At 42.2% G+C, this 115,343-nt stretch carries 109 protein-coding genes and 3 tRNA genes (2 of these 112 only partly in view); 69 read left to right on the top strand and 43 right to left on the bottom strand.

Going from position 1 to position 115,343, the window contains the following annotated elements; genetic code table 11:
- The 8 genes from ppk1 to AC1RM2_RS29610 form a co-directional block, all read left to right on the top strand.
- On the top strand, positions 1-292 hold the final stretch of the coding sequence (gene ppk1 / locus AC1RM2_RS29645) for a polyphosphate kinase 1 (RefSeq protein ID WP_492988760.1). Its footprint begins 1,754 nt before the window's first position; the window shows 292 of its 2,046 coding nt (coding positions 1,755-2,046); its start codon lies beyond the left edge, outside the window; its stop codon occupies positions 290-292.
- A gap of 2 nt (positions 293-294) precedes the next feature.
- On the top strand, positions 295-1,173 hold the full coding sequence (locus AC1RM2_RS29640; RefSeq protein WP_492988759.1) for a Ppx/GppA phosphatase family protein: 879 nt from the start codon (positions 295-297) through the stop codon (positions 1,171-1,173).
- Between the two features lie 169 nt (positions 1,174-1,342).
- Positions 1,343-1,906 carry a UbiX family flavin prenyltransferase gene (locus tag AC1RM2_RS29635; RefSeq protein WP_492988758.1) on the top strand — a complete coding sequence of 188 codons (564 nt, stop codon included), beginning with the start codon at positions 1,343-1,345 and terminating at the stop codon, positions 1,904-1,906.
- A 176-nt stretch (positions 1,907-2,082) separates the two neighbouring features.
- A complete protein-coding gene (locus AC1RM2_RS29630) occupies positions 2,083-2,433 on the top strand; it encodes an NINE protein (RefSeq protein WP_492988757.1) in 351 nt (116 codons plus the stop codon).
- A gap of 129 nt (positions 2,434-2,562) precedes the next feature.
- The gene (gene mtaB, locus AC1RM2_RS29625) at positions 2,563-3,882 is read left to right on the top strand and encodes a tRNA (N(6)-L-threonylcarbamoyladenosine(37)-C(2))-methylthiotransferase MtaB (protein ID WP_492988756.1); all 1,320 of its coding nucleotides are present in this window, start codon (positions 2,563-2,565) and stop codon (positions 3,880-3,882) included.
- Between the two features lie 29 nt (positions 3,883-3,911).
- Positions 3,912-5,078, top strand: coding sequence for a prolipoprotein diacylglyceryl transferase (locus tag AC1RM2_RS29620; protein WP_492988755.1), 1,167 nt, complete (start codon positions 3,912-3,914; stop codon positions 5,076-5,078).
- Entirely contained in the window at positions 5,071-5,556 is a 486-nt protein-coding gene (locus tag AC1RM2_RS29615; protein ID WP_492988754.1) for a GtrA family protein, read from the top strand. Before AC1RM2_RS29620 ends, AC1RM2_RS29615 begins: the two co-directional genes overlap by 8 nt.
- The gene (locus AC1RM2_RS29610; protein WP_492988752.1) at positions 5,522-6,310 is read left to right on the top strand and encodes an inositol monophosphatase family protein; all 789 of its coding nucleotides are present in this window, start codon (positions 5,522-5,524) and stop codon (positions 6,308-6,310) included. The genes AC1RM2_RS29615 and AC1RM2_RS29610 overlap by 35 nt, the downstream gene beginning before the upstream one ends.
- Positions 6,311-6,496: 186 nt before the next feature.
- On the opposite strand, the gene AC1RM2_RS29605 is transcribed toward AC1RM2_RS29610, so the two are convergent.
- Together AC1RM2_RS29605 and purB are read right to left on the bottom strand one after the other, a co-directional pair.
- On the bottom strand, positions 6,497-7,048 hold the full coding sequence (locus AC1RM2_RS29605) for a NifU family protein (RefSeq protein WP_147051710.1): 552 nt from the start codon (positions 7,046-7,048) through the stop codon (positions 6,497-6,499).
- Between the two features lie 176 nt (positions 7,049-7,224).
- The gene (gene purB / locus AC1RM2_RS29600; protein ID WP_492988751.1) at positions 7,225-8,571 is read right to left on the bottom strand and encodes an adenylosuccinate lyase; all 1,347 of its coding nucleotides are present in this window, start codon (positions 8,569-8,571) and stop codon (positions 7,225-7,227) included.
- A 277-nt stretch (positions 8,572-8,848) separates the two neighbouring features.
- On the opposite strand from purB, the gene AC1RM2_RS29595 reads away from it, so the two are divergent.
- From AC1RM2_RS29595 to AC1RM2_RS29580, 4 genes are all read left to right on the top strand, one after another.
- Positions 8,849-9,460: a TetR/AcrR family transcriptional regulator gene (locus AC1RM2_RS29595; RefSeq protein ID WP_492988750.1), complete on the top strand. Its 612-nt coding sequence runs from the start codon at positions 8,849-8,851 to the stop codon at positions 9,458-9,460.
- Positions 9,461-9,547: 87 nt separating this feature from the next.
- Positions 9,548-10,897: a TolC family protein gene (locus AC1RM2_RS29590; RefSeq protein WP_492988749.1), complete on the top strand. Its 1,350-nt coding sequence runs from the start codon at positions 9,548-9,550 to the stop codon at positions 10,895-10,897.
- Between the two features lie 32 nt (positions 10,898-10,929).
- Positions 10,930-12,042 (top strand): efflux RND transporter periplasmic adaptor subunit, encoded by a 1,113-nt coding sequence (locus AC1RM2_RS29585; protein WP_492988748.1) that lies wholly within the window; start codon positions 10,930-10,932, stop codon positions 12,040-12,042.
- Between the two features lie 26 nt (positions 12,043-12,068).
- The gene (locus AC1RM2_RS29580) at positions 12,069-15,485 is read left to right on the top strand and encodes an efflux RND transporter permease subunit (RefSeq protein ID WP_492988747.1); all 3,417 of its coding nucleotides are present in this window, start codon (positions 12,069-12,071) and stop codon (positions 15,483-15,485) included.
- 126 nt (positions 15,486-15,611) lie between these two features.
- Here AC1RM2_RS29580 and AC1RM2_RS29575 read toward each other — a convergent pair whose 3' ends face one another.
- A complete protein-coding gene (locus AC1RM2_RS29575) occupies positions 15,612-15,983 on the bottom strand; it encodes a hypothetical protein (protein WP_492988746.1) in 372 nt (123 codons plus the stop codon).
- 197 nt (positions 15,984-16,180) lie between these two features.
- Between AC1RM2_RS29575 and AC1RM2_RS29570 the strand changes: the two genes are divergently transcribed.
- The 5 genes from AC1RM2_RS29570 to AC1RM2_RS29550 all read left to right on the top strand — a co-directional run bounded on the left by AC1RM2_RS29570 (position 16,181) and on the right by AC1RM2_RS29550 (position 19,706).
- Complete coding sequence (locus AC1RM2_RS29570) at positions 16,181-17,173, top strand: SPFH domain-containing protein (RefSeq protein ID WP_492988745.1); 993 nt, start codon at positions 16,181-16,183, stop codon at positions 17,171-17,173.
- A gap of 12 nt (positions 17,174-17,185) precedes the next feature.
- Positions 17,186-17,641 carry a tetratricopeptide repeat protein gene (locus AC1RM2_RS29565; protein ID WP_477384426.1) on the top strand — a complete coding sequence of 152 codons (456 nt, stop codon included), beginning with the start codon at positions 17,186-17,188 and terminating at the stop codon, positions 17,639-17,641.
- Positions 17,642-17,678: 37 nt separating this feature from the next.
- Complete coding sequence (locus tag AC1RM2_RS29560) at positions 17,679-17,861, top strand: hypothetical protein (protein WP_492988744.1); 183 nt, start codon at positions 17,679-17,681, stop codon at positions 17,859-17,861.
- 226 nt (positions 17,862-18,087) lie between these two features.
- Positions 18,088-18,765 (top strand): hypothetical protein, encoded by a 678-nt coding sequence (locus tag AC1RM2_RS29555; RefSeq protein ID WP_492988743.1) that lies wholly within the window; start codon positions 18,088-18,090, stop codon positions 18,763-18,765.
- A 5-nt stretch (positions 18,766-18,770) separates the two neighbouring features.
- On the top strand, positions 18,771-19,706 hold the full coding sequence (locus tag AC1RM2_RS29550; RefSeq protein WP_492988742.1) for a TFIIB-type zinc ribbon-containing protein: 936 nt from the start codon (positions 18,771-18,773) through the stop codon (positions 19,704-19,706).
- On the opposite strand, the gene AC1RM2_RS29545 is transcribed toward AC1RM2_RS29550, so the two are convergent.
- A complete protein-coding gene (locus AC1RM2_RS29545; RefSeq protein WP_492988741.1) occupies positions 19,671-20,069 on the bottom strand; it encodes a VOC family protein in 399 nt (132 codons plus the stop codon). The two genes, AC1RM2_RS29550 and AC1RM2_RS29545, sit on opposite strands and share 36 nt — an antisense overlap.
- 157 nt (positions 20,070-20,226) lie before the next feature.
- Positions 20,227-20,817 (bottom strand): DUF4202 domain-containing protein, encoded by a 591-nt coding sequence (locus tag AC1RM2_RS29540; RefSeq protein WP_492988740.1) that lies wholly within the window; start codon positions 20,815-20,817, stop codon positions 20,227-20,229.
- 164 nt (positions 20,818-20,981) lie between these two features.
- Here AC1RM2_RS29540 and AC1RM2_RS29535 point away from each other — a divergent pair, with 164 nt between their 5' ends.
- On the top strand, positions 20,982-21,830 hold the full coding sequence (locus tag AC1RM2_RS29535; RefSeq protein ID WP_492988739.1) for an isocitrate lyase/PEP mutase family protein: 849 nt from the start codon (positions 20,982-20,984) through the stop codon (positions 21,828-21,830).
- A 208-nt stretch (positions 21,831-22,038) separates the two neighbouring features.
- Here AC1RM2_RS29535 and AC1RM2_RS29530 read toward each other — a convergent pair whose 3' ends face one another.
- Positions 22,039-23,265 (bottom strand): pyridoxal phosphate-dependent aminotransferase, encoded by a 1,227-nt coding sequence (locus AC1RM2_RS29530; RefSeq protein ID WP_492988738.1) that lies wholly within the window; start codon positions 23,263-23,265, stop codon positions 22,039-22,041.
- Positions 23,266-23,426: 161 nt separating this feature from the next.
- Positions 23,427-23,825, bottom strand: a complete 399-nt coding sequence (locus AC1RM2_RS29525) for a DUF1573 domain-containing protein (RefSeq protein WP_090650036.1) — start codon at positions 23,823-23,825, stop codon at positions 23,427-23,429.
- Positions 23,826-23,961: 136 nt separating this feature from the next.
- On the opposite strand from AC1RM2_RS29525, the gene AC1RM2_RS29520 reads away from it, so the two are divergent.
- The 3 genes from AC1RM2_RS29520 (at position 23,962) to AC1RM2_RS29510 (ending at position 28,140) form a co-directional block, all read left to right on the top strand.
- Positions 23,962-26,394: an alpha-ketoacid dehydrogenase subunit alpha/beta gene (locus AC1RM2_RS29520; protein WP_492988737.1), complete on the top strand. Its 2,433-nt coding sequence runs from the start codon at positions 23,962-23,964 to the stop codon at positions 26,392-26,394.
- A 158-nt stretch (positions 26,395-26,552) separates the two neighbouring features.
- Positions 26,553-27,134 (top strand): nitroreductase family protein, encoded by a 582-nt coding sequence (locus AC1RM2_RS29515; RefSeq protein WP_492988736.1) that lies wholly within the window; start codon positions 26,553-26,555, stop codon positions 27,132-27,134.
- Positions 27,135-27,354: 220 nt separating this feature from the next.
- A complete protein-coding gene (locus tag AC1RM2_RS29510; RefSeq protein WP_492988735.1) occupies positions 27,355-28,140 on the top strand; it encodes a murein L,D-transpeptidase catalytic domain family protein in 786 nt (261 codons plus the stop codon).
- A 56-nt stretch (positions 28,141-28,196) separates the two neighbouring features.
- Here AC1RM2_RS29510 and AC1RM2_RS29505 read toward each other — a convergent pair whose 3' ends face one another.
- Positions 28,197-29,738 carry a L,D-transpeptidase scaffold domain-containing protein gene (locus AC1RM2_RS29505; protein WP_492988734.1) on the bottom strand — a complete coding sequence of 514 codons (1,542 nt, stop codon included), beginning with the start codon at positions 29,736-29,738 and terminating at the stop codon, positions 28,197-28,199.
- Positions 29,739-29,913: 175 nt separating this feature from the next.
- Here AC1RM2_RS29505 and AC1RM2_RS29500 point away from each other — a divergent pair, with 175 nt between their 5' ends.
- Both AC1RM2_RS29500 and AC1RM2_RS29495 read left to right on the top strand, forming a co-directional pair.
- The gene (locus AC1RM2_RS29500) at positions 29,914-30,876 is read left to right on the top strand and encodes a glycosyl hydrolase (protein WP_492988733.1); all 963 of its coding nucleotides are present in this window, start codon (positions 29,914-29,916) and stop codon (positions 30,874-30,876) included.
- A gap of 2 nt (positions 30,877-30,878) precedes the next feature.
- A complete protein-coding gene (locus tag AC1RM2_RS29495; protein ID WP_492988732.1) occupies positions 30,879-31,394 on the top strand; it encodes a DinB family protein in 516 nt (171 codons plus the stop codon).
- Positions 31,395-31,411: 17 nt separating this feature from the next.
- On the opposite strand, the gene AC1RM2_RS29490 is transcribed toward AC1RM2_RS29495, so the two are convergent.
- From AC1RM2_RS29490 to AC1RM2_RS29460, 7 genes are all read right to left on the bottom strand, one after another.
- Positions 31,412-32,038 (bottom strand): HAD family hydrolase, encoded by a 627-nt coding sequence (locus tag AC1RM2_RS29490; protein WP_492988731.1) that lies wholly within the window; start codon positions 32,036-32,038, stop codon positions 31,412-31,414.
- Positions 32,035-33,273, bottom strand: coding sequence for an MFS transporter (locus tag AC1RM2_RS29485; protein WP_492988730.1), 1,239 nt, complete (start codon positions 33,271-33,273; stop codon positions 32,035-32,037). Before AC1RM2_RS29485 ends, AC1RM2_RS29490 begins: the two co-directional genes overlap by 4 nt.
- Positions 33,274-33,373: 100 nt before the next feature.
- The gene (gene aroC / locus AC1RM2_RS29480) at positions 33,374-34,468 is read right to left on the bottom strand and encodes a chorismate synthase (RefSeq protein ID WP_492988729.1); all 1,095 of its coding nucleotides are present in this window, start codon (positions 34,466-34,468) and stop codon (positions 33,374-33,376) included.
- Between the two features lie 315 nt (positions 34,469-34,783).
- On the bottom strand, positions 34,784-36,100 hold the full coding sequence (gene aroA, locus AC1RM2_RS29475; protein ID WP_492988728.1) for a 3-phosphoshikimate 1-carboxyvinyltransferase: 1,317 nt from the start codon (positions 36,098-36,100) through the stop codon (positions 34,784-34,786).
- A gap of 97 nt (positions 36,101-36,197) precedes the next feature.
- The gene (locus AC1RM2_RS29470) at positions 36,198-37,325 is read right to left on the bottom strand and encodes a chorismate mutase (protein WP_492988727.1); all 1,128 of its coding nucleotides are present in this window, start codon (positions 37,323-37,325) and stop codon (positions 36,198-36,200) included.
- 111 nt (positions 37,326-37,436) lie between these two features.
- Complete coding sequence (locus AC1RM2_RS29465) at positions 37,437-38,342, bottom strand: prephenate dehydratase (RefSeq protein WP_492988726.1); 906 nt, start codon at positions 38,340-38,342, stop codon at positions 37,437-37,439.
- A gap of 272 nt (positions 38,343-38,614) precedes the next feature.
- On the bottom strand, positions 38,615-39,463 hold the full coding sequence (locus AC1RM2_RS29460; protein WP_492988725.1) for a PH domain-containing protein: 849 nt from the start codon (positions 39,461-39,463) through the stop codon (positions 38,615-38,617).
- 130 nt (positions 39,464-39,593) lie between these two features.
- On the opposite strand from AC1RM2_RS29460, the gene AC1RM2_RS29455 reads away from it, so the two are divergent.
- Positions 39,594-39,839 carry a hypothetical protein gene (locus AC1RM2_RS29455; protein ID WP_492988724.1) on the top strand — a complete coding sequence of 82 codons (246 nt, stop codon included), beginning with the start codon at positions 39,594-39,596 and terminating at the stop codon, positions 39,837-39,839.
- Positions 39,836-40,240: a type II toxin-antitoxin system VapC family toxin gene (locus AC1RM2_RS29450; RefSeq protein WP_492988723.1), complete on the top strand. Its 405-nt coding sequence runs from the start codon at positions 39,836-39,838 to the stop codon at positions 40,238-40,240. Before AC1RM2_RS29455 ends, AC1RM2_RS29450 begins: the two co-directional genes overlap by 4 nt.
- Before the next feature lie 7 nt (positions 40,241-40,247).
- Here AC1RM2_RS29450 and AC1RM2_RS29445 read toward each other — a convergent pair whose 3' ends face one another.
- Genes AC1RM2_RS29445 through AC1RM2_RS29435 form a run of 3 tightly spaced genes read right to left on the bottom strand, consistent with a single transcriptional unit; the run spans position 40,248 to position 42,410 of the window.
- Positions 40,248-41,141: a sterol desaturase family protein gene (locus AC1RM2_RS29445; RefSeq protein ID WP_492988722.1), complete on the bottom strand. Its 894-nt coding sequence runs from the start codon at positions 41,139-41,141 to the stop codon at positions 40,248-40,250.
- On the bottom strand, positions 41,142-42,200 hold the full coding sequence (gene aroB / locus AC1RM2_RS29440; protein WP_492988721.1) for a 3-dehydroquinate synthase: 1,059 nt from the start codon (positions 42,198-42,200) through the stop codon (positions 41,142-41,144).
- A 3-nt stretch (positions 42,201-42,203) separates the two neighbouring features.
- Positions 42,204-42,410: an RNA-binding S4 domain-containing protein gene (locus AC1RM2_RS29435; protein ID WP_090650080.1), complete on the bottom strand. Its 207-nt coding sequence runs from the start codon at positions 42,408-42,410 to the stop codon at positions 42,204-42,206.
- 58 nt (positions 42,411-42,468) lie between these two features.
- On the opposite strand from AC1RM2_RS29435, the gene AC1RM2_RS29430 reads away from it, so the two are divergent.
- The 3 genes from AC1RM2_RS29430 (at position 42,469) to AC1RM2_RS29420 (ending at position 44,575) form a co-directional block, all read left to right on the top strand.
- Positions 42,469-43,674: a proline dehydrogenase family protein gene (locus tag AC1RM2_RS29430; protein WP_492988720.1), complete on the top strand. Its 1,206-nt coding sequence runs from the start codon at positions 42,469-42,471 to the stop codon at positions 43,672-43,674.
- A gap of 229 nt (positions 43,675-43,903) precedes the next feature.
- Positions 43,904-44,311: a DUF4199 domain-containing protein gene (locus AC1RM2_RS29425; RefSeq protein ID WP_090650085.1), complete on the top strand. Its 408-nt coding sequence runs from the start codon at positions 43,904-43,906 to the stop codon at positions 44,309-44,311.
- 190 nt (positions 44,312-44,501) lie between these two features.
- Positions 44,502-44,575, top strand: a tRNA-Pro gene (locus AC1RM2_RS29420).
- A 202-nt stretch (positions 44,576-44,777) separates the two neighbouring features.
- On the opposite strand, the gene AC1RM2_RS29415 is transcribed toward AC1RM2_RS29420, so the two are convergent.
- Positions 44,778-45,323, bottom strand: a complete 546-nt coding sequence (locus tag AC1RM2_RS29415; RefSeq protein WP_492988719.1) for a hypothetical protein — start codon at positions 45,321-45,323, stop codon at positions 44,778-44,780.
- A 303-nt stretch (positions 45,324-45,626) separates the two neighbouring features.
- Here AC1RM2_RS29415 and AC1RM2_RS29410 point away from each other — a divergent pair.
- A tRNA-Pro gene (locus AC1RM2_RS29410) sits at positions 45,627-45,700 on the top strand.
- Positions 45,701-46,170: 470 nt separating this feature from the next.
- Here the strand turns inward: AC1RM2_RS29410 and AC1RM2_RS29405 are convergent.
- The 11 genes from AC1RM2_RS29405 to hscB form a co-directional block, all read right to left on the bottom strand.
- A complete protein-coding gene (locus AC1RM2_RS29405) occupies positions 46,171-46,665 on the bottom strand; it encodes a quercetin 2,3-dioxygenase (protein ID WP_492988718.1) in 495 nt (164 codons plus the stop codon).
- Positions 46,666-46,712: 47 nt separating this feature from the next.
- Positions 46,713-47,585, bottom strand: a complete 873-nt coding sequence (locus tag AC1RM2_RS29400) for a pirin family protein (protein WP_492988717.1) — start codon at positions 47,583-47,585, stop codon at positions 46,713-46,715.
- 142 nt (positions 47,586-47,727) lie between these two features.
- On the bottom strand, positions 47,728-48,606 hold the full coding sequence (locus tag AC1RM2_RS29395) for an NmrA/HSCARG family protein (RefSeq protein WP_492988716.1): 879 nt from the start codon (positions 48,604-48,606) through the stop codon (positions 47,728-47,730).
- Between the two features lie 118 nt (positions 48,607-48,724).
- Complete coding sequence (locus AC1RM2_RS29390) at positions 48,725-49,306, bottom strand: Crp/Fnr family transcriptional regulator (protein WP_492988715.1); 582 nt, start codon at positions 49,304-49,306, stop codon at positions 48,725-48,727.
- 177 nt (positions 49,307-49,483) lie between these two features.
- Positions 49,484-49,969 (bottom strand): adenylate/guanylate cyclase domain-containing protein, encoded by a 486-nt coding sequence (locus tag AC1RM2_RS29385; RefSeq protein WP_492988714.1) that lies wholly within the window; start codon positions 49,967-49,969, stop codon positions 49,484-49,486.
- Complete coding sequence (locus AC1RM2_RS29380; RefSeq protein WP_492988713.1) at positions 49,935-50,150, bottom strand: adenylate/guanylate cyclase domain-containing protein; 216 nt, start codon at positions 50,148-50,150, stop codon at positions 49,935-49,937. Before AC1RM2_RS29380 ends, AC1RM2_RS29385 begins: the two co-directional genes overlap by 35 nt.
- 286 nt (positions 50,151-50,436) lie before the next feature.
- On the bottom strand, positions 50,437-50,901 hold the full coding sequence (locus AC1RM2_RS29375; RefSeq protein WP_492988712.1) for a hypothetical protein: 465 nt from the start codon (positions 50,899-50,901) through the stop codon (positions 50,437-50,439).
- Between the two features lie 368 nt (positions 50,902-51,269).
- Positions 51,270-51,722: an SRPBCC family protein gene (locus AC1RM2_RS29370; RefSeq protein WP_492988711.1), complete on the bottom strand. Its 453-nt coding sequence runs from the start codon at positions 51,720-51,722 to the stop codon at positions 51,270-51,272.
- Positions 51,723-52,232 carry a hypothetical protein gene (locus AC1RM2_RS29365; RefSeq protein ID WP_492988710.1) on the bottom strand — a complete coding sequence of 170 codons (510 nt, stop codon included), beginning with the start codon at positions 52,230-52,232 and terminating at the stop codon, positions 51,723-51,725. It lies immediately after the preceding gene.
- 169 nt (positions 52,233-52,401) lie between these two features.
- Positions 52,402-52,481, bottom strand: a tRNA-Leu gene (locus tag AC1RM2_RS29360).
- A gap of 28 nt (positions 52,482-52,509) precedes the next feature.
- Positions 52,510-53,034 carry a Fe-S protein assembly co-chaperone HscB gene (gene hscB, locus AC1RM2_RS29355; RefSeq protein ID WP_492988709.1) on the bottom strand — a complete coding sequence of 175 codons (525 nt, stop codon included), beginning with the start codon at positions 53,032-53,034 and terminating at the stop codon, positions 52,510-52,512.
- 166 nt (positions 53,035-53,200) lie between these two features.
- On the opposite strand from hscB, the gene kdsA reads away from it, so the two are divergent.
- The 5 genes from kdsA to AC1RM2_RS29330 all read left to right on the top strand — a co-directional run bounded on the left by kdsA (position 53,201) and on the right by AC1RM2_RS29330 (position 58,764).
- Positions 53,201-53,974, top strand: a complete 774-nt coding sequence (gene kdsA, locus AC1RM2_RS29350; protein WP_492988708.1) for a 3-deoxy-8-phosphooctulonate synthase — start codon at positions 53,201-53,203, stop codon at positions 53,972-53,974.
- 78 nt (positions 53,975-54,052) lie between these two features.
- The gene (locus tag AC1RM2_RS29345; protein WP_492988707.1) at positions 54,053-54,988 is read left to right on the top strand and encodes a KpsF/GutQ family sugar-phosphate isomerase; all 936 of its coding nucleotides are present in this window, start codon (positions 54,053-54,055) and stop codon (positions 54,986-54,988) included.
- A 58-nt stretch (positions 54,989-55,046) separates the two neighbouring features.
- On the top strand, positions 55,047-56,372 hold the full coding sequence (locus tag AC1RM2_RS29340) for a nucleotide sugar dehydrogenase (protein ID WP_492988706.1): 1,326 nt from the start codon (positions 55,047-55,049) through the stop codon (positions 56,370-56,372).
- Between the two features lie 201 nt (positions 56,373-56,573).
- Positions 56,574-57,977 (top strand): undecaprenyl-phosphate glucose phosphotransferase, encoded by a 1,404-nt coding sequence (locus AC1RM2_RS29335; RefSeq protein WP_492988705.1) that lies wholly within the window; start codon positions 56,574-56,576, stop codon positions 57,975-57,977.
- 1 nt (position 57,978) lies between these two features.
- Complete coding sequence (locus AC1RM2_RS29330) at positions 57,979-58,764, top strand: ABC transporter substrate-binding protein (RefSeq protein ID WP_492988704.1); 786 nt, start codon at positions 57,979-57,981, stop codon at positions 58,762-58,764.
- A 3-nt stretch (positions 58,765-58,767) separates the two neighbouring features.
- Here AC1RM2_RS29330 and AC1RM2_RS29325 read toward each other — a convergent pair whose 3' ends face one another.
- Together AC1RM2_RS29325 and AC1RM2_RS29320 are read right to left on the bottom strand one after the other, a co-directional pair.
- Entirely contained in the window at positions 58,768-59,211 is a 444-nt protein-coding gene (locus AC1RM2_RS29325) for a DUF4304 domain-containing protein (RefSeq protein WP_492988703.1), read from the bottom strand.
- Positions 59,208-61,061: a CocE/NonD family hydrolase gene (locus AC1RM2_RS29320; RefSeq protein WP_492988702.1), complete on the bottom strand. Its 1,854-nt coding sequence runs from the start codon at positions 61,059-61,061 to the stop codon at positions 59,208-59,210. The genes AC1RM2_RS29325 and AC1RM2_RS29320 overlap by 4 nt, the downstream gene beginning before the upstream one ends.
- A gap of 131 nt (positions 61,062-61,192) precedes the next feature.
- On the opposite strand from AC1RM2_RS29320, the gene AC1RM2_RS29315 reads away from it, so the two are divergent.
- The 28 genes from AC1RM2_RS29315 to AC1RM2_RS29180 all read left to right on the top strand — a co-directional run bounded on the left by AC1RM2_RS29315 (position 61,193) and on the right by AC1RM2_RS29180 (position 101,921).
- A complete protein-coding gene (locus AC1RM2_RS29315; RefSeq protein WP_492988701.1) occupies positions 61,193-61,789 on the top strand; it encodes a short chain dehydrogenase in 597 nt (198 codons plus the stop codon).
- 58 nt (positions 61,790-61,847) lie between these two features.
- A complete protein-coding gene (locus tag AC1RM2_RS29310; protein ID WP_492988700.1) occupies positions 61,848-62,441 on the top strand; it encodes a hypothetical protein in 594 nt (197 codons plus the stop codon).
- A gap of 167 nt (positions 62,442-62,608) precedes the next feature.
- Positions 62,609-63,964 carry a Gfo/Idh/MocA family protein gene (locus AC1RM2_RS29305; RefSeq protein ID WP_492988699.1) on the top strand — a complete coding sequence of 452 codons (1,356 nt, stop codon included), beginning with the start codon at positions 62,609-62,611 and terminating at the stop codon, positions 63,962-63,964.
- Positions 63,965-63,975: 11 nt separating this feature from the next.
- Positions 63,976-65,016 (top strand): DUF6807 domain-containing protein, encoded by a 1,041-nt coding sequence (locus AC1RM2_RS29300; protein WP_492988698.1) that lies wholly within the window; start codon positions 63,976-63,978, stop codon positions 65,014-65,016.
- Between the two features lie 123 nt (positions 65,017-65,139).
- The gene (locus tag AC1RM2_RS29295) at positions 65,140-66,156 is read left to right on the top strand and encodes an FAD:protein FMN transferase (protein WP_492988697.1); all 1,017 of its coding nucleotides are present in this window, start codon (positions 65,140-65,142) and stop codon (positions 66,154-66,156) included.
- Complete coding sequence (locus AC1RM2_RS29290) at positions 66,157-67,356, top strand: Gfo/Idh/MocA family protein (protein ID WP_492988696.1); 1,200 nt, start codon at positions 66,157-66,159, stop codon at positions 67,354-67,356.
- Between the two features lie 2 nt (positions 67,357-67,358).
- Entirely contained in the window at positions 67,359-68,297 is a 939-nt protein-coding gene (locus AC1RM2_RS29285) for a glycoside hydrolase family 43 protein (RefSeq protein WP_492988695.1), read from the top strand.
- Positions 68,298-68,705: 408 nt separating this feature from the next.
- Positions 68,706-70,028 carry a glycerate kinase type-2 family protein gene (locus tag AC1RM2_RS29280; protein ID WP_492988694.1) on the top strand — a complete coding sequence of 441 codons (1,323 nt, stop codon included), beginning with the start codon at positions 68,706-68,708 and terminating at the stop codon, positions 70,026-70,028.
- Positions 70,029-70,031: 3 nt separating this feature from the next.
- Positions 70,032-71,375, top strand: coding sequence for a GntP family permease (locus AC1RM2_RS29275; RefSeq protein WP_492988693.1), 1,344 nt, complete (start codon positions 70,032-70,034; stop codon positions 71,373-71,375).
- Between the two features lie 348 nt (positions 71,376-71,723).
- A complete protein-coding gene (locus AC1RM2_RS29270; protein WP_492988692.1) occupies positions 71,724-73,139 on the top strand; it encodes a chondroitinase-B domain-containing protein in 1,416 nt (471 codons plus the stop codon).
- Positions 73,140-73,158: 19 nt separating this feature from the next.
- Positions 73,159-75,198: a discoidin domain-containing protein gene (locus AC1RM2_RS29265; protein WP_492988691.1), complete on the top strand. Its 2,040-nt coding sequence runs from the start codon at positions 73,159-73,161 to the stop codon at positions 75,196-75,198.
- Between the two features lie 186 nt (positions 75,199-75,384).
- Entirely contained in the window at positions 75,385-76,806 is a 1,422-nt protein-coding gene (locus AC1RM2_RS29260; protein WP_492988690.1) for an alpha-L-fucosidase, read from the top strand.
- 35 nt (positions 76,807-76,841) lie between these two features.
- Complete coding sequence (locus AC1RM2_RS29255; protein WP_492988689.1) at positions 76,842-77,732, top strand: AraC family transcriptional regulator; 891 nt, start codon at positions 76,842-76,844, stop codon at positions 77,730-77,732.
- On the top strand, positions 77,725-79,893 hold the full coding sequence (locus AC1RM2_RS29250) for an alpha-galactosidase (RefSeq protein ID WP_492988688.1): 2,169 nt from the start codon (positions 77,725-77,727) through the stop codon (positions 79,891-79,893). Before AC1RM2_RS29255 ends, AC1RM2_RS29250 begins: the two co-directional genes overlap by 8 nt.
- Positions 79,894-79,914: 21 nt before the next feature.
- Positions 79,915-80,715: a DUF4350 domain-containing protein gene (locus AC1RM2_RS29245; RefSeq protein ID WP_492988687.1), complete on the top strand. Its 801-nt coding sequence runs from the start codon at positions 79,915-79,917 to the stop codon at positions 80,713-80,715.
- 381 nt (positions 80,716-81,096) lie between these two features.
- Positions 81,097-81,660: an RNA polymerase sigma factor gene (locus AC1RM2_RS29240; RefSeq protein ID WP_492988686.1), complete on the top strand. Its 564-nt coding sequence runs from the start codon at positions 81,097-81,099 to the stop codon at positions 81,658-81,660.
- Between the two features lie 96 nt (positions 81,661-81,756).
- Positions 81,757-82,644 (top strand): FecR family protein, encoded by an 888-nt coding sequence (locus AC1RM2_RS29235; protein ID WP_492988685.1) that lies wholly within the window; start codon positions 81,757-81,759, stop codon positions 82,642-82,644.
- Positions 82,645-82,810: 166 nt separating this feature from the next.
- Positions 82,811-86,176, top strand: coding sequence for a SusC/RagA family TonB-linked outer membrane protein (locus AC1RM2_RS29230; protein ID WP_492988684.1), 3,366 nt, complete (start codon positions 82,811-82,813; stop codon positions 86,174-86,176).
- 11 nt (positions 86,177-86,187) lie between these two features.
- On the top strand, positions 86,188-87,897 hold the full coding sequence (locus AC1RM2_RS29225; protein WP_492988683.1) for a RagB/SusD family nutrient uptake outer membrane protein: 1,710 nt from the start codon (positions 86,188-86,190) through the stop codon (positions 87,895-87,897).
- A gap of 172 nt (positions 87,898-88,069) precedes the next feature.
- Positions 88,070-89,626: a rhamnogalacturonidase gene (locus AC1RM2_RS29220; RefSeq protein WP_492988682.1), complete on the top strand. Its 1,557-nt coding sequence runs from the start codon at positions 88,070-88,072 to the stop codon at positions 89,624-89,626.
- A 16-nt stretch (positions 89,627-89,642) separates the two neighbouring features.
- The gene (locus AC1RM2_RS29215) at positions 89,643-90,926 is read left to right on the top strand and encodes a PQQ-dependent sugar dehydrogenase (protein ID WP_492988681.1); all 1,284 of its coding nucleotides are present in this window, start codon (positions 89,643-89,645) and stop codon (positions 90,924-90,926) included.
- An 8-nt stretch (positions 90,927-90,934) separates the two neighbouring features.
- Positions 90,935-91,378 carry a c-type cytochrome gene (locus AC1RM2_RS29210; protein WP_492988680.1) on the top strand — a complete coding sequence of 148 codons (444 nt, stop codon included), beginning with the start codon at positions 90,935-90,937 and terminating at the stop codon, positions 91,376-91,378.
- Positions 91,379-91,408: 30 nt separating this feature from the next.
- A complete protein-coding gene (locus tag AC1RM2_RS29205; protein WP_492988678.1) occupies positions 91,409-92,626 on the top strand; it encodes a glycoside hydrolase family 88/105 protein in 1,218 nt (405 codons plus the stop codon).
- Between the two features lie 2 nt (positions 92,627-92,628).
- On the top strand, positions 92,629-94,230 hold the full coding sequence (locus tag AC1RM2_RS29200; protein ID WP_492988677.1) for a glycoside hydrolase family 28 protein: 1,602 nt from the start codon (positions 92,629-92,631) through the stop codon (positions 94,228-94,230).
- A 26-nt stretch (positions 94,231-94,256) separates the two neighbouring features.
- Positions 94,257-96,311: a glucosidase family protein gene (locus AC1RM2_RS29195; RefSeq protein WP_492988676.1), complete on the top strand. Its 2,055-nt coding sequence runs from the start codon at positions 94,257-94,259 to the stop codon at positions 96,309-96,311.
- 28 nt (positions 96,312-96,339) lie between these two features.
- Entirely contained in the window at positions 96,340-97,185 is an 846-nt protein-coding gene (locus tag AC1RM2_RS29190; RefSeq protein ID WP_492988675.1) for an SMP-30/gluconolactonase/LRE family protein, read from the top strand.
- Position 97,186: 1 nt separating this feature from the next.
- A complete protein-coding gene (locus AC1RM2_RS29185; protein WP_492988674.1) occupies positions 97,187-99,766 on the top strand; it encodes a glycoside hydrolase family 95 protein in 2,580 nt (859 codons plus the stop codon).
- Position 99,767: 1 nt separating this feature from the next.
- On the top strand, positions 99,768-101,921 hold the full coding sequence (locus tag AC1RM2_RS29180; RefSeq protein ID WP_492988673.1) for a glycoside hydrolase family 31 protein: 2,154 nt from the start codon (positions 99,768-99,770) through the stop codon (positions 101,919-101,921).
- Positions 101,922-102,030: 109 nt separating this feature from the next.
- Here the strand turns inward: AC1RM2_RS29180 and AC1RM2_RS29175 are convergent, their stop codons facing one another.
- A complete protein-coding gene (locus tag AC1RM2_RS29175) occupies positions 102,031-102,414 on the bottom strand; it encodes an SRPBCC domain-containing protein (protein ID WP_492988672.1) in 384 nt (127 codons plus the stop codon).
- 23 nt (positions 102,415-102,437) lie between these two features.
- Positions 102,438-103,028, bottom strand: coding sequence for an acetate uptake transporter (locus tag AC1RM2_RS29170; protein WP_492988671.1), 591 nt, complete (start codon positions 103,026-103,028; stop codon positions 102,438-102,440).
- A gap of 104 nt (positions 103,029-103,132) precedes the next feature.
- On the opposite strand from AC1RM2_RS29170, the gene gpmA reads away from it, so the two are divergent.
- Positions 103,133-103,822 carry a 2,3-diphosphoglycerate-dependent phosphoglycerate mutase gene (gene gpmA, locus AC1RM2_RS29165; RefSeq protein WP_492988670.1) on the top strand — a complete coding sequence of 230 codons (690 nt, stop codon included), beginning with the start codon at positions 103,133-103,135 and terminating at the stop codon, positions 103,820-103,822.
- Positions 103,823-103,903: 81 nt separating this feature from the next.
- Positions 103,904-104,389, top strand: coding sequence for a hypothetical protein (locus tag AC1RM2_RS29160; protein WP_492988669.1), 486 nt, complete (start codon positions 103,904-103,906; stop codon positions 104,387-104,389).
- 80 nt (positions 104,390-104,469) lie between these two features.
- Here AC1RM2_RS29160 and accD read toward each other — a convergent pair whose 3' ends face one another.
- The gene (gene accD / locus AC1RM2_RS29155) at positions 104,470-105,315 is read right to left on the bottom strand and encodes an acetyl-CoA carboxylase, carboxyltransferase subunit beta (protein ID WP_492988668.1); all 846 of its coding nucleotides are present in this window, start codon (positions 105,313-105,315) and stop codon (positions 104,470-104,472) included.
- A 311-nt stretch (positions 105,316-105,626) separates the two neighbouring features.
- Between accD and fbaA the strand changes: the two genes are divergently transcribed.
- The 4 genes from fbaA to AC1RM2_RS29135 all read left to right on the top strand — a co-directional run bounded on the left by fbaA (position 105,627) and on the right by AC1RM2_RS29135 (position 108,470).
- Positions 105,627-106,706 carry a class II fructose-bisphosphate aldolase gene (gene fbaA, locus AC1RM2_RS29150; protein WP_477387418.1) on the top strand — a complete coding sequence of 360 codons (1,080 nt, stop codon included), beginning with the start codon at positions 105,627-105,629 and terminating at the stop codon, positions 106,704-106,706.
- 95 nt (positions 106,707-106,801) lie between these two features.
- Positions 106,802-107,311 carry a low affinity iron permease family protein gene (locus AC1RM2_RS29145; protein ID WP_492988667.1) on the top strand — a complete coding sequence of 170 codons (510 nt, stop codon included), beginning with the start codon at positions 106,802-106,804 and terminating at the stop codon, positions 107,309-107,311.
- Complete coding sequence (locus tag AC1RM2_RS29140; RefSeq protein WP_492988666.1) at positions 107,277-107,702, top strand: GNAT family N-acetyltransferase; 426 nt, start codon at positions 107,277-107,279, stop codon at positions 107,700-107,702. The genes AC1RM2_RS29145 and AC1RM2_RS29140 overlap by 35 nt, the downstream gene beginning before the upstream one ends.
- A gap of 180 nt (positions 107,703-107,882) precedes the next feature.
- Positions 107,883-108,470 (top strand): hypothetical protein, encoded by a 588-nt coding sequence (locus AC1RM2_RS29135; RefSeq protein ID WP_492988665.1) that lies wholly within the window; start codon positions 107,883-107,885, stop codon positions 108,468-108,470.
- Between the two features lie 562 nt (positions 108,471-109,032).
- On the opposite strand, the gene AC1RM2_RS29130 is transcribed toward AC1RM2_RS29135, so the two are convergent.
- The 6 genes from AC1RM2_RS29130 to AC1RM2_RS29105 all read right to left on the bottom strand — a co-directional run bounded on the left by AC1RM2_RS29130 (position 109,033) and on the right by AC1RM2_RS29105 (position 113,689).
- Positions 109,033-109,803, bottom strand: coding sequence for a DNA-formamidopyrimidine glycosylase family protein (locus tag AC1RM2_RS29130; RefSeq protein ID WP_492988664.1), 771 nt, complete (start codon positions 109,801-109,803; stop codon positions 109,033-109,035).
- 47 nt (positions 109,804-109,850) lie between these two features.
- Positions 109,851-110,750 carry a helix-turn-helix domain-containing protein gene (locus tag AC1RM2_RS29125; RefSeq protein WP_492988663.1) on the bottom strand — a complete coding sequence of 300 codons (900 nt, stop codon included), beginning with the start codon at positions 110,748-110,750 and terminating at the stop codon, positions 109,851-109,853.
- Positions 110,751-111,365 carry a pyridoxamine 5'-phosphate oxidase family protein gene (locus AC1RM2_RS29120; protein WP_492988662.1) on the bottom strand — a complete coding sequence of 205 codons (615 nt, stop codon included), beginning with the start codon at positions 111,363-111,365 and terminating at the stop codon, positions 110,751-110,753.
- Between the two features lie 10 nt (positions 111,366-111,375).
- On the bottom strand, positions 111,376-111,792 hold the full coding sequence (locus AC1RM2_RS29115; protein WP_492988661.1) for a nuclear transport factor 2 family protein: 417 nt from the start codon (positions 111,790-111,792) through the stop codon (positions 111,376-111,378).
- Between the two features lie 129 nt (positions 111,793-111,921).
- Complete coding sequence (locus AC1RM2_RS29110; RefSeq protein ID WP_492988660.1) at positions 111,922-112,476, bottom strand: carboxymuconolactone decarboxylase family protein; 555 nt, start codon at positions 112,474-112,476, stop codon at positions 111,922-111,924.
- 169 nt (positions 112,477-112,645) lie between these two features.
- Entirely contained in the window at positions 112,646-113,689 is a 1,044-nt protein-coding gene (locus tag AC1RM2_RS29105) for a winged helix DNA-binding domain-containing protein (RefSeq protein ID WP_492988659.1), read from the bottom strand.
- Positions 113,690-113,770: 81 nt separating this feature from the next.
- On the opposite strand from AC1RM2_RS29105, the gene AC1RM2_RS29100 reads away from it, so the two are divergent.
- Complete coding sequence (locus AC1RM2_RS29100) at positions 113,771-113,899, top strand: glycine zipper domain-containing protein (protein ID WP_492988658.1); 129 nt, start codon at positions 113,771-113,773, stop codon at positions 113,897-113,899.
- A gap of 107 nt (positions 113,900-114,006) precedes the next feature.
- On the opposite strand, the gene AC1RM2_RS29095 is transcribed toward AC1RM2_RS29100, so the two are convergent.
- Together AC1RM2_RS29095 and AC1RM2_RS29090 are read right to left on the bottom strand one after the other, a co-directional pair.
- Positions 114,007-114,228 carry a PspC domain-containing protein gene (locus AC1RM2_RS29095; protein ID WP_492988657.1) on the bottom strand — a complete coding sequence of 74 codons (222 nt, stop codon included), beginning with the start codon at positions 114,226-114,228 and terminating at the stop codon, positions 114,007-114,009.
- A 1-nt stretch (position 114,229) separates the two neighbouring features.
- A protein-coding gene (locus AC1RM2_RS29090; protein ID WP_492988656.1) for a DUF2851 family protein crosses the window boundary here: on the bottom strand, positions 114,230-115,343 show its 3' portion. The gene runs 173 nt beyond the window's last position; 1,114 of the gene's 1,287 nt are visible here — the last part of the coding sequence; its start codon lies off the right edge, out of view; it ends in the stop codon at positions 114,230-114,232.

Below are 115,343 nucleotides of genomic sequence, written 5' to 3'. Positions count from 1 at the left end.
GGAGCATGCCCGCGTGCACATTTATTGTAATGGAGGGGATGAGCTGATTTACCTTACTTCGGCCGATTTTATGAGCCGCAATATTGATACCAGGGTTGAAGTTGGTTTCCCGATTTTAGACGAGCGCTTAAAAAAGGAAGTTAAAGACATTATTAATATTCAATTGCAGGATAATACCAAGGCGCGCGAAATAAATAGTGCCAACAGCAATAAATACCACAAAACCAACGCGGCCGAATCGCACCGGGCGCAAATTGAGATATACAATTACCTGAAAACTAAAAACAAATAAAGTTGAGATACGCAGCTATAGATATTGGTTCAAATGCAGTAAGACTGCTTATTGCCGATATTATTGAAAATCACGGTTCCTATTCGTTCAAAAAAAATACGTTGATCCGGGTACCTTTACGCCTGGGCGATGATGCGTTTATCCAACACAGCATCTCAGATAAAAAGGCAGCCGACCTGGTAAAATCAATGAGCGCTTTCCGCAATTTGATGGATGTTTATAAGGTAACCCATTACCTGGCCTATGCCACATCGGCCATGCGCGAGGCTACAAATGGCGAAGATGTGGTTAAATTGATTAAAGACCAGGCTAATATCGACCTCGAGATCATCCACGGTTCCAAAGAAGCCAAGGTTATTTACGCCAGCCATGCCGAGCAAACCATTGATAAAAGTAAAAGTTACTTATATATTGATGTTGGTGGTGGCAGTACTGAGCTTTCCTTGTTTTCGGCCGGAGAGTTAATGGCCTCCAAATCGTTCAATATAGGTACTATCCGTATTCTGGACAACCAGGACACAGAAGAAACATGGGATGAAATGAAGGAGTTCATCCGCGAACATACGCGGGGTTATAAACAGTTACTGGGTATAGGCACAGGTGGCAATATTAATAAACTGCACCGCTTAGCCGAAGAGGGAGACGAGACCCCGATGGCTTTTGTCAAGCTAAAATCGTTGTATACTTACCTTAATTCTTTTTCGCTTAAAGATCGCATTAACGTGCTCGGCTTAAACCAGGACAGGGCGGATGTTATTATTCCGGCTTGCGAAATTTATTTGACGGTTATGAAAAACGCGGGCATAAAACAAATATATGTGCCCCGGGTAGGTATGGTTGACGGTATCATTCAAACTTTGATAGATACTAACTTGCCTTAACAAAAAAATAATGTAAAAATATTTTTACAAATTTGCTTTATAATATAAAAACTGTTAGTACATTTGTAGTGCCCTCTCAAGGGCATGTTTTTCATAGGTAGATGTAGGGTCGGGTACTTGTATTCGACCCTTTTTTGTGCCCGTATTTTTGGATTGTTGGAGAGAAGTAATGAAGAAGAAGATTGTAGTTGCCATCACCGGCGCCAGCGGGGCTATTTATGCCCACCTGTTGTTGAAAAAATTAAACCAGCTAAAAGATCAAATTGCCGAAGTTGCCGTTGTGATGTCGGATAATGCGAAAGATGTTTGGCGCTTTGAGTTGGGGAACGACGATTACAGCAAGCAAAACTATAAGTTTTATGCAAAAAACGATTTTATGGCGCCCTTTGCCTCCGGGTCGGCAAAGTTTGATACCATGGTAATTGTGCCCTGCTCGATGGGTACTCTGGGCCGGATAGCAGGAGGAATATCTGACGATTTGATAAGCCGTGCTGCTGATGTAATATTGAAGGAACGCCGCAAACTTATCCTTGTTGCCCGCGATACGCCTTTAAATCTTATCCACATCCGCAATATGGCCACCGTTACTGAGGCGGGAGGCATTATTTGCCCCGCCATACCATCTTACTATAGCAAGCCTCAAACCATCGAAGAACTGGCTATGACAGTAGTGAACCGGGTTATCGATCTGATGGGATTGCAGAACGAAAGCTACCAGTGGACGGGGATATAATTATTGTTTTATAGTTTATTGGCTGTTATTTAATAGATTCATTATTAGTAACTTACTATTGAAATTAATACTAATGCCCGGAGCCCACACATCCTAAATTATATTGGATGTTTTGTACAGCTTAAGAAATTGTTTACCTTAGTTAACCCCAAATTAAACGCCAGGTTACCCGAACAATGAAATCTAAGTCAACAGCATATATTTTGTGGTTTTTTTTAGGTGTATTTGGTGCACACAAGTTTTATCTCAATAAAGCAGGCATTGGTATACTTTATTTTTTCACACTTGGCCTGGCCGGTATCGGGTGGATTATCGACCTTTTTACCCTGGGCAGCCAGGTTGATGCCTGTAACGCATTGGTAAAACGGAAGCTGGGTGCAAAGAATGTAGTAAATCCCCCCGACTATCATAGTGCTGCAACGCAACGGAGTCTGTCCGAACAATTACACGAACTTCATATGCTAAAAGAAAAAGGTATACTAAGCGAAGAAGAATACGCCCGGCTAAAGAGCAAAGTATTGGCATAAGCTGCTTTTAATCGCATTTTTATTAGTGCATGCTATCGGAAGGATTAGATATAAATAATTAACCCCAAAGTAAAATCACTAATTCAGTAACTCAGTAATTCACTAATTGCTTATCTTTGCGACCTTGCAATGAATAAGAAAGTCGCTTTTTATACACTTGGCTGTAAGCTTAATTACTCGGAAACCTCGTCAATAGGCCGGATGTTTACCCAAGCCGGTTACGATACGGTTGAGTTTTCAAACACGCCCGACGTTTTTGTGATCAATACCTGCTCGGTAACCGAAAACGCCGATAAGAAGTGTAAAAAGATAGTCAAGGAAGCGCTCAAAATCTCCCCGAATGCTTACGTAACCATTGTAGGCTGTTATGCCCAGTTAAAGCCACAGGAAATTGCCGAAATTCCCGGCGTTGACATGGTACTTGGCGCTGCCGAAAAATTCCAGATCATTGAGCATATTACCGACCTTACCAAAAAGCCCAAAGCAGTTGTATACAACCAACCTGTGAGCGAGGCCAACCAGTTTGTACCGGCATATTCATTCGGCGACCGTACCCGAACGTTCCTGAAAGTTCAGGATGGCTGCGATTATTCCTGTACCTTTTGCACCATCCCCCTGGCCCGCGGTGCCAGCAGGAGCGACACCATTGCCAACGCAATTGAACAGGCTAAACAGATAAGTGCTTCGGGCGTAAAGGAAATAGTACTTACAGGTGTTAACCTGGGCGATTTCGGGATCCGCAACGGGCAACGGGAGGATAAGTTTTTTGACCTGGTTAAAGCCCTCGACGAGGTGGAGGGAATAGACCGAATCCGCATTTCCTCTATCGAACCAAACCTGCTTACCGACGAGATAATTGCTTTTGTAGCTACTTCAAAACGATTCGTTCCCCATTTTCACATCCCGCTGCAATCTGGTTCCGACAAGATACTCGGCCTGATGCGCCGTCGCTATAAACGCGATCTGTACGTAAACCGTGTGGCCAAAATAAAAGAACTGATGCCCGGTTGCTGCATCGGGGTTGATGTTATTGTAGGTTTCCCCGGCGAAACACGCGAAGATTTTATTGATACCTATAATTTTTTAAACGATCTGAACGTTTCATACCTGCACGTATTTACTTACTCCGAAAGGGAAAATACCCTGGCCGCCGAAATGAAAGGCGTAGTACCTGGTTCAACCCGGGCGGATAGAAGTAAAATGCTGCACATATTGTCCGACAAAAAACGCCGGGCTTTTTACGAAACCCAGTTAGGTAAAACCGATGAGGTGTTATTTGAAGGTGATATTAAAGACGGCTTTATGCATGGCTTTACCCGCAACTATGTAAAGGTAAAAGCCAAATACGATCCTATATTGGTAAACGAATTGAAAAAGGTTTGCTTAACAAATATTTCACCGGATGGTGATGTCGAAATAACAGAAGGCGAAGAAATATTAGTTCATTAAAACGCTATCTTCGCTTCAAAATACAACCTATGTTTCCAACCATAACATCGCTTCTGCAATATCTTTTCGGTTTTAACTTTCCATTGCCTATACAAACATTTGGTTTTTTTGTGGCTATAGCTTTTATGGCGGCATACTGGGCCTTTGTTCAGGAATTTAAACGTAAAGAGAAACTGGGGATACTTCATTCATCAAAAAGAATGGTACTGGTTGGGCAACCTGCTTCGGCAGCCGAATTGGCCGGTAATGCTGTATTTGGTTTTATTTTGGGTTATAAATTAATCGATTCGGCATTAAATTATCATGCACTTTTAGATGATACACAGGGTTTCCTGCTGTCATTAAGAGGTAATTGGATAGGTGGCATTATAGGCGCTGCAGCTTTTGCTTACTGGGCTTATTACGAAAGCGAAAAGCAAAAATTAGCCAAGCCCGAAAACAGGGAAGTAACCGTGCACCCGTACGAAATGATGGGCAGCATTTTGTTGTGGGCCGCTATATTTGGCTTTGCAGGTGCCAAGTTATTTAATGCCCTTGAAAACTGGGGCGATTTTATGAAAGACCCGGTTGGCATGCTAATAGGTTTTAGCGGCCTTACTTTTTATGGTGGTCTTATTTGCGGTGGCGCGGCCGTGTTATATATAGCCAATAAAAATGGCGTTAAGCCTTTAGATATGCTGGATATTGGCGGGCCGGGCATGATGCTGGCTTATGCGTTAGGGCGTGTTGGCTGCCAGATGTCGGGCGATGGTGATTGGGGAGTGGTAAACCTTGCGCCGAAACCTGGATGGTTGAGCTGGGCGCCTGATTGGGTGTGGTCTTTTAAATTCCCGCACAATGTTAATGACGAGGGCGTTCCCCTTGCAAATTGCATAGGTAAATTTTGTCATGAACTGCAATACCCTGTATACCCAACATCGTTATATGAATGTATCATCTGCCTGTTACTATTTGCATTCCTGTGGAGTATCCGCAAGCAGATAAAAAATTCAGGTGTCCTGTTTGGTATTTATATGATATTAGCCGGTGTTGAACGGTTTTTTATCGAACTGATCCGTGTAAATACAAAATATCAGGTGGCTGGTATTCGCTTTACCCAAGCCGAAATGATCTCGTTGATTATGGTTATTGGTGGTGCTGTGTTAATTGTAAATGGTTTAAAAAATAAAAAAACAGCTACGTTGCAGCATGGCTAATAAAAAACAGGCTCATAAGCTGTTAAATAACCAGGTATTCAGGTTTGTGCTTTCGGCTGGTGCCGGTTTTGTTGTCGATATTTCTGCTTTTTATCTTTTTTATCATAACCTGTTAGCCAGGCATACTTATCTTATCGGTTCATACACTTTCCGTAATTCCACTTTATCGTTAGCCATCTCGTTTTTGCTTGGGGTAATTGTCAATTTTGCCATTACCCGTGCGCTTGTTTTTACCGAGTCAAAATCATCTGCTTATAAACAGTTTTTTCGTTTTATAGCTGTTGCCTGTGTTGGTTTTTTCGCCAATCTTGGGCTAATAAAAATATTGATTCAGTTTTTCGGTATTTACCCTCCCGTAGCCCGTATCGGCGCGGCTTTAAGTTTGTTTTTTGCAAGCTTTTTTATTCACAAGGTATTTTCATTCAGCTTATCATTACGTAAACATGCAACTGCAAAACATAGCGCAACAAGTAATTGAAATTGCCAAACAGGCAGGCGAATTTATCAGGCAGGAACGCAAAGCGTTCGACCCTGATAAAATTGAATACAAAGGTCTTAATGATATGGTGTCATACGTTGACCAAACAGCTGAACGGATCATTGTTGAAGGTTTAAAAAAAGTACTGCCCGAATCTGGTTTCATCACCGAAGAAAAAACTACTACCATAGTGGGTGACCGATATAACTGGATCATCGACCCGCTGGATGGCACCACCAATTTTATTCATGGCGTGCCTGCTTATTCGGTAAGTATAGCACTAAAAGAATATGATGAACTGGTGGCCGGAGTTGTGTACGAGATAAACCAGGATGAATGTTTTTACGCATGGAAAGATGCTCCGGCTTATCTGAATGGCAATGAAATCCATGTAAGCAAAAATACCGCGGTAAGTACAAGTCTTATTGCTACAGGTTTCCCTTATTATGATTTTACCAAGCAGGCCCAATACATCGAACTATTTACCGAATTGATGAAAAGCAGCCACGGCCTGCGCCGCATAGGCTCGGCAGCTGTCGACCTGGTTTACACCGCCTGCGGCAGGTTTGATGCCTTTTACGAGTATAATCTTAATGCCTGGGATGTAGCCGCCGGAATAGTAATTGTTAAACAAGCCGGTGGCGATATCGTGAACTTTAAAGGTGGCAGCGAAGTACTGGAAACAAGGGAGTTACTTGCTACAAACAGTAAAATAACAGGGGAGATGCTGACTGCGATACAAAAATATTTTTAATTTGGATTTCACCGATTATTAAGTGATTTCACCGATTATTTTAGGTGATCGTGCTGATTTGATTTTTTGGATTTGACCGACTGCTTTAAACAAAGAACTCCACTGATTTTAATTGAGAATCAACTTAATCAGTGAAGCTTTGTTATATCGGTGAAATCACCTTGAAAATCGGTAAAATCCAAAAAATTATAGTGCTTCAGATACCACTTCAGTAACTTCGGGAACCATACGTTTAAGCAGGTTTTCGATGCCGGCTTTAAGCGTTATAGTTGACGATGGGCAACCGCTGCATGAACCGCGAAGCTCGACAGTTACCACACCTTCATTAAATGAACGGTAGGAAATAGCGCCGCCATCCTGCTCAACAGCCGGGCGAACATAGTCATGCAATATCTGCTGAATTTTAACCTCTGTTTCAGATCCTTCAAAGTTTGTTTCTTCGGATTGCTCTTCTAATTGGATCTTCAGTTCCGATTCAACCGCGCCCTTTACAAACTCTTTCATAATAGGTTCAACGTCGGCCCAGTCGCTTTCATCGGTTTTGGTGATGGTAACGAAGTTGCTGGCGAAAAAAACACCATTTACAAACGAAAATTTATATAATTCCTTAGCGAAAGGTGATTTATCGGCGCTTTCTTTAGTAGCAAAATCGGCACTGCCATTAATCAGCAACTTGTTCACAATGAACTTCATTGTTGCCGGGTTTGGCGTTGATTCGGTATATACGTTGATATTCATCGAAAATTCTATTTAGATTAATTAAACAAATTTAATCACCTTTTTGATTTAAATACAATACTAAAATTGTTATGACTTCTATATGATTGAATAGTTATTTGAGAATTTGAAGATTTGAGGATTTGAAAATTAGTTTCTCCCTCGTCCCTTCATTTTCAAATCTTCAAATTCTCAAATTAAATCCCAGTATAATTCAAAGGTGTTATCTTTTTCAATTCCTCTTTCACATTATTTGTTACATCCAACCTGTCAACAAACTCTGCAATTGTTTGCGCGTTTATTTGCTGGTTGGTACGGGTAAGGTCTTTCAATGCCTCATATGGGTTGGGGTAGCTCTCGCGCCTTAATATGGTTTGGATCGCCTCGGCAACTACAGGCCAGTTGGCTTCCAGGTCGGCGGTAATAGCATCCTGGTTAAGTAATAGTTTGTTTAAGCCTTTGATGGTAGATTTTATGGCGATTAAAGTATGCGCTACAGGCACACCTATGTTACGTAACACTGTTGAGTCTGTTAAATCGCGCTGTAATCTCGAAATAGGTAGTTTGGCGGCCAGGTGCTCAAACAAAGCATTGGCGATGCCTAAGTTACCTTCCGAGTTCTCAAAATCAATAGGATTAACTTTATGTGGCATGGCCGATGAGCCAACTTCTCCCGCTTTTATTTTCTGCTTAAAGTAGTTCATGGATATGTAAGTCCACATATCGCGATCAAGATCAATCAGGATATTGTTAATGCGTTTTAAAGCATCGCATTGAGCGGCAAAGTTATCGTAATGCTCAATCTGAGTAGTAAACTGCGAGCGGCTCAGTCCTAATATATCATTCACAAAATGATTTCCGAAAGCTTTCCAATCCTTAGTAGGGTAAGCAATATGGTGCGCGTTGAAATTGCCGGTAGCGCCCCCAAATTTGGCCGAGTATTTTACTGATTTCAAAATCTCCAGCTGGCCTTCAAGCCGCTCTACAAAAACCTCAACCTCTTTGCCAAGCCTTGTTGGCGAGGCCGGTTGCCCATGGGTATGCGCCAACAATGGGATATCTTTCCAATCGGCTGCATATCCTTTTAATGTATCAATTAGCTGGCTGATAGCAGGGTAGTAGGTGTTGTTTATCGCAAGCTTAAACGTGTAAGGGATAGCTGTATTGTTGATATCCTGAGATGTTAAACCAAAGTGAATAAACTCCTTAAACGCATCTAAACCACCTAATTTATCAAACTCATTTTTGATAAAATACTCCACGGCTTTTACATCGTGATTGGTTGTTTTCTCAATCTCCTTGATGCTTTGGGCATCCGCCTCGGTAAAGTTTTTATAAATATCGCGTAACTTTTCTACCAGATTGACATCAAAACCCTGTAACTGAGGCAATGGATATTTAACCAATGCGATAAAATATTCAATCTCGACAAATACACGGTATTTGATCAGGGCGTATTCAGAAAAGTAATCGGCAAGTTCGGCGGTGGTATTCCGGTAGCGGCCATCAATTGGCGAAATTGCAGAAAGCGGAGAAAAGTTCATTGAAATATAATTTTTTGCAAAGATAAGCATTTAGATGTGCAGATTTCAGATGTGCAGATGTGCAGATTTCAGATGTGCAGATATGCAGATTTTAGATGTGCAGATTTTTGAAACGGTGTCCTATTTTAAAATTCCCGATAGTCATATTAGATATAGCAATCATCTGTACATATGGAATTTGAAATTTGCACATCTGCAATGTTTGTCTTAAAAAAGTCATTTCGTATGGAAACTTTGAAATCAAAAAATGTTTCCTTAGTTTTGACTCAGAAAGTCAATGAGTCAAATAGAAAGAATAATTGAAGGTGGCGAAGAGCTGTTTTTAAAGGCAGGCATCAAGAGCGTAACCATGGACGATATAGCCAGGCACCTGGGGATGTCGAAAAAAACCATATACCAGTTTTTTAAGGACAAAAACGAATTGGTAACAGCAATGGTTAAAAAAAAGCTGAAAGAGGATGAGGAGCAAATGATTGAGTTCATCAGTAAATCGTCCAATGTGATCGAGGAAATGATCAATATGACCAAATGCTCTGAGGATATGTTTTCACGCATCAACCCGATAGTAATTCATGATATGCAAAAGTATCATCCTGATGCATGGAAGGTTTTTCAGCAGTTTAAAAATGAGGTTTTGATTAGTACACTGGAAGAATTATTGACAAAAGGTATTAAGCAGGGTTACATAAGGCCCGAAATTGACGTAAAGATAGTTGCGCGCATGAGGGTAAACACCGTGGAACTTGGATTTAACACTACCATATTCCCGATAGCGGAGTTTAATACCTGGAAGGTGCAGGTGCAGTTTTTAGACCATTTTAACTATGGCATTTGTACCCTTAAGGGTTACAAACTTTTAAACCAGTACAGGAATATAAAAGAAGATTAATTTAATACTGCTGACATAAGGCTGTCAAAGTCGGCCTGGATATTTGAGGCATAATAGATGAAAAATCACCAAACAACTATATATACAATGAAATATTTACTTTTTACGGCCACATTTTTGGGAGCCATAGCCTTTAAAAGCTACGCCCAGGAAACGCCACCTAATAACCAGACTTTTAACTTCAGCGTGCAGGAGTGTATAAACTACGCTTACGAGCACCAGAATACGGTAGTTAATGCGGGTCTTGATGTTAAAAGCGCCGAGTATAAAATTAAGGAAACAACAGGCACCGGCTTGCCGCAACTGAGTGGTAGCGCATCATTTACTGATTACCTTAAGGTTCCAACAAGTTTATTACCCGGTGAGTTTTTTGGAGCTCCGGGCACCTTTATCCCGGTTAAGTTTGGTGTGAAGTACAATTCAAACTTAGGCTTAAGTTTAACACAAAAAATATTCGACGGTAGCTATTTTGTTGGCTTAAAGGCTTCAAAAACCTACAAAGAGTTATCTGAGCGTAGTTATACACGTACAAAAATTGCTGCCAACATTGCTGTAACAAAAGCCTATTACCAGGTTTTGGTGAGCGATGAGCAAATAAAATTATACGATGCTAATATTGCCCAGTTAAAGCAACAGGTTGATCAAACTGTGGCCCAAAACAAACAAGGGGTGGTTGAACTCATCGATGTTGACCGTATAACCGTTCAGTATAATAACCTGGTAACAAACCGGGAAAATGTGGTACGCTCTCTTGCGCTCAATTATCAGATGCTGAAATTTCAGATGGGTATGCCAATTGAGTTTAGCTTAACACTTAAAGATAAATTAGTTGATATTAAGTTAGATAATAACGTGGCAGAATTGGGCACCGATACCGCCTTTTATCATAAGCGCATTGAATATGCCTTACAGGAAACCGATAAAAAGGTGAATGAACTGCTGCTCCAAAATAAAAAGGCAGCATATTTACCTACGTTGAATTTCAACGGCAATTATGCTGCATCATACCAGGACAATAGCTTTGGAAATTTATATAAAAATTCTTTCCCATCCAGTTATATAGGCCTTTCATTAAACGTACCTATTTTCAGCAGCGGCCAACGCAGTAACCAGGTAAAAGAAGCCAAAATTACGTTGATGCAATCGCAAAACAACCTTGTGGATTTAAAAAATTCACTGAACCTGAATGCCAGGGTGGCCTCGGTTAATTATATTAATGGATTACAATCATTAAACAATCAAAAAGCCAATCAGACACTGGCACAGGAAGTTTTAAGGGTATCGAAAATAAAATATCAGCAAGGGGTAGGCTCAAGTATTGAGGTTACACAAGCACAAACCGCGCTTGAAGATGCCGACAATAAATACATTCAGGGGTTATATGATGCATTGGTTAGCAAAGTTGACCTTGACCAGGCTTACGGACGAATTCAATAAAACACAAACTAAACTCACTATATAAAAACGACATGAAAAAAATATTATACATACCGGCAGCCTTGGTTCTTTTGGTAGCTGCCTGCACAAGCAAACCAAAAGATAAAAAAGCGGAACTTGCCGACCTTAAAAAGCAGCAAGCCGACTTAAACACAAAGATTACTAAGCTGCAAGCCGAGGTTGGCTCAACAGATTCGGCTAAAACTACCGATGTAAGCACTGTAGTTTTAAAATCGGGTACATTTACCAATTATGTACAGCTTCAAGGTAAAATTGATGCACAAGATAACGTAATAGTTTATCCGCAGGCAGCAGCCATTGTTACATCTTTAAATGTAAAACCCGGAGATCATGTAAGCAAAGGGCAGATACTTGCACAATTGGATAATAGCGTATTGCAACAAAATATAGCCCAAAGCGAAGCACAGGTAACCTTAAACCAAACGCTGTATGACCGTCAAAAAAACCTTTGGGATCAAAAAATAGGTACAGAAGTACAGTATTTAACAGCACAAACTACCCTACAAGGCAGCAAAAAGGCATTGGCAGCGCTCAAACAGCAATCGAGCCAGTATCGTATTGTTTCCCCTATTAATGGTACCGTTGACCAGATGGATCTTAAACTGGGGCAATCAGCTACACCCGGCCAAACCTTAGGTATCCGCATTGTTAATGCTGACATGTTAAAAGTTAAAGCGGATGTGCCCGAATCATATTCAGGCAGCGTAAATACAGGAAATGAGGTGAAGATTTTAGTGCCGGATGCAAAAGATTCATTAATTACCAAGGTAACCTTTGCTGCCAAGGTGATCGATCCGACATCCCGTAGTTTTGGTGTGGAAATTAAGCTACCAGTGCGTAAAACTCTACGCCCCAACATGACTGCCATTATACAAATTGCCAATTATACTAATTTAAATACTATAGCGGTACCGGTAAAAGCAATTCAAAAATCAGAATCGGGCGATTATGTTTTTCTTAATAAAAATGGCATTGCTAAAAAAGTAAATGTTAAATCAGGGGCAACTTATGGCGGTCAAACAGAAATATTATCAGGATTAAATTCCGGTGATATATTAGTTACAGAAGGCGCTACCGAAATAGAGGATGGTGATAAAATTAAGGTTTTAGAGTCAGCTAAATAATTTATTAAACACTTGATCTATCAATTATGAAAGATTCAACTAAAGAATTTGGGCCCTCAAGCTGGGCCATCGATAATAAAACAGCCATATATGTACTCATATTTTTGGTTACCGTGTTAGGTTTGGTTAGTTATAACAATCTGCCAAAGGAGAATTTCCCGGATATAGCACAGTCGAAAGTGTTTGTTTCGACAGCGTTTATAGGTCAATCCCCTCAAAATGTGGAAAATCTGGTAACTCGCCAGATTGAAAAAAAATTAAAGTCGTTAAAAGGGCTTAAAAAGGTAACATCCAACTCGGCTCAAAACATTTCTATAATAACCGCCGAGTTTAATGCCAATATCGACATCCGCGATGCCAAAATTGACGTTAAAGAGGCTGTTGATAAAGCAAAACCGGATTTGCCGCAAAATGATAACAATCTAAAGGAATCAACCATAAGTGACATCAATGTTGCCGACCTTCCGATCCTTTATATCAACATATCAGGTAATTACGACCTGAAAAAATTAAAAGAATATGCCGATAACTTAAAAGACGATATTGAAAGTTATAAGGAAATTTCGAAAGTTGATGAGGTAGGTGCGTTAACGCCAGAGATTCAGGTTAATGTGGATATGAATAAGATGACGGCAGCACAAATCGGTTTCAAGGACATTACTGATGCTATCGGCAACGAGAATATCCTGGCTTCGGTAGGTAATGTTACCACTGATGGCGTGCGCCGCAGTATCGATATTAAACAAGACTTTAAAAATGCCGATCAGGTAGCAGCTATGGCTATCCGTAACCCCAAAGGGCAGGCAGTTTATTTGCGTGATATTGCCGAAATCAAGGATTCGTTTTTAGAGCAGGAGAGTTTTGCCCGCTTAAAAACCAATGATAACGCCAACTTTAAAAATGTAATTACATTAAACGTAAGTAAAAGAGCGGGCGAGAACCTGATCCAGGCATCAGATAAGATAAACGAGCTTATCAAACAAAAACAGAAAACAGTTTTCCCTAAGGGATTAAATATCACGGTAACCGGCGATCAGTCTGATAAGACCCGTACAACACTTAACGACCTGATAAATACCATAGTAATTGGTTTTATACTGGTAACAGTTATCCTCATGTTTTTCATGGGCACTACCAATGCCATATTTGTGGCGCTATCTGTCCCACTATCGTGCTTTATAGCTTTCCTGATAATGCCCTGGATAGGTTTTACCCTGAATATGATTGTGCTGTTCTCGTTCCTGTTGGCCTTGGGTATTGTGGTAGATGATGCTATTGTGGTTATTGAAAATACGCACCGCATATTTGCCAATGGAAAAGTACCTATTAAGCAGGCTGCTAAAATAGCTGCCGGCGAGGTGTTTTTGCCAGTATTCTCGGGTACCATGACCACGCTTGCACCGTTTGTGCCATTGGCATTCTGGAACAGTTTGATTGGGCATTTCATGTTCTTTTTACCTATTACGTTAATTATAACCTTGTTAGCATCGTTGGTTGTGGCTTATATAATTAATCCGGTTTTCGCGGTTGATTTTATGAAACCTCATTTTGACGGAGAACACGACCATCCCAAATTTGATCGTAAGGTAAAGCGGGCAATGATATACCTGCTTATTGCTACAGTTGTTGGTTACCTTATAAACTTTGGAATAGGCAACTTTATGGTGCTGATAATAGCGCTGTATCTTTTAAACCACTTTGTGCTGTTAAAGGTTATTGACAGGTTCCAGAAAAATGCCTGGCCTCGTTTTCAGCAATGGTATGCCAAATGGCTCGAAAAAGCTGTGCACTTTCCCAAAACTATGTTATTTGGTACTATGGGCCTGTTTGTGTTTGCCATAGTTTTAATGAACTTAATTGGTAAAACACCCGAGTTCTTCCCATCTGGCGATCCCAATTTTGCTTACGTGTACATTACCATGCCGATAGGTACCGACCAGACTTATACAAACGAAGTGACCAAAAAACTGGAGAAACGTGTTGCTGAGGTAGTTGAACCAGATAAGGATATCGTATCATCGGTTATTTCGAACGTTACCAAAGGGGTTGCCGATCCTTCAGATGAGGACCAGGGTGATTATGAAAACAAAGGTAAAGTAACCGTTGCATTTGTTGAATTTGGCAAGCGTAATGGCAAAGATACCAAAGCAATTTTGAAAAGGATTCGCCAGGCGGTTCAAGGTGTGCCCGGGGCTAAAATATCAGTAACACAAGAAAATAGCGGTCCGCCGGTACAAAAGGATATCAGTATCGAAATAATTGGCGATAACCTTGATTCGTTAGTTAAAACAGGAGATCGTTTAAAAAACTATTTAGTTAAACAAAATATTGCCGGTATCGAGAATTTAACTGCCGACGTTCAAAGTGACAAACCTACCATCGTTTTTGATGTTGACCGCGAGCGTGCCAACCGGGAAGGGATATCTTCTGGTCTCATCACCCAAAATTTGGCTACCGCAATATTAGGTTCCAAAGCCGCTGATTTCAGGAATACCAAGGAAGATGATTACCAGATAAAAGTACGCGCATTGCAAAGCCAGCGCGGCGATATCGACGCCCTTAAAAACCTTAAGGTTACCTATCGTGACATGGCAACAGGCGGCGCTATTCGCCAGGTGCCTATTTCTGCATTTACTGATGTGCGTTATACTACTACCTATAGCAACATAAAACGTAAGCAGCAAAGGCGGGTGCTTACATTAGGATCAAACGTTATAAAGCCATTTAATGCCAATGATGTTAACGCAAACATTAAATTGGCCATCAACAACTTTAAAGCACCTGATAATGTTTCTATAAGAATGGGTGGTGGTCAGGAAGATCAGATGGAAGCAATGACATTTCTGTTATCTGCACTTGGCGTATCATTTGGTTTAATATTGGTTATTTTGATGATCCAATTTAACTCTATTGGTAAAACATTCATAATCATCAGCGAGATTTTTTTTAGTATTATTGGAGTATTACTTGGAGTAACTATATTCCACATGACCATGTCTATTGTAATGACTGGTATTGGTATCATAGCACTTGCTGGTGTGGTAGTTCGAAATGGTATCCTGCTTGTAGAATTTACGGATATGTTGATTGAACAGGGCGCAAGTGTTCACGATGCCGTAGTTGAGGCTGGCCATACCCGTATGACGCCGGTATTGTTAACTGCAACTGCCGCCATATTAGGTTTAATACCATTGGCAGTAGGTTTCAATATCGACTTTGTAGGCCTGTTCACCCATTTTAAACCACACATTCACTTTGGTGGCGATAACGTAGCCTTTTGGGGGCCGTTAGCCTGGACAATGATCTTCGGTTTAGGTTTTGCCACAATCATCACCCTGATCCTGGTGCCATGTATGTACCTTATCCGGTACAACCTTAAAGCAAGGCTTTTTGGTAAAAAAGAAGAAAAACATGTGCCGGTTTTAGAAGTAGAGGAAGTTTAACTTTTTAAACTACAAACAAGAATGGCCGCCCTGGAATTTAACAGGGCGGCTTTTTTATGCTTAATATACGGGCAAGCAAGCCACCAGCAGGCAACTGACAAGCTTATAAACTTATTCACATTCCGTTTACATCCATTCTGCCGCGAAGCGGTTGAATTCATTCCTAAGTTCTATAAACATCTGGTCTTCTGTAAAATAATCTTCCGCAAGCTGGTTGTATGCCATAACGGTTACTTCATCAACATATGTTGTGGTTGCCTTTAACTCATGTTGCAGTAAGGTCATATTGGCGTGGATACGATGCTTTAAATTGTCCAGGTAATCGCGATGGATGATTAGTTGGTTTTGAAAATATTCTACTTTTTCTGAAACCTCTTTCCCTGTGTTATCACCGGCAATTTCTTCTAATCGTTCCTGCAGAAAGCCAAGTTCAAGTTCATAAAAGCCAAGTCCTCTTAACCAGGCATTGTGTGCGAAATTCAAATGTTTGATACTCATATTTTTCATGCATCAAGGTTAGGTATCATTGGCCACATAAAAAATGACCTATGGCACATCATTGTATGAGATTGAACAGTAATTAGTTCCAGCCTTTACAAACTATCTGGTCTTGGATGTATGTGTATTAATTATGTTTATTTTTTAAATAAATAATTTATATTAGCCTTGAACATTAATCATTTTCACAATTATTTATGCCTGAATTAGTTGAAGTTCTTGAGTTTTTAGATAACTCGGGAAGTGTAATGGTAAAGCGGGTTCCGGATAACGGACCGACAGAAATTAAATGGGGCGCGCAACTAACTGTACGCGAGACACAGGAAGCAATATTTTTTAGGGATGGTCAGGTAGTAGACGTTTTTGCGGCGGGACGTTATATGCTGGAAACGCGTAATTTTCCGGTGATCACAAAATGGGTTACGAGTTTTGCTTATGGCCCTAATTCACCGTTCCGCGCCGAGGTTTATTTCACCAATAAAAAACTATTTACCAATCTGAAGTGGGGTACGCAAGAGCCAATTTTGTTTGCTGACCGCGACCTGAAAATGGTACGCTTACGTGCTTTTGGTAATTACACCGTCCAGATATCAGATTCCCGCGTGTTTGTAAATCAAATAGTAGGTACAATGGGCATGTACCAGGATGCCGATATTGCCGATTACTTAAAAAATATTATTGTATCTAAACTAACCGGGATACTTGGAAAACAAGCACAATCGGTGATGGATCTGCCTTCAGCTTATGATTCCATTAACGAAAATGTAAAAACAGCGCTACAGCCCGATTTTCAGGATTTGGGTTTATCATTGCACAATTTTTACGTAGGTTCAATTTCTGTGCCTGAAGAAGTTCAGGAGATGATAGATCAACGATCGGGTATGTCGGCCCTGGGTAATATGGATGAGTTTATGAAATACAAAATGGCCATGTCAATCCAGGATGCGGCAAATAATGTCAACGGCATTGCAGGACAAACCGTAGGAGGTGGGGTAGGGTTGGGCATGGGTTTTATGATGCCGCAGATGGTTCAGCAGGCTATGGCGCCTGCTATACAGCCAAATACTTCGATGCCTGAACAGAAATCCCCTATCGAAAAACTCAAGGATCTTAAAAGTCTTTTGGATTTGGGGATTATCACCCAAGCTGAGTTTGATCAAAAGAAAGCACAATTGTTAAGTCTTATATAACCTTATCCACCTATGACGAATAGTCATCCCTATGAACTTTTCGCTGCAGCAAGCCAACTGGTTCAGCAGCAATTACTATTTGACGCCATGCGGCAGTTCATGGACATTACCCGGCTTTATCCAGACCATGAACTGGCGGATGATGCCTTGTATAATGCCGGGCTTTGTCATTTTCACATGAATTCCTTTAAGTCCGCCATCCTTATCTTTCGCGAGCTCATTCAGAACTATCCGGATGCCACAATTTATCCGGATGATAATACCAGGGAATTCGGCCGTACGGCCGCTAAAGCTCATTATTCTATCATCAACTGTTATCTGGGATTAAACGAGGTTGAAGAAGCAAAAAAGGAACTGGCCATACTCAGTGATTTTGATGATGCATATGTCTTCTCTGCAATGAACGAAACTATCAGCTACAAAAACCTGGGACTGATTGCTATACAAACATTTGAACAGCTTAAATAAATGGAACCGGCTACTATACAACCCCTAAGCGGCAGCAATGCTTGCAGCAATTGCGGAGCAAACCTCGAATACGATTTTACAACAAATACCAATAAATGCCCCTATTGCGGAAGCGCTTTTAAGACGAGCAAATCAACTGAGCATTCAACAACCGGGCCGGCACCTGATGCAGGCTGCATTCGTTTCAGGAATGACCTTTCAAAATTTAGGGATGCGGTAATTACATTTCTCAGCACCGGTGATAAAACACCCGTCAACCTGTTATTCGAAGCGGAGTTCCTGCCGTCGAGCAGATATATGTTCCGTTTTATCAGTTTAGTGGTACCTATACTGGTTATTATAACACGATTGATAATAACGGAAAAGTACTTAGTCAGAACACTCCGCTTAGTGGCAATTTTTCAGTTTCGGTTTACGGCGGTGAAAGTAAGGCGGAGGGAGAAAACATGGCGGTCTTTGGCAATCGTGTCGACAAAAAGCTAATAATTCCAGTTAATGCTATCCAAACAGACGGTATTAAATTAACTGATAGCCAACCGGAACAAAAAGCCTGGGATAATTTGGGCCAGTTACAAGCGGCTAACCAGGTTTATAGCGAACTTACTCATGCTGATCCGGCGCATAAACATCAACACTATTTAAAATATGACACTAAATCGGCCAGTAAATTTTATTACCCCGGCTGGCGGGCAGTATATTATTACCATGGGAATGACTACGCCATTTACATGGACGATGTGACCGGAGAACTAAACGGCAGAAGACCGGCTGATGCCAGTTTCGAACCTCCTCAACAGTCGACGGTTTATAAAAAATATCTGTTAATCGGCTTAGGGCTTTGGTTTGGTGTCCTGGTTTTACGCGCTGCACTGACAGCATTTGCCGGAGATTATTTTGACTTTAAGAATCACTCTTTAAATAACATCATTTTTAGTGAGCCCGCGGGGTTTTATTGGTTGTTACGCGGCGCGTTTTTTCTGGGCTTGCTCCCGCTATTGATGGTAAAGGTACTGTATAAAAAGACTGTTGCAAACTATTACGCCGCGCTAGCCCGGGTACGGAGCGGTAACCTCGACCTTTTAGCATCAGGGAGGAAATCCATCAAATTTCGCCAAATACGTTAAAGTTCATGGATCCCCGGAAATTAAGTAAATGTAGTAATTGCGGTGCCGAACTGGAACCTGCGACTACTACAACTATAAAATGTGCTTACTGCGGCAGCGTATTTGAAACCGCGATAAGTGAGGTATCGCCTCCCGATCCGCCATTAAGCGAGGATGAAGAAGGTTTTCAGTCCGTTGAAACTTCACGGACGAGTCCTCAAGTTAGTCAAGAAAGAAATAGCAGTTCTGGAGCAATCATCATTACCATCTGCGTATTGGTGTTAATAGGGCTGATAGCCACAATCCATAATTACGCTATTGAAAATACCACTAATAATACAGTCGACTCAGCAGCCATTGACAGTGCAGCTTTGCTCAATACGGCTAAAAGAGACAGCGCCGGTGCAATTAGTAATGAGGTGAAACAAGGTGCTTCGTCGAAATTTGCACTTAAAGAATTGTCTCCAATTGTAGTGAATGCCGCGATGTTCAAAAAACTTTATCGCAATGCGCGCAAAAAGCATGATCAGTTTTCGGGTAATACATTCATCTATGATCAAAACTCCCCACGTTATGTGAATATCAACGGCATATTCGCCTATATTAGTAAGGAGGATAGTAGTTACACACTCCGGTTTACCACTCAATACACCTCAAAGGATTGGTTATTCATAAAAAATATGACCTTCAATGCCGGTGGCGAAAATTTTAATTACGAACCTGATTTTAAAAGAGATAACGGCGACGGGGCAACATGGGAATGGAGCGACGAAGAAGTCCCGGAAGGAAACCTTTCCATGCTGGTCAGGATAGCTCTTTCCAAAAAAGCAAAAGTTAGATATGATGGCGATAAATACTACGATGTGGTAACGGTAACCCACATGCAACAGGCGGCGTTAAAAAGGCAGCTTCAAATTTACAAAGGATTACTTTTGGGCTACGATAGGTCGCCCAAAAAATAAAACATAGCCATCGGCATCTGTTACTTCAAAACCACGCAACCCGTCGCTGTTGTTGTGGATGGGTTTCCGGAAGCTTATCCCGGCCCGACTAAATTCTTCAAATAAAACATCAGGGTCTTCGGTAGAGACATATGCATCCCAGGCAGCCCATTCGTGCCGGGTAGGGTTGGGCATGGGGTGTATGTCGGCTGTAATGGCCTTTAGCATAAGGGAAACGGGGCCACGGCCCACCATAGCAAAAAACGGATCGCCCTCGGGGCCCATGTACCGAACTTCAAACCCAAGTTTAGTTACATAGAAAGCAACCGAATCGGTTACATTGGAAACAATAAAAAAAGGCGAAATGAAGTTAAACTTTGACATCGTTTTAAGTTGTTATGATGGGGAAAAAGCAGCCTTGTTTTTGTTTCCAATATCGATAATTCAAAAAACAGGTACAATACACAACTAAAAAAAGGGCACTCGTATTTATAAAGCCTCATTGGGAGCGTTCATAAACCTGCCCGCTCCATAAAATTGATTACAACCTACTTAAGGCCTCATTGATCAACTCTAACCCATTTTCTGAATAAGGTAATTTTAATGCGAACTGATGCCCGTGCCCGTCCATTTTCAATAATGATTTCCGAAGAATATTAATTATTTTCTCCGGTTCCTGCTCGTATTTTTTCCTGAATTCTTCATATTGTAATTGCAGGAATACCAGGCAAAGCGCATTCTCCATGGTCTGCACATCAGCATCAACCTTAATTCGTTTCTTCAGGATGATTTGTTTAACGCGATCTGATGTTTCGTCGTCATAACCAGCATCTTTCATTAAACGGCCTGCAATGGCAGCATGATGCAAGGCCAGGTCTTTACGCCATTTCAGGTATGGCTCACGTCCTTCCGGGTAATCTTCACGCGGAATTTCCCACCTGCCAATGTGCTGACTCCTGGATGCCAATAATAATTCTTCGGTAGCCTCGGGATCTAATTTTAAAACCCACTCATATAATTTAACAGCAAAAAAGTATTCCTGCGGCTCAGTTACACCTTCCCATGTAAAACTGCGGGGATCTTGCTTATTATAAGCATCAAAAAGCTCGAAGGCCTTGTTTAGTTTACTCATAGGTTGAAAATAAGTTAAATATTTATAATGCCATCATAGTTTTTTTAATTGGCACAAATTCCGGCAGCTTACTAATCCAAATTTAACTACTGAACCTAAATAGTCTTGCTTGAAATCACAAATATCCAATAGATTTGTTTGTTATCCATCTAACCAATAATCTTATGAGTACATCTACAGCAAATTTATTTGAAGCCAGGGCCAATGAGTTTAAAATGCTGCATCAAAGAGCGGGTATTTTTGTAGTTCCTAATCCCTGGGATGCAGGATCGGCGATGATTTTGGAAACGTTGGGGTTTAAGGCGCTTGCCACAACAAGCGCCGGGCTTGCCTTTTCATTGGGTAAGCCTGATGGACATGCGTCAATCACGCGGGAGGAGACCCTGCAGAATGCGAAAAATATTATTGCAGCAACCAGTTTACCCGTATCTGCCGACCTGGAGAATGGCTATGGCAACGACCCTATGGCTTGTGCCGAAACGATTACGCTCGCGGCAAATATCGGTTTAGCAGGTGGTTCTATTGAAGATGCCACCGGAAACCCGGTCGATCCCATTTACCCATTTGAATTGGCGGTAGAACGGGTAAAGGCCGCTGTAAAAGCTGCCCGTGATCAACCTTACCCGTTCACATTAACTGCACGAGCCGAAAATTTAATATACGGCAGGCCCGATTTAAAAGATACCATTGCCCGTCTTGTTGCTTTTGCCGATGCCGGGGCCGACGTATTATTTGCGCCCGGCCTTAAAACTTGCCAGGAAATTGAGGCCGTGGTTAAGGCGGTAGCGCCGCGCCCTGTTAATGTAGTTATGGGCCTTTCGGGTAGCAATTTTTCGTTAAATATGCTCGAAGATATTGGCGTGAAGCGGGTAAGCATCGGGTCATCACTTATTCGGGCCGCTTACGGGGCGGTTTTCAGGGCGGCAGAAGAGATACTTCATAACGGCACTTTTAGCTATGCGGACGATGCAACACCGTATGGCAATTTGAATAAGTTGTTTGGAAAATATTGAAATCATGCAGTGTTTCGTCTTTAAACAACAAAACCCGGCTTTGTCGTCCGGGTTTTGTTGTTTAAAGTGTTGCGTTGCGCAACAGGTGAAACAGAGAAAAATGTCAATTATCTAATAGTCAATAAATTAAGAATTGTCATATTTTAAAAATCGCAACGAAACCGCAACAGCAGGCCGAAAAGTGTTATAAAATACGGCCTTGTAACCGCTAATTTTTAGCAACAAGCTGCTCTGGCACTACTACCTTTCCGGGATACACTTTCAAAGCCTCCTCCAAACAAATCATAGCACTTTTTAAGTCGGTATTATTAAGTACATAAGCCATGCGTACTTCATTTGTGCCGGCGCCCGGTGTGCTGTAAAAGCCCGTTGCAGGTGCCATCATTACGGTTTGGTTGTTGTAACTGAAGGTTTCCAGCATCCATTGGCAAAACCTATCAGCATTGTCAATAGGCAGCTGTGCCACCACATAAAATGCCCCCCCGGGATTAGGGCAGTAAACGCCATCTATATTATTTAAAGCAGTTACCAGGGTATTTCGTCTGCTGGTATACTCTTTATTTACGGCTTCAAAATATTCATCGGGCGTATCAACGGCGGCCTCACCGGCAATTTGTTCAACCATGCCTGCACTCAACCGGGCCTGGGCAAATTTTAATGCTGCTGTGCGTAATTCTGCATTTTTAGTAATCAGGCAGCCTAAACGGGCGCCGCATGCGCTGTAACGCTTGCTTACGGTATCCATAACCACCACGTTATCATCCAACCCGTCTAAATGCATTGGCGAAATAAATTTACGGCCATCGTAGCAAAATTCCCGGTAAGCCTCGTCCGAAAACAGGTAAAGGTCATATTTCAAACACAATTCCTTTAAAGCCTCCAGTTCTTCCTGCGAATACAGGTACCCCGTTGGATTGTTAGGATTGCAAATGATAATAGCTTTGGTTTTATCAGTAATCAGCTTTTCAAATTCGCTGATAGGGGGCAGGGCAAATCCGTTCTCGATGTAAGATAAAATAGGTTTTACCACAATATCGCTCTGGCTGGCAAAACCATTGTAATTGGCATAAAAAGGTTCAGGGATTATTACTTCATCACCTGAATCTAAACAGGCCATCATGGCTATGGTAATGGCTTCAGAACCGCCGGTGGTTACAATGATATTATCCGGAGTAATGTTGTAACCTAATTTATTATAGTATTCTGTTAGTTTTTTACGATAACTCAAAGTACCCTCGGATGGGGTATAGGCCCAAACCTTAAAATCAATATTTTTAATGGCATTTAACATGCCTTCGGGAGTTTCAATATCCGGCTGGCCAATATTTAAATGGTACACTTTTTTGCCGTCCAGCTTAGCCTGATCAGCATAAGGCGTTAATTTACGGATTGGGGATGCGGGCATTCGCAGCCCTTTCTGAGATATTTTTGGCATGTGCAAAATTACAAAAAAATTATCCGGCTCTGAAACCAGTTACCTTGGTTAAACCCCGGATTCATTATAATGATTGTCAAATGAATTTCAAAAAAAAACACCGCGTCGCGGTGTTCAATATTTTATTTAAGCCTCCCTTCCGGGGAGGGTTTGGCTGGAGCTTATTTACTTGAGGCCGGTTTGGCAATAACTTCACCTATAATATTTAAATATTTTTCGGGTGTAACCGCGTTTGATTTAACCACGATCGTTTTGTTAAAAGGGGCAGCTACTGCAGCGTTATAAGTGATTTTAATTAAACCTTTATCACCGCTTTTTACAGGGGTTTTGGTATAATCGGCAATAGTGCAACCGCAGGTTGGCCTTACCTCGGTAAGTATAAGTGGCTCTTTACCAATGTTTGTAAATTCAAAAACAGTAGTAACAGGTGTACCCTGAGGAACTTTCCCAAAGTCGTGCTTCTCTTCGTTGAATTTAAACTCGGCTTTTTGGTTATCTTGTGCCGATGCAGTGAAGGCAAAACCTAAAACAACTGCGCAGATCATTAATATCTTTTTCATATGCTATATTTGATTAATACAAATATAAAAGGTTTAACGTAATAACAAAACTATTAGCAATACTTCATGTTTTAAGTGTTACTATGCCAAATACAGAATAGAATTTCATAATTTTACCGTCTAAACGAAATTTTATATGCCTGGAACTGCAATTCGTGCCACCAGTAAATTTGATACCGCAGAGCTTAGTTTTGATGATTTTAAAAAGATCGTTATTGAAGATTATCGTATTGGTTATGAGAGCAGACAAGCCAGTATTATAGGCCGTAAAGAGGTATTAACGGGCAAGGCCAAGTTTGGTATTTTTGGCGATGGCAAAGAAGTTGCACAGCTGGCCATGGCCAAAGCATTCCGCGCCGGCGATTGGCGTGCAGGCTATTACCGCGACCAAACTTTCATGTTTGCCACTGGTATGAGCAACCTCAGGGAGTTTTTTGCCCAGCTTTATGCCCACCCTGATGTAGAAAAAGATCCGGCCTCGGCTGGCCGTCAAATGAACTGCCACTATGCCACCCGTTTTATTAATGCCGATGGCAGTTGGATAAACCAGGCCGAAACGATGAATTGCTCATCGGATATATCAACCACAGGCGGCCATATGCCGCGATTGCTGGGCCTGGCTTATGCTTCAAAACTATATCGCCAAAACCAGGAACTGGAATATCTTAAACAGTTTTCTGTTAATGGTAACGAGGTTGCCTTTGGAACTATAGGCAATGGCGCTACATCCGAAGGCGTTTTTTTTGAATGCTTTAACGCGGCTGGCGTGTTGCAGGTGCCTATGGCAATTTCTATCTGGGACGATGCCTATGCAATCTCGGTACCGGCTAAGCTGCAAACCACTAAAGAAGATATTTCCGAAATATTAAAAGGTTTTCAGCGCGAAAATGGTTCAAACGGCTTCGAGATTTTTAAGGTAAAAGGATGGGACTATATAGCACTTTGCGAAACCTATGCCCGTGCCATTGCTTTATGCCGTGAAGAACATGTTCCGGTACTTATCCACGTTACCGAGATGACCCAGCCGCAAGGCCACTCAACGTCGGGTTCACACGAACGATATAAATCAAAAGATCGCCTGGCCTGGGAAGATGAGCACGATTGCTTGCTAAAAATGCGCCAATGGATGATTGCTTCCGCCATTTCAACCGAACAAGAGCTGGATGAGTTGGAAGCAGAGGCCAAAAAATATGTACGCGACTGCCAACGTGAAGCAGCAGGGGAATTAGTAACCTTGATTAATGCCGAATTGGAAGAAGCGGCCAAAATGATTGAGCAATACGCCGAAGGTGTTTCTGTTAAGGAGCACCTGACAGAGATAGTAGCCGAATTGCGCAAAAGCTATGATGCCGGCCGTAAAGAAATTGTTTCGGCGGTAAGGAAAACACTAAGGGCTACGGCTAAAGAAGACTCGGCGGAAAGGCAGTTACTGGTAAATTGGTTAAATGCCGAGAAAGTTAAAGCCAATGGGCGGTATAACACAAAGTTATTTTCTGATACACCACAATCGCCTCTTTATGTGCCTGTTGTGCCTGCCATCTACAGTGATAACGCGCGTTCTATAGATGGCCGCGAAGTTTTGAACGCTTGTTTCGATGCTAATTTTGCCAGGGATAAAACCATCGTGGCATTTGGTGAAGATGTGGGCGCCATAGGAGATGTAAACCAGGGATTTGCAGGCCTGCAAAGCAAGTACGGCGATTTGCGGATTACCGATACAGGCATCCGTGAAACTTCCATCATTGGCCAGGGTATGGGGTTGGCTATGCGCGGATTAAAACCAATTGCCGAGATTCAATATCTTGATTACCTGATATACGCAATTACCGTTATCTGCGATGATATCGGCAGCCTTAGTTATCGTACTTTTGGCGGACAAAAAGCGCCGCTGATTATACGCACCCGCGGACACCGCCTTGAAGGCATCTGGCACTCAGGCTCGCCCCTGGGGATGATATTGGGCTCGATGCGCGGTTTTCATATCTGCGTACCCCGAAATATGACGCAGGCTGCAGGCATGTACAATACGCTGCTGCGCGGCGATGAACCGGCATTGGTTATCGAAAGTCTCAATGGCTATCGCCTGAAAGAAAGGCTTCCTGAAAATGTGGGCGAGTTTACTGTGCCACTTGGTAAAGCCGAAATTATGAAGGAAGGTACCGATGTTACCGTTGTATCATATGGTTCAACCTTGCGTATTGTTTTAGAAGCCGCCCAGGAGCTGGAAAAAATGGGCATCGATATTGAAGTTATCGATCCGCAAACATTATATCCGTTTGATAAAGATAACCTATGCGGACTTTCATTAAAGAAAACAAATAAGCTATTGGTTGTTGATGAGGATGTACCCGGCGCTGCGTCAGCTTATATTGTTCAGCAAATAATTGAAGCGCAGAAAGGCTATTATTCGTTGGATAGCCAGCCACGTACATTGACCGCGAAAGAGCACCGCCCGCCATATGGATCAGACGGCGATTACTTTAGCAAACCATCCCTTGATGATATAATTGAAGCCGTTTACGCCATTGTAAGCGAAGCAAACCCGGCTAAGTTTCCGCCGATATATTAGGCATAATCAAGAATTAAGAGTCAAGAATCAAGAGACGCGCAAAGGTGATTTATCTGTTTTTGACTCTTCTTCATATCCAGTTGCTTAAATAGTTTTAATTTTTGTCCTGTTTCTTGACTCTTAATTCTTGACTCTTAATTCTTGATTCTTCCCCCATCATGGATTCTAATTCTTTCGCAACTATTGCCAGTATTATAAAAACACGTCGTTCGGTTAAACCCGGTGTGATGAACGGGCACAAGGCTCCAAATGGTCATGTTGCCGCCCTGCTTGAACTTGCTGATTGGGCGCCAACGCACGGCTTTACCGAACCGTGGCGCTTTATTGTATATGAAGATCCCACTAAGTTTTGCCAGATACATGCCGATGTTTACAAGCAAGGGGTAAACGCCGAAGAATTTAATGAAACTGTTTACAGCAACCTTCAACACCAGGGTGATAAAGCTTCCCATGTTATTATCGCCATTATGGAAAGAGGTAATCTGGCAAAAATTCCTGCGTTTGAAGAGGTGGCGGCTGTTTCCAGTGCTATTCAAAACATCCTGCTCGGCGCTACAGCTTTAAGTATGGCTTCATTCTGGAGTACGGGTGGGGCCATATTAAAACCAGGTTTTAAAGATTTTTTGCAGTTGCGGGAAGAAGATCAGGTAATGGGCGTATTGTACCTGGGTTATGCCGATCAAAACCCCGAAGGAAAAAGAACCGTTCCTCTTGAAAATAAAGTTAAATGGGTTAAATAAATAATCCAAACCTTTCCATTATTTACATCGTATAACCCTGTATTGTAATTTCCTTTATTGAAATAAAATTTCATTATAACTAAAAAAATGTTAAAAATGATTTTTTAATTAGATTGGAATTTATATATTTGTAATTGTCCGGTTCCTAATGCCGGTCAATTATCAATTCTAAGCCTTCACTAATTTAACTTATTGATTAAAAATTAAACTCAACACAAGTATGAGGAAATGTTTTTGGGGCTTAATGTTGGCGATTCTTTTATTTTCTGCAACAGTTATAAGTTGGAGATCGCCGGGTGCTAACAAATCAAATGGAGGGGTAAATTCAAGTCTTGCTGCCAAGGAATTATTTAACCAGTACGTAAATAGCCTGTATATGGCTGCAGGGTTGCAAGGATCGGGGTTAGCTTTTGATGTATTTGAAAAAGCCTTTACCGGTTATACCAACCTAAAATTATCACATAAAATACCAGAAAACAGCGCGGTGCTAACTATAGTCGATTTTAGCAAATCGAGTCGCGAAAAACGCATGTGGATTGTCAATTTATTTAGTAAACAACTGTTGTTAAATACCTGGGTGGCCCATGGATCAGGAAGCGGCATGGAAATGGCCGAGCATTTTTCTGATCGTAACGATTCGCACCAAAGCAGTTTAGGTTTTTACCTTACCGATAATGTTTATATAGGCAAACACGGCCGGTCGTTACATTTGGATGGATTAGATTCTGGTTTTAATGCCAGTGCCCGTTTTCGCGATATTGTAGTTCACGCAGCAAAGTACGTTGGGCAAGGTGCTATTGACCAACAGGGGCGTTTGGGACGCAGTTTTGGCTGCCCGGCAGTAGCGCCCAATGTTGTTGATTTTGTGATCAATACTATTCAGGGTAAATCAGTGATTTTTATCAACGGTAATGACGACACTTACACATCAAAATACCTGGATGAAACAGCGCCCTTAAACCAGGTAGCTGCCGATTCTACATCTTTTGATATCGCAAAGCTATAGAATATAGCCTATCCAATTATAAATCTGATTGCCCGGCCTAACCAGCCGGGCATTTTTTATTTGGTAAGAAATTTTTTAAGGTGATCATATAACACAATATCCAGCCCGTACACATCTTTCCTATATTGTAATGCACCAGTCTCATCAGCCCAACAGGTAACGTAAGTAATATAGATTGGTGTTTTTTTAGGCAGTGCTATGCTGGTGGGGTCAGGATTGTCAGTCGCCATGTCTTTCACAATGGTATCAAAATCTTCGCCTTCGCCAAAAAGGTTTTTGGCAAGGGCCTGTGGGTCTCCAAGGCGCACACAACCATGGCTCACTGCACGCATTGCTTTTCCGAAGGCCAATTTTGCGGGAGTATCGTGCAGGTAAACGCTGCTTTTGTTTTTAAACAGGAATTTGATTTTACCTAAGGAGTTATCCTCGCCGGGCCGTTGTTTAAAATCATAATCCAGGTTATCTTTAGTAACTGTTGTCCAGTCAATTTCTTCCGGATTGTCAATTAGGTTTCCGTCTTTGTAAACATCAATGTTTTTGTTGGATAGGTAATACCTGTCTTTGGCAGCCTCTATAATAATTTCTTTGGTGGCAATGCTTCGCGGAATATTCCATACCGGGTTTACATCCACACTGTGAATTACGCTGTTCAACTGGGGAGTTTCGCGCGGGAAAGGTTTATCAATAGCGCAGGTATCATCGTATTTACCAAGGCTGTTTTGCCCATCCATGTTTCGGCCCTGCCCAACACAAACCTTCATGTTTAGTATGGATTTTCCATTTTCAAAAACATCAAGCCTGTAATCAGGGATGTTTACATATACATATTTGGGCTCATAGGGTTTATTTCGCCAGCGCAAACGTTCCATATTAACCAACAGATAGCGTTGGGTTTCTTCCTTTGATAGCCCATCAAACGTATCACCGTGCAGATATGCCTTTTGCAGCGCAATATATTGCGGGTCTTTAGGTTGTATGCTATCAAGGTATGCTTTAGTATCGACGGCCATTAGTGCGGCTTTCATTGACGCGCTGTCGGGGTGTTTGGTAGCAGTAAAATACCTTGAATAGATTTTTTTGGGATTAACTACGCCAAACTGTATGGCATTGGCATATTTTGTAAGTGTGCTGGTTGCCTGCAATTCCAGTTTAGCCAGGTCATGATAAGCTTCGTCTGTATTACTGATACTGGTTTTGTCATGAAATTTGGCAATCATAGCCTTTAATTCTCCGGGGTGGAATAGTTCAGGATCAATGCCGTGCTCATCAGCTTTATTGCAAAAATCCGGTATAGCATCCAGGTCGCCATTGGCCAGGTGGTTCATTACAAATACAGGCATGTAATTATTGGCCTTGTAATAAGCCTCTATAGCCGGCTCGTTGGATAGCTTTAATTTTTCATCTTCCAACTCTTTTTTAAACACAGCGGTATATGCATCGTCATCAAGATCTTTAAAAACCTTGTTTTGAGTTGTTTTAAAAAGATTAGTGGCTATTTTGTTATGCTTTTCTTTACAGCTTTGAATGATTAACAAAAAAGCAAATAATGAAATCAGTATAAAGGAAAGTGATTGTTTGTTTGTCGTGACGGGAGGCATAAGTATAAATTACTGTTAAATATAGCTCATTAATAGCAATTGCCATACCACAACCGCTGCAAGTTTTTAATTAAATTTGAAATCAGACAATTTATCAGCAATATTTGACTAATCGCTCCATGAGTCGCTAATGAAAAGACAATTATTAATTATAGCAACATGTTTTCTGCCATTTATGGCAACTGCCCAGGATTTTAAACCGGTAAATAAAAATACTTCAGCCGAAGCAGCAAAGTTACTATCCTTTTTATATCAAATAAGGGGAAAGCATATCCTGTCTGGCCAGCAAAATTATAATAGCGATTTGAATACGTTTTCGGATAGTGCTTACGCCATTACCGGAAAATATCCCGCTTTGTGGGGTTCTGATTTTATGCTGTGGGGCGATAAAGACCTTGGGCAAAAGCTTGTTTACGAGGCTCAAAAAAAATGGCACGATGGTTACCTGGTTACCATTATGTGGCACCAGGGCAGGCCAACTGACGATGCGCCGTATGACTGGAAAACAAGTATACAGGGTAAGCTTACCGATGCCGAGTGGACAGAATTGACTACACCAAATACGCCTTTAAATAAAAGATGGCTGGCAGATATAGATAAAAAGGCGGTTTACTTAAAACAGTTGCGAGACTCACATGTACCCGTTTTGTGGCGACCATACCACGAAATGAACGGGGTGTGGTTTTGGTGGGGCGACAAAAAAGGCAAAAATGGTATCCAAAAGCTTTGGAAAATGATGTACGATAGGTACACCAATTATCATAAACTAAATAACCTGATATGGGTATGGGGGGCAAACGGTTTACGCGATATCCCCAAAGATGAAGCATACGATTATAAACTATATTATCCCGGTGCCGATTATGTTGATATCCTGGGATCGGACGTTTATCACTTTGATTACGAACAAAGAGATTACAATGAGTTGCTAAGCCTGGCCAACGGCAAAATTATAGTGCTTGGCGAAACCGGCGAGCTGCCCAAACCTGAAGTATTGGCAGCCCAGCCCCAATGGGCCTGGTTTATGGTATGGACAAGCTGGCTATGGACGGATAATACCCACGATAGGGTAAAGGAAATTTACAACCTGCCACAAACCCTTAACCATGATGAAGTAAAAGCCATGCTGCAAAAATAATAATGGACAAAGTTAAACTACCCGAAGTTTGGTTACGCGGCCCTTTAAGTGATATCCCCGCGTTGCTGCAGCCAGTGGCACATGCTTTATTGCAGGCCAGGGAAGAATTGAATGAACTGATGGCCGGTTTCCCAGACCTATTGTTGTGGAATAAAGTTGCGGGCATGGCATCACCAGGTTTTCATTTACAGCATTTGACCGGTGTGCTCGACAGGCTTTTTACCTATGCAAAAGGAGATATTCTCTCCCAAGAGCAATTAATCTATTTAGCCGCGGAAGGTAAGCCCGATGAAACCATCAGTGCAGCGGCATTAGTTGAGCAATTTAACATGCAGGTTGATAGCGCTGTGAAACAATTGGCCAATACCGATGAATCTACTTTAGCTGATATAAGAGGAGTGGGGCGCGCCCAAGTGCCATCAACTGTAATTGGCTTGTGTGTACATGCTGCAGAGCATACTATGCGCCATTTGGGGCAATTACTGGTTACAGTTAAGGTTTTGAAACAGGGTTTGTAGAATCTGTAGCTTCCTATTTACATAAACATAGCTACTGCATCCTTAAGGCTTTTTGATGAGTGAGTTACTACCGCACCAGCGTGCCTGTCTTCGGGGTCAAATAAAAACGTATCGATACCTAATGAACTTGCCGCCTTTATTTCAGATTCGGGATCATCTCCAATAATCAACAACTCTTCGGGCCGATGATCATTGTCGCTCATAATCATAGCAAAAATGTCTTTTTTTGTTTTTGAGGATACTTGCGGGTCAACAATATAAATCGCTTTGAAATCGGCCTCTATGCCCAATAGCCGTATTTTGCTCCATTGCAGCTTGGTAAAGCCGGTGGTCACCAGGTATTTATCTATTGGAGTCTCCTTAATGCATTTGTACTCCTCATAAGGTTGCATAGGAAGGGCATACTCCAGGTCTTTAAGCAAGTCGAGGCCTTTATTTTTAGCAGCTTCGCTAAAGTTGAATTTTTCGGCCACCTGTTGGTAGGGGCGGCGCTGCATTTCTGCCTTCACCTTCTCTATTTCTTCTGTACCAATTTCTTCGGCCAGGCTGTCTACAAATTCAAACACCACGCCAAAAAGATTTTCAGAAATTGAGCTAACCGGGTATATGGTGTTATCCAGGTCTAAAATAATGGCCTTTTTCATAATATGTTTTCAACAGGGTTCAAGGTGATCGGTTTGCTTGTTGTGCGTTTTCTCATGATGTAATATCCTACCGATACAAACAGGCAGATGCCGGCAAACACCCACCATAAGCTATCAAAACCACCATAGGTAATAATTCGTGCGCCAACGGCGGGAGCAATAATTTGTGCTGCCGACCACGACATGCCATAAATAGCAGCATAAGAGCCCCGGTTACTATTATTGGTTCGGCTTACCCAAAACGAATTCATAAATGGCATGGCGATGATTTCGCCAAAAGTTATCATTACTACTATCAAAACAGCAATCCCGGCATTGTGGGGCAGTATGTTCAATAAAACAAACGTAATGCCGGATAATAGCACACCTATGCTGATGTAAGTTAAGGGATGCTTTTTGCCATCAAGTTTGTGTACAAGTACCATTTCGATAAATACGATCAAAATTCCGTTGAGCGCCATTAAAAAGCCAATAAAACTGGAGTTGAGATGCCACTGTATAACGTAAAATACGGGTTGGGTTATAAAAAACTCGTAGAAGCAGCAGGAAAACAGGGTGTTTAAAATAATAAATATTAAAAATATCCCATCTGTATGGGCTGCCGCCGATTTTACGGCTTTTGCCACACTTTTTACCGATTTCCTGATTTGCGAGCGTGGCATAAGGCTAAGCAAAAGTACCGCGGCCGAGATATTGGTACAGCCATCTACCCAAAAAAGTAAATGATAATTAATTGATGCTAAAACACCGCCCAGGCCGCCACCAACCGCCCAGCCCAGGTTAACTGCCAGCCGGTTTAACGAATAGGAACGTGTTCGGTTAGCCTCATCAGCGTAGTGTGCAATGGCTGCTGAGTTGGCCGGCCTGAACGATTCATTACAAACACTGAGCACAAACGTAAGGATGCAGATGCTAATGAAGGTATGCTGGTATCCTAAAATAATAAACTGGATGCCGCCTAAAAGCAAGGCTCCAACCTGCACATCATAAAAACCTATTTTATCGGTTAGCTTGCCACCTAAAAATGCGCCTCCAAATGCACCAATGCCAAAAAACGCCATTACCCAACCCGACTGTATTACCGTAAAATGCAGTTGCCTGATCATATAAACACTCATAAACGGAACTACCATAGTGCCGCTCCGGTTAATGAGCATTACCAGGCTCAGGTACCAGCTGTTTTTAGATAGTCCGTAGTAGGCGTTTTTGTATGATTGGATAAGAGGACTTAGCATGGTTACGCAAAGATAGTTTTTAAGGCAGAAAGCTTAAGGCCGAATGCTAAAAGCTCAAAGCAACCTTCAATAAATGCTTTCTGCCTTAGGCTTTATGCTTTTAGCTCAGTTTTGAATTACGGTTACGCAACCAATGGTCGGCCAAAACCAGTGCGGCCATAGCCTCAACAATAGGTACCGCGCGTGGCACCACGCAAGGGTCATGGCGGCCTTTGCCCGATATTTGGGCGGCGTTACCTTCGCTATCAATAGTGGCCTGGTTTTTCATGATGGTGGCAACCGGTTTAAAGGCTACTTTAAACTCGATAGGCATGCCATTGCTGATACCGCCCTGGATACCCCCCGAGTAATTGGTAATGGTTGTTATATCGCCTAAATGCGACTTTACAAAAATATCGTTATGCTCAGATCCCCGCATTTCGCTGCCGGCAAAGCCCGATCCAAATTCAAAACCGTGTACGGCGTTGATGCTTAGCATGGCTTTACCTAAATCGGCATGTAATTTGTCAAATACCGGGTCGCCTAAGCCAACGGGACAGTTTTTTATGTAGCAGCTTACCTTACCGCCAACGGTATCACCGTCTTTGCGTACGCTGTCAATAAACTCAATCATTTCTTCGGCTGTTGCTGGGTCGGCACACCTTACAATGTTTTTCTCGCGTTCGTCAATAAATTCCTGAACGTTTTTAATCTCCACATTAGGCGCGTAGATTTTGCCAACGCTGCTTACATGAGCCGCAATCTCGATGCCCTGTGTTTTGAGCAATAGCTTGGCCAATGCGCCTGCTGCAACACGTGCCGCCGTTTCGCGGGCTGATGAACGGCCACCGCCACGGTGGTCGCGAATGCCATATTTGGTTTGGTAAGTATAATCGGCATGGGAGGGGCGGAACACATCCACATTGTGGGTATAATCCTTTGATCGCTGATCTTCATTCGGGATCAGCATAGCGATGGGTGTGCCCGTGGTTTTTCCTTCAAATACGCCGGATAGAATCCGTACCGTATCTGCCTCTTTACGCTGTGTGGTAATCTTCGACTGGCCAGGCTTACGCTTATCCAGCTCGCCTTGTATATAATCGATATCAACTACCAATTGTGCAGGGCAGCCATCTATAATTACCCCAATGGCCTCGCCATGCGATTCGCCAAAAGTGGTTATCCTGAATACTTGCCCGAATGAATTGCCTGCCATTTTTTTAGATGTGAGATGTTAGATATGAGATTTGAGATAGCTCAATCCCGGGAATTTAATTCTAATTAAACCGTCATTGCGAGGTACGAAGCAATCCCCGACATGCTACGTCCCACATAGTTCGGGATTGCTTCGTACCTCGCAATGACGGGTGTGTTGTTTTTTTTCAGGGTTGCAAATTTCACTACGTCATTGCGAGCGTAGCGCGGCAATCTCGTCGGTTGCATGGTTGTCTTGCAAAGTTCGCGATTGCTTCGTGCCTCGCAATGACATATTTAGTGAATGACCTAACCTTTTCCCTTTCACCTTTTCCCTTTAACCTTCTACCGCTTCCACTGCAAACCCTTGCTTCGCCAAATCATTCCAAAATGCTGGGTATGATTTGTCGACTACCGGGCCGTTTTCAAATTCCAGTTGTGGAACAACCAGCGCCAGTGGTGCAAAAGCCATGGCCATACGGTGATCATGGTAGGTGTTGATGAACATACGCTCCGGGATGAATTTTTCGCTGCAATCCAGTTTATAAACCTGGCCTTTTTCAATGAGTTTAACACCCATTTTGGCAAGCTCGGTTTGTAAAGCTAAAACCCTGTCGGTTTCTTTGATCTTCAAAGTTTCTAAACCGGTAAATGTTGCTTCGTGACCTAATGCCGCGCACACTACAATTACGGTTTGTGCCAAATCCGGGCATTCCTTCATGTCGAAGATCTTACGGCTTAGTGGTTTGGCCTCTTTTAGTAAATGTACACCGCCATCTTTAAATTGCGATGTGATACCAAAGTTGGCCATTATCTCGGTTATCACGCTGTCGCCCTGCAGGCTGTATGCAGTTAAACCGGTCAGGAATATTTCTGCTTCATCGGCCAGGGCCGCAATGGCATACCAATATGATGCGGCGCTCCAGTCCGGTTCAATATATAATGATGTTGTTGCAAATTCCTGGTTGGCTATGGCAATCACATTGCCGGTCCAGGTGTGCTGGATGCCGGCTGTTTGTAACATAGCCAGGGTCATTTCTACATATGGGCGCGACGTTAGTTCGCCTTCAATATGTAATTCCAAACCAAGCGGTAACCGGGCTGCAATTAGCAAAAGTGCGGTAATGTACTGACTGCTGATGTTACCTTTGATACTGATTTGACGGCTTAGCTGCTCAAAACCACCTTTTAATTTAATAGGAGGGTAGCCCTCTTGTTCTTCAAAACCTATATGGGCACCAAGCACCGTCAACGCATCCACTAATACACCTATCGGCCTTTCCTTCATGCGCTGGCTGCCGGTTAAAATTACCTCGTCATCCTGTATGGCATAATAAGCCGTTAAAAAACGCATCGCCGTACCGGCCGGGCCGATGTCGACAGTGGTGAGTGGTGAGTGGTGAGTAGTGAGTGGTGAATCGTGAGTGGTGAGTGCTTCCCCGCTGCTAACTGCCAACTGACTACTGCCAACTGACGACCTCAAAATGCCTGCTAACAACACAGAATCGGCCGAATCGGATACATTATCTACCTTAACCTTACCGTTGCTCAGCGCTTCGATAATGAGGGCACGGTTACATTCACTTTTTGAACCGGTGAGGTTAACCGTGCCTTTTATATACTTATTACTTTTACTCAGGATGATGTTTTGCATCGTTTGGATAGTCTTAAGTCCTAAGTCGATAGTCTGAAGTCAAAAGCCAATAGATTAAACCACTTTTGACTTTTGACTTTTAACTTTTGACTTAAAATTACGCGTGTGTTAGTTTTTCTGCTGCCTGGCCTGCTTCGCTGGCGTTCATGATGGCTGTTTGCCTGCTGATAGATTCGGCGTGTAAAAGCTCCAGTAATTTTTCGGTAAACTCGCTGCCTAATTTTAATGCTTTAGCGTAGTTAGTACGTTTTTGCAGAATTTCGTCCCAACGGCCAACCTGTAAAATGGTGATGCCATTATCTTTTTTATGCTGACCAATTTTATCTGCAATAAGCATGCGTTCGGCAATTTTCTGGATAACTAAATCGTCAATTTTATCAATCTGGTTGCGTAGCTCGGCCAGTTTATCGTTAACCTCGGCGTTGCGTACCTCTGGTTTACGTAAAGCCAAATGACTGATGATATCAGCAAGTGCAGCAGGGGTAACCTGTTGTTTAGCATCTGTCCAGGCTACGCTTGGATCGATGTGCGATTCGATCATTAAACCTTGCATATCCAAATCCAAAGCTTTTTGTGAAATGTAACCAATAAGGTCGCGGTTACCCGATATGTGGCTTGGATCATTAATGATAGGCAACTCAGGCGCTAAAGTTTTTAAGGCGATAGCGATATCCCACATTGGCTCGTTACGGAAAGCAGATTTTTCGTAAGATGAAAAACCACGGTGAATAGCAGCAAGTTTAGTAATACCGGCGTTGTTGATACGCTCTAAAGCGCCAATCCATAAAGAAAGATCGGGGTTTACCGGGTTTTTAACCATTACCGGTACATCAACACCACGTAAAGCATCAGCAATTTCCTGTACGGTAAAAGGGTTTACTGTTGAACGGGCGCCAACCCAAAGGATATCAACACCTGCCTTTAAAGCTTCTTCAACATGTTTACCGGTAGCTACTTCAATAGCGGTTGGCAAGCCTGTTTCGGCTTTAGCGCGTTTTAACCACTCCAAACCAATTGAGCCAATACCTTCAAACTCTCCCGGGCGGGTACGTGGTTTCCAGATACCTGCGCGTAAGGCAGAAATTTTACCGGTTTGGGCTAATAAGTGAGCGGTTGCAACCAGCTGATCTTCAGTTTCGGCGCTGCAGGGGCCTGCAATTACCAATGGTTCTTTACCGGTTTTAATCCAGGTATGAAGCGGCTGTATGTTTAAATTTAGTTTCATTGTGTTTGTTATTTGTTCCGGCTACTTGTTTTTTTAACCGGGGTTGTTTTATGTTTTAATTTTTTGATTTCCTGTTTGGTTCGGTGACCTTGCGGGATCGCCTTTATTTGTTTAAACGTTGCGGCGAATGTTGATATATCGCCTGCCGCGGTCAATTCGTTGGGGTTTGGGTGCTACTGATGGTTCGTCATCGTGTCTTTCATATTCGCCAAGTATGTTAAAGTTTTGTGTGTATTTCAGTATCTGCCGTATAGCGCTATCGTAGTGTTTCTGCTCGTCCCACTCCACATCTACATAAAAATTGTATTCGTTACGCTTACCAAGAATAGGCATGGATTGTATTTTGCTCATGTTTAAACCTTCTTCGGCAAAAATGTTAAGCACTTTGGCCAAAGCCCCAACCTTATTACTTACCTGGAAACAAAGCGACGCTTTATTGGCCGGTTTTTTATCCATGTTGTCATGGTGGGTTAGGATCAAAAAGCGGGTAAAGTTCCGTTTGTTTGATTCGATGCGGCGCTCCAAAACATCAAGGCCATAAAGTGTTGCCGCCAATGAATTGGCGATAGCTACCGTATCCGTTAATTGTTCATCGCGGATGCGCTTGGCGCAGGCGGCGGTATCGCTGCTCTCCACAATTTTAAGGTGCGGGTACTCGTCAAAAAAATCAACACACTGGCGCAGGGCAATAGGGTGCGAGGTTACGTATTTTACATCCTCAAACTTTACACCAGGCAAAGCCATCAGGTGCAGTTGAATGGGCAGGTAAATTTCGCCTACAACAGGGAAACCATAATCTAACAGTAAAGTATAGTTAGGTAATATGCTGCCGGCAATGCTGTTTTCAATAGCCATTACCACATAATCGGCCTCGCGGTTTTTTAAACTTTCAAAAGTTTGTTTAAAAGAGTTGCACTCAATCATCTGGGCGTTTTCGCCAAAATAACGCAGGCCGGCTTCTTCGTGGAAGGAGGCGCGGATTCCCTGTATGGCAACTCTTGGTTTTTCTATTTTCATAACCCCTGTTAATGCAAAAAGTCCCGGCATTTTGTGCCGGGACTTTTTAAATTTTTTATGTGTGTTTAGTACATATTAGTCCCGGCTCTTACTGGTAAAGTAAAAGTAGTAACCATAAAAATATGCACTGTTAAATTTCATTTGTTTTTTATTACGTTGTAAATGTACGGTAAAAAATGATTCTGTCAATAGAAAATTTTATTTTTTGATGAAAAAAGTGGGTGAACCAAATTTTATATTGTAAAAATGCGTTTTGACTTCTTTTGTGGTGCCTAATCGTGGTCATAAACAACTGGAATATTCAATTTTTCAGGGAATTTGCTCAAAAGATCATATCTCGATATCAGCAGGTTTGAAAGTTTAAGGCATTGATTATCGTTAAACACAATCCCGGTATCTTCAAATAAACTCGATCGCCGCGAACTTCGGTCACGATAAATAGCTATCTTTTTAATGTCCTTTTTATAGTATACGACAATGCTATTTTTATCTTTTCCGAAAGAAAACCTATCATTACCGCGCGAAATTTGAAGGTATTGCTGCCGCTTTTCAAAAACCTTATAAAATATCAATAAAATAATTGCCCCAATTGCCAGCATAGGCAGAGCAAGACCCACGATATCTTTATTGCTTTGACTGGCATCCAGCATAACTCCGGCAAACAATAACAAATAAATAACCGGAATGCTCATAACCAAGGCAATCCGCAGGGGTTTCATCCTGTACTCAAAGTTATTGGTAATAAAATGTGGCTTGTTCCCGATATTAAAAAAATGCTTCTCGAAAACGCTTGGATCCAATGTTTTATTGAAAAAATCGGCAACAAGTTTTTCTGCGGCCTCAATATCGGCAGCGTGGTATTCGTATAAATGATTATCCCTGTCAAGATAGTAAACACAAAATTTGCCGCCGAAATAAAGCCCCAGTTTTAGATAATTAATATCATCGTCCTGAATAGTTACCGATGGGCCGGTTAGTTGAATATCGGTTAAGGGGCGCTCTAAATCCCAGGGAAAGTCTTTTATCAGTTGAATTGTTTCATCCAAATTTCTTGGCTGCTCGTCAGAGAATTCACCTTTTTCGTAAGTGTTATGTTGTAGTTTGGATATAAGTTGTGGCATAAAGCTGGAATCGGTTAGTCCAAATATAGTATGCAAATTGATTTGGTACCCTTATAAGGACAAATTATTATGCCTAAAAAAATGACGATTGATTTGTATATTTGTTTAAATAGAATGTAAAAACATACATATGCAAACAGCTGGTATAAATAAAAAATTGGTGGATGGTTATCTTGAGCTTTTTAAAAACTTAAGCCCCGATAATAAGCTTGACCTTATTTCTGGCTTGTCCGACTCTTTAAAATCTGACAAGAAACAAGGGTCAGCTACATTAAAATCTATTACGGGCGATTTTATACCAGAAAAATCAGCTGAGATAATAATTGAGGATTTAAAAAAGGCAAGGAAGTTTACGAGAGATACCGAAGCATTTTGAAACAATACCTTCTTGATACCAATATTTGCATCTACCTTTTAAAAGGACTTTATAATCTCGATGAAAAAATTGAGGCAATTGGATTCGACAGATTCTTTCTTTCTGAAATAACAATTGCAGAGCTAAAATTTGGAGCCGAGAATAGTGATTTTCCGGATAAGAATGCTCGAAAGATAGTGCAACTTCAAGAATGGTTTACCACAATACCCATCTTCAATTCATTAGATATTTACGCTAAAGAGAAGGCCAGATTAAAGAAAGCGGGTAAGATATTAGATGATTTTGATTTACTGATTGGCGCAACTGCTATCTACAACAATTTAACTTTGGTTACAAGAAACGTATCTGATTTTGAAAGACTTAATGATATTGAGATAGAAAATTGGGCAATTGCCGAGTAAATACACACTACGCCGCCTTCTCCTCATATTCCCGCTGCATTACCCTTGCAGTTTGCGTACTGCCGTCATGGCTCCAGCCCGGCGGGTTAAATAAATAACCAAGCTTGTTTTTAACGCCTGGCGCATGTTTAACATCGTGTATCAACGCCTTCCACTCGTGGAATATAACGTTTACCGGACCCCTGTCATCGGGTTGTTTTGTAATGCCGTATTTAACAGGTTCGGGCAAATCCTCGTCTCTGAAGGTGCCAAATATCCTGTCCCATAAAATTAATACCATGCCCATGTTTTTATCAAGATAGGGGATGTTTGATGCATGGTGTACGCGGTGATGTGCTGGTGTTACAAAAATCCACCCATACCATTTTGGCAACGGGATTTTATATTGGGTATGTACCAGGTTACCATAAAACTGGGTAACCAGGTAGGCATACAAAATATCTAAAGCGGTAAAGCCAAACAGCGCGAGCGGTAAGTAAAAAAACACCCTGTACAACGGCTCAAACACGGTTGACCTGAAACCGGTAGTGAAGTTGAAGTGTTCTGACGAGTGGTGAGTTACGTGTATAGCCCAAAAAATGCGGCAATAATGGCCAATATAATGCAGCAGCCAATACAAAAAATCCTGCGCAACAATCAGTACAAACCAATATAGCCAAACGTTATGGATTTGAAACAACCTGTACCTGTAAGTGAAACTCAGGATGATAAATGTACTGCCTTTTACTATCAGGTTGGTTACAACGGCAAGCGAGGTGAGATAAATGTTGGTAAAAGTATCGCGTGTTTCGTAGTAATGCCTGTCTTCCCAATAACTTAAACCCATTTCTACAAGGGTTAAAATAACTAAAAGGCAAAGTATTACAATGGCGCTTATTTCCGTTTTATCTAAGTGCTGCATTTACAAGTTAATATAATACAATAAACTATCGCAAAGTTCGGCTTCTGTGCAGATATTATCAATATTACATTGACCAATGTTGGTCAGCAGGGTGCAATTTATATTTCCGCTTTGGTTCTTCTTGTCCTTCTTCATGAACTCGAACAACGTTTCGAAGCTTGATTGTTTGATGGTATAACGCGGATACAGGTTATTCAGTGTATCTGTTATCTGTTTTAACTCTTCGGCCGGCAGACCTGTTTTTTTATAGGCCAGGTACGATTCGCAGATCATGCCTATTGCAATGGCCTCGCCATGTGATAAATGATCTTTATCGTTGATCAATGAATAGGTTTCAACGGCATGGCCAACGGTGTGACCAAAGTTTAAAGCCTTGCGGATCCCTTTTTCATGCGGATCCTCCACGGTAATTTTATTTTTTATGGCGACAGACCGGTGCACCAGCTCGGCAGATGGTTTGCTCAGGTCGCTGGTTTTTAACTGGTTCCAATAAGCGGCGTCCTGGATAAGCCCATGTTTTAACATTTCGGCCAGGCCGGATAGGATTTGTTTTGGGGGCAGGGTATCTAAAAAGCCCAATTCAATAAATACAGCTTTGGGTTGTGTAAAGGTACCTATGATGTTTTTAATGCTATCGATATCGATGCCGGTTTTACCGCCTACTGATGCATCTACCTGCGATAATAGGGTAGTAGGTACGTGTACAAAATCAATCCCGCGTTTAAATGTCGATGCGGCAAAGCCGCCCAGGTCGCTGATAACGCCGCCGCCAAGGTTAATAAGCAGGCTTTTACGGTCGGCCCCAAAATCAATCAGCATTTTCCAGATGCCGATGCAAAAGTCAATGTCCTTGCTTTCTTCGCCGGCGTTTATTTCAATGATGTCAAAATTGTCCTGGTCTTCTATCTTGCTTTTTACAAGGGGCAGGCAATGTTGGGCGGTATTTTCATCAGTTAAAATAAAAAAACGAGAGTAGTTGCCTTGTTTTACAAAATTGGCAAGTTCATCAATACTATTTTCAAAAAAAATGGGGTAATTATCGCTCTGAATGGTGTCCATAATTTAAATAACCATGATTTTATTTCCTCTGAATTCAACCAGGTCGCCTCGTTTTACTTTAAGGCGTTTGCGGTAATCAACCTGTCCGTTATAGCTTACTTCGCCCTCACTTACAACTATTTGCGCCTCGCCTCCGGTGGGTACCAGGCCGGCTGCTTTTAGTAGTTGTATCATCGGGATAAAGTCGCCGTTTAACTTAAATTCAATCATGGTGGGCAAAAATAAACTATTCATGGAATAATGAGTTATCATTTTTATAATTTTGCGCATGCTTTCTAACGAAACTAATAATACTTCCAAACACGGTAAGCCCTCTTTTGAAAATACAGAAATAGCTTTTCGTCATTCATCTAATGCAGATCTTAGCCGTGCTTATTGGTTATTCAGGATCATCAATGTTAACTTTTTGGTAAAGATAGGTCCCCCGGTAACCAACTTTGCCATTAAAATAGGCCTGCCGATTAAGGGTATCATCAAGGCTACCATATTTAAACACTTTTGCGGCGGCGAAACCATTGCCGAATGTGATAATACCATTAAAAACCTGTACAGCGGCGGGGTAGGTACTATTTTAGATTACTCGATAGAAGGAGAGGACGATGAAGCCGTTTTTGATAACACCCGGGACGAGATCATCCGAACGATAGTACGGGCCTCAAAAGATAAAGCAATACCGTTAACCGTATTTAAAATAACCGGAGTTGGTCGTTTTGCTTTGTTAGAGAAGCTTGACGCCCGCCTGCCACTTACGCCCGATGAGGAAAGTGAATGGCAAAGGGTGCAAAGCCGGGTATTAGCCATTTGCGATAAAGCCCATAAAAGCAACGTGCCGGTGATGATTGATGCCGAAGAAAGCTGGATACAGGAAACGATTGACCTGCTGGCTTTAACCATGATGACGCAATTTAACACCAAGCAGCCCATTGTTTATAACACCTACCAAATGTACCGCCACGATAAGCTGGCATCGATATTAAACGACCACGAGATTGCAAAAGGCGAGGGCTTTATATTAGGGGCCAAAATTGTGCGCGGCGCTTACATGGAAAAAGAGCGTAAGCGTGCCCTGGAAATGGGTTACAATTCGCCAATTCAGCCTGATAAAAAATCAACAGACCTGGATTATGACTCGGCATTGGATTATTGTACCAGCCATATTAACGAAATTGCCTTTATTGCCGGCACCCACAACGAGGAAAGCTGCCGCCTGCTGGCCGAGCTTTTGGATACCAAGGGTATCGATCATAAGCACCCGCACGTATATTTTTCGCAGTTACTGGGCATGAGCGACAACCTGAGCTTTAACCTGGCCGATGCGCAGTACAATGTGGCCAAATATGTGCCCTACGGGCCAATAAAAGCCGTGCTGCCATACTTGTTCCGCCGTGCACAGGAAAATACCGCCATTGCGGGCCAAATGAGCCGTGAACTGAGTTTGATAGTGAAAGAACGGAGAAGAAGAGGCAAGAATTAAGAGTCAAGAATCAAGACAGAAAAAATATGGGCCGTTAAATTTTAGCGGCTTTTTTATTGCAGTATTTTGGGCGGGCGCTGTTCGGTACTGTTTTAATTAGGGGGGAGGACTGATCAGTTGCTCACAAATTTGAAGTTGAATTAACGCTAATAAAAAGACATTATTTCCTGATAAACAGCTAAAAATTTTGCATTTTTATATCAGGCATTATCATGTGCCACCCTAAATTATGAAAAATGCATTTGTAACAGGTTTAATCCTGGGTATCCTTAGTGGTACCTGGTTGTTCATCATGCGGTCGTTTGGGTATAACAGCACCGGGAACCATGTAAGTCCGGTTGAATATTTGTCGTTGCTGATACCTTTTTGCGGTGTTTATTTTGGGGTGAAACGCTACCGTGAGGATGATAAGCAGGGCGAGATCGGTTTTTTTGATGCCTTATTTCAAAGCTTTAGGATTTTGCTTATCGGTGGCCTGTTTGCCTGTTTGGCAGGCATCGTTTACATTAACTATTTTGATATGGCGAGCAACCTGTTCGCTTTTTCGGGCAGGCTGTTCGGCGGGTTGGTTATTGGTATATTAATTTGCTTAGGAGTGTCTGCCGCATTAATGAATAAATCGAGCAAGCTGAATTAATAGGAGCGTGACTATAGCCAATGATTTGTAGGACATAAACTATCATCTATAGCTTCGAATAGTATAACGCAAAAGAATATTTAAGGTCAAATGTGCGCTAATGAAGAGGTTATAATTTAACTTGAAATTTAATTAAAAAAAAATTTTGCAACTTGATTAAAAATCCTACTTTTGCCAACCCAATCGGGAACGGGATGTAGCGTAGCCCGGTATCGCGCCACATTTGGGATGTGGAGGCCGCAGGTTCGAATCCTGCCATCCCGACTAAAAGCGATGCCAGATCAAATCAAAACCCTCTGAATTAAAATTTCGGAGGGTTTTTTGTTTGAAAAAACGTCGCAAGGCAAAAAAAATATCTTTTAACCATGTTGGCTGCTGCTTTTGCTGTTAATAGGATGTTAAAAATGAAAAGCGGGATTGTTGTAATCAACAGTCCCGCTTTTGTTATTCGCAAGTGGTGGTACTTTTACTCGGTTTTTTTCACCGTTGTGGTGGTAGTAGTCGTTTTTGTTGCCACCGGTGTTTTTTTATAAACACGACGATATACATGTACAGGCTTTTTTGAAGCAGTTGTTTTATGCGCAACAACATGAGTACTTGAACTGGTTGTAACAATCGGCGTTATTTCCGTTGTAGTTTTAGTAACTTCTGTTGTTTTTGGTGTTGGAGGCGGCGCTGGCGCCGGTGTTGGTTCCGGAGCAACTACAGGTACCGGTACCTGCGATTTTACGGTATCATGCACTACAACTACGGTTGGTGGTGGCGGTGCCGGCGCTAGTTTTGGCGGTTCAGGTAAATGGCCTGTTACAGCGCCATCGGCTGCTCCGCTTATTGCGCTGGCCGTGCCGCTGCCCTCCACTTTGATTTTTGTTATTGTACGGCCGTGGGCGCTTTTTTTTACTTTCTTTTTTATCTCCACTTTGTTATTTGTGGTGTCCTGGACCTGGGCTCCGGTAGTTTGAATGCACCATATAATGCTGGCTGCAAACAATATTAAACATATCTTTTTCATAGAAAAAAGTTTTAGTTAGATGATATTATTGTAACATGTTGATTACAATTTTGTTTTCAATTTTAAAATTGTTTATAAGGACATTCAATTGACGGCTTTAAAAATAGCTTCTCAGATATATGATTTTTTGATGCGATACAAATGCTAATAAGTTTGTTTTGCCGTTATAAACTACTACCATGCCAGGTTTGATGCCGGTCATCTGTAGACCGGGAGACTGACAGCAGTTATTTCTTACCGATGATTTTTTAAGAAGTTTTGATTAATTGAATTATAATATTACCTTTGCAACCCCAACGGGAACGGGATGTAGCGTAGCCCGGTATCGCGCCACATTTGGGATGTGGAGGCCGCAGGTTCGAATCCTGCCATCCCGACAAAAAGCGATACCAACCAGTATCAAAAAGCCTTTAAATCTATGATTTAAGGGCTTTTTGTTTTATTGAACTTTGGTGACCCTTAAACGGGAATACCTTTAACAATTATTCTGCTTGACCCTTTTTTTTAAATTAATAGTGAGTTATAAAATAAAAAAGTCCGTGGTAAAACGAAAATTCGTTCTGTTCACGGACTTGTACCCATCAGCAGGAATACTTTCAATATTTAGAAAGCTTTTTAAGGCTTATAGAACCCATAATCCAGGATTTGAAAGTTAAAGGAATCATAAAATAGTTGTTTTCTCAGGATACTTTATGACGTAAACGGTGAATGATTTTATAGTTACCGCGCTTGAATAGAACCCGGAATTTGCAATTGTCAAAAAGAGCTATTTGGCTGCGTGACTGTACCCCGAACTATTTGCTTGAGGACTTGAGGAAAATAATATTTTGAGTCTTGCAGCCCATACTTAGTCTTCGATAGCCGCTCGCTCGATGCCGTACTTCGGTGCCGCCGCTTTCATGCGGGCGATTTCGGCCTCGTCGACCGGGGGCGCGGGGCCGTCATTGATTGCCGGCTGACCAGATTCGCGGAAGAAATCCTCGATCCCGCCGGGCGTGAAAGTCAGGAGGATCCGGCTTGGGGTAGCCGCGGTGTTGCGGAAGTAGTGCGGCGTACCGCGTGGCCCAAAGGCGAACCCGCCGGGCCCGATGGCATGCACCTCATCGCCGATATGGATTTCGAAGGTTCCATCGAGCACATACCAAAACTCGTCCTCGCTGGTGTGGATGTGCGGCGGAGGCCCGCCGCCAGGGGTAGTCAGGCATTCAACTACTGTATAGCTTTTACCGGTGGTCGCAGCGGTCGCCTTGAGCGTCAACGTATCGGCTACAAACCAGATGCGCTCTCCTTCGCCTGCGGCCATGGCAAAGCCCTTAACGATGTTGGTGTTGTTGTTATTCATAACAGGATTCATTTAATACTTTATGATGATATTCATCCCGGGCTAATTTATTTTTGTGCTGTTAGTTTTATCTTCCCATATTTTCCGTCATGAAAATCCCGGTAAGCAGTTGTTATTTCTGATTGCGAATTCATTACAAACGGACCTTCTGCTACTACAGGTTCTGTATATTCTTCACCGCCAAATAACAGGACATCGATGGTTGTTAAAGAATTGTTTTTTATTTCAATTTCTCCGGCCATTTTGTCAAACTCAATAAATTCACCTGCCTGAAACTCAGTGTCGTTTAGCATCACATTTTGTATGGGTAAAAAGGCCGCAACTTCTGTTTCACTTTCTATTGCTACTGAAAATTGTGCCCCTGCTTTTAATTGAATATGATACAAAAACTGCTTAGAATAATTCGGGATTTTCGAACTCAATTCTTCATAGTTCCCAACAATAACCTTTAACCAACCACCTTCATTCGGCAATTCTTTTTTGGGGACTTCGTTGGCTTGTATAGCGATATGAGCAGGCTTTTCGGCTTTATTTTTTGCAGGTAAATTTATCCAAAACTGAAAACCCTGGATAAATTTGCTCTCTGTTTGGGAATCATAATTTAGATTTTCATCGTGAATTATTCCATTACCGGCTTTCATCCACTGGGCGCCTCCTGAACGAATTATCGCCTCATTTCCCGCACTGTCAAAATGCTCTACTTCGCCCTGAAGAATGTAAGTTAATGTTGCAATGCCCCGGTGCGGATGGGCTCCCATACCATTTTGTGTTATGGTTTCTTTAACAACCGGGCGAACATAATCGAGAAATACAAAGGGACCCACTTTGTTGGCGTACCGATTAGGCAACATTCGTTGGATTGATAGCTGGCCTACTGCGGCACTATTGCCTGTTGTTGAGAAACTCGTTTTCTTTTTCATCAGAATATGATTTGTTTTTTCGTTTTATAATTCGTTTTTTATTGGCACTCAAGAAGGCTTCGCCGTTTTAAATGGAGATGAAGCTATCATGAGCTATACTCATTTTGTTTTTTGAGTGGTAGCTCATGATGGTTTCATTTTCTTAATTGTTTTTACTCAACCATTCCTGCAGGCCAACAAATTCGCCGGTGGCAATTTCTTTTGCCAATTCAATCCGTGATTCCGAACCTGGGCCCATGTACGTGTGTTTTTCAAAATACCCGAACATATCTGCTAACTCCTTTGCTCCTTCAAAAAAAGTTGAAAACACTTCAGCCGGCACTTGCGAAAAGCTATGGTCTTTGCCATTGGTTTTATAGGCTTCTATGATATCATTAAAACTGTACAACCCGGTTGCCAGGGCAAGGTAATTACCGTTTCCAACTTTTTCGGGCTGCAAAAATGCACCGGCGACAACTTTTCCCAGGTCATTAATATCCGACATGTGAATCGCTTTTTTTGTTGGGTCAATCGGTAGTGTCCAGCCGGTTGTGCCATCTTGTTTTGGTTGTGGTCCCAGCATTCCAACAAGGTTTTGAAAATAAAACGGCGGCTGAACAAATGTTATATATTTGAACCCTGCACTTTTTACCAGCTCATCTACCTTGGCTTTGCCACTAAAATGAGGTACTTCAAATCCTGCTTCACTAATAAGCTCAACATCCGGGAGTGTTGACCAAATAAAATGTTGTACACCTGTTGCTTTTGCTGCTTCAATGGCATTTTTACCCTGAGTAATTTCGTCGGCACCTTCCCAAAAGTTGGTTACCACAAATACACCATAAGCATTTGTAAAAGCATCTTTTAAGGATTGCAAATCTTTTAGATCTGCGTAAACTGCTTCATTTGCCTTGCCTGTATATTCTTCCGGATTACGGGTTATTGCTTTCACATTAAAAGAGCCTTCGTTTACAAGGGCATTTACAATACCCTTGCCTTGTGCGCCTGTTGCTCCAATTACTACTATTGTTTGCTTTTTCATCTGTTTTGTTTTATGATGTAAAATTGCAGCAACAGCACGCCCCGAAACGATGAGAAATGATAAAAAAAAGCGTTGATATTTATCAACGCTTTTGTAAAATCAAAAACCAAAATAGAAGTTATTTACTTGCTTGTTTTCTAATTCTGCTTAAAGTTTCTTTGGTTATACCCAAAAAAGAAGCAATGAGATGCTGGGGAAATCGTTGAATAAATTGAGGATGGTTTTCAGCAAATTCTTCATAACGTTTTTCTGCTGTATTACTAATGGCAGAACTCAATCTTCGCTGAGAAACAATGAAACTTCTTTGGTCCATTAATCTTGTCATTTGTCCAAATGAAGGTACTTTTTCTATCAGATCCAGCATATCTGCTACCATGGCAACGAGTAGTTCGGTATCTTCCCAGGCATCAATATAATACTTCGATGGTGTAAGCATGACAGCACTTTCACGGTCGCTTGCCCAATAATTTTCAATGTATAACTGTACAATGTGCTCCACCCCTTTGTCATCTACGCTATATTGCCGCATAGCGCCTTTTACAATAAAACCAACGTATTTACACACATTGCCTTCTTCTAAAAAGTATTGCTTTTTTCTGAGCTTTTTGGGTTGGAAAGCAGCTACAATTAACGCTTCTTCATCACTTGTAAGTGGCAACGTAGCATATCGCCTGATGTAGTCTAAAAGCTTGCTGTGCATTGATTTTGATGATAAATTAAACCGATGCAAAGATATAAAGAATGCTACGTAATGTAGTTCATTGCACAGTGCCCGAAAGTGAATCTCATTACGGAGAATCATCCGCTTGATTTGTACGTGGGGCAATTCTGGAAAAATCAGTAAAAATGTTCCGTACTGATCAGCCGTACTTATGGGTTAACCGGAAATGGCTAATAAATAGTCCAGGTTTGGTTGATGGCGGTTACTATATGGTTTTCCTGCCAGGCGAACCTGCTGACCTCCACGGATTCCCTGCAACTGCACGGTTTGATAATGGGCGATAGCTCCGTCGCTTGCTAATAACTGGTATGCATGCTCTGAAATGATCATATCATTATTCAGCTCTTTAGTTTTTGCCTGTAGCCTGGATGCAAAGTTGACGGGAAGGCCCATTACAGATAATTGTGGAGCGTTATCCAGCCCAAACTCGCCAACAAAAACTTTACCGGCATGCAGACCGACACCAATCTCAAGCGGGCCTCCATAATAAGGTTCGTCATAAGCTTCGTTGTACAGGCTAACTGTTTGGAACATCACTTTGGCGGCCAGGTAAGCATTGTTTACAGATTCTTTCAACCCGGTTTGCAAACCAAATACGGCGTATAAACTATCGCCCGCTATTTCTACCACCTTTACCTTCAAATTTCTTGATGATTTGATTGAATGCGGTGAACAAACGGCGCACAATTTGAATAACGGTTTTACCAGACTGTGCTTCCATTAAGCCGGTGAAATTCCGGAGATCGAGAAACAGGATGGCAAGTTCCTGCTCTTTGTCTGGGGGAGCAGGGGCCGGGTTCATCATGAAATAATTATTTTCCATAGTAGTATAGACGATTGACACTTTAAATCATTTTAAACAAAAGTATATGGATGACTAACCGGAGCCAAAGCAAAAAAGGTAAACCGGGGGAGCTTACCGGTAAAGAAGGGGATATTAGCGGTAAACCGTTTTTTTTTGTGTATAAGCGCCAAAAAAGCTACCCATTTAAATCAGTAATAAAGATATGAATAGTGAAAAGCAGCCCGCTGAAATCTTTTATTTGCAATGCCAAATGGTATTTTATATACTTTGTAAGCGTCATTGGGCAATGGCATTGACTGTTTTCTTAGAATGGCCGGAAATTTGGCCGGCTGATGAGCGGCGAAAACGACCAGGGTATCGAACTTAGTATCACCACCAGGGCTACGGTGAACCAAATTGCCATTGTTTTAAATTTGTGAAGGTCATTAACTTGTCGTTTGCTTCTGGCCGAGCCAATGGTAATGAGTGTTATCCCGATCAACATCATGGTGATGTGTTCCATGCCAAAAAAACGGATGGCGCGTTCATGTACTGCAGTGCCAAAATGGTGTAAAAAGTAAGCAACAATCGGGCTAATGAAGTATAGCCAGATGCCCAATATTAACTGAATATGTGCCGCAGTTGCTGTGGTATGCCTTACAACATTGTCGAATTTTAAATAAGGCTTTTGTGACAACCAGCCACGATAAGCACGAAAAATAGCGAACAGGAGGGTACTAAATACCAACCAGCGGGTGAGTGAGTGTAATGCCAATAAGGTTCCGTACATGTTTATGCAGACGATTAACTGGCAATAATATTTTAAAGTTTTTATTTTTTTATCCTGCGGTTTTTAATTTGATGATAACAGGCATAGAAACAACAAAGCCCTCCTGATTTCTCAGGAAGGCTTTGTATCGATCAACAGGAATACTTTCAATATTTAGAAAGCTTTTTACGGCTTATAGAGCCAATAATCCAAGATTTGAAAGTTAAAAGTTTTATAAAGTAGTATCCATTATGGAAGATGTACAGCTAATATAATAGACGTTTTAAATATTGGGGTTGAACGGATTAGGATTGAATAGAAAACTTGTAAAGGTCAAAATCGTTACTGTACACAAAAGATCGCCCCGCTTTCACATTTATCGTAAACCATTAATAATTCGTATTTTCAATATTAGTTTTAAGGTCAATTAAGCGTTGTTGTACATTTTTTTGTAAATTATTTTTTATTAATTTAGTTATCAAGTTAAATGGGAATCTGAGAGAAAAAGAATATATAAAACTAACCTCGGTTCTATTTTCCTTGAGTTTTTTGAATCCCCATGATCCCAAAAATGATTTAAATAAATAGGGCCCCTTGGTCATTCTGATTGCAGTTACTTTAGGTCGATTGAATGTTATATATTCTGTTGTCATTCCTAATCCATTTTTAGCGACGCAATATGTTTTAACTCCTTTGGCAGCGTTTTCCGCACCTTCAGTTAGATAAGCTTTTTTTAAAAAAGTATCCCAAATTAGCCGTTTATTATAATCTTGCGTATAGTCAAATACCCTTTCAGAAATTTCCTCAATTACTATTGTTTCTGTAAATTTTGTCGTTTCCATTTACCCGGTATTCTTTTTAATTGAAGTTAACAAATACCTCTGAAAAACTTTTAGGATCATTTTCACCGGAAATTTGAATAAATAATAAAACCGGCTGTCGATACTATACGTAGAGTTTAATTTTAAACTGGTTACTTGGTCTTTTTGGGTTAATAAATAAGATCCCGATAAAATTCTAAATACACCAGTAGAAATTTCAAACCAATAAAACACTTTGAAGCCCTTTTCAGGGTTGAAAGAAAAAGAATATTTGAAAAATGGATCCCATTCTAAAATTTCTTGTATAAACCTTTTTCCATTTTTAAAATATGCAATTCGTTTACCGTATTTGCCTTCGGATATTATCTCCGCTCTCAACGGTTTAGGAATATCGAGTATTTTAAAAAGTATTGGATCAGAAAACTGCTCGATTTTTACGTTTGTAATATTTTCCCAAATGACTTCTGGTTGTGCTGTGATGTCAACTGATGTGCTTATTGCCCTAATGATATGGTTGTTGGTATTTGTCAATTTACTTATATCGAATGTTAACATCGTTCCATAACGACCTTATCAAAGTTAAGTTTTATAGTACAATTAGTGGGAATTATTTTTTGTTAAACAAAAACCCCCCTCTACGCAATTGTAAAGAGGGGGTTTGAATTTTAAAGTAAAGTTGTGTAGTACCTAACTTTTCCAGTACCCAGCGCCGGAGTCGAACCGGCACGGTTTCCCACAGGTGTTTGAGACCAGCGCGTCTACCAATTCCGCCAGCTGGGCATACTCTGTAAATCTGATCAGCGATCTTTTACAGGCGGGCTGCAAATGTATCTAAACTCTCTTTAATTCGCAACAGATATTTTTGTTTGTAGTAAATATTTGCAATTTTTATACGCCGTTCTTCCTGTGCAGTATGGTCAAGTTGCGTATAATCAGCTGTTAGTTCGTGCAGGTTTTCGTTAATATCAGCCTCAAAGGCAAGTACTTCCGCCGTTATTGATGCCAGTTCTGTGCTGTTGTCAACCTCCATCAATCTTTCATTAATATCCATCATTTCCATCAAAAAATCGGCCGGTAATTGTGGTTTTGCGCCTTCAGAAACCAGGTCATGGAGCTTTAAAACGTATTCCATTCTGCGTGCCGGGTCATTTAATGTCTGGTAGGCTTTGTTATTCAGGGTAGATAATTCCAGTATTTCCTGTTGTTTTGCTTCATCCTCGCCTGCATAAAAATCGGGATGATATAGTTTACTTAGTTCGTAAAATTTCTTTTTGAGCTTGGCCGGTTCAATATTAAATGATTCGGGTATGCCATAAAATTCAAAATAATTCATAAACACGAATTTCACCAATTATGTCGAATTACACGAATTTTAATTTGTTGCCGTTTTTATATTAGATCTATTAGCAGCGATATCTACTTGCCGGCGTTTTTGTGCCAATCAGTTTCATTCGTGAAATTCGTGCTTATCACTATCTTTGCCGCATAACCTACATAATATGTTATTTGAGCAGATGCGGCAGAAGCCGTTTTTTATATTGGGTCCGTGTGCAATGGAAAACCAGGAGTTGTTATACACAGTTGCCGAAAAGGTTGCCGAAGTTGGCCAAAAATATAACGTGCCCGTGATTTTCAAATCTTCTTTTGATAAAGCCAACCGTACCTCCATCCACTCTTACCGTGGCCCGGGCATAGGGAAAGGGATGGAAATGCTTCAAAATGTCAAAGAGAAATTTGGCTTGCCTGTTATAACCGATATTCACGAACCTTTCCAGGCGGCTATTGCCGCAGAGGTGGTTGATGTACTGCAAATTCCGGCGTTCTTATGTCGCCAAACCGACCTTTTGGTTGCCGCTGCCGAAACAGGTAAAATAGTCAATGTCAAAAAAGCACAATTCCTTTCGGGCGCAGATATGTTTTATCCAGCCCAAAAAGTGCTGGAGGCCGGTAACACCAAAGTGGTACTTACCGAGCGTGGCAATATGTATGGTTACAATAACCTTGCCGTTGATTTCAGGAATATTTACGATATGAAGGCTTTTGGCCATCCCGTTTGTATGGATTGTACCCATTCGGTACAACGGCCGGGCGGAGCAGGTGGTAAAACGGGCGGCGATCGCACTTTTGTGCCCATGATGGCGCTTGCTGCAAAAGCATTTGGGGCCGATGGCTATTTTATTGAAACACACCCCGATCCGGATAATGCCCTGAGCGATGGCCCCAATATGCTGAAGCTTCATGATTTGGATGCCTTGATAAGTTCGCTTGTATAGCGTTGGGTTTTACGTATTACGTTGTAAGTAGTACGTGAATTATCATTAAAAACGTAAAACTTAATACGTATAACATTAATGAAGGATATTGCCAAAAGAGTTTTTGCTATCGAAATAGAGTCGCTGCAACATGTAGCGAAATTAATTGACGATGAATTTACTAAAACCGTCGAGGCTGTATTGAATTGTACGGGTAAGGTAGTAGTTATTGGCATAGGTAAATCCGGATTGATAGGAAAAAAAATTGCAGCCACACTTGCCAGTACCGGTACACCAAGCTTTTTCCTGCATCCCGGCGAGGCATTTCATGGCGATCTTGGGATGGTTGGTACTAATGATGCTGTTATGCTGATCTCGTATTCGGGCGAAACTGATGAAGTACTACGTATAATCCCTTTTTTAAAATGGAACGATAATCTTGTTATAGGCGTTACCGGCAATTCAAACTCTACTGTTGCTAAAAATAGTCATCATCACTTAAATATAAAAATCTCCCGCGAGGCTTGTCCGTTGGAATTGGCGCCAACATCGTCAACTACAGCTGCGCTTGTTATGGGAGATGCGCTTGCAATTGCATTGATGGAGTCGCGTGGATTTAAGCAGCACGATTTTGCCCGTTTTCACCCCGGCGGCAGCCTTGGCCGTAAATTATTGGTTAGGGTAAAAGATGTAATGCGTACAGATAAGTTGCCTTTTATAGATGAAGGTGCGTCGTTTACAGAGTTGTTGCTCAGTATGTCGGCCGGGCGACTGGGAATGGTTATTGTTGGGCAGGCCGATAATATTAAAGGAATTATTACCGACGGCGATTTGCGACGCGCTTTATTAAAGCACCCGGATCCGTCGGCATTAAGTCTTTTGGAAATAATGACAATTAACCCCATTATTATTGATGGTGAGGAATTTGCAGGTTATGCCGAGCAATTGATGATCGACAGGAAAATTACTACTTTACTTGTAGGGTCTGCGGCTCACAGGTCTGTTAATGGCGTATACCAAATCTACAGTCAATAATGTAGTTTATCAACACAAAAAATAACATATATTTGCAAATATCTACCCTTGTTTAAACATGTTTGATCATCCGTCAAATCAAATCCAGCAACAATTTAATGCTCCGGAAACTGCCCGTATTGCAATAATAGGGTTGGGCTACGTTGGATTGCCGTTGGCCGTTGAGTTTGCAAAAAAAATAAAGGTAAAAGGATTTGATATAAAAAAAAGCCGGGTTGATGAGTTAAATAATGCTTTCGATCGTACGTTGGAAACTGATACTGAAGTATTAGAATCGGTTTTATCAGGCAGTGGCAAACTTGTATTTACATCAGATATTAAGGATATAGCAGATTGTAATGTATATATAGTTTCGGTACCAACACCTACCGATCTGTATAACCGTCCCGATCTTGACCTGATAAAAAAAGCAAGTGAATCAGTGGCTTCTGTGCTTAAGTTGGGTGATGTAGTGATTTATGAATCAACAGTTTATCCCGGCGTTACCGAGGACATATGTGTGCCCATACTTGAACAGGTGTCTAAGCTTAAGTTTAACACCGATTTTTTTGCAGGGTATTCGCCCGAGCGGATTAACCCCGGGGATAAAGTGCATACCCTTACCAATATTTTAAAAGTCACCTCTGGCTCAACGCCCGAAGCTGCAGATTTTATTGATAAACTTTATCAAATGATTGTGACTGCGGGGACACACAAAGCCCCAAGTATAAAAGTTGCTGAAGCCTGTAAAGTAATTGAAAACTCTCAGCGCGACATCAATATCGCGTTTGTAAATGAACTGGCCAAAATTTTTCAGATCATGGGTATTGATACGCATGCTGTTTTGGAAGCGGCCGGTACCAAGTGGAATTTCCTGAATTTTAAACCAGGACTTGTTGGTGGCCATTGCACCGGGGTTGATCCGTACTACCTTGCCCAAAAGGCTCAGGAGGTAGGTTACCATCCCGAGATTATATTGGCTGGCCGCAGGCTAAATGATGGCATGGGCACATATGTAGCTCTTGAGGTAATTAAGCTAATGGTTAAAAAAGATATTCCGGTAAAAAACTCAAATGTACTGGTACTTGGTTTTACTTTTAAAGAAAACTGCCCTGATGTACGCAATACCCGGGTAATTGATATTATAAAAGTTTTAAGCGAGTTTGAGGCTTGCTATGAAATTTACGACCCATGGGCAGACCCATTTGAGGTTGAATCAGAGTATAAGGTGAAAACCCTTAAAGCATTTGATGAGTTGAAAGGCGGGTACGATGCTATCATAGTTGCAGTATCGCACAGGGAATTTCTTAACCTTAACTATGATAGATTAAAAAAAGGCCCTTCATCGGTAATTTTTGATATCAAAGGAGTATTGGATAAAAGCATTATTGATGGCAGGTTATAATTAACCCGCATTTGAAATAAGATTGTTGTTAAAGCCAATGGTAGTTTTATATTTGATTTGATATGAATTTCTTAATTTTTAATTTTGTTACCTATGCTATAACACATTTGTAACCAATTGTACTTTCAATTATCACATTGTTATTTATAAATAAATATGCTAATTTTAGCGGGTGTTATATACTTCAACAAGCTCTAATACATGATTCACAGATACGCTACTTTTATTAAAGCAGTGAACCTTACCATTGATTATATTATACTTAATATGAGCATGGTAATTTCTTACTTTATCGAAGATAGGTCATACATTTTTTGGATAAACAACAGGAAATATTTACCAATTGTTTTGGTGTTTAATTTAATCTGGTTATTATCGGCCAATATTACCGGCTTGTATGAACATGTGTTGAATAAAGATTCTATCAAAACATATCGTGGGGTAATAAAAACGTACCTGTTGTTTGTTAGCTTTATTTGCTTTACCATAATTATACTTATAGGTACAAAGGCTTATTTTATTACGCGCGAATACCTGTTTTATTCCCTTGCATTATTTGGATTTTTACTTGGCTTGTGGAAGCTGATATTCCTTACAATACGTAAAAGTGACAGGGCATCATTGATAGATACCCGTGCGGTTATTATTATTGGCGGTGGTAGGATAGGGGCCGATTTGTACGGTTTTTTTAAACAAAACCCCGAGCGTGGCTACAACCTTGTAGGTTTTTTTGACGATAATCCGGAACTTGTAAATGATAAGCACCTTTATTTGGGCGGAACAAATGACTGCATCAGTTATGTGTTAAATAACAAGGTAGACGAGATTTTTTGTACCCTACCCAATTCCGAAGCAGCAACAATTGAGCGGCTAATGCTTGATGCTGATAAAAACCTCATCAGGTTTAAGTTTATTCCGGAGTATTATGATTATGCAAAAAAACCAACTTTTATTCAGAGTTTTGGGCATATCCCCGTTATCTCTGTAAGGCCAGAGCCATTGGAGAATATGCTCAACCGGTTTATAAAACGACTGTTTGACGTTTTGTTCTCATTATTTATTATTCTTTTTGTGTTCAGCTGGCTTTTTCCAATCCTTGCTATTTTGATCAAACTCGAATCACGAGGTCCGGTATTCTTTGTACAGGAACGATCGGGAAGGGATAATAAACCATTTAAGTGTTACAAGTTCCGCAGTATGCGGGTAAACAAGGACTCTGATAAAAAGCAGGCAACCCGTGGCGACTCACGTATTACCAAAACAGGGGCCTTTATCCGCAAAACAAGCCTTGATGAGCTTCCCCAGTTTTTCAACGTAATATTGGGAAACATGTCGGTAGTGGGCCCAAGGCCACACATGATTAGCCATACACAGCAATATTCGCAGCTTATCGATACATTTATGGTTAGGCACTTTTTAAAGCCGGGAATTACAGGATGGGCACAAATAAATGGCTTAAGGGGCGAAACCCAAACAACTCAGGCTATGCTTGAACGTGTTGAGGCGGATGTTTGGTACCTCGAGAATTGGTCATTCCTGTTGGATATGAAGATTGTTTTCTTAACGTTTTGGAATGCTTTAAGAGGAGAGAAGAACGCGTTTTAAAATGGCCAAGTTTCGCGACCAATTAAACCGCGTTATTAAGCTGCCGTCCATACCAAAACGTATTATTTCTGTAGTGCCCTCGCAAACCGAGCTTTTGCTTTATTTAGGTTTAGATGTTGAGATTGTTGGTATTACCAACTTTTGCATTCACCCGAAAGCAAAAGTTAAAGCCATAACCAAAGTAGGGGGCACCAAGCAACTAAATATTGAACTGATAAAATCCCTACGACCCGATTTAATTATCGCTAACAAAGAAGAGAACGATCGCGGCCAGATTGAAGAGCTGATGGATGTTTGCCCTGTTTGGATAAGTGATATAAATGACCTGGAGAGCGCCTTAACCATGATCCAGGGTGTTGGTGATCTTATTGGTAAGAGACGGGAGGCCGACGCTTTAAATCTCGAAATAAGGCGCCGTTTCGATGCAGGTATTTTTCCCCCTTTGAATATTACCGTAACCTACTTTATATGGAAAAATCCGTATATGGTTGCTGGCAGGCAAACATATATTGATAGCTTGCTGCAAAAGTGTGGCTTAACTAACGTTTTCGAATCGCAACGGTATCCTGAAGTATCTCCGGATGAGTTGGTTGCTGCTAACCCTGGTGTGGTGTTTTTATCGTCCGAGCCATATCCGTTCAAACAAAAACATATTCATGAGTTTAAACAATTGCTGCCAAAAGCCAAAGTTGTTTTGGTTGATGGCGAGATGTTTTCATGGTATGGGAGCAGGTTGTTGCAGGTACCGGAGTATTTAAATGAATTGACGACTGAGATAATAGCTTGATTTTTAAGGCACCATTTCATTTCGCTGGTTATCTGGATCTTCATTCCACCAATTTTCGGCTTCCTGCCACAGGCTAATTATTTCCTTTGCTTTTTTTCGATAGATATCACCCCAGAAAATATCTTTGCTGAAATCAAACCAATGGTCTGTTCTGTTTTTAACGCTGCCCAATCTTAATCGCTTATACATATCGTGGGCTGTACAGCTTGAAGGTTTTACAACTTCTCCCCATGGTCTTGCTATTCCTTTAGGTGAGCAGTTTGAGATTTCGACGACAAAACGAGGTGAACTGAGGCTAAATTGAAAAGTTATCAGATTTATTCTGTCTTCTTTCATTCTTCTGAAATGAGGGAATGAACCCTTGAATCCTTGTTCTCTAAAAAATGGTACGGCTATGGTTTTGATAGCCTCATTCATAAGCAGTCGTCTTTCCTTCCCTGTTATCATTTTTTTATCACCGGCAAAATTATCTTCGATTTGCCATGGTAAACATTGATAGTTTCTTTCACAAAATCGCTGTCCTTGGCATGATATATATCCACAAATTGCTGCGGATTTCTGTCGGCTAAAGGAAACCAGCTGCTTTGTACCTGGATCATTATTTTGTGGCCGCTTTTAAAAGTATGAGCAACATCAGGCACCAGGAATTTTACCGGTGTAGGCATTCCCGGTACAAATGCTTCGGGTGCCGAGAAGCTATTGCGGTACCTGCCGCGCATAATTTCGGCCCGTACCAGCATTTGGTAACCGCCCATAGGATATTTGGTAACCAGGTTAGCTGGCGTATTATCGGGGAAAACATCTATAATTTTCACTACAAAATCGGCACCGGTATTTGAAATACTAACCATCAGGTCGGCAGTTACCGGACCGCCAAGCGTAATATCATTAGTTAAAGTATCGGTACTGTAAGTTAAAACATCGGTGCGGCGGGCGGCAAAACGCTGGTCGTCGGTCATGTACTCGCGGGTGCGGTATTCGTGCACTTTTTCGGTATAGGGAACCGGTTTGGCCGGGTCGCTTGTATAGCTGTCAAATGTGTTTTTGGTATTCGTTGGGTTATCAAAGGATAATTTCCCGTTTTCTTCAAAATAAATCGGTGTAGGCACAGCATCAGCAGGTGGCCATTGGGATAACTTGCGCCATTTATTCTCGCCAGAGAAAAAGATTGTAGCTTTACTAAGCGTATCTATCGAGCCTTTTCCTTTTAAATAATAATTGAAGAACGGAATTTCGATGTTTTCCTGGTACCACTCATTGGTTTTGCTACCAAACTGGATGTTACCTAAGTGAGTACCATCTTTGCTTGCCCATTGGCCGTGAAACCAGGGACCTACTACCAAATTGCTTTTGGTTGCCGGGCTTTGCTTCACTAAAGCCTGGTAGGTATTCCACGCCCCGTAGCCGTCCTCGGCATCAAATAACCCGCCTACAACCAGTATGGCAGGCTTTACGTTTTTAATTCCCGAACGCGTATCGCGGGCCTTCCACCAGGCATCAAGGTTAGGATGAACCATCATATCGCTCCAAAATTTAAGGCTGTCGCCCGATGCTTTGGTAAAATTGGGTAAAGCCCCCATTTTTAGGTACCAGGCATAGTTATCAGGGCCACTTATTGGATACGTTTTTGCGGGCAACGTGGTAGGATGGGGGCGTGGCTGGCTAAAACCGTACCCTACGTGAAAATCAAATGCGTCCATTAAAAATAAAACGCCGTTATGGTGGTCGTCATCGCCAAAAAACCTATCGGTAACCGGTGCCTGCGGGCTAACGGCCTTCAAAGCGGGGTGGCCGCTTAAGGCAGCTTCAGTTGCATAAAACCCGGGGAACGAAATCCCGGTTACACCAACATTACCATTGTTATTATCAATGTTTTTAACAAGCCAGTCTATAGTATCATAGGTATCGCTGGCCTCATCAATATCTTTACTTGTTTTTTTATTGGGATTGAAAGGACGTACTACTTCGAAAGCTCCTTCGCTCATCCAGCGCCCCCTGATATCCTGGATCACCATGATATAGCCTTCCTTGCAATATTTGATCATGAAATTTCGCCAGTATCCACGATAATCTTTGCCATACGGCGCACAGGAATACGGGGTGCGGGTTATCAGGATCGGGTGCTTTTCAGCCTGGTCCTTAGGCTGATAAATGGATGTAAAAAGCTTTATCCCATCGCGCATCGGGATCTGAACTTCTTTTTTGATGTAATTATTTACAAACCAGGCCGAGTCGGCATTTTGGGCAAATACTATTGCAGGGGCTAAAAGAATAGTAAGCAGTAATAATTTTTTCATAGGGAGTTGCACGTTTAAACGTAAATATATTCTTTTTCAGGAACGTCCAGAAATGAGATAGATTTTACAATCGTACTATCGTTTACAGCCATAAATATTCGTCATCTTTAACATATCAAAACAATATCATCATGAAAATAATCATTGTGGGCGCCAGTGGCACGCTTGGCAAACATGTTACTGCGGCTTTAAAAAGTAATCATAAAGTAATAACTGCCGGTTCCAAAAGCGGCGACATACAGGTTGATATCAACTCGCCCGAATCTATCGAAAAATTTTACGAGCAGACCGGTCGGTTTGATGCCTTGGTAAGTACCACAGGCCAGGGGCATTTTGGACCGCTACCGACTATGACGTACGCCGATTTTATGAAAGGTATTAACAGCAAACTGATGGGGCAGGTAAACCTGGTTTTGATTGGTCAGCATTTCGTTAATCCTAAAGGCTCTTTTACCTTAACATCCGGCATTTTAAGTGAAGATCCTATCGTATTAGGATCTAACTTAAGTGCGGTAAACGGTGCGCTTGAAGCTTTTGTAAAAGCAGCTGCTATTGAGCTGGAAAATGGTGTACGTATAAACACCATAAGCCCGGGCGTTGTAGAAGATTCGCCCGGTTATTTTCCGTACTTCCCCGGCCACATCCCGGTAACTATGCCGCGGGTTACTCAGGCTTATATTAAAAGTGTTTTGGGAGCACAGACGGGACAAGTGTACAAGGTTTTTTGATCACTTGTGTTGATTTGACTTTGAAAGCGGCCAAAAGCGTTAACCATAACACCAAGCGATGAAGATACCCAAACAGATACCAACAATTACCGCAAGAAAAAAGACCGATAATTTGCATTATAGGATAGTGATTGCGTTGATAATAGTCTTTGTGCTATATGATATTTTTATAAAACCGAAAACGATAGGGCATGATAGCCGATATAGTTTATTTGTTTTGGCTTTGCCTACGCTAACGGGAGTTATTGTCCTCGGTATTTATCGGCGCGCTTTTCTGTTGGACGCTTATAGGGGCGGCAAAGGTTTTTTATCTAAGCTGTTTGTTGTTGGTTTTTGCCTGGTTCAGGGTTTACTTTTTTCTTATTTAAGTTTCGGGTTTGTGGCCGATGTTGCTTGGGATTACCTGAATAAGCAGGAAGCTGCTAACAATCCAACAGAAAAAATATATTGCCAGGTAACCCAATTCTGGACCGGCAAAAAACCAAAGGTGTATTTTGAATTTGAAAATAACATTGAAGCTTTGGATATCGGTTATTCAAACCCGTATCGGTATGATAAAGTAAAACCCTCCGATTATAAAATAGAAATTACGTTAAGTAAGGGACTTTGGGGATACTATATCGTAAAATCATGGAATGTTATCAAACGCTAACCATTTAAGCAGCTATACGTTAACAGGCTTTGTTTACACTGTAATAAGCTTCTTACAAACCGGATACCGGTTTTTATCGGATTTCTTCGATATTTGATGATAGCGGTGCCAGGCCGCTGTTTTAAACCAATTTTATCTACACTATAAAAACAAGTAAACCTAACAGCATGGAAAACTCTCGTCGTACGTTTATAAAACAGGCCGCGATAGGCGGGGCAGGTGTATTGATCACTAAAAATGCGTGGAGCGCCAAAAGCTACAAACGCATTATTGGTGCTAATGACCGCGTTCGGGTTGGTGTTGTCGGCTTTTCCGACAGGCATAAAAGCTCGCACATCCCCAGCTTTATGAATCATTGTAAAGAACTGAACTTCGAGGTGGTTGGCGTATCCGACATCTGGAAAAACCGGAGAGAGGAGGGTGCTGCTACCTGGAGGGAAAAAATGCAGAACGATGTAAAGGCGTACCGAAACAACGAGGAGATGTACGATAGTAAAACGGTTGACGCAGTATTCATCAGTACCGCCGATTTTCAGCATGCCCGTCACGCCATTGAGGCGGTAAAAGCAGGCTGTGATGCCTATGTTGAAAAGCCTTTTGCCGAAACGATGGAGGATAACCGCGCGGCGTTAAAAGCCGTTAAGGAATCCGGAAAAATAGTGCAGATAGGATCGCAGCGCAGAAGCGGGGATAATTACCATGCTGCCAATGATTTTATCCGCTCGGGCAAGTTTGGCCCCATTACCATGGTAGAGCTTACCTGGAACGTTAACCAGCCAGGCCGCTGGCGCCGGCCCGAATTGCTGAGTAAGTTAAAAGAGGAAGATACCGATTGGAAACGTTTCATTATGAACCGGCCATACGAGGCCTTCGACCCACGCAAATATTTGGAGTATCGTTTGTTTTGGCCATATTCATCCGGCTTAGCCGGCCAGTGGATGAGCCACCAGATTGATACTGTACATTGGTTTACAGGGCTGAAACACCCGCGCAGCGTGGTTGCCAACGGGGGCATTTATATGTGGAAGGATGGCCGCCGCAATTGGGATACTATTTTGGCTGCCTTTGATTATGGCCCGTTGAACGATCCGTCGACCGGTTTCCAGGTAACATTTGGCTCACGCATGCATAACGGAGATGAACACCCCGCCGAAATATACTACTCCAACGGAGGCGAACTGAACCTTATTACCAATAAGGTATCGCCGAATGGCGGGCTTACAGAAAAAATGGCCGCGGCCATGGGCATGAAAGCCAACCTGCTGCCCGAAATCAGCCTGGCAAATACGCAGCAGGTTGTAGCATCGGCCAACACCGGCGGCGATGTGCTTACCTCGAACCATGTACGCAACTGGATGGAATGCGTGCGCAGCCGTAAGCAACCAAACGCGCCGGTTGAAGCAGGGTACAGTCACTCTATTGCTAATATCATGACCAATGCTGCTGTACACACCGGTGTTAAAGCTACATTTGATGAAAGCACCCAGGAGGTAATGGCAAATGGTAAGATTTTTAAATATTAAAGGCAATTACCATGAATAGCTTCAAAAAAACAGGTTTAATAATAGCCTCGGTTGCTTTTGCCGCAAGCGCGGCCGCCCAGAAAAGCGAGCAGGTAAAGGTCGTAGCTTCAAAAAATGAGCATAAGGTAGACGTGTTTATTGGCGGCAAGCCATTTACAAGTTTCGTGTACCCGGATAGCCTGGAAAAACCAGTGCTGTATCCTTTGCGTGCAGCAAATGGCACTGTTGTAACCCGTGGTTTCCCGCTTGATCCTAAACCAGGCGACCCGACCGATCATCCACATCATATTGGCCTTTGGTTTAATTTCGAAAACCTGAATGGGCTTGATTTTTGGAATAACTCCTACGCCATCCATAAAGACAAAAAGAATTTGTATGGCTGGGTTCGTACCGACAAGGTGTTGGAAACCAAAAGCGGCACAACCGGTGTATTGGCATACCATGCAAACTGGACTAATCAACAAAAAGACGTCATTTTAGAAGAAACCACGCGGTTTGAATTTAGCGGAACAGGTAACCAGCGGATAATTGATCGTATTACAACGTTAAAGGCTAATGTCGACGCAACTTTTACCGATGCTAAAGACGGCCTGCTTGGCCTGCGCCTGGCACATGACCTGCAAATGCCCGCCACCGAAGACCAAAAATTTACCGACGACAAAGGCAACGTAACCATAGTGAAGGCCGGTACCGATAAAGTGGCCAATGGTAATTATCTGACCAGCGCAGGCAAAACCGGTAACGATGCCTGGAGCTCACGCGGTATATGGTGCAAAGTTTACGGTAAAATGGGAGCCGACTCGATAAGTATTGCTATTATAGATCATCCTCAAAACCCCAATTATCCTACTTTTTGGCATGCGAGGGGGTATGGTTTATTTGCCGCCAACCCTTTGGGCGAAAAGATTTTTACCAATGGTAAATCAGCTAAGAATTTGCATTTGAATAAAGGGGAGTCGGTGACTTTTAAGTATAGGGTTGTGATTGAGAATGGCGGGCAGACTATCAGTGCAAAACAGCTTGATACGATAGCTGAGAAATTCGCGAAATAATTCATTCAAAGAAGGAAAGAAAAATTCTCGTTCAGCAAGGTATAGATTGGATTGGTTTGCTGATAAAACACATCGGTTCCTTCGCAACAGCCTTACCCGGAATTTTTAACTTTGCCCGCACCTATGAAAAATAATTGGCTACCTGGTATTGTTGTTTTGGTATTGCTGTGTTGTGCTTTCGGAAAACAGCCACCGTTGCGGCTCTTCGCGATAAAAGGGTATGCGCAGGGCACTACCTACAGCATTGTTTATTATGCACCTGATAGCCTGGTCAGTCAGCAGCAAACGGATAGCTTGCTGCAACGGTTTGATAAATCGGTATCGCTTTACCTGCCTCAATCGTTAATCTGCAGGTTTAACCGCTCGGAAAAAGGCATCTGCGTAGATGATATTTTCCGTGTGCTGGTTAGCCGCGCCCTGCAGATAAGCCACGCTACGGGCGGTCTGGTTGACCCAACTGTAAAACCACTGGTTGACGCCTGGGGCTTTGGCGTTTTTAAACCCGACCATGAGCCCGGCAGGGAAGAGGTAAAAAAAATGCTGCGCCAGGTGGGTGCAAATAAAATAAGGCTGAAGGGTGATTTTTTATATAAGAGGGTGCCAGGTGTACAGCTGGATTTGAATGGAATAGCCCAGGGGTATTCGGTCGATCTGCTGGCCGATTTGCTGGAGCGGCATCATATCCACGACTATTTGATTGAACTGGGTGGCGAACTGCGCATTAAAGGCCATAAACCCGGTAATGAGCCATTCAGGGTTGGCATCGAGGGGATCAGCGGTGATGACCTGGACCCTGCGCCTATGCGACAAGTAATTGAGCCGGGCGACGGCGCCATCACCACTTCGGGCAATTACCGTAAGCACCATGAAGCCGGGGGCAAACAAGTATCGCACCTGATGGATCCGCTCACGGGTTATCCCGTACAAAACGAAATGATCAGTGTGACGGTGTACGCCTGGGACGCTATCACGGCCGATGGGTATGATAATGGTTTTATGGCAATGGGCTTGCAGCGCAGCCTGGCTTTTTTAGCAAAACGGAAAGATATGGGCGCTTACATGGTTTACCGGCGGCCTGATGGTCGTATCGCAGATACTGTAAGTGCTTTTTTTAAGGGATATCAACACAAAACAGAATAGATGGAAAGAAGAACGTTCCTGAAAAATACCGGCCTGCTGAGCGGCGGGCTGTTGATTGGCAATAAACTGAGCGCACTGCAGCCCGCCGGGGTGCCCATTAAAATAGCAGTAATAGGTTGCGGAGATCGCGGTACCGGCATTATGAACATCCTTAACGGGATGCCTGAGCAATTCCGGGTAACCGCTTTGTGCGATGTGCTCGATTTTAGGTTGACAGCTGCGCAAAAGCTGGTTAAAACCGGTACCGTAAAAACTTATATTGACTATAAAAAACTGTTGGATGATAAAGAGGTAGATGCGGTTATTGTAGCCGTACCGCTATACCTGCATTACCCGATAGCGGCAGATGTGGTCCGCTCCGGCAGGCATTTATACCTGGAAAAAACGATGACCTATACAATTGACCAGGCGCTGGATCTGGTGACCCTGATGCATGGCCGTAATGAACAGGTTTTGCAGGTGGGGCACCAGTACCGTTATTCGCCTTTGTATTACCGGGTGAAGGAGATGATCCATAAGGGTTACCTGGGCAAGGTGACCCAGGTAGACTGCCGGTGGGACCGTAACGGCAACTGGCGGCGCCCAGTACCCAATCCGGCGCTGGAACGGGCCATCAACTGGCGGATGTACCGGGAATATTCGGGCGGGCTGGTGGCCGAATTGCTTTCTCACCAGATAGATTTTATCAACTGGGCCTTTGATACCCATCCACAAGAGTTTTTTGCAACAGGAGGGATAGATGTTTTTAAAGACGGCCGGGAAACCTACGATAACGTACAGTTAATGCTACGCTACCCGGAACAGGGCCCGATAGGTAATTTTGGGGCGATGTGCGGCAATGCGCATGATGGATATCTTTTCAAGATTAAGGGCACACTGGGCACCGTATCTCTGCTCACAGACCAGGGAATGTTTTACCCGGAAAAAAAGCTCCTGAGCGAAAAGGGAACGGTTGACGGCGTGACGGGTGCAACACGCATCGTATGGAACAAAGAAGGAGGGACGCCCATTTTACCGGAACCCACAAAGGACGGAACCTGGTACGCCTTTAACGATTTTTACCAGAAAATTAAGCGCAAGGAGTTACCCGACAGTAATGTATTCACCGGTGCCCGTACCGCCATCAGCGTGCACCTGGCCAATCAGGCATTGTACAGTCAGAAGGCTTGTAGCTGGGATAGTAATTACAAAATTGGATGAACTTGAAAAAGCAAATGCTCATGTTTTTGCTGCTTGGCGTAATCAGTACTGCTAACGCGCAAAGCCGGATGGATACCATCAGGCTGGCCGACCCAACTGTATTTTATGACAACCACACATATTACCTCTATGGTACAGGCAGTCCGGATGGCTTTGAGGTTTATACATCAAAGGACCTTGAAAATTGGAAGCGGGAGGATAAACCTGCTTTGTTAAAGGGCGATAGTTATGGTTCTAAAAGCTTCTGGGCTCCGCAAGTATTTAAGTATCGCGGCAAATATTATATGGCGTACGTCGCCGATGAGCACATTGCCATTGCGGTGAGCGACAGCCCTCTCGGGCCTTTTATACAGCGTGTACATCAATCAATCTCTGAACCTGGGAAGCAGATCGACCCGTTTATTTTTAAAGATGCCGATGGAAAGTTGTACCTCTATCATGTCCGGTTAGATAGGGGTAACCGTATCTATGTAGCTCGGTTGAATGAAGATCTGAGCGATATTGAAAGTTCGACGCTGATGGAATGTATTCATGCTGACCAAGGCTGGGAAAATACTGCAGCTACCGGCTGGCCGGTTTCAGAAGGACCGACGGTAACCAAAATCAATAACCTGTATTACTTGTTTTATTCTGCTAACGATTTCAGGAACATCGATTACGCGGTAGGTTATGCTACATCTGCCAGCCCAACCGGACCATGGACTAAATATGGGGGGAACCCGGTACTGAGCAGGAAAAACACCGGGCGGAACGGAAGCGGGCACGGCGACTTGTTTACCACAAAAGATGGAGACCTGTTTTATGTTTTTCATACCCACAGTTCAGAAAACGGCGTTGGTCAGCGAAAAACAGCAGTCGTCAAATTGTCGGTTGCCGGGCAAAACCCGGCTGTTATTTCCGTAGTGCCCGGTACTTTCCGTTACCTGCAAATTAAACATTGATTTTGGAGTGGCATCGGGACATTTTTTTATCACCTTAAAAACCTACACCAAACACCTTTAACACTTCAATAGTTGTCTGGTTATTACATATAAGTCGATCAATAGACACACATTTAGGTGTATTTCTTTCGATAACGTTTACACAGAAATAAGGCTTCTTTTTTTTTTAATAAAAATACTTAATGGTAGTATTGTCCTGCTAACGATCCTGATGGTTTGAATAATGCTCCCCGAATAAATTAATCTCGGTGGATATTTTTTAAACTGGTGAATTATCAACTTCGTATCGTTATCTACAGTAAACCATACTTTAAATGCTTCGTTTAATAATAATATGCTCCCTAATCTGGGGCTAATGTGACTTTCGAGAAGCGATAAGAGTGATGGTTCTTATAAAACAAATATTTTATGATTGAAGAAAAGCATGCGATTCAAATTTTCAGATCAGCCGTATCAGCGGTACAGCCTGGGCAGCTGTTACGGCAACAATTATCTGTAAGTAAAGATTCATTGAGTATCGGAGGCGTGGTCTTTCCCAAAACGTTCATCCATCATATTTATGTGGTTGGGGCCGGAAAAGCAGCTGCGGCAATGGCGGTGGAAACCGAAGGGATTTTGGGGGAGTACATTAGCGAGGGTTTGGTAACAACCAAATATGGTCATGGCTTGCCCACTTCTAAAATAAGAATTATTGAAGGGGCGCACCCCGTTCCGGATGAAAATTGCGTTGATGCTGTTACCCAAACTATGCAGCTGCTTAACAAAGCAACAAAAGATGACGTGGTGATTTGCCTGTTAAGCGGTGGTGCATCGGCCCTATGGTGCGATTTGCCGCCGGGAGCTACACTGAAGGAAGTACAAACAACGTTTGACCAGTTGATAAAATCAGGAGCCGCTATTCATGAAATTAATACGGTCCGCAAACATTTGTCCAACTTCAAAGGCGGTCAACTTGTTAGAGCTTGCGGCGGAGCCTCAGTTTTTTCATTCATTATCAGCGACGTGCCGGGAGATGACCTGCAGGTAATTGCCAGCGGACCCACTGTTCCGGATGCTTCAACCTTTGAGGATGCAAAAGCTATCCTGCAAAAGTATAACCTATTATCCGTATTACCGCAAAGCATCAGGCTGCATATTGAGGATGGCATTAAAGGAATAATTAAGGATACACCTAAACCAGGAGATCCTCTTTTTCTCAATACAGTCAACCAGATTATCGGGAATAATAAAATGGCTGTACTGGAAGCAGCCAAGATGGCAAAAAAATTAGGGTATCATGTACAGGTAGTAGATCATTTGATAACCGGAGATGCAGAGATAGAAGCAAAAACGCTGGTGGAATTTTCCCGTCAATATAAAGGGCCAAAACCGGTTTGTATATTACAAGGCGGCGAAACAACCGTTAAAGTAACCGGCACAGGAAAAGGTGGCCGCAATCAGCATTTTGCATTGGCTGCATTAAATGAGCTGAATAAGCTGCATCAACAAAACATATCTGATGAAATTACCATTTTAAGCGGAGGTACTGATGGAACAGATGGGCCAACCGATGCAACAGGAGCGGTTGTGGGCAATGATACTTTAACCCAGGTTTTGTACCATGGATTGCCGATAGAAGAATATTTAAAGAAACATGATGCGTATCACTTCTTTGAACAAACTGATGGCTTAATTATTACCGGGCCAACACAAACCAATGTAATGGATATTATGATAGCCCTTGTAAAATAAAGTATGATGATAAATACGTACTATCTGCTTTTTCTTCTTATTGCCAGCATTGGTTTTATTATATGGTTTACAGCATATAAAAAAGTAAATGCCTTTTTTGCGCTATTAGTAGCCGCCTTAGGGGTTGGCTTATTCAGCGGCTTACCGCTGGTAGAAATAGTAACTGCGCTTAAAACCGGGTTTGGGCATACCATGGAAAAAATAGGTTTGCTTATTATTCTGGGTACCACTTTGGGGGTAATACTGGAGAAAACCGGCGCGACCATGAGCATGGCTAATTATATTTTACGGGTAGTTAAAGAGGAAAATGCACCAATAGCCATTACACTCACCGGTATTATAATCGGCTTCCCTATTTTTTGTGATAGTGCCTTTATTATTTTAAGCGGTTTAAACCATTCGCTTGTAAAAAAAGCTCATAACAGGATGCCCGTTATGGCTGCCGCCTTAGCAACGTCACTGTACGCGGTGCATTGCCTGGTGCCGCCGCATCCAGGTATTACGGCAGCAGTAGGTACAGCAGGCGGCGATTTAGGCAAAGTGATGCTCTGGGGTATTTTAGTTGCTATACCGGCCGCGATCGTGGGTTATATCTGGAGTGTGTGGCGCGGGAGCAAAGTTGAATATGAATACATCGAGCCCGAAGTTATTCCAGTTGAGCTAAAACAGCTACCGCCGGCAGTATATTCTTTCCTGCCTGTCTTGCTGCCGATTTTCTTAATCGCTTGTAAATCAGTAATGCCAATTTTTGTCGCACCGGCGCTGATTGCGCAAAACGGGTACCTGCAAATCATTTCGTTTGTGGGCGAACCGGTTATGGCGCTGGCTATTGGAATTGTTGCCTCTTTTAAACTTGTTCAAAAAACATTTAAGAAAGATCTGAATCATTGGCTTACAGAGGGGGTAGACAAGGCAGGGATGATTTTGGCCATCATTGCTGCCGGCGGCATGTTCGGCGAAATGTTGCAGGCTACCGGGATGGGAAAAAACCTGGGCGGCATGTTGAGCGGTCTGTCCTTAGGCATTTTCTTTCCATTTCTGATTGCTGCCATTTTAAAAACAGCCCAGGGATCGTCAACAGTGGCTATTATTACTGCATCTTCGCTGGTTACACCACTGCTTTCAAATTTAGGTTTATCGTCGCCAATGGGACTTACACTAACTATATTGAGCATGGGGGCAGGAAGCATGGTGATAAGTCATGCCAACGACGCCTATTTCTGGGTAATCAGCCGTTTTTCTAATCTGGATACTGCTTCCACATTGAAGGTATACAGCGTTGCTACTTTACTTATGGGGCTCACAGTGCAACTTTTAATTTGGGTACTTTTTATTCTATTTAAATAGGAGACATTCCCAAAAGGGCAATATCGTATATACATTATAAATAAGCTGATGAAAACTTTAACAGCGAAAGTTGGCTATCCGGCTGGCAGCATTGATATGAGCAATAGGCAGCTTGAACGCTATCCGACTTTCCGTTGCGGTCTCTAACCGCGATACCACAGCCATTGGGCAACAAGCGCTTCGGGAATTGGTTACTTTCTTGTGCAAAGCAGTATTATTACCGGCTGTAAGTCAGCATATGTTCAATTGGCAGGTCAATTGAGTATATTAATTAGCTTCTTTGTGTGATTAAACCATTAATAATTAAGCCGATGTTAGCACCATCATCTTAATTAAAAACCTATAATAATGGCTAAAAAATATTATCAAGTTTATTTAAAAAGTAACAGGTTGGCTTTTGCATTTGCTTTTTTGTTGTTATTGTCATCAAATGTACTTTTTGCAACTACTGTTACGGTATCTTCTATTGCTGGTTTGCAAAAGGCCATTAATGTAGCTAAGCCTGGCGACTTGATTTTGTTGACCGATGGTGTATATACAACAACGGAAGATATTATTGTGAACAATAAAGGTACTGAGAGGGCCCCAATAACAATTGCCGCACAAAATTTAGGTAAGGCAGAGATTGCGGGAAGCGGTGGCTTTAGCCTAATGAACCCGGCAACATATATTGTTATACGGGGTTTTAAATTTACCCACGCGGCAGGCCGTACTAAAACAGGTATAGGCACAAACCATTGTAGGTTTACACAAAACCTTTTTGAAAACCCGGGTGATGGCGAGGAACTTACAGTGGCTGGCGGCGACCAGGAAATTGATTATAATACCTTTCAAAATAAAAATGCCATGGGACGGTTTATCGCTATCCGTGGCGAGGGTAAGCAAATTGCCGAAAGACTTCACATTCATCATAACTATTTTAACAATTTTGCCAGCCAGGGCGGGAAAAACGGCGCCGAAGCGCTTCAGTTTGGGTTAAGCGGATTCAGTTTATCATCGAGCAACAGCATAGTTGAGTATAATTTATTTGAAAGATGTGAAGGCGAGAATGAATTGATTTCGGTGAAAGCTTCCGCGGTAACGCTTCGGTATAATACCATTCGTGATTGCCCGGCACAGTTTACTTTACGCCATGGCAACAAAAGCTTGGTTTACGGCAATTATTTCTTCAACACGCCAGGGCTTCGCATTTTTGGCGACGACCACCTGATCTTTAGTAATTATTTTGAAAATTGCAGTTCGGCCATGGTAATTGGCAATGGCGACGGTGAAGTAGCTGATGGTGCACAGCTAACTGCCCATGACCGGCCCGACAGGATATTGATTGGCTTTAACACCTTAATTAATAATAAGCAAAATATTATTCAAATGGAACGGAAGAATGGGATGGGGGCCACTTATGTTACCGTAGTAGATAATATTATCCAGGGTGGAGGACCGGCGGCCACCATTTCGGGGCCTTATACCAACCCACAATGGGCAGGCAATATTTTATACGATGTAAAGGATGCCGGTAATATACCGGCTGAGGGGTATAAAACAATTGATCCTAAACTGGTTAAAACATCTTCAGGGACTTATCACCTTCAATCAGGCAGCCCTGCTATTGATCATGCAACGGCATCTTATCCAGGAGTTAACGTTGATATGGACGGCCAGCCCCGTATTGCACCCTTTGATATCGGGGCAGATGAGCTTAGCGCTGCACCTGTTAAAGCACACGTTCTTGATGCTGCAGATGTAGGTTATAACGCTAAGCATTAAGCAAAAAGGAATTATATCAATGAAAAATATTAATGCATTCATCCTATGCTGGTTAATTGCTGTTACCGCATTTGCGCAAAAGGGAACAAGCCAGTGGGTTTATCGTGGCACCAATGGCAAACTGGTTTATAAAACCACACCAACCGGCGATAAGATCATGGATTTTTCGCAAGCCGGTTATATGGGCGGTGGTGTGGCCTTGCCCGTTGTGCCTGTAAAATATTTGGTAAAATCGTCAGGCGGAAACGATGATACTCAATTAATTCAGAACGCCATTGATAAGGTGGCGGCAATGCCATTAAAGAATGGATTCAGGGGAGCGGTGGAGCTTGGCCCTGGGATATTTACTTGTTCAGGCCCAATTATTTTGTCAACATCCGGAATAGTATTGCGGGGTACTGGCAACGGAGCCGGAAGCACTACAATAAAAATGGTTGGTGCCCCTCATACTGCTATAATTATTGGGCGCGGCAACAAGGATGTGCCGTTAGGAAAAACAGAACGATCAGATAGCGATTTAGCAAACACTGGCCAAACCTTAATTACCGATACTTATGTACCATCTGGCGCAATAGCTTTCACTGTGGCGGATGCCTCGGCATTTGCAATTGGAGATACCATAGCCATTAACAAACCAGTGACTGAAAACTGGGTTCATTTTATGGGAATGGATAATATGACCCGTGAAGGTAAACCGCAAACATGGATCAAAACAGGCGCTACGGGCATTAGCAAAAGAAGAATTACAGCCATTTCGGGCAACAAATTAACCGTCAATATCCCGCTTGCTGATTCTTATGATTCCAGGTTTTTAAATCCGCCAGGTATCGAAGTTGCAAAAGTAAAGTCTGTATTGCGTGTTACTCAGGTTGGTATAGAAAATATTCATATCCAATGTCCGCCCCTCGAAATTGACTACGGACATGCCCCCTATGCCGGAATACGGGTTGGTGGTGATGATTGCTGGGTGAAAAACGTGTTCTGCGAAGAAACAATGAATACAACTGTGCTTGCCGGCAGCAGGATCACTATGGAAAAGGTTATTGTTAAGCATACTTATGCAAATCTGGGGGCATCTAAACCGACAGATTTTAGCTTGGAAGGTAGTGAAAACCTCATCGACCGTTGCGAAATAACGGGCGGCAATACTTATTTTGTTTGGACATCATCATTGATCCCGGGGCCGAATGTTTTGCTTAATTGTACTTTTAAGGGTGTAGGCAGCCGCATACAGCCCCACCAACGATGGGCCACCGGGTTATTGGTTGATAACTGCACGGTACCCGATGGCGGTATAGATTTTATGAACCGTGGCGTAGCGGGCTCTGGCCACGGCTGGACCATGGGCTGGGCCGTGGCCTGGAATTGCGTAGCCAAAACATATATAATACAAAACCCGCCGGGCGCGGTAAACTGGGTCATTGGATGTATTGGCAAAAGAGAACAAACCGCAAGGTTATTTGACAGCAGCCCTGTTTTGCCGGAGGGTAATTTTGATTCTCACGGCTTTCCGGTTGCTATACAAAGCCTTTACCTGGCGCAGCTGGCAGATAGGCTGGGAATAACAGGATTAAGAAATATAGGTTATGCGGCAAATACAGTGCAGATGTTTCCTAATAAACAGGTAAAAGTCTCTCCGGTTAAAATAAATCCTGATAAAACGTTCGGTTTAAACCTGGCACTAAACCGCCCGGTAAACACAAGCAGCATTAAACAAAACTCCCGTGAATTTGGCGGCGAAAAGGCAATTGATGGAAACAGCGGTACTTACTGGTGCGCAGGCGATGGCGTAACACAGGCTACGCTCGAGATTGACATGGAAGGCCCGGTTAAGATTGATGCATTTCAATTCAGCGAGGCGCTGGGGCAGCACATAAACAGCTATAAAATTGAAGCGCTGGTAAACAGCGACTGGAAATTATTAGCTGGGGGGAGTGGAGAGGTAGCAAAGAAACAGGTCTTGAAATTTCCTGTAACCATAGCCTGGAAAGTTAAACTGACTATACAAAAAGCCAGTGGACCTATTACAGTAAATAATTTAGGCTTGTTTCTCAGATAGGCCGTTCCGGGGAATAGATATATTCCCTACTACAACGTTTTCGTAGATTGTTATAGTCCGATGTAGTACCAAACATCGTAGCGATTGTATTGTAAAGCAAAAGCAGTACAACACATGCTCATTAACCAATCAGCATAATCGCAGTCATTATAAACCAAGGCGGTAACGCGCCCTAAATAAACCAACATGAAAAAACCTTTTATAGCTTGTTTGCTATTACTTACGCATACTGTTTTTGCTCAAAAAGAGCTCACACGCGACGAACGTATGAAATGGTGGCGCGAAGCCCGTTTCGGAATGTTTATTCACTGGGGCGATTATGCCGGATTGGGAGGTATGTACAAAGGGCATGAAGTAGGTCGTGGCGGGGAATGGATCATGAACAGGGGGAAAATTCCGGTAGCCGAATACCAACAGTACGCCCAAAAGTTTAATCCTGTAAAATATGACCCGGACGCCTGGGTAAAACTGGCTAAAGAGGCCGGTATGAAATACATTGTAATAACTGCAAAGCATCATGATGGTTTTGCCATGTTTAAATCAAACGCCAGTAAATGGAATATTGCCGACGCTACACCTTATGGTAAAGATGTTTTAAAGCCATTAGCCGCAGCTTGCCGAAAATATGGTATTAAACTTGGCTTTTATTATTCACAGGCCCAGGACTGGAATAATCCCGGCGGTGCAGCGGCACGTAAAATAAGCAGCGAAGGCTGGGCAAACCCCGATTCGGCCAGGATTGATGCCTATACCAAAGAAAACAGCGGCCATTGGGACCCTGTTCAAACCTCAAGCACCATGGCGCAATATATTGATAAGGTAGCTGTACCGCAGGTAAAAGAGCTGCTTACTAATTATGGCGATGTTGCTGTAATTTGGTGGGATACACCAACGGCAATGACGGATGAGTTTGCGCAAAAACTTCAGGACGTATTAAAGTTACAACCCAATATTATAACTAACGACCGGCTTAAACGCCCCAACTTTGCCGGTGATTATAAAACACCCGAACAAAAGATCCCCAACCTTAGTGAGCTTGACGGAAAAGACTGGGAAACCTGCATGACAATGAACGGCACCTGGGGTTATAAAAGTTATGATCATAAATGGAAAACGCCCGAAACACTAATCCATAACCTGATTGACATAGCCTCAAAAGGAGGGAATTACCTGTTAAATGTTGGCCCTACTGCCGAAGGTGAGTTTCCGCAGGAAAGTATCACTACATTAAAAAAGATGGGCGAATGGATGAAAGTAAACGGCGAAGCTATTTACGCTACCAAGGCAAGCCCTTTACAACCACTGAGCTGGGGGCGCTGCACATCGAAGCCCGAAGGTAAAAATACTATCCTGTATTTTTCTGTATTTAACTGGCCTGCTGATGGGAAACTGACTATCCCCGGGTTGAGAAATGAAGTTATTAGCGCCAAAATGCTTGATGGCGGCAACAGTTTAAAAACAGAGTCAAGTAATGACGGCATAACTATAAATGTAGCCGATAAACCTACTGATAATATTGCCACAGTGATTAAGGTGGAGGTAAAAGGGCTTATAAATGCACAAGCAGCCAGGCCGGCTGAAAAAATGAAAACAGGTGCGCTGGATTAATAAACTGAACTATCGTTAACGGTAAATCAACATAAATGAGACCACAATTGCTAAAAGTATCATCCGGTCCTGCACGGTCCTTCAGTGTACGGCAGGATCTGGTTCCTTCTATTAATAATAAATGGCACTATCATCCCGAAGTAGAGTTGATCCACTTTGAAAAGGGTAGCGGAACTCAATTTATAGGGGATAACATCCGACAGTTTAACGCTGGCGATATTGTTTTGGTAGGGGCATACTTGCCCCATTACTGGCGTTTTGATGATATCTATTTTTCGCAGGACAAAAAGGCTGAGGTTGATATAAGGGTTGCCCATTTTTGCGAGAATTTTTGGGGAAATGATTTTTTGCAACTACCAGAGAACAAGAACATAAAAACCGTGCTGGAAAAAGCCCGGCGTGGTATTCAAATTACCGGTAAAGTAAAAAAACAAGTTGCCGAAATTATGCAGAAGCTGCTGGTTGCAGAAGGTGCAAAACGAATACTGTTATTGATAGAGGTATTAAATACCATTGCCGAAGGCGACCACACTGATTGTTTATCATCAATTGGCTTTAGCCCTAATGTGGAGGAATCCCGCAATGATGGAATTAATATAATTTATGAGTACTCGCTGGCAAACTTCAAAAACAAAATACCAATTGATGAGCTGGCCGAACTGGCCGGCATTAGTCCCAACTCGTTTTGCAGGTATTTTAAAGCCCGTACACAAAAAACGTATTCGAAATTTTTACTGGAGATTAAAGTTGGCCATGCCTGTAAATTACTTATTGAAAACAGGCTGCCGTTAAAGCAGCTGTGTTACGAAAGCGGCTTCAACAACTTTGCAAACTTTCATAAATACTTTAAACAAATTACCGGCAAAAGCCCTTTAAATTACCAACGTGAGTTTATCCAGGTAAAATCAAAAGTTTCCTATGAATAAATTGGTACTGTTTATTTTCCTGGTCTTTTTTGATGGCTGTGCTGTTTTAAATGCACAAACCAATAGGCAAATAATTATCGCAACAAAAAATGTGAATTTGGTATTTGCGGTGGGTAGTAATAACAGGGTATACCAGGCATACCTGGGCAAACGGTTTTTAAACCAGAACGACGATATCTTAATCCCTAATAGTAAACATGAGGCATATATTACCGGGGGGATGGAAGACTTGTTACAACCCGCCATCCGCTTAATTCATAGCGACGGTAACCCATCGCTCGAACTAAAATATGTAAACAATACAACAAAAAATGTAGATGAAAATACTGTTGAAACCAGCATTCTTTTGCAGGACCCCAGGTATCCGGTTCAGGTAATATTGCATTACCTGGCTTTTAGCAAGGAGGATATCATCAAATCATGGGCCGAAATTAAAAATGACGAAAAAGGTGAAATAACCTTAGAAAATTATGCTTCATCTATGTTGCATTTTGAGGCTAAAGATTATTGGCTTACACAATTTCACGGTGATTGGGCCTCTGAAATGAAAATGCAGGAAAGCAAGCTTACGAGCGGCGTAAAAGAGATTGACAGTAAATTAGGCACCCGTGCCGATATGTATCAAACCCCGGTGTTTTTCCTCGCACTAAATAAACCGGCAGATGAAACAACCGGGGAGTTAATTGCAGGCACATTAGCCTGGACAGGTAATTTTCAATTCCATTTTGAAATAGATGAACGCAGCGCCTTAAGAGTAATATCGGGCATTAACCCTTATGCATCAGCTTATAAATTAAAAAAAGGCGAAACCTTTGTAACCCCTGCATTTATTTTTACTTATTCAACTACAGGAAAGGGGCAGGCGAGCCGGAATCTGCATCAATGGGCACGCAATTATGGTGTACTGGATGGTAATAAACCGCGCCTCACCTTATTAAATAACTGGGAGGCCACACATGTTAATTTTGATGAAAAGGAGTTGGTGGGCTTGTTTGATGATGCCACAAAACTGGGTGTCGATTTGTTTTTACTTGATGATGGATGGTTTGGAAACAAATACCCTCGTGATAACGACAAAGCGGGATTAGGAGATTGGCAGGAGAACAAGGCAAAACTACCAAATGGGATAGGCTATTTGGTTAAACAGGCTGAGACTAAAGGATTAAAATTTGGCATCTGGCTTGAGCCCGAAATGGTAAATCCTAAAAGTGAATTATATGAGCAGCATCCGGATTGGATTTTAAAATTACCCAACCGGGATGAAAATTATCAGCGCAACCAGTTAGTGTTAGATCTTACAAACCCTAAAGTAGCCGACTATGTATACCATACGGTGGTTGATATGCTAACTAAAAATCCCGGCCTGGCTTATATTAAATGGGATTGTAACCGGAGTATGAGTAATACCTGGTCGCCATATTTAAAGGATAGGCAGTCGGCATTGTTTGTCGACTATACCTTAAGTCTTTATAAAATCTTAGATCGTATAAGGCAAAAATATCCGCATTTACCTATTATGCTGTGTTCAGGAGGCGGGGGCCGTACCGACTATGGGGCTTTAAAGTATTTCACCGAGTTTTGGCCCAGTGATGATACCGATCCGCTGGAGCGCGTGTATATACAATGGGGGTATAGTAATTTTTTCCCGGCCTTAACTATCTCAAGTCACGTTACGTCCTGGGGAAAGCAATCTATCAAATTCCGCACAGACGTTGCTATGATGGGTAAGCTGGGCTATGACATTAAGGTGGGTAAAATGACAGATGATGAATTGCAGTTTAGTAAACAGGCGGTTAAAAACTATAGTCGGCTAAACAATACCATCTGGTTTGGCGATCTGTATCGTATTATATCGCCCTATGATGAAAACCGCATGGTGGCTATGTATGTAAATGCCGAAAAGTCAAACGCGGTTTTGTTTAATTACAACCTTAACACAAGGTATAAAGAAGTATTTAACAGGGTACGATTACAGGGACTGGACAGTCAAAAAAAATATAAAGTGGAAGAAACAAACCTTATGCCGGGTGCCAAATCAAACCTTGCAGAAAATGGTCATGTTTTTAGCGGTGATTACTTGATGACTATGGGACTTAATTTAACCCCGGGAAAGTTAATACCATTAACCAGTATGGTAATAGAGATAAATGCAGAGAATTAATAAAATTAATATAAACTACTGATGCAATTTAAACAATACACCATAATAGCGTTGCTTGCCGGATTAATGATACCTGCAGCAAAGGCTCAAACTAAAACGGTTACACTTGATTATTTCTTTAATAATGAATATCGTAAAAGTGCATCGGGCACAATGGAGCGTTTTCATTATACCTGGGAGGATACCAAAAGTTCAGGTTATTCCATTTGGGGAGATATTTTTAAAAAGAATGGCGCAAACCTGAAAAGCCTTACAGACGAACCGACTGCTGTAAGTTTAGCAGGATCAGATATTTATATTATTGTTGATCCTGATACCAGGAAGGAAACGGCCAATCCTAATTATATCGAGCCCAGGCATATTAAGGCGATAACTGATTGGGTAAAAAAAGGTGGTGTGCTGGTAATGCTTGCCAATGACAGCGCTAATGCCGAACTACCTCATTTAAATAACCTGGCAGAAAAATTCGGGATCCATTTTAATGATGATTTATATAAGCACGTTATTGACAAGCAATTTGAAATGGGAGCGATAGCTATTTCGCCCGCTAATCCCATATTAAAAACAGCCCGCAAGGTTTATTTAAAGGATATAGCAACCCTAAAGTTATCATTAAATGCCCAACCTGTGCTTACAGATAGCGGTAAAGTAATTGTGGCCACAGCCCGATATGGTAAGGGGATAGTGTTTGCAGTTGGCGACCCATGGATATATAATGAATACACCAACGGAAGACTCACACCTTCAATGGGGTTCGAAAACGATAAGGCGGCAGAGGATATAACACAATGGCTTTTGTCGCAAATACCTAAAAAGGAATAACTCACTACGTTAAAGCTTTTGCGTTTACACAAAGGTAAAACGCACTAAATAAATGTTTTAACGATTGTGTTTAATGTAAATTTTAAGTTGTTTTTAATTGAATATTTTGTACAGATTTAATTTTTATATACTTTTAGATGACGGCCTGCCGATGCGTCGAAAAAATTATAAACCAGTTAAACTTATTTCAATAATTTACATACTAAAGCCTGCAAATTAACTTTAGTGTAATCAACCAGATAGCAATATAGATGAATAAATTGCTAAATTAATTGCATAAACAAGCCGTAATTATAATTTAATTGCAGTACCAATTATAAAAACCAATTATTAATAATACGAAGTTGCCAAAAGGTGGTTGTATTATTTGATACGTAAAAAATGCTGTCTGAAGTAGAATTAATATCATTAATTAAGCAGGGAGATATCCGGGCTTTTGACGAGTTTTATAAAAGAAACTGGCGCGGCTTATACCAGTCTGCTTATCGCTCAACAGGTTCGTCTGATGACGCCAAAGACCTTGTGCAAACGGTTTTCATCAGTTTATGGAAATGCAGGTTTACCCTTTGCCCCGAGCAATATAATTCATCGTATCTGTTAAGGGCCTTAAAGAATAATATCATTAATTTTCACAAAAAGGATGCGATCAGGAAGAGGGGAGTGGATGAACTGATGCAACTGAGCAGCGGTAGCGAATTTACAAACGAAGATGATTTAATTGCCAAAGAACTCTCCAATACTATTGAAGGCCGCATTAAAGAACTTCCGGGTAAAATGCAGCAGGTATTTGTATTGTCCCGTCAACAAAACTTATCCATCACCGAAATATCTGAAATGCTTGATATAGCGCCGCGCACCGTAAAAAACCAGATCTCTAACGCTCTTAAAATATTACGCACAGGATTGGATGTGTTCCTGTTGATAACTTTTCTTTTTATAAAATAAATCTGGTACCAAAACCAGTTGCGCTTGTATTATAAGTGCCAATGCATAAACTGCCTTGTAAGCAGATATTTAAAAACCAAATACACTTTTACAATAATGATAAAATGGCTGAAGCCTGATCATAAGCCTATTGGCGGTGAAGCACATCTGCATGATGAGGTAGCTATGCAGGCGATAGAAAAGCAGATGTTAAATGCTATTCATAAAGAAATTTATGGCAAATGGTATTTTATCAAAACTACGTCGGGCAAATATGCCGTTGCAGCATCGTTTGTACTTTTATGCTGCTCGATAGCATTGGGCCTTAAACTCTCTTTTAAAAATAAAGTCAATTTTGTTACGGTTGCTGCGGCAAATGGGCATATCAACATTGTTGATCTGCCTGATGGATCAAAGGTGTGGTTAAATTCGGGCTCTACTATCCGTTATCCCGACAGGTTTGACAAAACCCGGGAGATCCAGTTGATTAACGGCGAAGCTTTTTTCGACATAAAGCACGATGATCATAGTCCTTTTATTGTTCATTATGGCAGTTTACATGCGCGTGTTTTAGGTACCGCCTTTAATATCAAATACTTTAAAAAACTTAGTGATGTAAGGGTAACCGTAACAAGGGGACTCGTAGAGGTTGGAAAAAATCGCGAAAGTTTTGGTGTGCTTGCACGTGATAACGAAGTTTCCTATGATCAGTTAAGCAATCAGCATACAGTTCGCAAAGTTGATTCGAGAAAGATTGCAGCCTGGATAACAAATGAAGTTAATTTATATGATGTTTCATTTGCCGAACTGATGCTCAGGCTCGAAAACATCTATAACGTTCACATTGCCTACGATCATGCAAAACTGAACGCACTACCAACAACCATTCATTTTTCAAATAACGACAATCTGCAGCAGGTGCTCGAAATTATTAAAACAATACATCGCGTAAACTATACGATAAAAGGAAAGGAGGTTTTTTTAGAAAAAACACATAACAAATAACAAACAAAAAATGCCAATGTCCATAAGCAAAGCTTTGCGGACATCGGCACCGTAGTTAATGTAAGTTATTGGCAGGTTCCAAGCTAAACCAATGATTTACATAGTTTTTTAAGACAAAAACCTTGTAAAGATGATAAAAAAATTGACTAAATTTTTTACTTTTTTCATGAAAGTATCAATAACTGTAGTAGTATGCTCGCTGGTGTGTTGCCAGTTACTGCTTGCTAAGACAGCAACGAGCCAGATTTCGGCCACGCTTGTCAAAATTTCCTTTGGCAAGGAAAGCCTGCAGAGCTCCATCAGTAAGCTCGAAAAACAAACGGGCATCAAATTCTCCTATAATCCCGAAGATTTGAAGGGTTATTCGGTTAAACCAAACAAATTTAAAGAGGAAAAACTGAGCAATATCCTTAATTACCTGTTTGCTAAAACACAGCTTACGTTTAAAGAAATTAGTGACGGCATTGTAATTTACGACAAAACGGCAACGCTAAAAACGAGTTTGCTGACCGACAAACCCTCCGGACCGGATATAAAAACAGAATCGGCCGATATTACAGTTACGGGTATTGTATCTGATTTAAATGGCCCCTTGCCCGGTGTTTCTGTTGTTATTGATGGCGGCACAAAAGGCGTTATTACGAATACTAATGGTTCCTATTCGCTTAAAGCGGCTCCGGATGCCGTGCTGGTATTTTCTTCTATCGGATATAAAACGCAAAAAATCAATATCAACAACCAAACGGTAATAAATGTAACTATGCTAAGCGATCTAAGATCGTTAAGTGATGTTATAGTGGTTGGTTACGGTGTGCAAAAAAAATCGGATATAACCGGAGCGATAGTTTCTGTTAATGAGCAGGCGCTTCGCGACATTCCGGCCGCAAATATAGGCCAGGCATTGCAGGGGCAGGCTGCCGGTGTTGATATTCAAAAAAGCGCAGGTAACAGCCATCCGGGTGCTACACCTTCTATTTTAATAAGGGGTACCAGGTCAATCAATGCCTCAAATTCACCATTGATCGTTGTTGATGGCCTTCCCTTTAACGGAAGCCTTAACGATATAAACCCGGATGATATCACTTCGTTAGAAGTGTTAAAAGATGCTTCTTCAACCGCCATTTATGGTTCAAGGGGTGCTAATGGTGTTTTGTTGGTATCTACCCGTCGCGGTAAAAAAGGAGGTACATCAATAACCTACAGTGGTTATGCCGGCTTTAACAAGCCAATGGGCAATTATAATGTAATGAATGGTACCCAATTTGAAGACCTTAAAAAATGGGGCCTGATAAACGGCAACCCCGGCAAATATTCGGGGATAGACGATCCTGCTTTTTTAACAGATGGTTCGTTTGCCCCGCAGGAAGTTGCTTCAATTAAAAGCGGGCGCAGTACCGATTGGCAAAACCTTATTTATAAAACAGGTTTTGTTACCGACCACCAATTAGGTGTTTCGGGCGGAAATGAGCTGACCCAGTATGCCATATCAGGCGGGTATTATAACGAAACCGGTATTTATTTTGGCCAGTCATTTGTAAGGTACTCTATGAAGTTAAGTATCGATCAGCAACTGGGCAAAAATGTTAAAATTGGTTTAAGCAGCTTAAATACCTTAAGTTATACCAATGGCGAAAATGCTAACCCACTTGGCCAGGCGCTAAGGGCAAGTCCGCTTTCAACCCCATACGATGACGTTACCGGCAATTTAGTAGGCTTTACAGCCGGCAGCGCCAACCAGGTATGGAATCCCCTTGCCAACTTTGTTCCCGGCGCGGCGGTTGAAACCCGCAAACGGTTTGGCACGTTTACCACTGCTTATGCCGAGATTAACCTGGCCCCTGGCTTAAAATACCGGTTTAATGGTGGTGCCGAAATTCGTCCTGATATATACGGAAATTACTACGCCAGTGCAACCACCAATAACCTGGGCGGCGCATCTACAGCAAATAACCAAAGTACTTACAGTTATAACTACACGCTTGAAAACATTTTAACTTACGACAAAACAATTGCTCAAAAGCACCATATCAATTTTACGGGTCTTTACAGCTTGCAGGAAAGTCAATTGCAATCCAACTCATTCAGCTATAACAATATCCTGTCAGATGGTGTTCAGTATTTTAACCCGCAATATGGGGCCAACCTGAGCGGATCGGGCTCGTATTCAAAATGGGATATAATCTCCTATATGGCAAGGGTAAATTATGGCTTTGCCAACAAATACCTGCTTACATTAACCATGCGTTCAGATGGTTCATCGCGCCTGGCGCCTGGTAACAAATACCATGTATTCCCATCGGCCGCTGCTGCCTGGAATGTTACCCAGGAGCCTATGTTTAAGGATTCGCATATACTATCAAACCTTAAATTGCGCGTAAGCTACGGTACGGTTGGTAATACGGCAATTAACCCGTACCAAACATTGGGCGCGTTAACATCGGTTAACTATAACTTTGGCTCAACAAACTTAACAGGGGCCTATCCAACAAACGTTCCCAACCCCAACCTTACCTGGGAGTATACATCCACGTTAAACGCCGGCGTTGATTTCGGTTTTCTTGACGGGCGTATAACGGGTGCCGTTGATGCTTATCGTCAGTCTACCAGGTCGTTGCTGCTTCCTTTGGCCTTGCCGCCAACTTCCGGTATCCCCAACAGTATTTTAACCAATGTTGGCCAAACGCAAAACAAGGGTGTCGAAATAAGCGTAAGCAGCGTTAACATACAGGGGAATGGCCGAAACACCTTTAGCTGGACCACCAGTGCCAACATTACCTTCAACCGCGGAAAAGTAACCAAGTTAGCAAGCGGTGTTACCCAGGATATCGCAAATAACCTTTTTGTGGGGCAATCTATTAATGCCATTTTCGATTATAAAAAAGTAGGTATCTGGCAAAATACAGCCGCTGATACAGCGCAAGCTAAAAGTCTGGGACTTACCACTACAGGTACCGGCTCGGTTATTGGCACCATAAGGGTAGAAGATGTAAACAAGGACGGAAAGATTAATGCAAGCGACAGGATAGTACTTGGAACAGATCAGCCAAAATATACCGGCGGATTTACCAACCGTATTGCTTACAAAGGTTTTGATTTTACCATAGTTGGAGTTTACAGGGTAGGTGGTTTAATAACTTCAAAATTATTCCAGAGCGGCAGCTTTATCAATACCTTCCAGGGTAACTATAATAATATAAACGAAGATTACTGGACTCCAACCAATCATCAGAATTTTTACCCTAAACCCAATTCCGCATCAACCAATACACCTTATTCATCATTAATGAGCTATTTCGATGGTACTTTCCTTAAGATAAGGAGTGCGACGCTGGGCTATTATATGCCCGAGTCTATTACAAAACGTATCAAAGCAAGGTCATTACGGATATATGCAACAGCGCAAAACCCATTTATACTTTTTTCGCCGTATCGTAATACCTTTCATGGTCTTGATCCCGAAACAGCCGGAAGCTTAAACGTTGATACGCCGCCCACCAAGTCATTTACATTCGGTATTAACATGACACTTTAAATTAAAATAAGATGAAAAGGATATCTATATATTTATACACCTGTTTATTTTTAGGTCTGATGCTTACTGCGTGTAAAAAAACACTGGTAGAAGCTCCTAAATCAACCCTAACCCCTGCCTTTTTTACAACAACCCAGGGTTTCCAGGCAGGTCTTACGGCAGCATATGCCGGGTTTAGAACCATTTGGGGACCTGATACCTATTTTGAAATGACGGTACCTGGTACCGATGAGTTTATTGCCGGTAACGATGGTAATAACGGCCTGGTTAAATACAACAGTAACTTTAATACCGCTGATGGTATAGTAGCCGGGATATGGAAAAACTGTTATACCTATATCAACACCTGCAACGGGCTAATTGATAATGCTCCGTCCGGGCTCGATGCTGCTACCAAAGCAAGCCTGATTGGCGAGGCTAAGTTTCTGCGAGCCAATTATTATTTTATATTAGTTCAGTTTTGGGGCGACGTTACTTTAAACAAAAGCTTTCAGGCAACCCCAACAACTTCTGCTACCCGCGCACCCATGGCCGATGTGTATACTTTTATAATTCAGGATTTAAAAGATGCCATAGCTGGTTTGCCTGTAGGGCCGTTAACCAATGGCGTGCAGCCGGGCAGGGCTACCAAAGCTGCGGCCGAGCATATGCTTGCAAAAGTTTACTTAACAAGGGCAGGCTCATCGGCCAAACAAGCTGATGATTATAAAAACGCCTATACCAACGCTATTGATTTAATTACCAATATTGCCCCTGGTGCCGGTATAAAGCTGCAGCAGGATTTTGGAAAGGTATTTGCCGAAGGTAATGAAAGCAACAGCGAAATATTGTGGACAGTACAGCATACAACTACATTAGCTTACAACGGGTCGGCTACGCAAAACAACAGCGGGCCCGATAACCTGCTTTGCCATTTATTTGCGCCGAAATATGAAGTGCAGCCAGGAATGCAGCGCAGCACGCTTTATGGCCGGCCTTATATACGTGCTGTGCCCACCCATTGGCTTACTGATACCGTGTTTAAAGAAAGGGTAAACGACCAGCGGTATAATAAAACGTTTCAAACCATGTGGTTATGTAACAATGCCGCATCTATACCAAACTGGCCCAATCCTTTACCGGCCGGCGCCCCGGCCGGTGCACAACCAGGCGCCCCTAAATTTACTGTAGGCGATACAGCTATATGGATGCCAGGCTACGCCATGACATCCAGTCAGATTGCAAAGTATCGCTACCAGGTTCTTCCTCCAAATAAATACAGTATTGCCCTGTCGCCCGCCATGATTAAATATTTTGATACCAAGCGGCCCGATCAAAATTCTCCATCCAGCAGGCCTATCATCATATACAGGCTGGCCGAAACCTATCTAATTGCTGCCGAGGCATTATATATGGATGGCCGTGCGGCTGATGCAGTACCGTATATTAATGCGGTGCGCGAAAGGGCTGCTTATCCATCGGGCAACGCTGCCGCAATGGATATCACTGCTGATAAAATTACACTGGATTTTATTTTGGATGAGCGGTCAAGGGAATTATGTGGCGAACTGGTGCGCTGGCTTGACTTGGCCCGCACTGGTAAATTACTGGAAAGGGTAAAGCTGCATAACACCGATGGTAAAAATAATATTAAACCATTCCATGTGCTGCGCCCAATTCCGCAAACACAAATCGATGCCACAATTACCGGTACCCCTTATCCTCAAAACCCTGGTTGGTAAGTTAGTGTCTCGTCATACTTAAATTGTCGGTTAGTCTTAAGTCGAAAGTCTTAAGTTCTGAGTAAGAAACAAGCAAAATACGACTTGAGACTTCCGGCTAAAAACTGTTGGCTTAATAGCAGGGTACTTTAACATCTATTTATAACAAACAGAACGCAATAATTAAAACCATATGAAAAAACATAACCCGGTTCCAGGTATTCTTTTTACTTTTCTTTTGTTTTTTTATGGCCTTACAGCTTATGCAGGCGTTTATACAGCGCCCGAAACATCACCATATAATGTAAAACTTTATGGCGTAAAAGGGGATGGCAAAACCATTGATACCAAAGGGATTAATAAAGCAATAGATGCGGCGGCAACAGCCGGCGGAGGCACTGTTTACTTTCCTGCCGGTAATTATTTGTGCGGTTCTATTCATCTCAAAAGCACTATCTCTTTGTACATAGACCAGGGAGCTACAATAATTGCAGCTCCAATTGCTGATGATTCAGGTTATGATTTACCCGAAAATAAGATCGATAACAAATACCAGGATTTTGGGCACAGGCATTGGCATAACAGTTTGATATGGGGCGAAAACCTGCATGATATTTCCATATTAGGCCCCGGTACCCTTTGGGGAAAAGACCTGGTGCGGAGCAATAAAGGAGAGGATGACAAGCGCCCGAACAAAACAATCAGCCTTTATTTATGCCGCAATGTAATCATTAAAGACATATCTATATTGCATGGCGGCTGGTTTGGCATCCTGGCTACCGGGATAGATAACTTTACTATTGATAATGTGAAGATGGATACCAACCGCGACGGGATGGATATTGACTGTTGCCGTAATGTGCGTATTTCTAACTGCAGCGTTAACTCTCCCTATGATGATGGTATATGTTTGAAAAGCACCTTTGGCCTTGGCTTTGCCCGCGCTACAGAAAACGTTACCATCACCAACTGCCAGGTAAGCGGTTATGATGAAGGTTCGTTTTTAGATGGCACTTTTAAACGGAACGAAAAGAAATACTCCGATGGTAATCCTACAGGACGTATAAAAATGGGCACCGAATCAAATGGCGGATTTAAGAATGTCACCATTTCAAATTGCGTGTTTGATTATTGCCGTGGTTTGGCTCTTGAAACTGTTGATGGTGCACTTTTAGAAGATGTTACCATTACTAACATTACCATGCGTGATATTGTAAACGCACCAATCTTTGTTCGTCTTGGGGCACGCATGCGCGGACCCGAAGGTACACCGGTAGGCGTCCTCAGACGAGTTATCATCAGCAATGTGGTATGTTATAATGCCGATAATAAGCATGGCGCAATCATAAGCGGAATCCCTGGCCATGATATTGAAGACCTACGGTTAAGTAACATCAGGATCTATTACAAAGGCGGTGGCACTAAAGAGCAATCAACGCGTGAAGTACCTGGTTTAGAAAAAGAATATCCAGAACCATACCGCTTTGGTACAATGCCATCCTATGGTTTCTTTATCCGCAATGTTAAAGATCTTAAAATGAACGATGTTGAGGTAAGTTATATTGATGAGGATCTTCGCCCGGCATTTATACTTGACCATGTAACCGGCGCTGATTTTCAGCATATCAAAGCGCAGAAAGCAGCCAATTCACCGGCATTTGTTTTAAATGAAGTAAAAGATTTTAACATATACAACAGCCTACCGGTAGCAAACACCAGGATGGCGGATGTGAATAAAAAGGAACTTTAATAAAATAAATAATTGCATGAAAAGTAAACTATCCAGGTTAATAATAATACTTACAGCGCTTGCAGTAAGCGTAACACTTTATGCCCTAAAACCGGCAGCCGATGTAGTACCCGATGCCGATAATGCCGGTTTAAAATTACCCGCCGGATTTGGCGCCTTAAAAGTTGCCGAGACCGGTGCCAAGGCAAGGCATTTGGTGGTTACGCCACAAGGCGATATTTATGTAAAGCTTGCAAAGGTTAACAAAGAAGGCAAAGGTATTTTAGTATTTCATGAAGCTGTAAATGGCAAGGCCGAACTCAAATCGGGCTTTGGTACTTACGGTGGTACCGAAGTTTATTTGAAAAACGGTTACCTGTATGCTTCATCCAATACTGAGGTGTTCAGGTATAAAGTGAATGATAAAAATGAAGTTATTAACCCCGATCAGCCCGAAAAAATAGTTACCGGTTTAAAGGCGGGCCGCCAGCACGAAACCAAATCGTTTGCATTGGATAACGATGGCAACATTTATGTAAACATAGGCGCCTGGTTTAATTCATGCCAGGAAAAAGACCGCGGGTTACATTCACCCGGAATACCGGGCTGCCCTATTCTTGATTCGATGGGTGGGGTGTGGCAGTTTAAGGCCGACAAATTAAACCAAACCTATGGCGATGGTGTGCGGTATGCAACCGGGCTAAGAAATATGGTAGGTATGGACTGGAACCAGCAGGACAACCAGCTTTTTGTAATGCAGCATGGCAGGGATAACCTCAACAGCTCGTGGCCCGAACTATATACCACCAAACAATCTGCCGAGTTACCAGCCGAATGTTTATACGCCCTTAAAAAGGGAGACAATGCAGGCTGGCCGTATATGTACTATGACCAGATTCAGCATAAGAAGATACAAGCCCCTGAGTATGGCGGCGATGGAAAAAAAGAAGCTGATGCTAAATTTATCGATCCGGCTGCCGCCTATCCTGGCCATATGGCGCCCAATGGTTTGCTGTTTTATACCGGCAATCAATTTCCGGCAAAGTATAAAAACGGTGCTTTTATAGCATTTCATGGCTCATGGAACAGGGCTCCCGAACCACAGGCCGGATACTTCGTAGTTTTTCAGCCATTTAAAAATGGAAAGCCCGACGGTGATTGGGAGGTATTTGCAGATGGTTTTTCGGGCTCACCCGAAAAAACAGCCGCTGGTCGGGCCGATCATCGCCCCTGCGGGCTTGCCCAGGGCACCGATGGTTCTTTGTATGTTACTGATGATTCAAAAGGTACCATATACCGCATTATCTACACTAAAAAGTAATTGCTGCAATGAGAAAATATTTAATGATTATCATCTTCATTTTTAGCTGCTCTCAGTTAATGGCCCAGGTTAAAGCTTCAACAAAGAATCGGACTAAACCCCGGCAAAGCTTAGCTGCCTCGATGGTTGACGGTAAAAGTGTATATGTAAAATATTGTTTGACCTGCCACCAGGCCGATGGGGGCGGGGTACCCAACATGAACCCTCCGTTAACTAAAACATCTTATGTGTTGGGCGATAAAACCCGCCTGATTAAGGTTGTGCTTAACGGATTTTCAGAAAACGTTGATATTGATGGTGAATCATACTCCAACGTAATGCCGGCACATGATTTTTTGAAAGACCAGGAAATTGCTGCCGTGTTAACCTATGTCAGGAAAAATTTTACCAATAAAGCGGGTGCAATAAGTACGGCACAGGTAAAAGCTGTAAGAGCCGCTAATAAAAAATAAATCCTTTTTTAAAACAGATACCTCAATATTATGAAATCATTTTTATACTTATTACTAATGGTTTGCCCGGCGATAGCATTTGGGCAGGATACCAACACCGAAGCAGTTGTTCGCAAGGTTGCCGACAATATAGTTCAAAACACCTCTTTTAAATTTATCAATTCCAATACTAAAGAAAAATACGATTCTACCAAAGGATTGGCATCATCAGCTGATATTAAAGCTGACAGCAAATACAATAAGTGGGCCTATGTAAACGGTGTTTTAGCCATTGGCATGGTGCAAACTGCTGATGTGCTTAATGATAAAAAGTACTCGGAATATTCTCAGCACAATTTTACATTCATTTTTGATAACCTTAATTATTTTGAAACGCTTCAAAAAGCTAAAACATCAAGGGTAGAATATGGGTCTGTATTCAATATCACCAACCTTGATGCTTGCGGAGCAATGTCTGCCGGATTGTTTGATGTAAATACGCTGGCACAAAGAAAAGATTACCAGGCGTATTTAGAAAGATCTGCAGCTTATATTTCAACCAAACAGATGCGTTTGGCAGATGGTACGTTTGCCCGCCCGCAGCCTCGTTTTGGTACCCTTTGGGCCGATGATATGTTTATGAGTATCCCGTTTTTGGCACGTATGGGCAAGCTTACAGGCGACAACAAATACTTTGATGACGCGATAAAACAGGTAGAGAATTTTAACAAATATCTTTATGATCCTGCCACCGGCCTTTTCTTTCATAATTATTATTCTGACGATCAAACCAATGGTGTAGGTCATTGGGGGCGCAGCAATGGCTGGATAGCCATGGCACAGGTTGAGCTGTTAAACAATTTGCCGGCAAACCATCCCAAACGCCCCGAACTGATTAAATTACTGTTGAGGCAAATTGTAGGTTACTCCCGCTACCAGGACCCAACCGGTTTATGGCACCAGTTATTGGATAAACCGGATTCATACCTGGAAACATCAGTTACAGCTATGTACACCTATGCCGTAGCCCGTGCAGTAAACCAGGGATGGATCAATGAAAAATATATAGCTATAGCCCAGGAAGGCTGGAAAGGCCTGGCTACCAAAATTACTGCAAACGGCGAATTGCAGGATGTTTGTATTGGTACCAACATGGATACCGACATTAAATTTTACTACACCCGGCCAACCGAGCTAAACGATACACATGGCTTAGGGGCACTGTTACTGGCCGGAACAGAAATGCTTAAAGCAGAAAGGAAAAAATAACCATGTACAAGCTAACCAGGCTATTGCTGGGTATTATTTTTATAGTGGCGTGTAATTTAAGTTTGTTTGCTGCCGATGTAGATATCTCGGCTTACGGTGCCGTAGGCAACGGCACTACATTAAATACCGCGGCTATTCAAAAAGCAATTGACGCTTGTTATAAAAGCGGTGGCGGTAAAGTTGTTATTCCTTCGGGAGTGTTTTTAACAGGTACAATCGCATTGAATGATAATATTACCCTGCAGCTAAACAAAGGCGCTGTTTTATTAGGCAGCACCGATGTTAACGATTATAAAAATCTTGACCCGTTTGTGGATGGACTTGGCATAAGTGTAGGCTGGGCGCTGGTTGTAGCCGTTGATAAAAAAAATATAGGCATAGCTGGCGAAGGTACCATTGATGGCCAGGGATCAAAACTCAAAGCGCAGCAAATATTAACGGATACACGTGCCGAATCACAGCGCTGGGGCAGACGCCCGTTTTTATTGCGTATTGTACGTTGCCAGAACGTTGCTTTGAATGGTGTTACCCTAAATTATGCCGCAGCCTGGACATCGCATTACTTTCAATGCAAACAGGTAAGCATTAAAAATGTAAAAATTGTAAGCAGGGGCGTAGCGCACAATGATGGCATGGATATAGATGGCTGCCAGGATGTTACTATTAAAAATTGTGATGTGGAAAGCGGCGATGACGCTTTGTGTTTTAAAACAACATCAAGCAAAATGGCCTGTAAAGACATTGTTGTTTCGGGCCTGCGGTTAAAAAGCGGCCAGGGAGCCATCAAAATCGGCACTGAATCCATGGCGGCATTTGAGAACATCAACATATCGCAATGTTATATCTACGATACAGCCAATGGCGGTATAAAGCTGCTTTCGGTTGATGGTGCAAATATCAGGAATGTCCAAATCAGCGATATTACCATGGGTGAGGTAAAAACGCCAATACTCATTCGTTTAGGTGCCAGGTTAAGTGTATTCCGTAAAGATCAGGATAGTCAGCAACCTATAGGGACGCTTGAGAACGTAATCATCAAAAATGTAAAAGCAAAAGCGGCCGATAACGCACAGCTTATGCCGCCATCGGGTATCCTGATAACAGGTATCCCTGGGCATAACATTAAAAACCTCGTATTAGAAAACATAGAGATAAACCTTGCAGGCGGCGGAAATAATGAAAATGCCAGGCAGGTTGTACCCGAGGCCATTGATAAATATCCCGAAGTAAAAACATTTGGTCCGCTGGTGCCGGCCTACGGTGTTTGGGCCAGGCATGTGGATGGACTAAAGGTGAGCAATGTAAAATTTACCCTAAGCCATAATGATCTTCGGCCAGCCATTATCTGTGAAGATGGGGAAAATATAGAACTTAATTCCTGCATCATTCCCGAAACTACCGGAGCCCAGGCTGTAATAAGGTTAGAGAATGTTGCGGGGGCCCGCATAAATAATACCACGGTAGCCGGGTCTGCAGATTCATTTGTGCGTGTTGAAGGCAATGCAAGCCGTGATGTACATATCCTGGAAAATAAAATCCCCGGCATACAAAAAAAGGTTGAGCTATCTGCCGATCTGAAAGCCGGAACAGCTGTTTTGGATTAGAATAACACATTGATGATCAATATAAAATGAAGGCAAATATTTGCAAAGTATTTTTAGGCTTAGTTTTTCTACTGCCCTGCAGGCTTTATGCCCAGCAGAGCGCTTTACCAAAACAAACCGACCGTTGGGCCATACAACCAGATGGAAGTATCAAATGGAACATTAACGGCAGGTTACCGCATACAGATCATATAGAAATGTCGGGAGAGAAAGTATCGGTTTGGGTTCAGTATGGGTTAGATAGCGCTGGCAGATCATCTGTTTTGCGAACGGTAGTGTTCCCAACATTCAGGATGCTGCCCGATGGTACCCGTACCCATATTGACTATTCTTTTCAGGATAGCGGACTGCCCCGGTTTTACATTAATAACCGGCAGTTAAAAACTGATTTGGCCAGCGGGAAAAAATCGGGCGATCTTTCGTACAACATCAAAAGTATCAGCCACAAAGGCATTATGCGGATTGAGGCGACAACGAGCAATCCGGCGCTGGTAAAAATTGAACGGAGTATTTTCCCCTCGGTAGATAAACCTATGGTTATTGAAAAGTTTGTGTTTACTAATATTACCGATAAACCGGTCACCATTTCCATGGAGTATTTGCGGCATGAGGTCAGGACGGATAGTCTTAAAAGTAAAGTAAGGCCCCATTCCATCATCATGGGATCTGCGAATAGTGGCAGCCGTATAGTGCAAGCCGGTGAGCATACAACTTTCGCGGTTTATTATTTGGCAACAGATTTTCCTGGTCAGCCAATTACGGTTAACGCAGATGCGGAAGAAAAAGCCCGTGAAAGCCGTGTAAATACAATTTTATCACCACTGCAATTAAAAACACCCGATACTTTATTAAATACTGCGTTCGCCTTTGCCAAAATCAGGGGGACAGAGAGTATTTACAAAACCAAAGCAGGCTATCTGCATGGGCCGGGCGGGCTGGCATACTATGCTGCGATCTGGGCAAATGACCAGGCCGAGTATATTAGTCCCTTCTTTGCGTTTTCCGGAGATAGTATCGGCAACCTGTCGGCCATGACTTGCTACCGCTTATTTGCCAGGTATATGAACCCGGAGTACAAACCCATACCCAGCTCCATAGTTGCCGAAGGCGACGCCGTATGGAAAGGCGCGGGTGACCGTGGCGACCAGGCTATGATTGCCTATGGCGCTTCGCGGTATGCATTAACCTATGGCCGCCCAGATTCTGCAAAAGTATTGTGGCCGCTCATTACCTGGTGCCTGGAATATAGCCACAGGAAGCTAAACGACCAGGGCGTTGTTACTTCAGATCATGATGAGCTGGAAGGTCGCTTTCCATCAGGTAAAGCCAATCTGTCAACCAATAGCCTTTATTATGACGCCTTGATATCGGCGGCTTACCTTGGCAAACAATTGCATCAGCCAAAAGCACAAACAGACGAGTATTTAAAACAAGCTGCAACGCTTAAAAGTAATATCGAAAAATACTTCGGGACAACCATAGAAGGCTTTAAAACCTACAAATACTACGAAACCAATGATGTACTGCGTGCCTGGATCTGCCTGCCACTTACCATGGGCATTTTAGATAGGAGTGAAGGAACCATCAATGCCCTTTTTTCGCCCCGCTTATGGACGGCTGACGGATTAGCTACCGAGGCCGGCAAAGAAACCTTTTGGGACCGCTCAACCCTGTATGCACTTCGCGGTGTATTGCAGGCTGGTAAAACAGAAAAAGCAATGGATTACCTGCGCTATTATTCGCGCAGGCGACTATTGGGAGAGCATGTGCCCTACCCGGTAGAAGCCTATCCCGAAGGTAACCAAAGACATCTATCTGCCGAGAGCGGACTTTACTGCAGAATATTCACCGAAGGCTTATTTGGTATGCGGCCAACAGGCTTTAATAGCTTCAATTGCACACCACGGCTGCCAAATGGTTGGAATGAAATGGCGCTAAATAACATCCATTCATTTGGGCACGTGTTCAACCTTAAAATATCGAGGTTGAATAAGGAGAAGTTAAATATTACCATAACCGAGGGTAGCAAAACCATCAAATACAAAGTAAATGACGGGGGTACACAAGCGGTCACTTTATAAGTATCAATACCAAACAAATAATATAACTATGAAGAGCAAACTTTTTAAATACATATTGCCTGTTTTAATGGTAGTTACTGTTTATGACAGTAATGCACAAACACATCAACTGGAAAAGCTTTGGGAAACGGATACAGTTATAAGGGTTCCCGAATCAGTTTTGCCGGATTTTAAAAAAGGTATATTATATGTATCAGAGATAGATGGAAACCCCAACGCTGTTGATGGTAAAGGTGGCGTAGCCAAAATTACTGTTGACGGAAAGATCATTAACCTTGATTTTACAACCGGTTTAAATGCACCTAAAGGACTGGGGCGGTTTGGTAATGATTTATACGCCGCAGATCTGTCGGAGGTGGTAGTTATTGATATCAATACGGGTAAGGTTAAAAATAAGATTGCTATTGATAGTGCCAAAGCTTTAAATGATATTACTGTTAATGATAAAGGCGTTGTTTATGTATCAGATAGTAAAACAAAAAAAATACACCGTATTGAAAACGGTCATGCAAGCACGTTTTTAACAAACGTAAGCGGTGTAAACGGGCTTAAAGCTATCGGTACTGATCTTTACATACTTGGGGGGCAAAAATTTATGAAAGCAGATAGCCAGGGTAATTTAACACAAATAACCATGCTAAGCTGCGGAGGTGATGGCCTTGAACCTGTTGGTAACGGCGATTTCCTAATCACCTGCTGGTCGGGACATATATTTTATGTAACTGCCGATGGTAAAATAGAAACCCTGCTTGATACACAGGCGCAAAAAGTAAATACTGCCGACCTGGCCTATGATACCGTGAAACACATTTTGTATGTGCCCACCTTTTGGGCTAAAAAGGTAATGGCCTTTAAGTTAACAACAGCTAAATAATATGAGGTTTTGCAAAACACGTTTTCTTAAAAAATATTTGATTGTTGCGGGCTTGGTAAGTACTGAAATTGCAAGCGCACAAACAAATAACAACGACACATATTTAAAACTTTGGTATACTAAACCGGCTGTTGCCTGGGAAGAGGCGCTGCCCCTGGGAAATGCCACCACCGGCGCTATGGTGTTTGGCGGTGTTAACCACGAGCATTACCAGCTTAACGACCATAACCTGTGGTCGGGCTACCCCGAAGCCGGGAATAATCCACAGGCGTCAGCGCATTTGCCCGAAGTACGAAAGGCCGTGTTTGATAACGATTTTGAAAAAGCGGCAGAGATATGGAAAAAGTATTTACAAGGGCCATACACGGCCAGGTATCTGCCCTTGGGCGATCTGCTGCTTAACTTTAACCTGAAGGACAGTGCACATTACTACCGCGACCTGAACTTAAATAACGCGGTTTCGAACTTGCGGTTTGAGGCTGGTGGTGTGCATTATCAACGGGAAACATTTATAAGCTACCCGGATAAGGTAATGATGGTACGTATTACCGCGGATAAAAAAGGCGCTATTAATTTCACAGCCAATTTGCAAAGCAAGTTGCACTTCAGCATCGAAAAGGATGGCAACAATAAGCTGATTTTAAAAGGTAAAGCCCCGAGTTATGTGGCCAACCGGGAATCCGAACCCCGGCAGGTAATTTATGATGAGCCTAAAGGCGAGGGTATGAGTTTCCAGATCAACCTCAAAATAAAAAATAATGGCGGGCGGGTGATAGCCGATAACAACGCATTACAGGTTACAGGCGCCAACCAGGTTATACTTTATTTAACCGAGGCAACCAGCTTTAACGGTTTTAATAAATCGCCGGGGCTGCAGGGTAAAGATCCGGCCATTGAGGCCAATGCCAGCCTGCTTGCCGCATTGCAAAAAACGTACGAACAGCTCAAACAAAGGCACATTGCGGATTATCAACGCCTTTTTAAACGGGTCGATTTTAATTTGGGTGCAGATACGGTGATGGTAAAACAACCTACGGACGAACGGCTCAGGAGTTTCAGTGTAGCTAATCCCGATAAGCAATTACAAACCCTGTATTACCAGTTTGGGCGTTATTTGCTGATTGCCAGCTCAAGGCCTGGCAGCGCGCCTGCCAACCTGCAGGGCATCTGGAACGACCAGGTGATACCGCCATGGGGCAGTAATTATACTACCAACATCAATACCGAAATGAATTACTGGCTGGCCGAAAATACCAATCTTTCGGAGTGCCACCAACCCTTATTTGATTTTCTGAAAGAGCTTGCCGTGAACGGAGCAATTACAGCCAAGGTAAATTATAACATTAATGAAGGCTGGGTACAGCACCATAACAGCGATATCTGGGCTAAAACATCAACCGTTGGTAATTTTGATCACGACCCCAGGAGCGCGGTGCGCTGGACAGCCTGGCCAATGGGCGGCGCCTGGATGAGCCTTCATTTATATGACCATTACCTTTTTACCGGCAACAAGCTTTTTTTGAGCAAAACTGCGTACCCTATTATTAAAGGCGCTGCACAGTTTATGCTGCACTGGCTGGTAGCCGATCCTAAAACAGGCTACCTGGTAACAAATCCCTCCACCTCGCCCGAAAATACTATTAAAATCAGTGGTAAGGAATACCAGGTAAGTATGGCTTCTACTATGGATATGTCTATCATCCGCGAGTTGTTCCAGGATTGTATAAGCAGCGCGGAGATATTGGGTACCGATAAAGTGTTTACAGCCAAGGTAAAAACCGCTTATGATAAGCTTTATCCATTTCATATAGGTAAACATGGCCAGATACAGGAGTGGTTTCAGGATTGGGATGATACCGCAGATACGCACCGGCATATATCGCATTTGTTTAGTTTGTTTCCGGGCAGGCAAATCTCTGTGTTTAATACGCCCCAGTTAGCTGCTGCGGCAAAACAATCAATGATTTACAGGGGTGATGTAAGCACAGGCTGGTCAATGGCCTGGAAAGTGAACTGGTGGTCGCGGATGCACGATGGCAACCATGCCTATAAAATATTGGGCGCAGCATTTAACTATATGAACCCATTGCAAAAAAAAGGACAAATGAGTGGCGGTGGCACTTATCCCAATTTGTTTGACGCCCATCCGCCCTTCCAGATCGACGGAAATTTTGGAGGAACGGCCGGTATGACCGAAATGCTGTTGCAAAGCCAGGATGGTGAAATAGAATTGTTACCCGCCCTGCCCGATGCCTGGGCCGATGGCAGCATTAAAGGCATCAAAGCCCGCGGAAACTTTGAGGTAGCGATTGACTGGAAAAAGGGAAAGTTGAGTAAAGCGCTGATCAAGTCAATTGTTGGGGGCAATTGCCGCTTACGAACCCCGATACCTGTAAAAGTGGTTGAGGTAGGCAGCAAAGCGGCTACAGGTATCAACAAAAATATTTTAGATACGCCACCGGTAACACCGGTTTACAAGAAAGCAGATGACGCCAAACTGCCGGATGTATCCTTTAATAAAGGTTATGTAATTGACTTTGCTACAGAAAAAGGTAAAACCTATACCATTATACCTAACTAACATGATAAAAAATTTGAAATGCTTTTTGCTGATTTGTTTGTTTTGGAGTTTTGCGGCAGAGCTTCACGCGCAATCTATTGCCTGGACGGAAGTAGAACCCGGAATATGGAAAGGCATTATAGGTAAGCCCGAAGAATTTGACTTACTGAAAGTGGCCGGGGTACAACCCTATCATGCCGGTTTAGCGCAAATGCCAAAGACCGCCTTCCCTTTGCCACAGCAGGAGATCACCGGTAGTGTACAGGGTGGTAAAACTTACCTGCGCTTTCCATTGGAAAAAAAAGAGCAGTTGTTTGGTTTCGGTTTAAATTTCCAGACAGTATTTCAGCGCGGCAAAGTGCTTACGCTGCATGTTGACAATTATGCCGGTAAGGATAATGGGCGCACCCATGCACCCACACCTTTTTATGTATCATCAAATGGTTATGGTGTGTTTATCAATTCGGCCAGGTATATCGACGTATATGCCGGTACAGCAGTAAGGCGCGACAGTAAAGTACCTCCCGAAGTAAAAGACAGGAATCTTGATAAAACATGGAGCTCGCATCCATATTCAGATGGTGTGGAAATGCTGGTGCCCGCTTCCGGGGTAGAGATTTATGTATTTGCTGGTCCAACTACTTTAGATGCCGTACGGCGTTATAATTTGCTAAACGGCGGCGGTTGTTTACCACCACGCTGGGGCCTGGGCTTTACACAGCGTATGCAGCGTTTAACCGATGCGCAGGGTGTTGCAGCCGAAGCAAAGGCATTTGAGGAAAAGGGTTATCCGCTTGATTTTATCGGGCTTGAGCCAGGCTGGCAAAGTAAATCATACCCTTGTACTTTTGAGTGGGATGCAAGCCGGTTCCCTGATCCTAAAGGTTTTATACAGGATATGCTGAAAAAGAATATCAGGCTCAATTTATGGACTAATCCTTATGTATCTCCAGAGGCACCTGTTTATAAAAGTATTTTACCTTACAGTGGTTCGCATACGGTTTGGAACGGCATAGTACCCGATATAAGTATGCCCGAAGCACGTAAGATCTTTTTTGGCGAACTGGAAAAAGGCAAAATAGATATTGGCATCAGCGGTTATAAAATGGATGAGGTTGATGGCGGGGATAATTATTTATGGCCCGACGTAGCAACTTTCCCGTCAGGCCACGATGCCGAACAAATGCGTCAGACGTATGGCTTGATGATGCAACGCTACACCAGCCAAATTTACCATGAACGTAATCAACGTACATTTGGCTTGGTTCGTGCTTCAAATGGCGGTGGTTCATCGTTCCCTTATGTTATCTATAACGATTATTACGATCACCGCGATTTTATAACAGCATTGGTAAACAGTGGTTTTGCCGGTGTGTTATGGACGCCCGAGGTACGTTCTTCCAAAACCGGCGAGGAATGGTTACGCCGGTTTCAGTCGAATGTTTTTTCGCCTATGGCGATGATCAATGCCTGGGCCAGCGGTACCAAGCCATGGTCGTTTCCGGAAGTTGCAGAGCAAGTAAAAACAATGGCCAACCTGCGTATGCAGATGATGCCTTACTGGTATAGCGAATTTGCCAAATATCACTTTGAAGGCATCCCGCCTTTCCGGGCCATGTACCTGGAAGATGGCTTTGTTGGAGGGGAAGCTAAAAATGAAAACAAAAAAGTAAACCTGGAGGAAAATCCTTATGAAGAGGCCATAACCAAAGAGGTTAAAGACCAGTATATGGCCGGCGAATATTTGCTGGTAGCACCAATATTTGCCGGGCAAACCAGCAGAAAAGTAATCTTGCCAAAGGGTAAATGGTACGATTTTTACACAGGGAAGTACGCAGGTGACGGAGAAGTCATCAACGTTACACCGGGCCTGGATAAAATACCGGTTTATGTAAAGGACGGCGGTATTATCCCCATGATGCCGGTAATGCTGCACACGCCCAAAGCAAGGCAGAAGGTTGACCTGGAGGTGAGGTATTATGGTAGCAAACCGGGTACTTATTCTTTATATGATGATGACGGAGAAACGTATGATTATGAAAAGGGCAATTACACCTTCCGGAAGATCATGGTGAGCAAAGTAAACGGGAAATTAAAAGGCACAATTACCCCGGCACTAAAGGGGAAACCAGATAATATAGCAAAGGTAAGCCTCAAAGCAATGACGGAATTATAGCTTTAGTATAAAATTCCAATTGTTAAGAAGATTATTTTGAGATAATATCTGGGTCCCCGGTGAAATAAATTTGTTGGTCTCTATTTAATCTTTTGCTGTTCGCCGGCTATTATTCGCCTTCAAAAAAGTCTATCAAACCGCCAAAATAACTATAAGTCCAGCCATCGGTAATATCGTCAAAATCTTCATCCGGGATGTTGGTATGTCTAAGCTCGGCAGATGTACCCTGTTTGTCGGGGTGTAGTTTTATGGTAACTATCGAATCATCCGATTTGCCTTCAAAATACCATTGCTGTACAATTTTTTTACCGGGCTCAAATTCTATGTTTTTGCCAACAATACTGCCATCCCACATTGAGAATTCCGAACCTGGTTCAGTACTCATTTGGGCTGTTTCACCTGTCCATAACTCAATAGTTATGGGGTTGGTTAATGCCATATAAATTTCGTCGGGCGTAGCCGGTATGCTGTAGTATTTTTTAAAATCTTTCACCTGCGCAATTTAGCAAGATTATATTAAACGTTCACCGGGCCTATTGGCAATACAACACGACCGTAAACTTCATTTAATACGTTGGCAATACCTGTGTAAATGGCCGATGCGCCACAAATAATACCCTCATAACCAGCCAGGTGCTTTATGGTGGGGTTGCCGGTAGCATCACCTGCCACTAATAAAAAAAACAATATGGTTAACGAGCCAAAAACAAACTGTAATGCGCGGTTTAACTTTAATGTACCAAAAAACAACAGAAAAGTAAATACCCCCCAAACGGCTAAATAAGCACACATAGCGCCTTCAGATGGTGCAGTGGCCCAACCGAGTTTTGGCATTACAATAAGACCAACCAACGATAGCCAGAAAAAACCATAGGATGTAAATGCGGTTAGCCCAAATGTGTTATTTTTTTTTGCCTCAATAACGCCTGCAATAACCTGGGCCAGGCCGCCGTAAAAAATGCCCATAGCCAGTATCATGCTGTTCATTTCAAAAAAACCGGCGTTATGAATGTTTAATAAAACGGTTGTCATACCGAAGGCGCAAAGCCCAAGCGGAGCCGGATTAGCGATGCCATCCTTTACAGGGGCAGGTGTAGTAGGGATCATATTGGTTTAGAATTATTTGGTTTATAATGCAAGCTAATTGATTTATGAATATTTTACAATTTTATTTACAACTCTACCCTTATTTTTGCGTTAAGCAAGTACCTATGCAAAAAATAGTATTGATACGCCACGGCGAAAGCATTTTTAACCTCGAAAATCGTTTCACAGGTTGGGAGGATGTCGATTTATCCGAAAATGGCTACCAGCAAGCCCACAAAGCAGGGCAGATCCTTAAAAAAAATGGTTATAACTTTGATGTTGGTTTTACCTCGTACTTGAAACGATCCATTAAAACGATGCATTTTATATTGGAGGAGTTGGATCATTTATGGATTCCGGTTGAGAAATCATGGCGACTGAATGAACGTTTTTACGGCGCTTTACAGGGAATGAACAAAGATGAGGCCATAGCCAAATACGGCGCCGAACAGGTTCAAAAATGGCGCCGCGATCCTAACGAGCATCCGCCGGCCGTAACCCGTGACGATCCGCGGTTTCCTGGTCATGATTTACGTTATAAAGATTTAACAGACCGTGAGCTACCACTGACCGAAAACCTCAGTGAGACCATGGATAGGGTATTGCCCTTTTGGAACGAAACGATTGTAAGTGCCATGCGGCGTAACCAAAAGGTAATTGTAGTTGCCCATGGCAACAGCCTGCGGTCGTTAATTAAATATATAGATTGCCTTACCGATGAGCAGGTAACCCAACTTGAAATCCCCACGGCTACACCCTGGGTTTATGAATTGGATCATGGGTTAAACCAGATAAGGCATTATTATTTGGATTGAGGTTTGATTTTCATGGATATGTAGCGCATTTGTTTATCTTAGTCGTCCCGATTAATTATAAACCATACGCTAAATTAAAAAATGAAGAAATCCGATATTTATGAAATAACCATAAAGATACTTGGTGTGTACCTGCTGGTTTCCAACCTATCCAAAGTCCCCGGTTTTTTCACGTTCTTAAAAACATTCAGCGCTATTTCGGGTTCCGATCATGCTACTGAGCAAATGAACCTGTTTTGGCTAAATATCATAAACTTTGTGTTTATGCTGGCCTTATCCATCTTTTTAATAGCCGGCACAAAACTAATTACCAGGCTTATTACAAATAGTGCAGATAAGCAGGAAAATGTAAAACTGTTTGCCGATAGAAAAGTAATATACGAAATAGCGCTTATTATCATTGGCGGTTTGCTTATTGTTAATACCGTTCCTGATTTGCTGTATCGTTTATATAACATCTCCAACGAAAACGATCAAAACGCGGTAATATCATCGATAACAAAGGTATTTGTGGGTATTTTAACAGTTGCCTTTGGCAAGCGCATTGCTGCTTTTTTTGCGAAATAAGAAGTAAGTAGCTATAAAAATCATTTTAAATAAAAAAGGCCCGATTCGGGCCTTTTTTATTATATCATATCACACGAAACTTAGTTTTTCATCATCTTTAAAAACGAAGCCAGTTTCTCTTTCATTTCCCTGCGGTCAACTATAAAATCAAGGAAACCGTGTTCCTGAACAAACTCAGCTGTCTGAAAACCTTTAGGCAAATCTTTTTTAATGGTTTCTTTAATAACCCTGGGGCCGGCAAAGCCAATCAATGAACCAGGCTCGGCAATATTGATGTCGCCCAGCATAGCGTATGATGCTGTAACTCCACCTGTTGTAGGGTCGGTTAATAAAGAGATGTAAGGGATTTTAGCTTGTGACAGTAAAGCCAGCTTTGCAGATGTTTTGGCCATTTGCATTAATGAAAACGCTGCTTCCATCATCCTTGCACCGCCAGATTTAGATATCATCAGGAAAGGAATCCTGTTAGCTATACTGTGATCTATCGAGCGGGCAATTTTTTCGCCTACCACCGAACCCATCGAACCACCGATAAAATTAAAATCCATACAGGCAATCACAATGTCTTGTCCGTCAATTTTACCAACACCTGCACGGATAGCATCTTTTAAACCGGTTTTTGCCTGGGTTTCTGTCAGTCTATCAGTATATTTTTTGGTGTCTTCAAAATGCAGGGGATCGCCTGATGTCAAATCGGCAAATAATTCTGTAAACTCGTTATTATCAAACAAAACAGAAAAATACTCTTTTGAACCTATACGCAGGTGAAAGCCACAGTAATGGCAAACATATTGATTTTCAACCTGCTCTGAATAGTGTAAAGGTTTCTTACAATTAGGGCATTTATTCCAGATACCATCAGGGGTTTCCTTCTTTTCCTCAGTAGTCGTAATTATCCCTTTCAACTCTCGTTTAAACCACGCCATATCTATGTCTAACTCTTTCAATTGACTACAAAGAAACGAAAAATATTAAAACAAGTAGTAACAGTTGTAAAAACTTACAAAGTCAAATTATTTAACAAAAACTTTGATGGGTAGTTTGATGTGAAATTTGTAAAAAATGCGCCTCATCTTTAACAAAATAGCGCACTTTGGCCAGTTTACTCCATTTTTACTATCGTTTTGATATACTTTACCAATTTTGCTGAACAAAATGTTAATATTCAACTATTAATAGTAACATTTCTTATCAAAAACAAAGAAATTTTATAACTTCGAGGCCCAAATAAAAGCTCATGGATTTAAAAAATTATAAAGGTGTTCTGCACGGCGATCAGGTGCAGGAACTGTTTGAAGCAGCTAAAAAGCATCAGTTTGCTTTGCCGGCGGTAAACGTTATAGGTACCAATACTATTAACGCGGTTATGGAAACAGCTAAGCTGGTAAATTCCCCGGTTATTATTCAGCTCTCAAATGGTGGTGCACAATTTTACGCCGGCAAATCATTAGATAATTCAAAACTGCAAGCCTGTATTTTAGGTGGTGTATCGGCTGCAAAGCATGTTCACTTGCTGGCCGAACATTATGGTGTTGCCGTAATTTTGCATACCGACCACGCCGCAAAAAAATTATTACCGTGGATTGACGGCTTGTTAGATCATGGTGAGAAGTTTTTTGCTGAAACAGGCAAACCACTTTTTTCGTCGCATATGCTTGATCTTTCTGAAGAACCAATCGAAGAAAATATCGAGATATCTGCTAAATACCTGGAGCGTATGGCCAAAATGGGCATGACACTTGAAATTGAATTAGGCGTTACCGGTGGCGAAGAAGACGGCGTTGACAACTCTGATGTTGACAGTTCACGTTTATATACCCAGCCAGAAGAGGTTTCTTACTCATATGAGCACTTATTAAAAGTGAGCCCACGTTTTACAGTGGCTGCTGCTTTTGGTAACGTACATGGTGTGTACAAACCAGGCAACGTTAAATTGCAACCTGTTATTTTGCATAACTCACAAGAGTATGTAAAACAAAAATTCAACTTAACCGAAGAAAAACCTATCAACTTTGTGTTCCACGGTGGTTCCGGTTCAAGCCAGGAAGAAATCCGTGAGGCTATTTCATATGGTGCCGTTAAAATGAATATTGATACCGATATGCAATGGGCATACTGGGAAGGTATTAAAGATTATTATAAATCAAAAGAAGGATACCTGCAATCGCAAATTGGTAGCCCTGATGGCGAAGATTCTCCAAACAAAAAATATTATGATCCGCGCGTATGGCTACGTAAAGGCGAAGAAAATTTTGTTAAAAGACTTGCCGCCGCTTTCGAAGACCTTAATTGTATCGACGCGACCAGCAAATTATAATATTCATTAAAAACTAACAAAGCGCCTGTACATTTGTTGTACCGGCGCTTTGTTGTTTAACGAAGTGATCCACCAAATTTAAAAATCTACAAAAAATGGCCAAGGTCGCAAAAAAGAAAAAAAATTTATTTGAACGGTTTGCCAACTGGGCAACTATTGCCACCGGCAGCTCAACAGCATTTATAGGTGCTATTACTATAATTATTGTATGGGGGATAACCGGCCCTATATTCAAATACTCGGATACCTGGCAGTTGATAATTAATACCGGCACAACTGTAGTTACCTTTCTGATGGTTTTTTTGATCCAGAAATCGCAAAATAAAGACTCAAAAGCCATACATTTAAAGCTGAATGAGTTGCTGGCCTCGCACCAGGGCGCAAGTAACCGGATGGTTGATATTGAAGACCTGAATGAGCAGGAACTTGACCAGCTGCACAAGTTTTATGTACAATTATCGGAACTTGCCGAATTGGAAGATGATATTACCTGCACACACTCCATTGATGCTGCCGAAGCAAACCATAATAGTAAATTAGAGCATCTAAAAACCAAGCCACATTACACCAATGCCCTCAAAAACCGAAGTAAAAGAAGCAACTGAACAAGCAGACCTGGACAAGGCATCAGCCATCAGATATGAAGTATTTGTTATTGGCCAGGATTGCCCACCAGAGCTTGAGGTTGAATTTGATGATGAATCCACGCATTTTTTGGCAACGGTGAATGGTGAACCGGCCGGTGCCTGCCGCTTTAGGAAAACCGAAAAAGGCTATAAATTAGAACGATTTGCTGTATTGCAAAAATTCAAGGGACAGGGTATTGGCCAGGCTCTTGTAAATGCGGCGCTGGAAGCCTTACCGGCCGAAGCAGATTACATTTACCTACACTCGCAGGTGCAAGCGGTTTCGCTATATACCAGGTTTGGTTTTGAGCAGTCGGGGCCGGAGTTTGAAGAAGCAGGCATGATGCATTATAAAATGGTTAGGAGATAGATTTCAATTGTTGGTTACAGGTGTTTATCATATAGCCCAAAAAAAGGCTGCTTCCTGTTCTTTATCAATCTGTTTATATAAAGCTTTAAAAAGCATCAATAATTTAAATGGAATTAAGATTTTGTCATGCAACCAATTTGGACATGGTATCGTCTCCTGTTTAAATTATATATAAATACCATGAAAACACCGGTTTATCTATCGTCAAAAACATTTATTTTAAAATCGTTTCTTAGCTGTTTATTCTGTTTGCTTGCAATAAGCAGCTTTGCACAGGATAATACCAAAACAATAGGTAACAAACCCCGCGAAGGATCGGCAAACAACTCCTTTTCGGCAGTAAAAGGCAGGCAGGTTGGAATTCAGACGAACGCCGGCCGCAAACAGGTTCAATTACTAAAGCTTAACTTTCATGCGGCCAACCAATCAGGCGACAGTGTTCCTTTTAAAGTGAATGTGTATAAAATGAACGGCAAGCTGCCAGCAGACACCAATCTTGTTGTTGCAGAAATAAAAGGAACCATACCCAAATATGAAAATGGCGGGCACCAATTGGTAACCGTCGACCTCTCGCCTTATAATGTTGTAGTATCCGGGCAGATCCTGGTTTCCATTGAGTTTTTGACCACTAAAAATGGATCCGAAATAAGTTTTGCCTGCGGGTTGCTAAATGGTGGCACTTTCCACAAAGAGCCCGGAATCGACAAATGGAAGAAGATACCGGTTGTTGGTGCAGATTTTAATGTGTTGGTGAAGAAGTTGAAGTAGAAAACGACAATTAATAATAGTGTTAGCTTGTTACCTTACGCATATAATTGCTCTATCACCTGAGCCTGTAGAAGGGGTTGGGCGATAGAGCCTTTGCCCGCTATGCGTCAACAGGGCTACCCATGACACATTCAAGTTTCCCTGTCATCCTGAGGAACGAAGGATCTATCAGCTTTGCATGACCGATAAAAAAGTTCGCGTATATATCCTTCGTACCTACCCATGACATGTTATAAATAACCCCTTTGTCATTCTGAACAGGGTGAAGAACTACTTCTTGAACGAAGTGAAAAATCTGTTAACCGACAGGCATCGCCGACGGAAAAGTTCGCGAATAGATCTTTCGTACCTACCCGTAACATGTTATAAATAACCCCTTTGTCATTCTGAACGGAGTGAAGAATCTGTTAACCGACAGGCATCGCCGACGGAAAAGTTCGCAAATAGATCCTTCACTACGTTCAGGATGACAATTCTCTTATTGTATGTCATTCCTCGTTCAGAATCCGCGGATTGTACTACTCAGCATTGCTATATTATATTTATCTATTACAACCTATAACTACTCAAACAATTCCTGCTCATCGGTATAATAAGTTTTTCTCGATCCTTCTTTAACCTTGATCTCTGCACCTTTTGGGCTGTGGGTTTTCTTTGAGTTATGAATAAGCATAAAGTCGCGAACTTCCCCGTTGATGATATCCGGATTTGATTTAAGGATCGCCTTTTCCGCATCTTTTAAAACATCGTGAATGGAATGAGTAAGATCTTTAAGCTTGGCTTCGGGTATTTTGTTGCTTGCCGAAAAAGGGGAGATACCCGCATGCCACAATATTTCATCAGCGTAGGCATTGCCAATACCCCGGATGATCTTTTGATCTAATAGAACAGTTTTTATGTTGGTTTTGGTTTTAACTAACCGTGTTTTTAAAAAATCAGTGTCAATTGCCATGGCATCCGGCGATTCTTTTTCTTCCGGGTTTAAAGTGGGATTGGCAATGCCCTGGAAATCAGTTAGCACAAGGCCTGTTCCATTGGTAAAATGTAACTCGATGATGGGGTATTTATTTTCGTTTTTTCCATCAAATAAAAACAATTTTCCGTGCAGCATCAGGTGCAGGGCCAGTATATCACGTTTATTGAATTTAAAATAAAGCTCTTTACCTTCGCGGTACACTTTATCCAGCTTTTGTCCTTCAAGGGTGTCTTTTAGTTGCTGATGGCTTACATTAAGCTTTTTAGCATTAACTATAACGACTTCCTTAACGGTTTTGCCGCCAAGTTTTTTATCAAGGTTGTGGCTGAAGGCCTGCAGGTCGGGTAGTTCGGGCATGGTGGTTGATGTTTTAAAAATCAAACCAAATATAAACGGATTAGTTTTTAATTTACCAGCTGATTGTCACTTGCCCTGCCAAACCCTACTGTATCGCGGTACATTTGTGGCGATACATCGGCATTGGTTTTAAAAAAACGGCTGAAATAGTATTCGTCTTCATATCCTAATTCCCATGCAATTTCTTTCACAGGTTTATTGGTTAAATACAATTCGCGTTTAGCCTCTATGATAATGCGTTCGGCAATCAGGTTACTGATGGTTTTGTTAAAATGGCTTTTGGTGATACGGGCAAGCGCCTTTGCCGAAATGTTAAGCATATCGGCATAATCGCTCGCGCTGTGCTTGGTTTTGTAATGTATTTCGATAGCATCCTGGAGACTTTGTAAAACAAATGGCTCTTTGTTTACTTTGTCGGGATCCCTGTCCAAAGCCTGCTGTTCGGATTTTAGGCGGGAGGCCGTGATTAAAAAAATTTTCAGATACGATACCAGGATATCAAATTGGGCCATACCCTTGTTTTGCATCTCGGCTTTTACCTGGTTTATCACCATATCAAAGGTAGCGGCACTGGTGGCGTCGATTTTTATATATGGCGGATGGTAAATATTATCAAACAAAATACCGCTGCACGATACCTCTTTATGATGCTTATGGATACAAAAAAAATCGGGGTGAAACTGAATAGCTACGCCGTTAATAGCTTGCGCTGTAGAAAGCATAAAGGGCTGATAGGGCGTAAAAGCCAGCAGGTTGTCCTTTTCAAAGCCATATTCCGAAAAATCAGATTTTAACCTGCCCGATCCTTCTTTTACCCAGATAACCGAAAAATAATTATTGCGCTGTAAATGGTCGAAATAACTGTTATCCTCAAATAAAAAAAGTTTAAAGGCAAGATTCCCGGTTAAAGGATCAACCAGGGTAAACGTATTTTGGCTATCGGTCATTTATTTTGATGCTAACTGGGCTTTAAGTGCGTGGTTTTCCGCTCTCAATTTATTGATGTATTCGTGTTGGGTTGCAAACTCGTGTTGAATCTCCTCAAGGGTATACCTTGGGGTAATATGTTGCGGGCAGTTCCAATCGTAGGCTGTCACCTTTAGCAGGATAATTCTTTCGGGCTTGAATTTATAATCCGGCAGGTTTAGCTTATCATACAATTCGGCGTTATTATCGATATCTAAAATACTCGCTTCTGCAAAAATCTTAAGCCGGGCTTTTGCAGCCTGGTCTAACAGGAATAAAGCTACCTTGTTGTGAGTAGCCAAATTACCTGCGGAGATGTATTGCTTGTTGCCTCCAAAATCAATAAAGCCCAGGGTTTCATGATCCAACACCTTTAAAAAGCCTTTTGGTCCGCCGCGAAACTGTATATAAGGATAACCACTTTCGCTAATAGTTGACATGTAAAAATTATCCTGCCGGCTTATAAAATCCTCTTCGCTTTCGGTAAAACCATCGGTGTATTTAAATTCCTGCTGCCGTGCATAACCGGCCCGGCTGCCGTAGCGTTCCTGGAAACCCTTTACGGCATCGGTAAAAGCAATTTGCGCGTAATTCATAACCCTGGTTTTAAAACAGTTTCCTGTCGGTTTCGGCAATAGGCATATCGTTAATGCTGGCAAAACGTTTTTGCATATAGCCGTGCTCGTCAAATTCCCAAAGTTCGTTGCCATAGCTGCGGTACCACTGCCCGGTGTGGTCGTGCCACTCGTATTCAAACCTTACAGCCATGCGGTTTTCGCGGAAACCCCAAAGTTCCTTCTTTAGTTTATAATCCAGTTCTTTTTCCCATTTCCGTGTTAAAAACTGTTTAACTTCTTCGCGGCCATTTATAAAATCGGTGCGGTTGCGCCATTCGGTATCAATGGTATAGGCAAGACTCACCTTTTCAGGGTCGCGGGTGTTCCAGGCATCCTCTGCAGCCTGCACTTTCTGCTGGGCTGTTTCCATATTAAAAGGAGGGAGGGGATAGCGTTTGTTTTCCATGATGACATTGTTTTAAAGTTGATAAAAGTAGTGAAAGAGAGGCGAGAAGTAAGAATCAAGAGGCAAGAATCAAGATGAAAAAAAATGGAGCTGTCTTAATTCTTAATTCTTGCCTCTTGATTCTTTTTATTAGGCTTCAACAGCGTTATAGGCGTTTACAACCGGGAAATCGATGTCGGTTTTGGCGGTATTGTTAAAATAGTTGGTCAGAACATTTAATGCCACGTGGCCAACAATTTCGCCTATCTCGCCATCAGTAAAACCGGCGGCTTTTACCGCTTCAACGTCGGCATCGTTTACCAGACCTTGTTTAGCTGTTAAGATTGTTGCAAATTGCAGGGCCGCAGCTGTTTTAGCATCCTGGCTATTCGCGTTACGGGCATCGGTTAAAGTTGCGGCGTCAATATGTGCCAGCTTTTCACCAATGTAACTATGTGCAGATAAACAGTAATCACAATTGTTTTTTTCTGATACGGCCATGGCCAACAGCTCACCGGTTTTTGCCCCAAGCTTGCCATGTGCCAGTGCGCCGCTAAAGTTCAGGTAACCCTCTAATAAGGCCGACGAATTGCCCATGGTGCGCATCATGTTAGGTACAACACCCAATTTGCTTTGTATAGCAGAAAATAATTCTTTGGTTTTGCCTGTTGCTTCGTCAGGACTTAATGCTTTTAAACGTGCCATTGTAGTATGTTTTTGTTTGTCGTTATTGACAATACAAAAGTGCACACAACAGCAAAGCTATAACATGGATGAATTTCGTTAGTACATGGACAATTTTCCCAAACGCTTTTTTTCGCGCAAAAAGGCTAAGCCGCAAAGATTTTCATTACTTCCTGCTAAATACCGTCTATCATAAAAAATTCTCATACTTTTTTGTAGCAGCCTCTAAAGCCTTATCCTGTGTTTTATTCAGCTTTCCAAACAGATTGTATCTGATATTGAGAGCATTAGGTTTTATCGTCCGTTTCCAATTGCCGACAACCTGGTTGTCGATAACAATAACCGGATCGAAGATTACGTAACGCGCTTGCTCCTTGTATTTGGGCACAACAAGTGCGTCACGATCTTTATAAGCTATCGCAAATTCATCATAAGCTGGCAGTAAGTATGCTTTATTTTTAGCCGGAATGGCTTCTGTATGATGTGACATCCAATAAGTTTTTCCATCTATTACTTCGCTTATCAATAGGGCTTTCACATGCTCCAACCCGGTAGCCGCATCTGTAACAGTAAGCCCAGACCAGTTGGCGAAATCGTGTACGGTAGCTGGCCCCCGCGTATTAAAAAAGCCCGTTGCCAGTTTAGTTAGCGCTTCGTCGTGGGTTAGCAATGGGGTTGTCGGCGCCCGGTTGTCAAGCAAGGCGTAGGTAAATTGTTTACCAATGCGGCCACCACTGCAAATAACGCCGTCAAGTTCGGCATGCATCAGTAAAAGGGTAAAGCGTAAGTCGTCGGTTGGGATATGATTTCTGGTTAGCGCGTCGGTTAATTCTGCCCGGGTGAGTTGTTTATTGCCTTGCATGGCTTTAATAAATACTTTGTTGGCTTTATTAAATACAACACTGTCCAGTTCGAATTTTTTATACATGCCCGCATTAATGGCATGTATACGTGGCGCTGTAAGCGCCAGGATCCAACGGATATCCCCGGGTGCAACAAAATGCCAGGTAGGCCTCAGCAGGTGGGTACGCAATATGCCGCCATCGGTAATTGCTTGTTCAACAACACTTTCTTTTGCCGACGTCATACGTATCCCAACGGCCCATTTTGCCCCGGCATAATCCTGGGCCTGCATGGCTACCATGTTTTTAACAACATCCTCCGGTTTGCTGAAAACAGGGTTGCTGATGTATTGGTTATACATTCGCAACCGGGCTACAGGATTATCTTTCATTGATATTACTTAAGTTATATTGTAAATTTATCAGGCTTTAACGACAAAGGCATGTCAGCAGGAAAAATTTATTATAAGTAAATGAAAATCATTAACTCATCGTATTTAGCAATTGGTATTACTATAGGCCTGGCCCTGGGCATAGCGCTCCACAACATTGCTATAGGTATAGCATTGGCTATTGCAGTTGGCCAGGCATTTAGCGCATAAAAACGGGAAAGATGATTTTAAGATTTACAAACAAAAAACGTGATACTAAATGCATCGCGTTGTAAAAGAGATAAAATCCAGTCAATCCTCCCAATCCTTAATTCCTGTTAAAGATCAGTAGCCCTGGTGTGGGTGCGTTTTACATAACTACGGATATCGAGCACAATGCCTGCGAAGAAATAGAATATAAGGGGGAAGCCTACCGCTAAAAAGGATGAGTAAATAAAAAACAAACGGATCTTTGCTATCGAAACATTAAATTTTTCGCCGAGATAGGTGCATACACCAAAGGAGTAGCGCTCAAAAAAAGTTAATATTCTTTGTATCATGTCAGCTGAGCTTTAATATTTTATTACCAACGCCACATTGCAGGCATTTCTTGTAATTACAATAGTTATTTTTTAGTTCGAGCAGTGCCTGCGATTCAAATGCATTAGTAATTTTCACCCCTAAGTTAACAAAATCTGCGGTAATATTGTTCTTTTCGGCCGGTAAATTTTCTAAAAGTTTTAGTGCGCGGCTGATATAATATTGTTGCTGATGATGTTTGCCATAGCTAAACAAGAACAAGGCAAGGGTATTGATAAGCAATATATCAACCGAAGCCGCTCCCATAACTTTAGGCAATGGTTTTGAAACTACATCAAAACGGTAATGATTGTCCCAATACTCGTTTGTTTTAATGGATGCAAACAGGTTGCGTAAGGCATCGATATCCTTTATCTCCAATATCTTCGAAAACAGGTGATTGGCACTAACAATCAGCGCGGCAAATTGGGCGAGCCTGATGGTTGGGAAATTGGGAGGCCTTAAGCGCATAAATTTCCACAAATGGTTTTCTATTGGTTTAAGGCTGTATTTCTTTCGCAGGTAATCATATTCCTTTTTTAACTTAACGGGATAGTCATCGTTTAGGTCGCCCTCTAAAAAACCTGCCTGGCCAAATATGAGCGCTTCAATTTGCATCGGGTTATTTTTGTTTTTGGCCAGTGTAAGTTGCGGTAACGATTTTGCCAGCAGTTCAAAGGGCAGGGCATTTGTTTTAAATCCAAAATTGGCGGCTAAAAACTGGTAAAACGTTTCTTCCCAATCGCCCCGGTTAATGGCAAGGGCGGCTATTACGGCAGTCGATTTTTTTTCCATCCTTTCCACCAAAACACGGGTAAGCCAGTTGTGCATAATTAAGCCGTCAACTGCGCCAATACTGGCTTCACATGGTATGATAGTTTGGTTGCCGAATATCATCTGGTGATAACGGCCATATAATTCGGCCGGTACCCTGTTATTTAATTGCAGGGTAGGTACTGTTTGCTCGTTATTTAGCTTTAACGGTAAATCGTTGTTATAAACAACATGCAAAATCACATTATTATAAGCTTCATCGGTAGTATGTCCGTGCTTTTGCCAATCGGAAGCCGAAAGATGTACTTCCACATTTCCAGCC

The organism is Mucilaginibacter sp. GW822-FHT03E02 (assembly GCF_058801545.1).
Note: the sequence above shows the minus strand (reverse complement) of the source record. Positions and strands in the feature narration are given on the sequence as shown.

Excerpts from the sequence above, each read along its gene's own strand:
- AC1RM2_RS29635 (WP_492988758.1), top strand. The coding sequence starts at position 1,343 with ATGAAGAAGAAGATTGTAGTTGCCATCACCGGCGCCAGCGGGGCTATT.
- AC1RM2_RS29630 (WP_492988757.1), top strand. The coding sequence starts at position 2,083 with ATGAAATCTAAGTCAACAGCATATATTTTGTGGTTTTTTTTAGGTGTA.
- mtaB (WP_492988756.1), top strand. The coding sequence starts at position 2,563 with ATGAATAAGAAAGTCGCTTTTTATACACTTGGCTGTAAGCTTAATTAC.
- AC1RM2_RS29620 (WP_492988755.1), top strand. The coding sequence starts at position 3,912 with ATGTTTCCAACCATAACATCGCTTCTGCAATATCTTTTCGGTTTTAAC.
- AC1RM2_RS29615 (WP_492988754.1), top strand. The coding sequence starts at position 5,071 with ATGGCTAATAAAAAACAGGCTCATAAGCTGTTAAATAACCAGGTATTC.
- AC1RM2_RS29610 (WP_492988752.1), top strand. The coding sequence starts at position 5,522 with ATGCAACTGCAAAACATAGCGCAACAAGTAATTGAAATTGCCAAACAG.
- AC1RM2_RS29605 (WP_147051710.1), bottom strand. The coding sequence starts at position 7,048 with ATGAATATCAACGTATATACCGAATCAACGCCAAACCCGGCAACAATG.
- purB (WP_492988751.1), bottom strand. The coding sequence starts at position 8,571 with ATGAACTTTTCTCCGCTTTCTGCAATTTCGCCAATTGATGGCCGCTAC.
- AC1RM2_RS29595 (WP_492988750.1), top strand. The coding sequence starts at position 8,849 with ATGAGTCAAATAGAAAGAATAATTGAAGGTGGCGAAGAGCTGTTTTTA.
- AC1RM2_RS29590 (WP_492988749.1), top strand. The coding sequence starts at position 9,548 with ATGAAATATTTACTTTTTACGGCCACATTTTTGGGAGCCATAGCCTTT.
- AC1RM2_RS29585 (WP_492988748.1), top strand. The coding sequence starts at position 10,930 with ATGAAAAAAATATTATACATACCGGCAGCCTTGGTTCTTTTGGTAGCT.
- AC1RM2_RS29580 (WP_492988747.1), top strand. The coding sequence starts at position 12,069 with ATGAAAGATTCAACTAAAGAATTTGGGCCCTCAAGCTGGGCCATCGAT.
- AC1RM2_RS29575 (WP_492988746.1), bottom strand. The coding sequence starts at position 15,983 with ATGAGTATCAAACATTTGAATTTCGCACACAATGCCTGGTTAAGAGGA.
- AC1RM2_RS29570 (WP_492988745.1), top strand. The coding sequence starts at position 16,181 with ATGCCTGAATTAGTTGAAGTTCTTGAGTTTTTAGATAACTCGGGAAGT.
- AC1RM2_RS29565 (WP_477384426.1), top strand. The coding sequence starts at position 17,186 with ATGACGAATAGTCATCCCTATGAACTTTTCGCTGCAGCAAGCCAACTG.
- AC1RM2_RS29560 (WP_492988744.1), top strand. The coding sequence starts at position 17,679 with ATGCTTGCAGCAATTGCGGAGCAAACCTCGAATACGATTTTACAACAA.
- AC1RM2_RS29555 (WP_492988743.1), top strand. The coding sequence starts at position 18,088 with ATGGCGGTCTTTGGCAATCGTGTCGACAAAAAGCTAATAATTCCAGTT.
- AC1RM2_RS29550 (WP_492988742.1), top strand. The coding sequence starts at position 18,771 with ATGGATCCCCGGAAATTAAGTAAATGTAGTAATTGCGGTGCCGAACTG.
- AC1RM2_RS29545 (WP_492988741.1), bottom strand. The coding sequence starts at position 20,069 with ATGTCAAAGTTTAACTTCATTTCGCCTTTTTTTATTGTTTCCAATGTA.
- AC1RM2_RS29540 (WP_492988740.1), bottom strand. The coding sequence starts at position 20,817 with ATGAGTAAACTAAACAAGGCCTTCGAGCTTTTTGATGCTTATAATAAG.
- AC1RM2_RS29535 (WP_492988739.1), top strand. The coding sequence starts at position 20,982 with ATGAGTACATCTACAGCAAATTTATTTGAAGCCAGGGCCAATGAGTTT.
- AC1RM2_RS29530 (WP_492988738.1), bottom strand. The coding sequence starts at position 23,265 with ATGCCAAAAATATCTCAGAAAGGGCTGCGAATGCCCGCATCCCCAATC.
- AC1RM2_RS29525 (WP_090650036.1), bottom strand. The coding sequence starts at position 23,825 with ATGAAAAAGATATTAATGATCTGCGCAGTTGTTTTAGGTTTTGCCTTC.
- AC1RM2_RS29520 (WP_492988737.1), top strand. The coding sequence starts at position 23,962 with ATGCCTGGAACTGCAATTCGTGCCACCAGTAAATTTGATACCGCAGAG.
- AC1RM2_RS29515 (WP_492988736.1), top strand. The coding sequence starts at position 26,553 with ATGGATTCTAATTCTTTCGCAACTATTGCCAGTATTATAAAAACACGT.
- AC1RM2_RS29510 (WP_492988735.1), top strand. The coding sequence starts at position 27,355 with ATGAGGAAATGTTTTTGGGGCTTAATGTTGGCGATTCTTTTATTTTCT.
- AC1RM2_RS29505 (WP_492988734.1), bottom strand. The coding sequence starts at position 29,738 with ATGCCTCCCGTCACGACAAACAAACAATCACTTTCCTTTATACTGATT.
- AC1RM2_RS29500 (WP_492988733.1), top strand. The coding sequence starts at position 29,914 with ATGGCAACTGCCCAGGATTTTAAACCGGTAAATAAAAATACTTCAGCC.
- AC1RM2_RS29495 (WP_492988732.1), top strand. The coding sequence starts at position 30,879 with ATGGACAAAGTTAAACTACCCGAAGTTTGGTTACGCGGCCCTTTAAGT.
- AC1RM2_RS29490 (WP_492988731.1), bottom strand. The coding sequence starts at position 32,038 with ATGAAAAAGGCCATTATTTTAGACCTGGATAACACCATATACCCGGTT.
- AC1RM2_RS29485 (WP_492988730.1), bottom strand. The coding sequence starts at position 33,273 with ATGCTAAGTCCTCTTATCCAATCATACAAAAACGCCTACTACGGACTA.
- aroC (WP_492988729.1), bottom strand. The coding sequence starts at position 34,468 with ATGGCAGGCAATTCATTCGGGCAAGTATTCAGGATAACCACTTTTGGC.
- aroA (WP_492988728.1), bottom strand. The coding sequence starts at position 36,100 with ATGCAAAACATCATCCTGAGTAAAAGTAATAAGTATATAAAAGGCACG.
- AC1RM2_RS29470 (WP_492988727.1), bottom strand. The coding sequence starts at position 37,325 with ATGAAACTAAATTTAAACATACAGCCGCTTCATACCTGGATTAAAACC.
- AC1RM2_RS29465 (WP_492988726.1), bottom strand. The coding sequence starts at position 38,342 with ATGAAAATAGAAAAACCAAGAGTTGCCATACAGGGAATCCGCGCCTCC.
- AC1RM2_RS29460 (WP_492988725.1), bottom strand. The coding sequence starts at position 39,463 with ATGCCACAACTTATATCCAAACTACAACATAACACTTACGAAAAAGGT.
- AC1RM2_RS29455 (WP_492988724.1), top strand. The coding sequence starts at position 39,594 with ATGCAAACAGCTGGTATAAATAAAAAATTGGTGGATGGTTATCTTGAG.
- AC1RM2_RS29445 (WP_492988722.1), bottom strand. The coding sequence starts at position 41,141 with ATGCAGCACTTAGATAAAACGGAAATAAGCGCCATTGTAATACTTTGC.
- aroB (WP_492988721.1), bottom strand. The coding sequence starts at position 42,200 with ATGGACACCATTCAGAGCGATAATTACCCCATTTTTTTTGAAAATAGT.
- AC1RM2_RS29435 (WP_090650080.1), bottom strand. The coding sequence starts at position 42,410 with ATGATTGAATTTAAGTTAAACGGCGACTTTATCCCGATGATACAACTA.
- AC1RM2_RS29430 (WP_492988720.1), top strand. The coding sequence starts at position 42,469 with ATGCTTTCTAACGAAACTAATAATACTTCCAAACACGGTAAGCCCTCT.
- AC1RM2_RS29425 (WP_090650085.1), top strand. The coding sequence starts at position 43,904 with ATGAAAAATGCATTTGTAACAGGTTTAATCCTGGGTATCCTTAGTGGT.
- AC1RM2_RS29415 (WP_492988719.1), bottom strand. The coding sequence starts at position 45,323 with ATGAAAAAGATATGTTTAATATTGTTTGCAGCCAGCATTATATGGTGC.
- AC1RM2_RS29405 (WP_492988718.1), bottom strand. The coding sequence starts at position 46,665 with ATGAATAACAACAACACCAACATCGTTAAGGGCTTTGCCATGGCCGCA.
- AC1RM2_RS29400 (WP_492988717.1), bottom strand. The coding sequence starts at position 47,585 with ATGAAAAAGAAAACGAGTTTCTCAACAACAGGCAATAGTGCCGCAGTA.
- AC1RM2_RS29395 (WP_492988716.1), bottom strand. The coding sequence starts at position 48,606 with ATGAAAAAGCAAACAATAGTAGTAATTGGAGCAACAGGCGCACAAGGC.
- AC1RM2_RS29390 (WP_492988715.1), bottom strand. The coding sequence starts at position 49,306 with ATGCACAGCAAGCTTTTAGACTACATCAGGCGATATGCTACGTTGCCA.
- AC1RM2_RS29380 (WP_492988713.1), bottom strand. The coding sequence starts at position 50,150 with ATGGAAAATAATTATTTCATGATGAACCCGGCCCCTGCTCCCCCAGAC.
- AC1RM2_RS29375 (WP_492988712.1), bottom strand. The coding sequence starts at position 50,901 with ATGTACGGAACCTTATTGGCATTACACTCACTCACCCGCTGGTTGGTA.
- AC1RM2_RS29370 (WP_492988711.1), bottom strand. The coding sequence starts at position 51,722 with ATGGAAACGACAAAATTTACAGAAACAATAGTAATTGAGGAAATTTCT.
- hscB (WP_492988709.1), bottom strand. The coding sequence starts at position 53,034 with ATGAATTATTTTGAATTTTATGGCATACCCGAATCATTTAATATTGAA.
- kdsA (WP_492988708.1), top strand. The coding sequence starts at position 53,201 with ATGTTATTTGAGCAGATGCGGCAGAAGCCGTTTTTTATATTGGGTCCG.
- AC1RM2_RS29345 (WP_492988707.1), top strand. The coding sequence starts at position 54,053 with ATGAAGGATATTGCCAAAAGAGTTTTTGCTATCGAAATAGAGTCGCTG.
- AC1RM2_RS29340 (WP_492988706.1), top strand. The coding sequence starts at position 55,047 with ATGTTTGATCATCCGTCAAATCAAATCCAGCAACAATTTAATGCTCCG.
- AC1RM2_RS29335 (WP_492988705.1), top strand. The coding sequence starts at position 56,574 with ATGATTCACAGATACGCTACTTTTATTAAAGCAGTGAACCTTACCATT.
- AC1RM2_RS29330 (WP_492988704.1), top strand. The coding sequence starts at position 57,979 with ATGGCCAAGTTTCGCGACCAATTAAACCGCGTTATTAAGCTGCCGTCC.
- AC1RM2_RS29325 (WP_492988703.1), bottom strand. The coding sequence starts at position 59,211 with ATGATAACAGGGAAGGAAAGACGACTGCTTATGAATGAGGCTATCAAA.
- AC1RM2_RS29320 (WP_492988702.1), bottom strand. The coding sequence starts at position 61,061 with ATGAAAAAATTATTACTGCTTACTATTCTTTTAGCCCCTGCAATAGTA.
- AC1RM2_RS29315 (WP_492988701.1), top strand. The coding sequence starts at position 61,193 with ATGAAAATAATCATTGTGGGCGCCAGTGGCACGCTTGGCAAACATGTT.
- AC1RM2_RS29310 (WP_492988700.1), top strand. The coding sequence starts at position 61,848 with ATGAAGATACCCAAACAGATACCAACAATTACCGCAAGAAAAAAGACC.
- AC1RM2_RS29305 (WP_492988699.1), top strand. The coding sequence starts at position 62,609 with ATGGAAAACTCTCGTCGTACGTTTATAAAACAGGCCGCGATAGGCGGG.
- AC1RM2_RS29300 (WP_492988698.1), top strand. The coding sequence starts at position 63,976 with ATGAATAGCTTCAAAAAAACAGGTTTAATAATAGCCTCGGTTGCTTTT.
- AC1RM2_RS29295 (WP_492988697.1), top strand. The coding sequence starts at position 65,140 with ATGAAAAATAATTGGCTACCTGGTATTGTTGTTTTGGTATTGCTGTGT.
- AC1RM2_RS29290 (WP_492988696.1), top strand. The coding sequence starts at position 66,157 with ATGGAAAGAAGAACGTTCCTGAAAAATACCGGCCTGCTGAGCGGCGGG.
- AC1RM2_RS29280 (WP_492988694.1), top strand. The coding sequence starts at position 68,706 with ATGATTGAAGAAAAGCATGCGATTCAAATTTTCAGATCAGCCGTATCA.
- AC1RM2_RS29275 (WP_492988693.1), top strand. The coding sequence starts at position 70,032 with ATGATGATAAATACGTACTATCTGCTTTTTCTTCTTATTGCCAGCATT.
- AC1RM2_RS29270 (WP_492988692.1), top strand. The coding sequence starts at position 71,724 with ATGGCTAAAAAATATTATCAAGTTTATTTAAAAAGTAACAGGTTGGCT.
- AC1RM2_RS29265 (WP_492988691.1), top strand. The coding sequence starts at position 73,159 with ATGAAAAATATTAATGCATTCATCCTATGCTGGTTAATTGCTGTTACC.
- AC1RM2_RS29260 (WP_492988690.1), top strand. The coding sequence starts at position 75,385 with ATGAAAAAACCTTTTATAGCTTGTTTGCTATTACTTACGCATACTGTT.
- AC1RM2_RS29255 (WP_492988689.1), top strand. The coding sequence starts at position 76,842 with ATGAGACCACAATTGCTAAAAGTATCATCCGGTCCTGCACGGTCCTTC.
- AC1RM2_RS29250 (WP_492988688.1), top strand. The coding sequence starts at position 77,725 with ATGAATAAATTGGTACTGTTTATTTTCCTGGTCTTTTTTGATGGCTGT.
- AC1RM2_RS29245 (WP_492988687.1), top strand. The coding sequence starts at position 79,915 with ATGCAATTTAAACAATACACCATAATAGCGTTGCTTGCCGGATTAATG.
- AC1RM2_RS29240 (WP_492988686.1), top strand. The coding sequence starts at position 81,097 with ATGCTGTCTGAAGTAGAATTAATATCATTAATTAAGCAGGGAGATATC.
- AC1RM2_RS29235 (WP_492988685.1), top strand. The coding sequence starts at position 81,757 with ATGATAAAATGGCTGAAGCCTGATCATAAGCCTATTGGCGGTGAAGCA.
- AC1RM2_RS29230 (WP_492988684.1), top strand. The coding sequence starts at position 82,811 with ATGAAAGTATCAATAACTGTAGTAGTATGCTCGCTGGTGTGTTGCCAG.
- AC1RM2_RS29225 (WP_492988683.1), top strand. The coding sequence starts at position 86,188 with ATGAAAAGGATATCTATATATTTATACACCTGTTTATTTTTAGGTCTG.
- AC1RM2_RS29220 (WP_492988682.1), top strand. The coding sequence starts at position 88,070 with ATGAAAAAACATAACCCGGTTCCAGGTATTCTTTTTACTTTTCTTTTG.
- AC1RM2_RS29215 (WP_492988681.1), top strand. The coding sequence starts at position 89,643 with ATGAAAAGTAAACTATCCAGGTTAATAATAATACTTACAGCGCTTGCA.
- AC1RM2_RS29210 (WP_492988680.1), top strand. The coding sequence starts at position 90,935 with ATGAGAAAATATTTAATGATTATCATCTTCATTTTTAGCTGCTCTCAG.
- AC1RM2_RS29205 (WP_492988678.1), top strand. The coding sequence starts at position 91,409 with ATGAAATCATTTTTATACTTATTACTAATGGTTTGCCCGGCGATAGCA.
- AC1RM2_RS29200 (WP_492988677.1), top strand. The coding sequence starts at position 92,629 with ATGTACAAGCTAACCAGGCTATTGCTGGGTATTATTTTTATAGTGGCG.
- AC1RM2_RS29195 (WP_492988676.1), top strand. The coding sequence starts at position 94,257 with ATGAAGGCAAATATTTGCAAAGTATTTTTAGGCTTAGTTTTTCTACTG.
- AC1RM2_RS29190 (WP_492988675.1), top strand. The coding sequence starts at position 96,340 with ATGAAGAGCAAACTTTTTAAATACATATTGCCTGTTTTAATGGTAGTT.
- AC1RM2_RS29185 (WP_492988674.1), top strand. The coding sequence starts at position 97,187 with ATGAGGTTTTGCAAAACACGTTTTCTTAAAAAATATTTGATTGTTGCG.
- AC1RM2_RS29180 (WP_492988673.1), top strand. The coding sequence starts at position 99,768 with ATGATAAAAAATTTGAAATGCTTTTTGCTGATTTGTTTGTTTTGGAGT.
- AC1RM2_RS29170 (WP_492988671.1), bottom strand. The coding sequence starts at position 103,028 with ATGATCCCTACTACACCTGCCCCTGTAAAGGATGGCATCGCTAATCCG.
- gpmA (WP_492988670.1), top strand. The coding sequence starts at position 103,133 with ATGCAAAAAATAGTATTGATACGCCACGGCGAAAGCATTTTTAACCTC.
- AC1RM2_RS29160 (WP_492988669.1), top strand. The coding sequence starts at position 103,904 with ATGAAGAAATCCGATATTTATGAAATAACCATAAAGATACTTGGTGTG.
- accD (WP_492988668.1), bottom strand. The coding sequence starts at position 105,315 with ATGGCGTGGTTTAAACGAGAGTTGAAAGGGATAATTACGACTACTGAG.
- fbaA (WP_477387418.1), top strand. The coding sequence starts at position 105,627 with ATGGATTTAAAAAATTATAAAGGTGTTCTGCACGGCGATCAGGTGCAG.
- AC1RM2_RS29145 (WP_492988667.1), top strand. The coding sequence starts at position 106,802 with ATGGCCAAGGTCGCAAAAAAGAAAAAAAATTTATTTGAACGGTTTGCC.
- AC1RM2_RS29140 (WP_492988666.1), top strand. The coding sequence starts at position 107,277 with ATGCCCTCAAAAACCGAAGTAAAAGAAGCAACTGAACAAGCAGACCTG.
- AC1RM2_RS29135 (WP_492988665.1), top strand. The coding sequence starts at position 107,883 with ATGAAAACACCGGTTTATCTATCGTCAAAAACATTTATTTTAAAATCG.
- AC1RM2_RS29130 (WP_492988664.1), bottom strand. The coding sequence starts at position 109,803 with ATGCCCGAACTACCCGACCTGCAGGCCTTCAGCCACAACCTTGATAAA.
- AC1RM2_RS29125 (WP_492988663.1), bottom strand. The coding sequence starts at position 110,750 with ATGACCGATAGCCAAAATACGTTTACCCTGGTTGATCCTTTAACCGGG.
- AC1RM2_RS29120 (WP_492988662.1), bottom strand. The coding sequence starts at position 111,365 with ATGAATTACGCGCAAATTGCTTTTACCGATGCCGTAAAGGGTTTCCAG.
- AC1RM2_RS29115 (WP_492988661.1), bottom strand. The coding sequence starts at position 111,792 with ATGGAAAACAAACGCTATCCCCTCCCTCCTTTTAATATGGAAACAGCC.
- AC1RM2_RS29110 (WP_492988660.1), bottom strand. The coding sequence starts at position 112,476 with ATGGCACGTTTAAAAGCATTAAGTCCTGACGAAGCAACAGGCAAAACC.
- AC1RM2_RS29105 (WP_492988659.1), bottom strand. The coding sequence starts at position 113,689 with ATGAAAGATAATCCTGTAGCCCGGTTGCGAATGTATAACCAATACATC.
- AC1RM2_RS29100 (WP_492988658.1), top strand. The coding sequence starts at position 113,771 with ATGAAAATCATTAACTCATCGTATTTAGCAATTGGTATTACTATAGGC.
- AC1RM2_RS29095 (WP_492988657.1), bottom strand. The coding sequence starts at position 114,228 with ATGATACAAAGAATATTAACTTTTTTTGAGCGCTACTCCTTTGGTGTA.